The organism is Lacisediminihabitans profunda, assembly GCF_008040105.1.
Lineage (GTDB): Bacteria > Actinomycetota > Actinomycetes > Actinomycetales > Microbacteriaceae > Lacisediminihabitans > Lacisediminihabitans profunda.
In genome coordinates this window covers 112,189-226,522 of the sequence record NZ_VRMG01000003.1, presented here as the reverse complement: position 1 = coordinate 226,522, position 114,334 = coordinate 112,189, and the positions used below count along the sequence as shown (strand labels likewise).

The following is a 114,334-nucleotide window of genomic DNA, read 5'->3' as shown; positions in this document are numbered from 1 at the left end:
CCTGCACGCCGAAGACCACGCCCACGGAGTTGACCGCGAAGAGAAGGCCGTACTGCTGCGCATTCAGCCCGTAGACGTCCTGGAACAGGAAGGACGACGAGGAGAGGTAGGAGAACAGGCCGGAGAAGGTCATGCCGCCGATCACCGCGACCCCGATGAAGACGCGGTCGTTGAAGATCGACCGGTAGCGCTGAAGCGCGGTGCCGTGTCCGGCATCCCTGCGCCGCGCCGGAGGCAGGGTCTCGACGATGAAGAAGATCGCCGCGAGCACCACAAAGACGCCGTACGCGACCAGGAAGACGAAGATGCCGCGCCAGTCGACGAATCGCAGCAACTGCGACCCGATCACGGGCGCCACTATCGGCGCGAGGCCGCTCACCAGCGCGAGCCTCGACAGCATCCGCACGAGCGGCAGGCCGCCGAAGAGGTCGCGCACCATGGCCATCGCCACCACGCCGCCGGCCGCCGCTCCCATGCCCTGCATGATGCGGAATCCGCCGAGCCAGAAGATGTCGGGGGCGAGGGCCGCGCCGAGGCTCGCCGAGACGTGCACGATGCTCGCGATGATGAGCGGCCAGCGGCGCCCGACCGTGTCGCTCCAGGGACCGACGAGCAGCTGCCCTACCCCGAAGCCGATAGTGGTGGCGGTGAGCGTGAGCTGGATCGCGGCCGTGCTCACGCCGAGGTCGCCCTGTAGCGCCGGAAACGCCGGCAGGTACAGGTCGATGGTGAAAGGCCCGAGGGCGGTCAGCGCCCCGAGCACGACGATGTAGACGAGCCTTTGGCGGCGAGAGAGCGAGTCTCCCGGGTGAACGACAATCGTCACGGGCAATATTCCTAGCAAGGGGGGGCGGATGGCAGGACGAGCGCCGCAAATCCGATGAGTGGGCGGGCGCCAGTGCAGGGAATCCCGCAACGATGAGAGCCCCGGTTAAAGCATAACGACGAGAGGTCGGATCTATTCCGCCGAGGGCGCGGCAGACGCGCGAAAGTTCGCCGGATCGGCCAGGAGGGCCTCGAAGGCGAGTTCGGCGGCGCCGATGATGAGCAGGTCCGCCCCGAGCTCGGCGCGGGTGACCCGCACCGATTCGCGCGACGCCTTGAGCGGCTGTCTGGCCAGTAGCCCGTCGAGGTGCGCCGGGTCCACGGCATAGATCGACGCGAGGAACCCGCCGAGGATGATGAGCTCGGGGTTGAGGGTGTTGATGGCGTTGCGCAGCGCCACGGCCAGAAAACCCAGCTGACGATGCACCTCGGCGAGCACCGCCGGGTCGGTGGACGCGACCAGTGCGGCCTCGAGCTCGTCCCCGTCGGCATTCGTGAGGCCCACGAGTGCGAGGAGGCGTTCGCGGCGCACCTCGGTCTCCAGGCAGCCTTCGGCCCCGCAGTGGCAGGGGGCGCCGTGGCTGTTGACGAGGGTGTGGCCGAGTTCGCCGGCATAGCCGGCCGCGCCGCCGAGCGGCTTGCCGCCCGAGATGATTCCCCCGCCGATGCCGCTCGCCCCGCCGTTGAGGTAGATGAGGTCGGTCACCCCTCGTCCGGCGCCGAAGGTGCTCTCCGCGAGCGTGCCGAGGTGGGCGTCGTTGGCGGCCACCACCGTGAGGCCGGTCGCCTCCTCGAGCAGCTCGGCGAACGGCTCGTCCTCCCAGCCGAGGTGGGGCGCGAGCCGGACCAGTCCGTCCTGGGTGCGCACGAGCCCCGGCACCGCCACGCCGATCCCGGTCGTCGTGTACCTCGGGTCGAGCTCCGCCCGCATCCCGGCGATGACGGCAGCGCTGATGTCGACGGCCTCGCGCACGGACGGCGTGTGGTCGACCGGGTAGCGCACCCGCTTCATGACCGTGCCACCGAGTCCGACGATTCCCACCGTCACGGCGTCGATCTCGGGGTTGACCGCGATCCCGATGGTGTGAGGGCTGGGGCGCACGACGGGGCTCGGGCGGCCGACCTGGTTGCTGGCGTCCGGGTCGACCTCCATCACGAGGTCGAGGCTCACGAGTTCGGCGACCAGGGCGGCGATGGTGGAACGGTTGAGTCCGGTCTGACGGGTGAGCAGGGAACGCGAGAGGCCGCGGTGGCGATGGACGAGCCCGAGGATCACCGACAGGTTGTGTCGGCGAACGTGGTCGTTGCTGTTCCCGCGTCCCCCCAGCGACGCCTCGGCCGTGGTCATGCCGTCGACCGCTCTGTGCTGCCCGGTGTCACGCTCGGAGTTCTGCCTTTCCCAATTCTGCGACCACGGGCGTCCCATTGGCCGCGGCCGCCGACCAGACCTTGCTCGATGCGGACTCGACGGTCGAGACCCCGCCCACACGCCGAACCGTGAAGGTCGCGTCCTCGCCGGTCGGAGTCGTCACGGTTACCCGCCGCTCGCTCTCCCCCTGGGGCAGCGAGCTCGGGTAGACCCTCACCGTGAGCCCGTCGAGATAATCGTAGTCCGGCCGGTCGTCCCGGGAGCCGATCGGGATCACCGCTCCGTCTCGCACGTAGAGCGGCAGACTGTCGAAGCCGTGCGTCTCGGTGCGCCAACCCGGACCGGCGACCGTCTCGCCGGTGAAGTAGTTGGTCCACGTGCCGGCCGGCAGGTAGAACTCGACGGTGCCGTCGGCTGTGAACACCGGGGCGACGAGCAGGTCGGCGCCGAGCATGTACTGCCGGTCGAGGTAGCCGGTGGCCGGATCGTCGGCGAACTCGAGCTGCATGGGCCGGAGCACGGGCGTGCCGGTGGCCGTCGCCTCGAGGCCCGCCGCGTAGAGGTACGGCATGAGGGCGAGTTTGAGCCTGGTGAAGAGCCGGGTCACCTCAACGGCCTCCTCGTCGAAGGCCCACGGCACCCGGTAGGACTGGCTGCCATGGAATCGGCTGTGGCTCGAGAGCAGGCCGAAGGCCGTCCACCGCTTGAAGACCCCGGCATCCGGTGTGCCCTCGAATCCGCCGATGTCGTGGCTCCAGAAACCGAAGCCGCTGAGGGCGAGCGACAAGCCGCCGCGCAGCGTCTCCGCCATCGACTCATAGGTGGAGGTGGAGTCGCCGCCCCAGTGCACGGGCATGCTCTGGCCGCCGACGGTCGCCGAGCGCGCGAAGAGCACGGCATCGCCCTCGCCGCGGTGCTCCTGCAGCACGTCGAACACGGCCTGGTTGTAGAGCTGCGTGTAGTAGTTGTGCATGCGCTCCGGGCTCGACCCGTCGAAGTACTCGACCTCCAGCGGGATGCGCTCGCCGAAGTCCGTCTTGAACGCGTCGACGCCCTGGTCGAGCAGCACCCGCAGCTTGCCCTGGTACCAGGCCACGGCATCCGGATTCGTGAAGTCGACCAGGCCCATTCCCGCCTGCCAGAGGTCCCACTGCCAGACGTCGCCGTTGGGCTTCTTCACGAGGTAGCCGGCCGCCTTTGCCTCGGCGAACAACGGGGCGCGTTGCGCGATGTACGGGTTGATCCACACGCACACGTGCAGGTTCTTCTCGTGCAGCCTGGCGAGCATCCCCTCTGGGTCGGGGAAGGTGCGCGAGTCCCACTCGAAGTCGCTCCAGTTGAATTCGCGCATCCAGAAACAGTCGAAGTGGAAGACACTGAGCGGCAGGTCGCGGTCGGCCATGCCGTCGATGAAGCTGTTCACCGTCTCTTCGTCATAGCTCGTGGTGAAGCTCGTCGAGAGCCAGAGCCCGTACGACCAGGCCGGAACGGATGCCGGGCGCCCGGTGAGCGCCGTGTAGCGTTCCAGGATCTGCTTGGGGGTGGGCCCGTAGATGATGTAGTACTCGAGGCTCTCGCCCGAGACGGAGAATTGCACCCGCTCGACCGCCTCCGAGCCGACCTCGAACGAGACGTGTCCCGGATGGTTCACGAGCACCCCGTAGCCACGGTTCGTGAGGTAGAACGGCACGTTCTTGTAGGCCTGCTCGCTCGAGGTCCCGCCGTCGGCGTTCCAGACATCCACCACCTGGCCGTTCTTCACGAGCGGGCCGAACCGCTCGCCGAGGCCGTAGACGAGCTCGCCGACGCCGAGGGAGAGACGCTCGTGCAGGTAGCTCGGTGCGAGGCCCACCACCTCGGCCCCACGCGCGTTGCCGGCCGGCACCCCATAGACCTGGGCGTTCTTGTCCACCTTGAGGTAGCCGAGCGAGTTGATGCCGCTGCTCGTGAGCTCCCGACCGGCGCCGCTGAAGCTCAGGCTCCAGGGCGCGCCGTCCGCGATCGTCGCCCTGAGATCGCCGCTCGTCAGCGTGCTCGACGAACCGTGCACCTCGACGATTCCGTGGCCGCCCTCGGCGCCCACGAGGTCGAACGCGAGTTCGTCCTTCACCCCCTGGTGGTGCTCGACCCGCACCCCGACGATGTTGGGCAGCGGCGAGGAGAGCGTCACGGTGAGTGTCGGCCGGTTGAGCACGTCGCCCCGGTGTTCGATCTCCTTGGTCGGCGCCGTGATCACCAGTGAGTGCTCGCCGGGCCAGACGTCGTACGCCTCCTTTGCGTAGAGCGCCTCGACGCCGGATCGCAACTGCCAAAAACCATCGGTGAATTTCATGAGAGCTTTCTCTGCTGGGCTACTTGACGGCGCCGGCGGTGATGCCGCGGGTCAGGGTGCGCTGGAAGATGAGGAAGAAGACGAGCGTGGGGATGAGCCCGAGCAACGCGGACGCGCTCGTCGTGGTCACGTCCATCAGCCTGTCGCCCTGGAGCACGGCGATCGCCACCGGCACGGTCTGGTTGGAATTGCTGACCAGGAAGGTCAGCGGGATGAGGAACTCGTTCCAGGTCCAGATGAAGAAGAAGATGAGGATCACGGCCAGGGTCGGTCGTGAGATCGGCACGATCACTCGCCAGAGGATCTGCCATCGGCTCGCGCCGTCGAGGGACGCCGCCTCGAGGATCTCCCGGGGGAAGGTCCCGTACACCGACGAGAGCAGGTAGGTGCCGAACGCGCTCTGGATCACCGTGAAGATGATGATGACCGACCACACGTTGTCGTACAGGCCGACCTGCTTGAACATGTAGTACAGCGGGTAGAGCAGCGCCTCCTGGGGCAGCATGTTGGCGAGCAGGAACAGGACGATGATCCAGGTGCGCCCACGCACCCGACCGATGCCGATGGCGAAGGCGTTGAACACCGAGATGAGCACCGCGAGCACCGCGACCGTGCCGCTGATGAAGAAGCTGTTCCAGAGCTTCTCCGGGAAGTTGACGCGCTTCCAGAAGTTCGCGATGCCATCGAAGTAGAGATTGTGCGGCAGCGAGAGCGGGCCGGAGGTCGCATAGTCGGCCGGCGACTTGAACGAGTTGATCAGGATGATCACGAACGGCGCGGCGATGAGAGCGCCGAACAGGATCGCCGCGGCGAGGATCAGCCAGTCGGAGAGGGTCCGCCGGGTCGCCCGCTTGCGGAGCTTGAACGGATGCTCCGTGGTCGCGGTCGGCCTTCTGGACAGGTCAGGGGCCATGGTCGCCATCAGCGCTCACTCTCCGCACGTTCTGCCCGGTTCTGGGCCTTGATGAAGACGATCGTCACGATCACGACGACCACGGTGAGCGCGGTCGCGATCGTCGCGCCGTAGCCCACCTGCTGGTTCTGGAAGAACTCGCTGTACGAGTAGTAACTGGGCACTATCGTGCTCGTGCCCGGGCCGCCGCGGGTCAGCGTGTAGATGGGTCCGAAGACCTTGAGCGCCGCGATCGTGCAGGTGAGCGTCACGACGAAGATCTCGGGACGGATGATGCTCACCGTGATCCAACGGAAGCGCTGGAGCCAGTTCGCCCCATCCAGCTCGGCCGCCTCGTACAGCTCCGGGTCCACCCGCTGGAGGGCGGCCATGAAGATCACGACGGGATACCCGAGCTGCACCCAGACCATCACGAACATGATGCTGAGAAGCGCCGTGTCCGGGCTGCCGAGCCAGTTGTGCTGCAGGGAGCCGAGGCCGACGGCCTTGAGCACCGTGTTGAGAGCACCATTCTCGGGGCGCAGGATCCAGCCGATCACGATGGCCGCGACGGCCACCGGAAGAATCTGCGGCAGATAGTAGGTAGCGCGGAGGAAGCTCGCGAGCCGGCCGCCGAACTTCTTGCCGACGAGATCGAACAGCATGGCGGCCAGGAGCAGTCCGAGCAGGGTGGGAACGATCACCATCGCGACGATCATCGCGATGCTGTTGCCGAAGGACGTCCAGAACTTGGTGTCCTGCACGAGCTCGACCCAATTGTCGAACCCGATCCAGATGGGTGGCCGGATGCCTCGCCATTCGGTGAAGCTGAGGTAGATGTTCCACAGCAGCGGCACCAGGATCACCACGGTGAAGAGCACGAAGCCCGGGATGAGGTAGAGCCAGAATGCGCCTCGCCCACCCTTGCCGCTGTTGGGCAGCAGGGCATTCTCGTCGCGTGCTCTCGTCGCTCGAACTCGAGCGACGGCGGGAACTGTCACCATGACCTGGCCTTTCGTGTGGTGCTGGATGCCCGATGGGCCGGCGTGCCGCCGGATCGGCCGATTCTCTCGAATCGACCGACCGGACGCGGCCGTGATCGTCGGGGTGGGACTACTTGGTGATGTCGTCGACGCCCGACTGGTATTCGGTTCCGAGCTCGGTGAGCACGTCCTTCGACGACTTCGTGCCGTTGACGAGCTCCTGGAGTCCGGCGTTCAGCTGGTCGTAGAAGGTCGGGGTCGGCCAGTCGGGGTAGAAGGCCAGACCGTCCTGCGCGGTGAGCTTGTTGAAGTTGTCGATGAGCTCTTTGCTCTTCGGGTCAGTGATCGACGCCGCCTCGGCCGCCACGGGGATGCCGCCGCTGTTGCCGATGAGGGCCTGGATCTCGGGGCTCATGGTGATGTCGATGAACTTGTAGGCGAGGTCCTTGTTCTTGGAGTTCTCCGGAACCACCCAGATGTTGCCAGAGGAGCCCGGGGAGAGCTTGGCACCGGGGAAGAGGAAGGTGCCCCAGTCGAAGGTCTTGACGTCGGTCACCATGCGGCCGTACCACCAGCTGCCCGAGTAGAAGATCGGGTTGGTGCCGTTGATGAAGGCCGTGCCGGCATCCTCGGCCTTGAGGCCGGTCGAGTCCTTGCTGATGTAGCCCTTGTCGACCCAGCTCTTGATGGTGTCGGCGGCGAAGGTGAAGTCCTTGTCCTGCCAATCGACCTTGCCCGTGTAGAGCTGGTAGTTGTTCACCCACTGGCGCGTCGCCTTGCTCAATGCGAGCTGGTAGAAGAGCTGGCCGAGCGGGTACTCCGCGGCGGACTCGGCGAGTGGTGTGACGCCGTTGTCTTTGAAGGTCTTGAGCGCCGCCTCGAATTCGGCGAAGGTGGTCGGCACCGCGATGTTGTACTTCGCGAAGGCGTCCTTGTTGTAGTACACGTCGACGAATTCGCCGTAGTTGGGGATGCCGTAGTAGTGCCCGCTTCCCATCACGCCCTTGGCGCTGTAGCGGGCGGTGGTCTGCAGGGATGAGGCGAGCTTCTTGTCCCACCCGTAGGCCTTGACGGCCGGGTCGAGGTTGGTGAGCAGGCCCTGGCTCGAAAGCAGTCCGGCGGTGGCATTGCCCTTGTTGTACTCGAGGATGTCGGGGGCCGCGTTCGAGTTGAGCACCTGACTGGCCGTCGAGCGGATCTGCTCGAAGCTCTTCGCCTCGAACTTCACCGTGGCGCCGGTCTCCTTCTCGAACTTCTTGATGGCGGCGTTCCAGGCGATTCCCATGGCGCTCGTGTCGCTCTCATAGTCCCAGAGAGTGAGCGTCTTTCCCTTGCCGTCGGGGTTCTTGCTGACCGAAGTCGAACTCGACGTCGAACCGCTCGCGCAGCCCGCGAGCAGCAGCGCCGTGGTTGCCAAAATGGCCCCCGCTGCGATAAGCCTCTTGCGCATCTTGTACCTCCTTGTAAAGGAGCGCCGCCCTGGTGCAGGCGTGGCAGCCACTCCGATGCCGTTTGTTGTAGAACACAACATACGCAGGAAATGCCGTCTTGCACAACCCACAATTTCGCGATCCCTGAGAACGAGCGGCGGCATCCGCCTCGAACTTCCCCGGTAAATAAGGGTTCATGGCGCAATCGGTGCCGAGAATGAGCAATGTTTTCATTCACAACAATCCGGCGGCCGCTCCCGAATTCGGGTCAGTGCAGCAGCAGTGACGCCGGATCGGCGATGAGCTCCGAGAACACGAGTTCGCCGCAGCCGATCAGCAGCTGATCGGAGGCGGACGCGGCGCCCTCGATTCGCACGTCTTCGCGCGCCGATCGGATGGCGTCGCTCAGGAGAGCGTCACCCTCCCGACCGCCGGCGTCGTAGAGGTCGCTGAGGAATCCCCCGAGCACCACCAGCGTGGGATTGAAGAGGTTGACCGCGGTGCGCACCGCGATGGCGAGCAGATCCAGTTGCTCGGAGATCAGCGCCCGCACGCCGGGGTCGCGACTCGACGCGAGTCGAGACCCGAGCAGGCCGGCCTCGGCCGGGGCGAGTCCCACCGCTTCGAGGAGTCCCGCCTGTGTCACCTCGGCCTCGAGGCAGCCCGTCGCCCCGCAGGAGCACCGGGTGCCGCGGCTGCGCACGAAGCTGTGGCCGAATTCTCCCGCGTAGCCCGCCGCTCCGCTGAGCAGCCGGCCGCCCGTGACGGCACCCCCACCGATGCCGCTCGCACCGCCGATGAAGTAGACGAAGTCGTCGACTCCCTTTCCGGCGCCGAAGACGCTCTCCGCGCGCATGGCCAGGTTGGCGGCGTTCGCGGCCCAGGCGGGGAAGGTGGTCGCCTCGGACAGCATCCGGCTGAGCGGTTCCTCGGCCCAACCCATGTGGGTGGCCTCCCGCACCGTGCCGTCGGACACCCGCACCTGGCCCGGAACGGCGACGCCGATACCGACCACTCGAAGCGACGCCTCACGTCCAGACAGAAGCCCGGCGATGGCCGCCGAGGCCAGCCTGACGACGTCGGCTGGCGTCGGCGCGGTCGCGGCCTCCAGCCGCACCTTGGCCAGGACCCTCCCGCTCATGCCCACGAGCCCGACATGAATCGCATCGACCTCGGGGTTGATCGCGATCGCGACGACGCCGGACTGGGCGTGCACAATGGGGCTCGGACGCCCCGGCACGTTGCCCGTCGTGGGCAGCGCCTCGTAGACCAGTCCCAGCTCGGCGAGTTCCGCGACCAGGTCGCCGACCGTCGAGCGGTTGAGCCCGGTCAGCCTCGTGAGTTCGGCCCTCGACAGCGGTCCCTCGCGGTGCACGAGGCCGAGAACGTTCGAGAGGTTGGAGCGCCTCAGCTGGTCGGTCGCGCCTCCCTGCACGGGCGTGCGCGAGACGAATTCGCGACTGCTGGACATGCAATGACCTTAGTCTGCGCGCCGGTCACCACGGTTCGGCTGATCCGTCATTGCGATTGGGTCTTGCGCCTCGGCGGTCGGTTGCGACTAATATGTTTCTCGAGACAACAAATCACCAACGACGCTGAAGGACATCTTCATGACCACCACCCCCACCCGTGCCGACAAGTTCTCCTTCGGCCTGTGGACCGTCGGCTACAACGGCTCGGACCCGTTCGGAGGCCCGACCCGCCCGCAGCTCGACGTCGTCGAGGCCGTCACCCGCCTCGCCGAACTCGGGGCCTATGGCCTCACCTTCCACGACGACGACCTGTTCCCGTTCGGTTCGAGCGACGCCGATCGCCAGAAGCAGATCGACCGTCTCAAGCAGGCCCTCGCGGACACCGGCCTCATCATCCCCATGGTCACCACCAACCTCTTCAGCGCCCCCGTGTTCAAGGACGGCGGCTTCACCTCCAACGACCGCGGCGTGCGCCGGTTCGCCCTGCGCAAGGCGCTGCGCCAGCTCGACCTCGGCGCCGAACTCGGTGCGCAGACCTTCGTCATGTGGGGCGGCCGTGAGGGCGCGGAGTACGACACCGCCAAGGACATCCGCGGCGCGCTCGAACGCTACCGGGAGGGCGTCAACCTGTTCGCCCAGTACGTCACGGACAAGGGCTACGACATCCGCTTCGCGATCGAGCCGAAGCCCAACGAGCCTCGCGGCGACATTCTGCTGCCCACCGTCGGCCACGCGATGGCGTTCATCGAGACCCTCGAGCGTCCAGAGCTCTTCGGGGTGAACCCCGAGGTGGGCCACGAGCAGATGGCCGGACTCAACTTCACCGCCGGCATCGCGCAGGCTCTGTACCAGGGCAAGCTGTTCCACATCGATCTCAACGGCCAGCGTGGCATCAAGTACGACCAGGACCTGGTGTTCGGCCACGGCGACCTGCAGAACGCGTTCTCGCTCGTCGACCTGCTCGAAAACGGCGGCCCCAACGGAGGGCCGGCCTACGACGGCCCCCGCCACTTCGACTACAAGCCGTCGCGCACCGAAGACATCACCGGGGTCTGGGACTCCGCTGCGGCCAACATGCGCACCTACCTGCTCCTGAAGGAGCGCGCGGCGGCCTTCCGGGCCGATCCGGAGGTGCAGGAGGCCCTCACGGCATCCCGGGTGGCCCAGGTCAACGAGCCCACGCTGAATGCCGGCGAGAGCTACGACGACCTGCTCGCCGACCGCAGTGCCTACGAGGACTTCGACACCGACTCCTACTTCGGCGGCAAGGGCTTCGGCTTCGTGCGACTCAACCAGCTTGCCCTCGAGCACCTGCTCGGCGCACGCTAGGAGCCGCACCCGCCCGTACGGCGTTCCCCCGCCGCGGCGTTCACAACTCAGGCTGGATTACTCCAGTCCCGATGCGGACGCCGCGGCTGCGGGGAGCACGCGGGCCCGAGACCAATTCAGCATGAGTCATGAATGCCGAGCAAGGGAGAACGGATGACACTCGTCGCCGGAGTCGATTCGTCTACTCAAAGCTGCAAGGTCGTGATTCGCGACCTCGAGAGCGGCACCGTGGTGCGCACCGGGCGCGCGACGCACCCGGAGGGCACCGAGGTCGACCCCGAGAACTGGTGGCAGGCCCTCCTGGCCGCGGTCGACGACGCCGGAGGGCTCGCCGATGTCGCCGCGCTCGCGGTCGGCGGGCAGCAGCACGGAATGGTGGTGCTGGATGCAGAGGGCCGCGTCATCCGGCCGGCCCTGCTCTGGAACGACACGCGCTCGGCCCCGGCCGCCGCGGACCTGATCGCCGAGGTCGGGGCGCACGAGTTCGCCGAGCGAACCGGGTCGGTTCCCGTGGCCTCGTTCACCCTCACCAAGCTCCGCTGGCTTGCCGACACGGAGCCGCAGAACGCGGCGCGCGTCGCGGCCGTCGCCCTCCCCCACGACTGGCTGACCTGGCGCCTTCGCGGCTTCGGCCCGCAGAATCCCGTTCTCGCCGAGCTCGTCACCGACCGGTCGGATGCGAGCGGCACGAGCTACTTCAATCCCGTGACGAACGGCTACGACCGCGAACTGCTCGTGATCGCCCTCCGCCGCGACCCCGCCGCCGCCAACGCCAACGCCATCGCCGAAAACACCGAAAACGCAGGAGTTCTTCTCCCGACGGTGCTCGATCCGGCGGAATCACGCACCGTGGTCGTCGGATCTCCTGCGTTTCCGGAGGGGCTCGTGGTCGGGGCCGGCGCCGGCGACAATGCCGCGGCTGCCCTGGGGCTCGACGCCCGTGACGGTGACGCCGTCGTGTCCATCGGCACGAGCGGCACCGTCTTCGCCGTCACCGCCACTCCGGCGCACGACGAGACCGGCACGGTGGCCGGGTTCGCGGATGCCTCCGGCGCCTACCTTCCCCTCGTCGCCACCCTCAACGCGGCCCGCATCCTCGACTCGACCTCGGCCCTTCTCGGGGTGGACCACGCGGAATTCGCGCGGCTCGCCCTCGAGGCGCAGCCCGGCAGCGATGGGCTCGTGCTCGTGCCGTACTTCGAGGGGGAGCGAACGCCCAACCTCCCGGGGGCCACCGCCACGCTCGGCGGCATGACTCTCGCCTCCACCACCAGGCCCAACCTCGCCCGGGCAACGATCGAGGGTCTGCTCTGCGGCCTCGCCGATGGGCTCGAGGCGATCCTCGCGCAGGGCGTCGCCGCCCGTCGCGTGCTCCTCATCGGCGGCGCCGCCCAGAACCCGGCGGTGGGGGCGATCGCGGCGCAGGTGTTCGACCTGCCGGTGGTCGTGCCCCAACCGGCCGAATACGTCGCGGCCGGAGCGGCCGCTCAGGCCGCCTGGGCCCTCACCGGGTCCCGGCCGACCTGGCCGATCGCGATGGTGTCCGAGCCGCCCAGGGACTATCGCCCGCTGATTCGCGAGCAGTATTCCGCCCTGGCACGGTCCCGCTACTAGCCGAAGAGGCTCCTGAGCCAGTCCAGGCGCACCACCTCGTGGTGTTCCTGGCCGCCCTCGTGCTCGTTGAACGGGTAGACCGAGATGCTCTTCTCCCCGCCGTAGCGATTGAACGCCGCGAACACGGTCGACGGCGGGCACGTCTGGTCCATCAGCGCGGTCGAGAAGAGTGCGGGGGCCGTCGCTCGGGAGGCGAGGACCGCACCGTCGAAGTACGACAGGGTGCGGTAGGCGCGCTCGGCGTCCGGTCGGTTGCGCCGGAGGTAGCGCACGATCTCCTGGTACGGGTCGTTGTCGGTGAGGGTGATCGCGCGCTCGAAGTTGCAGAGGAACGGCACGTCGACGAGCGCCCCGGCGAGCCCGGTGACGAGCGCCGAGACGGCGAGGGTGATGCCGCCGCCCTGGCTGATCCCCGCGACGACGATGCGCTCGGGGTCCACGAACGGCGAGGCCTTCGCCGCCTCCACCGCGCGCACGGCGTCGGCGAAGATGCGACGGTAGTAGTAGGTAGCCGGATCGAGGATGCCGCGGGTCATCATGCCGGGCGCCGCCTGCAGTCCGGAGTCGGCTGCGGCATCCGGGGTGTCGGCCGTCGACCAGCCCCAGCCGTGCCCGCGCGAGTCCATCACGAAGTGGGCGTGGCCGGCGAGCGCGTAGAACACTCGCGAGTGCACGAGGCCCCGGCCGCCGGAGTAGCCGAGGTACTCGACAACCGTCGACAAGGGACCGGTCGACCCGGCCGGCACATGCAACCAGCCCTTGATGCGGTTGCCGCCGAACCCGGAGAAGGTCACGTCGTAGCTGTCGACGAGGGTGAAGCCGTTGTCCACCGGCACGAACGTCGCGTCCAGGTCGAATCCGCGGGTCTCCGCGAGGGTGCCCGCCCAGAACGCATCGAGGTCATCCGGCACGGCGAGGTCCGGGGTGTATTCCTGCAGTTCGGCGAGGGACAGGTCGAAAAAGGCCAAGCGACTACTCCAATGGTGAGACGGCGAAAACAACACTACGGCCGGAGCCGGGGCAACTACCGTAACCGGCCGCGGTGGCGGTTGCCCTCACCAACCGTTCGGTGTCGCCCCCAAGGGCACGGGCTCCGGTCGCGCGATCGTGCTGGTGAGGTCGACCACCCGGTGTTCGTGCCCTGCGCGAAGCACGGCATCCATGATTTCGAGCACATGGAACGCGAGTTCTCCCGACGCTCGGTGCGGGCGATCAGTCTCGATCGCATGCGCAAGGTCCGCCAGCCCGACGCCGCGCCCGGCATCCGCATACCCCGCAGAGACGGGGACGTCTGTCCATTCCGGCTTCTCCACCGTCCAGACCTGCACCGTGTCGGAGAACCGGTTGGGATCGGGCACCGCGATCGTGCCCGTCGTTCCATAGAGTTCGAACAGCGGGGCGCGGGAGGCCCACACCTCGAAGCTCACTGTCACGGTCGATGTCACCCCGTTCTCGTGTTCGAGAATCGCACTGACATGAGTGTCGACGCCGACGGGAACACTGCTGCCGGCCTGGCTCCCTGTCGCTACCGTGCGCTCCCTGTTCGAACGGGTCGCGACGCCGGACACTCGGATCACCGGCCCCAGCAGCGTGACGAGGGTCGTGAGATAGTACGGGGCCATGTCGAACAACGGTCCGCCACCGGGCTGATAGTAGAACTGGGGCGCCGGATGCCAGAGCTCGTGGCCCGGCGAACTCCAGTGCACCGCCGCGGCAACGGGGTCGCCGATCGCTCCGGAATCCAGCAGCGCGCGCGCCGTCTGCACGCCCGTGCCGAGCACGGTGTCCGGAGCGCTGCCCACCCGCAGGCCAAGCTGGCGCGCGAGTTCGAGCATGGGCGCCGCCTCATCGGGGTCCAGCGCCAGGGGCTTCTCGCCATAGACATGCTTTCCTGCCCGCAGCGCGCGGGTCGCGATGTCGATGTGCGCGGCGGGAATGGTGAGGTTCAGCACGGCGTCAATGCGAGGATCGGCGAGCAGCGCGTCGACGCTCAGCGCCTCGACTCCGCGCTCTGCCGCCACCTCGGCCGCGCGAGCCTCGTTGACATCCGCGACAGCCACGACGCGCAATCCGGGCAACTGGGGAAACGCCTCGAAGTACTGGGCGCTTATCGTGCCGACTCCGATCATTCCGATGTTCAACGCGCCGCCCACAGCAAGCCTCTTTCCACAATCGTCCGTACATTCGGGTTCTCGAGCACCTCGAGTCGGTGCCCGGGCGCCGACACGAAGACTCGACCCTTGCCCCACTGCCTAGTCCAGATTGCCGGGGCGGTGACGGGGCGATTCCAGGCGTCCCAGGGGCGAACGGCCTGTGTCGTCGTGGCCAGCACGTCGTTGTATTCGTCGCTCAGCACCCAGTACTGCTCGGTCACCAGGTCGAAGTCGTCGATCCCGCGCGTGATGGGGTGCGAGCGACCCAGTTCGGTGATGTGCACCGTGTACGGGATGTAGTTGTCGGACTGTTCGCCGGTGCGTTCTGCCGGGTGTTTGCCCGCGTGGTGAGCGAACTGTCCGCCGATCATGTGCAGGTAGTCGGCGTTGTCGCGATACGAGTCCGCGATCCCTCCGTGCCAGCCGCCCATTCCGGTGCCGTTCACCACAGCGGTCTGAAGGCCGGCGAATTCGTCTTTGGTGATGGATGCCATGGTGTTGATCTGCAGGATCAGGTCGACGGTCGCGAGGTAGTCGGCATCCGTGTAGACCGCCGGCGACTCCTCGATGCGAACCGTGAAGCCGTTCCCCTCGAGGAACGGGATCATCGAGTTGGTGGTCTCGACGGGCTGGTGCCCGTCCCACCCGCCTCGCACGATGAGCGCGTTGCGCTCGTTTGGTGTTGCCGAAGTCATCGAGCTCTCCCCATTCGACGGCCATTGCCGCTCATTGTTTCTGCATTCCAGGACTGTCTCCGTCGTGACCGCCCACGGCGATCCAGGAGCTTCCGGCCGCCGAACTGGTCTCGACCGCCTCCAGCACCCGCTGCACCTGGAGCCCGTCGTCGAACGACGGGCGCGGCTGGGTGCCCGCGGCGATGTCCACCAGCAGGTCTCGCACCTGGTGTGAGAACGGGTGTTCGTACCCGATGCCATGTCCGGTAGGCCACCATGCCGCCATGTACGGATGCTCCGGCTCCGTCACGAGAATGCGGCGGAAGCCGTGCAGTCCCGCCGCGTCCGTGCCGTCGTAGAACTCGAGTTCGTTCATCCGCTCGAGGTCGAAGGCGATGGCGCCCGTCGAACCGCTGAACTCGAGGCGGAAGGCATTCTTGCGTCCGGTCGCGTACCGCGTCGCCTCGAACGAGCACAGCACTCCGCCGTCGAGCCGGGCCGTGAACAGCGCAATGTCATCGACGGTCACCCGCCCTCTCTCCTCGGACGCCGTTCCGCTGAGGCCGATTGATTCGCTGAGCAACGGCCGTTCGGACACGAGCGTTTCCAGAATTCCGCTGACGCTGTTCACCCGGCGACCGGTGATGAATTGCACCGCATCGATCGCGTGCGCTCCGATGTCGCCCAGGGAACCCGAGCCGGCAAGGTCCTTGTCGAGTCGCCAGGTCATGGGACCTTCCGCGTCCACGAGCCAGTCCTGCAGATAGAGCGCGCGCACCTGTCTCAGTTCGCCGATCTTGCCTGCAGCGACCAGATCGCGGGCAAAGGTGATCGCCGGCACGCGCCGGTAGCTGAAGCCCACCATGGCGTACACCCCGCGCGCGGCTGCGCGACCGGCCGCGTCGGCCATCCGCCGGGCCTCGTTCACCGTGTTGGCGAGCGGCTTTTCGCAGAGCACATGCTTGCCGGCCTCGAGCGCCGCTATCGCGATCTCGACGTGGGTGGAACCGGGGCTGCAGATGTCGACGAGGTCGATGTCGTCGCGCTCGATCACGCGCTTCCAGTCCGTTTCGGTCGACGCCCAGCCGAATCGCTCCCCCGCCGCCTCGACCCGCGATCGGTCGCGCCCGACGATCACCGACATTCGTGGCTCGAACGGCAAGTCAAAGAAACGAGGTGCGACCCGCCACGCCTGGGAATGAGCTGCTCCCATGAAACCGTAGCCAACGAGCGCCACGCCGAACGGGGGTCGACTCATCTGCGCAGACTCCTTCTTCGGTTCGGCTGGAACGAGGTGGCCAGCCGGATTGCGTGTGCCGTCACGCTATCTCGGTCGCGGGGATCTGCGCAACCTTTCTTCATCATGACAGAAACATGTCGTGCGAGTTTGGGCCCCTCAGCCTCTGGGCGGCGCCGTGCTTGCCCGCACCACCAGGCTCGTCGCCAGATCGATTCGAACAAGCTTCCGGTGAGGATCGTCACGCAGGGCCAGCACCAGGCGCGTCGCCTGCTCGGCCATCTCGATCAGCGGCTGATGCACGGTCGTCAGTTTGGGCCCCATCCAACTCGCACTGGGCACATCGTCATAGCCGACCACGGAGACGTCATCCGGCACGACGAGCCCCAACATCCGTGCGGCTTCGTACACTCCGAATGCCTGGAGATCGTTGCCCGCGAAGATCGCCGTCGGCCGATCCGCCCTCGACAGAAGCCTCGTGCCTGCCGCGACGCCGTCCTCGTAGTGAAACTCGCCGGCGTCAACGAGCGTCGGGTCGATCGGGATGCCCGCCTCTTCCAGCGCGGCACGGTAACCGGACAGCCGTGCGCGTGAGCACAGCATGGCCAGCGGACCGCTGACCATGGCGATTCTGCGATGACCCAGCTCGACCAGGTGGCGAGTGGCGGCCAGCCCGCCCGCCCAGTTGGCGGAGCCCACCGAGGCGACATCGGGATCGGGATCCCCGGCGGGATCGAGCACGACGAACGGGATGTTCCGCGTTGCCAACTGGCGCTTGTGATCGATGGACAGGTTCGAGAAGAGCAGGATGACGCCGACCGGCTGCCGCCGCAGGATCCCGTCGATCCAATCGGGCGAGAGCGACAGGTGACCGCCGCTCTCGGTCAGGATGACGCTGAGCCCGTTCTCCCGGGCGACGCGCTCGACTCCTCGGATGATCTGAAGCGACCACTCACTGTCGATGTTGTCAAACACGAGCTCGATGAGCTTTCCCTGCTCGTACGCGGTGCCACGCCGACTGTATCCAGCGCTGTGCAGCAATCCTTCGATTCGCTCACGCACCGCATCCGAGACACCGGCCCGGCCGTTGAGCACCTTCGACACCGTGGACATCGACACGGACGCATCGCGGGCGATCTCCGCGAGCGTGGCCCGTCCCGGCGAAACCTTTTGCAGACTCATGCGCCAATGGTAGTGCGCATCCGGGGTCGTTCTCAGGCTTCGGGCGCGGGCTTCTCCCCCTGTTTGTCTGTTGACAACGCCCAAGAAGCATTGAATACTGAGGCCGTCGCCGCACGAAACCTTTTCATCCATAAAGCGACACATGCATCCAAAGAAGAATCATGGCCGCCGCCACTGGCGACGGCGGCTGGAAAGGAAACTGTCATGGCGTCACAATCCACAGGATCTTCCTTCTCGAGGCGGGGGTTCCTAGGAATCGCGGGAGGCGTCGCAGCGACCGCCGCACTCGCAGCGTGTTCGACGGGAGGCGGATCCGGAGGTTCCGCCAAGGGCATCAAGTTCTGGAACATGCCGTGGGGCGGAACGGAGTTCAATCCGCTGGACAAGAAGATCACCCTCGCCTACGCACCGAAGAGCGGGTTGGGCGCGGCCACCTACCAGGAGATCCAGTGGGCGAACTTCACCCAGACCTTCTCGTCCGCCGTGGCGTCGAACACCGGCCCGGCAGTGAGTTCTGGCGGTGGAACACAGGCGTTCCAGTTCGCCAACCAGGGCAAGATCGCGTACGCCGACAACCTGCTCGACAGCTGGAAGAAGAACGGCATCTACGACGACTTCTTCGACGGTCTGGTCGACACGATGAAGACCGACAAGGGCTACGCCGCGGTGCCCTACAACCTCGACGTGCGCATCTCCTGGTACAACAAGACGCTGCTGTCGGAGGCTGGCGTCGAGCCGCCGACGGATTGGGACTCCTACCGGAACGTGTGCGCAGCGCTCAAGAAGAACGGCGTCTACGGCTTCGGGCTCGGCTCCGGCGCCGGTAGCTTCACGGGCAGTCACATCCTCGCGGCGTTCATGATCAACAACGGCGGCGGACTCTTCAACGCGGACAAGAAGCCGGATTGCGTCACTCCCGAAAACATCGAGGCCATGCAATTCATCCTCGACCTCGTGAAGAGCGGATACAGCGACCCAGCGGCCGCCACCTACACGAGCGCCAACGTTCAGGCGCAGTGGAAGGCGAAGAAGTTCGGTTTCGGCTGGGACGGCGCCGGGCTCGCCGCGGGCGCCGTGGGCGATGTGGCGGGCGACCTCGTGGTCGGCAGCCCGCTCACCAGCCCGAGCGGCAAGAAGGGCGGCCTGTACTTCCCGAACAACATCATGATGTACAAGAACACGCCGAGTCAGGCCAGCTCCGAAGCCTTCCTCACGTACTACTACCAGAACATGAAGGACCTGTGGACGAAGAAGACGGGGATCGGCCTGCCGCCGTTGAAGTCGATCGCGGACACCCCTGAGTTCAAGGCAGACCCGAACAACGTGAAGATCATCGAGGAATGGCAGCCCATCTTCAAGACCTGGGCCGCTCCCGGGGGAGACGGGCTGTTCTACAACATCGCCAACACCGTCGATGGAACTGCTCCGATGATCACCTTCGCGCAGTCGATCCTCGGTGGCAGCACCACTGCGAAGAGTGCCCTGACCACGCTGCAGACCTCAATGGAAGGCCTCATGAAGTAGTGCCGGTTCGGCTGGGCCCAGCGCGAGCCGGGCCCAGCCCTTTGCCCCTCACGAGAACCTTCAAAGGAGAAGCACATGACGACCGAGTCCGTGACCGGAGCGCTCAAACGGGCGCGGAGCGGCGTGGGGAACGCCGGGTCTGGCAGACCGCCCAGCAACCGAGAACGCCGGCGCCGGGTCACGCACTCCCGGGCGTTCGTCTTCTTTGTCCTCCCGTCGTTGATCCTGCTCGTGCTCTTGAACCTGTACCCGGTGATCTACGCGGGGCTCCAGTCGCTGCGCAACGGCGACCTTCTCAGCGCGGGCAACTTCGTCGGCCTGAACAACTACATTGCGATGGTGCAGACCCCGGCCTTCTGGCACGCGGCCCTCTTCACCGTCGTCTTCACGCTCGTCGGCGTATTCGGCAGCTGGGCCATCGGACTCGCCCTCGCCCTGCTGCTGCGCACCCGCATCCCGGCGGGCGGCCTGTTCAAGGTCCTGCTGCTGCTGCCCTGGGTTGTCCCGGTCGTCGTCTCAGCCACGTCGTGGAATTGGCTGGTGGCAACGCCGCAGTCGCCACTGCCGATCCTCGCCGAGGCTCTTGGCCTCGGCAACGTACTGTTCCTTGCCAATCCGCTTCTCGCGCAGGTCACGGTGTGCGTGTTCAAGGTGTGGATCAGCTTCCCCTTCATGATGATGATGATGTCTTCGGCACTCGCTTCCGTTGACGTCAACGTCTACGAGGCATCCAAGGTCGACGGCGCCACCGCGTTCCAGACGTTCGGGCGGATCACCCTTCCGATGATTTCGCGCTCGACCTACATCAGTTGGATCCTGATGACGATCTTCTGCGTCAATGACTTCCCGAGCATCTTCCTGCTCACCGGTGGCGGACCGGTCAACTCCACCCAGACACTCGTTGTCCTGGCCTACTCCACGGTCTTCCAGAACTTCCAGACCGGTCCGGGCGTCGCGATCGCCTTCATGATGACCATCGTGCTCGTCATCATCGCCACGCTGCTGTACCGCCAGATCCGAAAGGTGAACATCGAATGAGCGTCGAAACTTCAGGTGCCACTATTGCGGGTCGGTTCGCGACCACCGTGCGCCCGTCAAAGCGCCGCACGCTCACTCAGGCCCAGGAGAGGGGCAAATGGTGGCGCTTCGCTGCCATCCTCGTCATTGCCGCCGTTGTGCTGGTGCCGATCCTGGCCGTCGTGCTCCTCTCCCTCGAGCCGTCGCTCGGGAGCACCGCCCGAGGAGTCACGCTGGAGAACTTCGGCAAGATATTCACCGAGACCTCGGTCGGAAGGTGGCTCACCAACAGCCTCATCGTCACCCTCGTCACTGTGGTCATCGCCGTGATCGTCGCGGCGCCCGCCGGCTACGTGCTCTCACGAGGGCGCAGCAAGCTCGTCTCCGGCTACTCGCTCATTCTGTTCATCGTGCAGTCGCTGCCCGTGGTCACCGCGGTCATCCCCCTGTTCATCCTGTTCGCGCAGATCGGCCTTGTCGACAACCTGGTCGGCGTCACGATCATCTACGTGGGCTCGACCATGTCCGTGGCGATCTGGATGATGGCCGCCTACTTCGACTCGATTCCGATCACTCTCGAGGAGGCAGCCTGGATGGACGGCTGCTCCGTGTTCGGCAGCTTCGCGCGGATCGTGCTGCGCAACTCACTTCCGGGCGTGCTCTCCACCGCGATCTTCGCCTTCCTGCTCGCGTGGAACGACTATCTGGTCGCCGTCGTGTTCCTGCGCTCGGACGAGAACTACACGCTGCAGATCGGTCTGCAGACGTTCTTCCAACAGAACCAGACGAACTGGGGACTCGTAATGGCCGTGGCCGTCGTGATGATGCTGCCTCCTGTGCTCCTCTTCGCCGCGCTCAACAAGTACTTCAGCGTCGGAGGCATCGGTGGTTCGCTCGCCGGGCGTTAGCACGATCGATCTCTTCAGCGCGAACATCCGCGCCGCCGTCGACAGGATCATCCCGGCCGACGACTGGCCGGCCGGCTGGGATGGCGGCGTGTCAGCCTATGTCTCCCTGGCGAACGAGGAGCTGGACTGGGCACGGCCCGCACTCGGCTGGCTGGAGACGGCTCTCGACACTGCGGCACGCGCCAGCGGCGGGACCTCGTTCGCGGGGCTGACCGCACGGCAGCAGGATGCGATCCTCACTTCCTTCGAGATCGCGGATGACCCGCCCGGTGCCGCCGCGCACTTTGCGGCGCTGCGCCGGATCTGCTGGGAAGGCTTCTACGCATCCTCAGCGCACCGCAGTCCGACCGAACGTCACACTCCCATCGGGCTCGAGATGGTCGGATTCCGCGCGGTGCCGCACGGCGTGATTCCGATCGAGCCCGATCCGATCGAGGGCATACGTCCCGATCAGGTGCGCACGGGATACGACGCGATCGTGATCGGCAGCGGTCCCGGCGGTGGGGTCGCCGCGGAGACGCTCGCCAAGGCGGGTAAGACCGTGTTGCTCATCGAACGCGGCCTCCCCCTGCCGAACTCTGCGCTCCGCGGCGACCACCTGCACGGAAAGCGCAATGCCGTCTACGCGCCGTCCGCGGGGCCCGGGCCGGGGCATCCGCGCCTCGCTCGCCTGCAGGACGACGACCGCATAATCGACGGCACCGGTGATGCCTCCCTCTACGGACTGAACGCCATGGTTTTCGGAGGCGGAACCCGACTGTGGCAGGGCATGTCGTGGCGGTTCCTGCCGGACGACTTCGCGATGGCACGCGTTTTCGGTAACCCCGATGGCGCCAGCCTGGCGGACTGGCCGATCGACTACGACGAAATGGAGCCCTATTACACCCGAGCGGAGTGGGAGCTTGGCGTCTCCGGCGCGGAGGGCAGCCTGACCTCGCGCACGCCCCGCTCGGCCGGTTATCCGATGCCGCCGATGGCGACCGAGCCGGCGCGGGACTTGCTCGGGGCGGCAGCGGATGCGCTGGGCTGGGGCTGGGGTCCGATTCCACTGGCCATCAACAGTGTGCCGCACGGCGGCAGACCAGCCTGCGTACGGTGCCCTCAATGCGTCGGACACGCGTGTCCTGTCAACGCCAAGAATGGTTCGAACAACACCTTCATCCCGCGCGCCATTGCGACGGGCAATTGCGATGTGCTCTTCGACGCCGAGGTCATCGAGGTGCGCGACGGCGCGCGTTCGGCCAGCGTGACGCTCATCGCGTCCACGTCCACGACTCCCGTGGAACTCACGGTGATCGGTGAGGTCGTCGTCGTGTCTTCCGGCGCGGTCGAGACCCCACGGCTGCTCCTCGCCAGCGGCATTGGCAACGATCAGCTCGGCCGACATCTGCACGATCACAGGTTTGTCACGATGCTCGGCACGACGGATGAGCCCGTCAAAGACTTCGTCGGACCCGGCCACTCCGTGGCCACTCTCGACCACGTCCACGGCGAGAGCATTCCGTGGGGCGGTGGGGTCATCGTCGATCTGATGAGCCTGCTTCCCCTGACATCCGCATCGAACCCGGCCATGCCGGGCGTGCCACGCTGGGGAGCCGGCCACAAGGAGTGGATGCGCAGCGGACGCCCCCATGCCTTCGGCGTCTTCGGAATGGGACAGGAAATTCCGATGGCCTCCTCGCGGGTGACCCTCGCGGATCACCTTCGCGACCGATGGGGCAGACCGGCCGCCGCACTGCGCAAAGACGTGCACTGGGCATCCCTCGACGTGGAAGCCGGCATGGCCCGGGTCGGCGCACAGTGGCTGGAAGCGGCCGGGGCGCGCGACATCCGCCGCCAGCATGGCCCGGCAACCGCCTCCGCGGCGGGCGAGCACTCGTGCGGCACCGCGCGGATGGGGTCGGATCCGGCGACATCGGCCACCGACCGTTGGGGACGGGTGCACGGTGCCAGGCGGGTCTTCGTCTGCGACTCCTCGTTGCATCCGACCAACGGCAGCGTGAACCCGGCCCTGACCATCGTGGCCAACGCGCTTCGAGTTGCGGAGCACCTCACTCAGGCCTGGCCGACGGGTCACTGACGGACCGCTCGGAGCATGGTCGAGCGACCGCCGGTGACCTCGTTCCCGGCCGCAGCGGGATCAGCGACCGCTCGAGCGCCTCTTGTTGTACACGTCGAAGGCCACGGCCGCGAGCAGCACGATGCCCTTGATGAACTGCTGCCAGTCGGTGCCGACACCGATGATCGACATCCCGTTGTTCAGGATGCCGATGATCAGGCCACCGATGATCGCCCCGGTGACGGTGCCGATGCCGCCGGTCACCGCCGCGCCGCCGATGAAGGCCGCCGCGATGGCGTCGAGTTCGAACCCGTTGCCGTTGGTGGGATTGGCGAGGTTGAGCTGGCCGGCGAAGACGAGGCCGGCGAGCGCACCGAGCACACCCATGTTCACGAAGAGCAGGAACGTCACGCGCTTTGTCTTCACCCCGGAAAGCACGGCGGCGTTGAGGTTGCCGCCGAGCGCGTAGATGTGGCGCCCGTAGACGCTGCGCGCCATCACTGCCGAGTAGACCACCACGAGCACGCCGAGCACCACGAGCACGACCGGCGTTCCGCGATAGCTGGCGAGCAGGAACGTGATCGCGAGCACGAGCACGCCCGTGAACGCGAGCTTGACCACGAACCAGAGGAACGGCTCGTCCTCGAGGTTGAGTCGGCGCCGGATCAGTCGCTGGCGCACGGCCTGGCCCACCAGGAAGGCCGTCGCGAGAACGCCGAGCACCACGGTAAGGGTCTCGAGTTGCCCGAAGAGGAAGCCGAGGTTGGGCAGGAACCCGCCGCCGAGCGATCGGAGCTCGTCCGGGAAGGGCGTGATCTGCGTGCTGCCGAGAACCACCTGGGTGAGACCGCGGAAGATGAGCATGCCGGCCAGGGTGACGATGAACGCCGGGATGCCGAAGTAGGCCACCCAGAAGCCCTGCCACGCCCCGACGACCGCACCGAGCAGCAGGCAGAGGATGATCGCGAGCCACCACGGGAGCCCCATCCGCACGCTCAGCACACCGGCGACCGCGCCGATGAAGCCCACCACCGAGCCCACCGAGAGGTCGATGTGCCCGGCGATGATCACCATGACCATGCCGATCGCGAGGATCAGCACGTAGCTGTTCTGCACGATCACGTTGGAGACGTTCTGCGGGTTGAGCAGCACCCCCTGGGTGAGCACCTGGAACAGGATGACTATCGCGATCAGCGCGATGAAGATACCGATCTGCCGAAGCTGACTGGTGAGGTACTTGAGGGCCGAGCTAAGCGCACTCATGGATCGTCACTTATTCCTTTTCCTGGGTCATGTACTGCATGAGGAGTTCTGGTGTTGCCTCTGCACGGGGGACGTCGGCCGTGATGGTCCCCTCCGAGAGCGTGTAGATGCGATCGCAGATGCCGAGCAGTTCGGGCAGTTCGGAGGAGATCACGATGATCCCCTTCCCCTCGGCGGCGAGCGTGTTGATGATCGTGTAGATCTCGTACTTGGCACCCACGTCGATGCCCCGGGTGGGCTCGTCGAGGATGAGGACGTCGGGGTCGGCGAACATCCACTTGCTCAGCACGACCTTCTGCTGGTTGCCGCCGGAGAGCTTGCCGGTGATCGCCGCCACCGTCGGCGACTTGATGTTCATGCTCTTGCGGTAGCCCTCGGCCACCACGAACTCCTGGTTGGCGTCCACCCAGCCCCACGTGGCGAGCTTGCCGAGGGCCGAGCCGGAGACGTTGCGCTTGATGTCGTCGATGAGGTTGAGACCGTAGCGCTTGCGGTCCTCGGTGGCGTAGGCGATGCCGTTCTTCACCGCCTCGGACACGCTGTGCGTGCGGATCTCCTTGCCATCCTTGAAGACCTTGCCGGTGATGTTCGACCCGTAGGTGCGCCCGAAGACGCTCATCGCGAGCTCCGTGCGGCCGGCGCCCATGAGGCCCGCGATGCCCACGATCTCCCCGCGGCGCACATTGAGGTTGGCGCCGTGGATCACGACGCGCGAGTGATCGGTGGGGTGATGCACCGTCCAGTCCTCGATCCGCAGCACCTCCTCACCGATGTGCGGAGTGTGGTCCGGGTAGCGGTTGTCGAGGTCGCGCCCGACCATGCCCTTGATGATTCGCTCCTCGGAGATGGTGTTCGCCGCCACCTCGAGGGTCTCCACGGTCTTGCCGTCGCGGATGATCGTCACCGAGTCCGCGATGCGTTTGATCTCGTTCAGTTTGTGGGAAATGATGATCGACGTGATTCCCTGCTCCTTGAGCTGCAGGATCAGGTCGAGTAGATGGGCGGAGTCCTCGTCGTTGAGCGCGGCGGTCGGCTCGTCGAGGATCAACAGCTTGACCCGCTTGGAGAGCGCCTTGGCGATCTCCACGAGCTGCTGCTTGCCGACGCCGATCTCGGTGATCTTGGTGATCGGGTTGTCGCGGAGGCCCACGCGCGCGAGCAGCGCGGCGGCCTCGAGGTTCGTGGCGTTCCAGTCGATCCAACCGTTCTTCTGCCGCTCGTTGCCGAGGAAGATGTTCTCGGCGATGGAGAGGAACGGGCTCAGTGCGAGCTCCTGGTGGATGATGACGATGCCGAGGCTCTCGGAGTCGTTGATGTTCTTGAACTCGACCGGTTCGTCTTCGAAATGGATCTCCCCCTCGTAGGACCCGGCCGGGTAGACGCCGGAGAGCACCTTCATGAGAGTGGACTTGCCCGCGCCGTTCTCCCCGCAGATCGCGTGGATCTCGCCTCGCTTCACCTCGAGCGACACGTCCTGGAGGGCCTTCACCCCGGGGAACGTCTTGGTGATGTTACGCATTTCGAGAATGTTGCTCGTCACCGGGTACCTGCCTTCCTCATCGAACATCGACCGGGGTGCCGGCGGCGCGTCTTACGCGCCGCCGGCACCGGGGCTCTGGCTGTCTAGCGAGACCCTACTTGAGGTCCGCGTCGGTGTAGTACCCGCCGGTGACGAGCACGTCCTCGAAGTTCGCCTTGGTGACCACGACGGACTGGAGCAGGAAGGTCGGAACGACCTTCTTGCCGTTGTCGTACGACTTGGTGTCGTTCACGGTCACCTTCTTGCCGGTGAGGAGGTTGTCGACGATCGTGACGGCCTCCTTGCCGAGCTTGCGGGTGTCCTTGTAGATGGTCGAGTACTGCTGGCCGGCGATGATCGACTTGACCGATCCGACCTCGGCGTCCTGGCCCGTGATGACGGGCAGTGCGTTGGTCGCATACCCGGCGGCGGTCAGCGCCGAGATGATTCCGATCGACAGGCCGTCGTACGGGGAGAGCACTCCGTTGACCTTCGCGCCGGCGGAGTAGCTCTTGGCGAGCAGGTCCTGCATGCGCTTCTGGGCGGTCGCCGGGTCCCAACGCAGGGTCGCAACGGTCTTGAAGTCGGTCTGGCCGCTCTGCACCACGATCGTCTTGTCGTCGATGTACTTCTTGAGGGTGTCCATCGCGCCGTTGTAGAAGAAGGTGGCGTTGTTGTCGTCCGGGCTCCCGGCGAACAGTTCGACGTTGAAGGGGCCCTTCTTGCCGGTCTCCTTGCCGCTGTCGTCGAGGATGCCGAGGCCGGTCAGCAGCGAGGTCGCCTGCTGCACGCCCACCTTGTAGTTGTCGAAGGTCGTGTAGTAGTCGACGTTCTTGTTGCCGTTGATCAGGCGGTCGTAGGCGACGATCTTGATGCCGGCCGCCGCCGCGTTGTCGAGCTGGGTGCTCAGCGCGGTGCCGTCGATCGAGGCGATCACGAGCACCTTGGCGCCCTTGGTGATCATGGTCGAGATCTGCTGCACCTGGGTCGGGATGTCGTTGTTGGCGTACTCGAGGTCGGTCTTGTAGCCGAGCGCCTCGAGGTCCTTCTTGATGGCGGCGCCATCCTTGATCCAGCGCTCGGAGGTCTGCGTCGGCATGGCGATGCCGACGAGGGCTCCCTTGCTGCTGGTGCCTCCGGAGGCCGCCGGGGTGGTGGTGCGGGTGCTGGAGCACGCGGCGAGCGACACGACGAGCGCGCCAGCGGCGATGACCGCGAGAACGGCTTTCTTGTTCACGGTGATACCTTTCCGATCTATTTCAGTGGGACGTCGTTGTCAACAGAGGTGATTGACGGGTTCGGACTCGCGCCTGGTGGGCGAGTCCCTTGGCCGGGCGCGAGGGGTTACTCGGGCGCGACAAGTCGTGGGGGTTGTCCAAGTGCCGGACGATGGTCGGCGGGAGCGAAGGGGAGGCCAGCGCGTGCTGCGGCGGTGTGTCCGCCGGCAGACTGGCTCAATGAGAGCGATCTCATTTTCTGACCTCTTCGTCACGGTAGTTCTCTGGTGGGTGATCCCGGTCAAAATGTGACCGTTCACATTGGGGAATGCCCTATCGTAGCGTCAGCGCCTCGGCGTCTGTCAAGTCGGCGGTGCTATCGGTTGGGTAACGGCCCGTCCGGCGCCCACCGGCGCGGCGGATGCCCGCTCGATCAGGCGCGGTTCGGTGCGCACGGGCTCGCCGAATTCCTGCCCGCGCAACACCTCGAGCAGCGACTCCATGATCCGTCGCCCCAGCTCGCCGAAGTCCTGCCGCACCGTGGTGAGGGGCGGAATGAAGTGGGCGGCCTCCGGGATGTCGTCGAACCCGACGATGCTGATCCGACCGGGCACGGGCAGGCCGCGATCACTCAGAGCGTGCAGCACCCCCAGCGCCATCTGGTCGTTCGCTGCGAAGATGGCGGTGAAGTCTCCGCCCCCGAGCAGGCGCTCCGCCGCCGCGTATCCGCTCTCCGGGGACCAGTCACCCGCCACCGGCTCACGGGTCTCGAGCCCTCGAGAGGCGAGCACGCTCCGCCAGCCGCGCTCCCGCTCCGCGGCGTCGAGCGATGTCGACGGCCCGGCCAGATGCACGATCCGGCGGTGCCCGAGGTCGGCGAGGTAGCTCGTCGCCAGCTCGGCTCCGCGGAACTGGTCAATGGACACGCTGTGCCCTCCCATCCGCCCGCTGCTCTCGGCGGTGATCAGCGGCACCTGCAGCTCGAGGTCCTGCACGGCCTCGATCGACGCGACATCGGAGGCGATCAGAACCAGAGCCTCCACGTTCTGCGCGACCAGCACGTCGATCGCCTCGAGGATCGCGCCGCGATCGGAGGTCGACATGCTCGCGCTCGTCACCTGGTAGCCGGCCTCGCGCGCCGCCTCGTTGAAGCCGAGCGCGGTGCTCGACGGACCGTAGAGCGGGTTTCCGGTGCTGATCAGGCCGATCGTGCGCGTCTTGCGGGTGACCAGGGCGCGCGCGACCATGCTCGGCCGGTAGTGCAGCTCGGCGATCGCCGCCTCCACCCGAGCCTTGGTGCTCGGGCGCACGGTGTTCTCGTTGTTGAGCACCCGGGACACCGTCTGGTGCGAGACCCCGGCGAGACGAGCGACATCGGTGATGTTCGCCATCCGAATCCTCCCTGCTCGTCGCTCCGGCCGTTCAGAGCCCCCGGGCGAGGCGGTAGTAGGCCTGATTCCAGCGCAGCTCTCGAGAGAACTCTCGCAGATTCGTGCCCTTGTCGATCACCACGAGTTCGCTCTTCGCGATCTCGGCGAAGTCCTCGAAGACGTCGAGGCCCACCGCTGTCGACATTACGGTGTGGTGCGCGGCTCCCGCGGTGAGCCACGCGGCGGCGCTGGTGGCGAAGTCGGGTTCTGGCTTCCACACCGCTCGTGCCACCGGAAGCTTCGGCAGCGGCTCGGGCAGCGGCACGACCTCGACCACGTTGGCGACGAGGCGGAAGCGATCCCGCATGTCGCTGAGGGCGACGACGATGCCCGGCCCGGCGTCGGTGTCGAAGACCAGGCGGACCGGGTCCTCCCGGCCGCCGATGCCGAGCGGGTGGATTTCCAGCCGCGGCCGCGAGGTGGTGAGCGACGGGCACACCTCGAGCATGTGGGCACCGAGAATGAGTTCGTGGCCCGGGGTCAGATCGTAGGTGTAGTCCTCCATCAGGGAGGCGCCGCCGGCCAGGCCGGACCCCATCACCTTGGCGGCGCGCACGAGCACGGCCGTCTTCCAGTCGCCCTCCGCACCGAAGCCGTAGCCGTCGGCCATGAGTCGCTGCACGGCGAGGCCCGGCAACTGGCGGAGCCCGCCCAGGTCTTCGAAGCTCGTGGTGAACGCCCCGAAGTCTCCCGCCTCGAGAAAGGAGCGCAGTCCCAGCTCGATCCGAGCGCCGTAGCGCAGCGACTCGTGACGCTCGGCGCCGGCGCGCAACTCGGCCGCCACGTCGTAGAGCTCCTCGTATTCCGCGACGAGGGCATCGACGTCCGACTCGGCTGCGGCATCCACCGCCTCGACCAGATCATTCACGCCCCAGGTGTTCACCTGCACGCCGAACTGCAGCTCGGCCTCGGTCTTGTCGCCCTCGGTGACCGCGACGAACCGCATGTTGTCGCCGAAGCGGGCGAGCTTGAGCTCGCGGGTGGCGGCCCAGCCGGCGGCCGCCCTGGACCACGTGCCCACCTTCGCGGTGACCGCCGGGTTCGAGACGTGGCCGACCACGGTCTTGCGGGCGACACCGAGCCGGGTCTGGATGTAGCCGAACTCCCGGTCGCCGTGCGCGGCCTGGTTGAGGTTCATGAAGTCGAAGTCGATCTCCGACCACGGCAGCGCGACGTTGGCCTGAGTGTGCAGGTGCAGCAGGGGCTTGCGCAGCAGGTCGAGGCCCGTGATCCACATCTTGGCCGGACTGAAGGTGTGCATCCAGGCGATGACGCCGATCACGTTGTCCTGCGCGTTCACCTCCAGGGCCAGGCGGCGGATCGAGTCCGAGTCCTTGAGCACCGGCTTCCACACCACGGTGACGGGAATGTCACTCGCGGCGTTGAGGGCCCGGGCGATCTCCTGCGACTGCTCGGCCACCTGCGCGAGGGTCTCCTCGCCGTAGAGGTTCTGGCTGCCGGTAAGGAACCAGACCTCGGAGGAGGCGAGGTCGGGGATGATCGAGCGGCTCATGCGTCAAGTCCTTCTGGGTCGAGGTCTGGGGTGGTTTCGGCGGCCTGGGCGTCGAGCGAGCCGGCCGGAGCCTGCCCGTACACGTTCTGGTAGCGGTCGAACAGGGCGTCGATCTTGTCCTGCGGGATGGGGATGACGTCGCCGAGTTGGCGCGCGATGTGCACAGTGCGGGCGACATCCTCGGCCATGACGGCGGCCTTGACCGCGTCGCGGGGGCTCTTTCCGATGGTGAAGACCCCGTGGTTCTGCATCAGCACGGCGCGGGAGCGGTGCCCGGAGAGCGTCGCGACGATGCCCTCGCCGATGGATTCGTCGCCGATGATGGCGAACGGCCCGACCGGGATCTCGCCGCCGAACTCGTCGGCCTGGCCCGTGATCACGCAGGGGACGGCCTCGCCGCGCGCCGCCCACGCCGTGGCGTAGGTGGAGTGCGTGTGCACGACCCCGTTCACGTGCGGCATGTTGCGGTAGACGAACGCGTGCGCCGCGGTGTCGCTCGACGGCGCGTGCTCCCCCTCGATCACCGTGCCGTTGAGGTCGCAGAGGATCATGGTGCCGGGGGTGAGGTCGTCGTACTCGACGCCGCTCGGCTTGATCACGAAGAGGTCTGCTCCCGGTACCCGGCCGGAGATGTTCCCGCCGGTCCAGATCACCAGCTGGTAGCGCACGAGCATCTCGTGCAGTGCGCAGACGTCCGCGCGAACGTCGTCGATGGCCTGCTGCAGGGCGCTCATGCGGCCGCCGCCTCTCGCTTCATGGCCTTCAGGCGGTGCATGACCTCGTTCGCTCCACGGCCGAAGTAGTCGTGCAGGGTCGCGTATTCCGCGTAGAGCCGGTCGTAGGCATCCGCAGCCTCGGTGTTCGGCACGTACACGGCGCGATCGACCTTGCCCATCGCGCGGCCGGCGGTGAGAACGTCGGGGTAGGCGCCGGCCGCGACGGCGGCGTGAATCGCCGACCCGAGCGCCGGCCCCTGCTCGCTGGCGATGATGGAGATCGGCATCCGCAGCACGTCGCTGTAGACCTGCATGAGGAAGGGGTTGCGCTTGAGCCCCCCGGCCACGATGAACTCGGTGACCGGCACGCCGCTCGCGTTGAACGTCTCCACGATCGTGCGGGTGCCGAATGCGGTCGCCTCGAACAGGGCCCGGTAGATCTCCTCGGGCCGGGTGGTGAGCGTCGTACCGAGCACGACCCCGCTCAGCTCATGGTCGACGAGCACCGATCGGTTTCCGCTCTGCCAGTCGAGCGCGACGAGGCCGTGGCCGCCGACGGGCTGGTCCTTGACGAGGTCGGTGAGATGCTCGTGGATGCCGATGCCACGCTGCGCCGCCGCCTCGACGTAGCTGCCGGGCACCTGGTTGTTCACGTACCAGGCGAAGATGTCGCCGACGCCGGACTGGCCGGCCTCGTAGCCGTACAGTCCGGAGACGATTCCTCCGTCGACGACCCCGCACATGCCCGGTACCTCGGTGAGGACGTCGGAATTCATCACGTGGCAGGTCGAGGTGCCCATGATCGCGAGCATCTGGCCGGGCTCGACGGCCTGCGCCGCCGGCGCGGTGACGTGGGCGTCCACGTTTCCCACGGACACGGCGATGCCGGCCGGCAGCCCGGTCCAGGCGGCAGCCTGCGCCGAGAGGGTGCCGGCGGCGTCGCCGAGCTGGCCGATCTCGTGGGCGACCTTGTCATCAGCGAAGCCGGCGAAGGCGGGGTTGAGCGCGGCGAGGAATTCCCGGCTCGGGTACTCGCCGTCCTGCAGGATTCCCTTGTATCCGGCCGTGCACGCGTTGCGAACGTAGCTGCCGGTGAGCTGCCAGACGATCCAGTCCGCGGCCTCCACCCAGTGGTCCATTCGCTCGTAGAGTCCCGGGTCCTCTTCCAGCAGTTGCAAGCCCTTGGCGAACTCCCACTCGCTCGAGATGAGCCCGCCATAGCGCGGCAACCAGGTCTCATTCCTCTCGGCGGCGACCCGGTTGATGCGGTCGGCCTGACCCTGAGCGGCGTGGTGTTTCCAGAGCTTGACGTAGGCGTGCGGCCGGTCGGCGTACTCGGCGAGCTCGTTGAGCGGGGTTCCATCGGCGAGCACCGGCAGAGGGGTGCTCGCGGTGAAGTCGGTGCCGATGCCGATGACCGCGGCCGGGTCGATGCCCGCGGCCGCGACCGCGGCGGGCACGGCGGTCTTCAGCACCTCGACGTAGTCGGACGGCACCTGCAGCGCCCACTCGGGCGGCAACGCCCTGCCCGTGGAGGCGAGCACGGTGTCCATCACCGCATGCGGGTAGTCGTGGGTGGCCGAGGCCAATTCGGCACCGTCGGACACCCTCACGACGACAGCCCGGCCCGACAGGGTGCCGTAGTCGATGCCGATCACGTATCGGTCGTTCGGCCCGATGGTCCCCGGCTCTCCCGCCATCGCGACTCCTTCGTCCATTGCGGCTCCTTCGTCAGTCTCGAAAATGTGATCGCTCACATTTCTGTCTGCCATGCTACATCGTCCGTCGCCGGAAAGAGAAGGCGGTCGCTCGATCCGGCGCTGGCTCCGATGCCCCGGCTCCCGCTCCTTTCCCGCGCGCCATCCCGCTCGCCCCATCGCCTCGCGCCGCGCCCTCCCCTCTCCTCTCCTCTCCTCCTCCGCTCTCCTCTCGTCCTCTCCTTTCTCCTCTTATCTCCTCTCATCTCCTCCTCTCCTCTCTCCTCTCATCTCCTCTCATCTCCTCCTCGTCCCCCTCTTCACCGTGCATAACTCAGGCTGAAACCGCGGAGTCGCCCGACCACCCCCGCGATCTCGCGGACACGAACCGTCGAAATGCGCAAACAGCAGGAGTTGTGCACGGCCGGCGGCCCATCGACCGACCCCCACCGACGAGCCCGTCGACCGGGGTGCGCTGCCCTGCCTCGCGCGGCCGGGCACCGCCCGGTTCCCGTGTCTGCAGTGTCCCGTCGTGCATAACTCCGGCAAAACGAGCCGAGCAGCAATGACGGCCCCGGGATCTGGAGGCCGCTGCACCAGGCACAAGCCAATCAGCAGGAGTTATTGCACGGGCCGGGTCGCGCACCGGGCCGGGTCGCGCACCGGGCCGGGTCGCGCACCGGGCCGGGTCGCGCACCGGGCCGGGTCGCGCACCGGGCCGGGTCGCGCACCGGGCCAGGTCGGGCACCGGCAAGGTCGGGCACGGGCCCGAACGGGGTGCGCTGCCCTGCCTCGCACCGCTGGGCACCGCCCAGTTCCCGTGTCTGCAGTGTCCCGTCGTGCATAACTCCGGCAAAACGAGCCGAGCAGCAATGACGGCCCCGGGATCTGGAGGCCGCTGCACCAGGCACAAGCCAATCAGCAGGAGTTATGCACGGGCAGGGCCGGGCACGGGCCGGCACGGGCACGGGCCGGCCGGGAAGCCGAGCCGGCCGAGCAGCAGGGGCACGATCAGCCGCGACGCCGCTCGCAGAAGACGTAGGTCGCCAGATAGAGCCCGAACGACAGGATGATCCCCCCGACGACGGCGGGTGCGGCCAGCCGCGACCACTCGAGGTCGCTCCGGCGCAGGAAGAGCGCAACGACGATGAACGTGAGACTCAGCAGCTGGGCCTGGAAGATCAGCCGGAACGCGCTCCATCGCGAGTCGACGAGAAACAGGATGTCGACCATCCCGGGCAGCGTCAGTATCGCCCCGACGATGCGGGCGGTGAGCGGGGTGAGTTGCCACGCCCACGCGTTGAGAAACCAGGTGGGGAAGGCGAAGAGGGCGAGCCCGGCCACGATCGCGAGCACCCCGATCGCGGCAAGAGTGAATCGAAGCCCCCTCGGAACCGTGACGTCGACGGACTCCGGCAGCCGCGGATCCGCCCAGCGGTTCGCGATCCAGGCCGCAAGAACCAGGAAGGGAGTGGTCAGGTAGAGCACCACCCAGGTGATGAAGGAGATGTGCCCCGGGTGGAAGCGATCCCAGTGCAGGAGCGTGGCGACTCCGGCGAGGGTCGCGAACACGATCACGGCGGGGAACCCGTTCGCCACGCGGTGCCAGCGTCGCTCGATCACCACTGAAATGAAGAACCAGATTCCTCCGATGTAGGCGCTCCCGAGGAGCATCGCGGTGAGCGGAGGAACGATGGTCCAGGCGAACAGCCGCTCGGTGCTGGTCGGGAAGCCGTACAGGATCACGCTCGCCGCGGCCAGGAACGGCAGGATCACGATTCCCAGCCAGCGGGTGGGGGCCAGGATCGCGTCGCCTCCCGTGCCGCGCCAGCGCACCCGGGGCAGGGAATTGCGCTCGTTCGACACCCGCTCCTCCTCTAGTTCGCGTCCACCATGTTCGTGCGCGCACGCTGGCGCACGACCGCCGCGGGCAGGGCGAGGGAGACCGCCTCCTCGAGCGAAAGGTCGTGACCCTCCGCCCGAGCCCGCTCGAAGACGGCCGCGGCGGGGCCGTCGATGATCGGCTGCACCGCCTGCTCATGAAAGGAGAAGCTCCGCGCGTTGTAGAGGCCGGTCTGCTGGCGGAGAGACTCGGATGCCCCCAGGAGTCGGCCGGCCCGATCGGCGTCCTGAGACGCCGCGGCGATCCCCACGAATCCCTCGAGGCCGTACGCCACTCCCTCGACATGGCCGAGGCGGGCCGAGATAGCGAGGCTCTCATCGAATGCGGCGCTCGCCGTGGCCGGATCCCCGCGCAGCAGGTTGACCCAACCGAGGTGGTGGAGGGCGATGGCTGTGCCGAGATCGTCCCTCTGCAGCTTGGTCAGGGCGAGGCTCTCGGTGAAACAGGCGAGCGCTCCGTCCAGATCCTGCCGCATGAGCGCCACCCGACCGCGCGTCACGAAGGCCATCGCCTCGCCCCACCGATCCCCCGCCTGTCGAAACAGGTCCACCCCCTTCTCGAGATCGGCCTCGGCGACCGCCATGTCCGGCTCGGGCGCCGACAGCACCGCGAGGGCGAGGGAGACGAGCGCAAAGGCCTCTCCCGATCGATCGTGCTGGGCGTGGAACAGGCGGGCGCTCTCGGTGAGCCCCGGCACGATCCGCTCCTCCCGGTCCTGCCAGAAGGTGATTGCCCCCGTGAAGTAGAGGGCCTGGGCCCTCGTGAGGTCCGGCAGCTCGTCTCCGGACTCGAGCACCTCGTCCATCCACACCCGCACCTCGCCCAGGTGGCCGCCGATCCACCAGTACAGGTAGAGGTTCCAGGCGAATTCGGCGGCCGAGGCCCATTCCCGGTGATCCAGCCAGAAGCGCTCGGCGGCCCGCAGGTTGTCCCGTTCGTCGGCGAGCCGCGCGACCCAGTCGGCCTGCCGCGAACCGTCGAGCATCCGCTTGGCGTGCCGGCTCTCCCGCAGGTAGTAGTTAGCGTGCCGGCGCCCGGCCTCCTCGAGCTGCCCGCGGTCCGCCAACTTCTCCAGCGCGTACTCGCGCACCGTGGCGAGGATGGTGAAGAACGGCCGCTCGCCGCGGTCCTGCTGGCGCACGAGGCTGCTGTCGACGAGGGTCTCCAGCAGGTCGAGCACCCGCGGCCCCGACGGCGTCACGCAGACGTCCTCCGCCGCCTCGAGCGAGAACCCCCCGGCGAAGATCCCCAGCTGCTCGAGCAGCAGCAGCTCGTCTTCCCGCAGCAACTGGGTGCTCCACTCGATCGTGCTGCGCAGGGTCTGCTGCCGTGCCGGCAGGTCCCTGGCTCCGCCGGCCAGCAGCGCGAGACCCCGGTCGAGGCGATCGATGAGGGTGGCCGGCGGAAGGATCCGGATGCGGGCCGCCGCGAGTTCCAGCGCGAGCGGGACCCCCTCGAGGGCGATGCAGATCCGGGCGACGTCCTCGACGTTCTCGGCCGTCACCTCGAAGTCGGGCTTCACCGCGCGGGCGCGTTCAACGAAGAGGGCCGCGGATGCCGAAGCGAGCACCGAGGCGACATCGGTTCGCCGCGTGAGGGCCGGCAGCCCGAGCGGCCCCACCTCGAAGGTCCGCTCCCCGGAGACCCGCAGCAGCGTTCGACTCGTCACGAGCATGGTGAGTTCGGGCGCGGCAGCCAGGAGCGCAGAGAGAGTGGTCGCCGCATCGAGAACCTGCTCGAAGTTGTCGATCACGAGCAGCGCCTTGCGGTTCGCGAGCGCCGTGGTGATCTTGTCCATCAGGGGTCCGTCGCCGGCATTGCGCACGCCGAGCGACTGCGCGATGGCCGTCGGCACGAGCGCCGCGTCATACACGGTGGACAGGTCGACGAACCACACGCCGCCCGGGAAGTCCGTGCCCACCCGATTGCCCACGTCAATGGCGAGCCGGCTCTTGCCGATTCCGCCCGGGCCGGTCAGGGTCAGGAGCCTGCCCCGTTCCCGCGTGAGTGCCGTCACCAGGGAGTCGACCTCACGCTCCCTCCCCACCAGTTCCGAGAGCGGGTGGGGCAGCACCCCCGTCTCCTCGGCCGCGACCTCGATCGACTTTGCGGGGGCCGCCGGCTCGAGGCTCCGCTCGAAGGTCTCCGCCAGCATCGTCGCGAGGTCCGCCTCGATCAGTTCGCCCAGCTCCTCCGGAGTGGAGAAGTACTTGAACGACGCGTTGTCGGTGTCCCGGATCCGGGCGAGAAGGGCCGTGAGCCCGGCATCCCTCGACTCGGCCGGCTCCTTGATGTAGATGAGCTTGGGGAGCGTGGGCGCGAGGTTGTACTCGTCTTCGAGTCCCGAGACCGCCTCGCCGGGCGCCACCCAGCCGTATCGCTCCCAGTACAGTCCGACGAAGACGTGACTCTGTTGGAGGTAGGCCCGGTACAGCTCGCGGGGCGGGTGCGGGCGGGCGCCGAGCTCGAACATGACGGGCGCGAGGTGCAGCCGCTCGATGGCCGCCCGCGCGCTTCTGCGCTCCGGGGCGAGTTCCCGCAGGGTCGAACTGACGAAGATCCGGAGCCGCTGATCCGGCGTACGAATCACGGGCGGCGCGAGCCCTTCGGCCTCCGATCGGGTATCGGTGCGGGCTGCCACGGGGTCACCTCCCGTCGACTCGGGCGCTCCCGGTTGACTGCACTCTCAGGGACGAACAGTCTCAGGATAGTCTTCGCCCGACGCGCAGTGGGAAAATCCTCGGCTCGGAACGAGCCCACAAAAAGTTCGGCCCCCGCGGAACCCGCGGGGGCCGAACCGTGATCATCGAACCGTGACTACTTGGTCAGCGCCTCGAGTGACGGGGTGTTCTTGTACGACTCGGCGGCGTTGTCCTTGGTGACGAGCTCCGGCGGGAGCAGGTAGGTGGGAACAACCTTGACGCCGTTGTTGTAGTCCGTCGAGTTGGTCGAAGGCGTCTTGCCGGCGGCAAGGTCCTTGATCATCGCGATGGTCTGGGCGACGAGCTTCGTCGTGTCCTTGTTGATCGTGGAGTACTGGACTCCGGTCATGATCAGCGGGATCGAGGCGGCCTCGGAGTCCTGACCGGTGATGACGGGCTGAACCGGCTTGTCCTTGCCCGCCGCGTGAATCGACGTGATGATGGCGCGAGCCAGCGTGTCGTTCGGCGACAGAACGCCGTTCAGAACGGTGCTGCCCGTGTAGTTCGCCGCGAGGAGGGTGTCCATGCGGGTCTGGGCGTTCTGGGCAAGCCATCCGGCGGTCGCCGTCTGCTTGATGTCGGTCTGACCGGAGACGACCTTGAGGGTTCCGTCGTCGATCTTCGGCTGCAGGATCTTCATCGCACCCTTGAAGAACACGGGAGCGTTGGCGTCGTCCGACGAGCCGGAGAACAGCTCGATGTTGTACGTCTTGGCGTCGGGGAAGCGAGCCTTCATGCCGTCGAGAAGTGCCTGGCCCTGAAGCTCGCCGACCTTCTCATTGTCGTACGCCACGTAGTAGTCGACATCCTTGGTGTTCAGGATGAGGCGGTCGTAGGCGATGACGGAGGCGCCGGCGCTGTGGGCGGCGCTGACCTGCGAGCCGAGCTGCGAGCCATCCTTTGCACCGATGACGATGACCTTGGCACCCTTGGTCGTCATCGACGTGATCTGGTTCTGCTGCTCGGACACCGTGTTGGTGGCGGGCGCGTACTGCACGTCTGCCTTGAATCCGGCCTTGGCGATGCCCTCCTCGAAGAGCTTTCCGGCGAGAACCCAGTTCTCCGAGGTCTTGTCCGGAAGGGCCACGCCGATTGTGGACCCGGCCTTGAATCCGGCAGCGGCGCCGGATGAGCTCGTGGTCGTGCCACGGCTCGAGCAGCCCGAGAGGGCCATCAGTGCGACCCCGGCGATTGCCACGGTCGTGATTGCGAACTTACGCATGTGTTGTCTCTTTCTGTTGTCTGTTGGTGCAGTGGAAAGACTGGGGGCAACGATCACCCCCAGGGGCTACCCGAGTGATCAGTTCGGCGTAGTGGACTTGGGGCGGGCGGTTTCTTCCTCGGGGAGCGTGGGAACGACCCGTGGGACATCGAGACTCTCATTGATCCGGCGGGCGCGAGTGAACCGGCCGATGATCGATGGTCGACCCTGCTTCTTGCTGTAGACGTCGATTCCGACCGCGAGCAGCAGAACGAGGCCCTTGATGATCTGCACGCGGTCGATGCCGACGCCGAGCAGCTGAAGGCCGTTGTTGAGCACGGCGATGACGAAACCACCGACGATCGAGCCGACGATCGTTCCGATGCCGCCGGAGACCGCCGCGCCACCGATGAAGACTGCCGCGATCGCGTCGAGCTCCCAGCCGACACCGTCGCCGGGGCCGGAGGCGACCGAACGGCCCACGGCGATCATCCCGGCCAACGCCGCGAGGATCGACATGTTCATCATCACCAGGAAGTTGATGCGCCTGATGTTGACGCCCGAGAGTTCCGCCGCGTGCCAGTTGCCACCGACCGCGTAGATGTGACGGCCGAAGGTGGTGTTGCGGGTGATGAAGGAGTACAGCAGCACGAGCACGCCGAGGATGATGCCGGAGACGGGGTAGCTCGTCCCCGGGCGGCCCGTCGCGAACAGGTAAGTCGCGTAGAGCACGACCGCGAGCAGGATGACGACCTTGACCACGCTCACCCAGAGGGGCGCGCTCTCGGATCCCATCTTGCGCTGGGTTTGACGTTCTCGGATCTCCTGCCACACCACGGCGACCGCCACGAGCAGGCCGAGGATGAGGGTGCCGTTGCTGAAGCCGAACTGCGGTCCGAAGTCCGGGATGAACCCGTTGCCGATGATGGCGAAGGAGTCGGGCACCGGGATGCTCTGCGAGTTACCGACGAACTGGTTGCCGCCGCGGAAGATGAGCATGCCCGCGAGGGTCACGATGAAGGCCGGCACGCCGATGTACGCCACCCAGAATCCCTGCCACATGCCGATCAGCGTCCCCACGACGAGGCCGAAGACGATCGCCAGCAGGGGTGGGAAGTGCCAGCTCTGCATCGAGATCGCCACGATGATGCCGGTGAAGGCGGCGACCGATCCGACCGACAGGTCGATGTGGCCGGCGATGATCACCATCACCATGCCGATGGCGAGGATGAGCACGTACGCGTTCTGATTGACCAGGTTGATGAGGTTGATGGGGTCGAGCGTGAGCCCACCGGTGAGGATCTGGAACAGGATGATGATCACGATGAGGGCACCGAGGATGCCGACCTGGCGGGTGCTGGACCCGTTGCCGAACATCTTGCTCAGGTCACGGATGCCGCCCGACTTCTTCGGGGCTTCTGTCGTAGCGCTCATGGCTGGGTAACTTTCTTCTTCGAGGAGGTCATGCTTCTCATGAGGGTTTCTGGGTCGGCTTCAGAGGCCGGGATGTCGTTGGTGATGGCGCCTTCGAAGATGGTGAGGATTCGGTCGGAGACTCCGAGAAGCTCGGGCAGCTCAGAGGAGATCATGATCACTCCCTTGCCCTGGGCCGCGAGGTCGCGGATGATCCCGTAGATCTCCGTCTTGGCGCCGACGTCGATGCCGCGGGTCGGCTCGTCGAGGATGAGCAGGTCGGGATCGGTGAACATCCACTTCGCCAGCACCACCTTCTGCTGGTTGCCTCCCGAGAGCTTGTTCACCCCCTCCTGCACCGTCGGCGTCTTGATCCGGAGGCTCTTGCGATACTCCTCGGCGATGTTGTGCTCTTTCACCTTGTCGATCACCTGGCCGCGCGAGATCTTGGAGAGCTTGGCCGAGACCACCGACTCCTTGATGTCGTCGAGAAGGTTGAGTCCAAGCGCCTTGCGGTCCTCGCTCACGTAGGCAAGGCCGTTCTCGATCGCCTCCGCGACGTTGCGCAGCTGGATCTCCTTGCCGTTCATGAAGACCTGGCCGGAGATGAAGGTGCCGTATGAGCGACCGAAGATGCTCATCGCGAGCTCAGTGCGACCGGCGCCCATGAGGCCCGCGAATCCCACCACCTCGCCGCGGCGAACGGAGAAGCTCGAATTCTTGACCACCATGCGTTCGGCGGTGAGGGGGTGCTGCACCGTCCAGTTCTTCACCTCGAAGAAGACCTCGCCGATCTTCGAGTTGCGATCGGGGAAGCGATTCTCGAGGGTGCGCCCCACCATTCCTCGGATGATGCGGTCTTCATTGACCCCATCGGCCTGGATGTTGAGCGTCTCGATCGACTTCCCGTCGCGGATGATCGTGATCTCGTCGGAGATCTTCTCGATCTCGTTGAGCTTGTGGGAGATCATGATCGACGCGATTCCACGGCCCTTGAGTCCGAGGATCAGGTCGAGCAGGTGCTGGGAGTCCGCCTCGTTGAGCGCTGCCGTCGGCTCGTCGAGAATGAGGAGCTTCACCGACTTGTGCAGGGCCTTGGCGATCTCCACCAGCTGCTGCTTGCCGACTCCGAGGTTCTTGATCTGGGTGTCTGGATCGTCGGCCAGACCGACGCGCGCCAGCAGTTCGATAGCGGTCTTCTTGGCCACGACCCAGTCGATGTTGCCGAAGCGGCCCCGGGGCTCGTTGCCAAGGAAGATGTTCTCGGTGATCGAGAGCTCGGGGATGAGAGCGAGCTCCTGGTGGATGATCACGATGCCGGCAGCTTCGCTCGACTTGATGTCTTTGAAGCGGCACTCGGAACCCTGGAAGATGATGTCGCCCTCGTAGGTGCCATAGGGATAGACACCCGACAGAACCTTCATGAGGGTGGACTTGCCGGCCCCGTTCTCTCCGCAGATCGAGTGGATCTCGCCGGCCTTCACCGTGAGGGACACCCGGTCGAGCGCCTTGACGCCCGGGAATTCCTTGGTGATCGAACGCATCTCGAGAATGATCGGCTCAGTTGTCATGCCGGGCCTCCGCGCCATCGAGCAGCGGGATGTGTACGTTCACACGCGCGGCGAGCGCATCTGCTTTCACGTAGGACTCCCTTGTCATCAGGGCTGAATTTTGCCCGCTAACAGACTAAACCCCGAGAACGGTCTTGTCGTCAAGTTGTGAACACAACAAGTCCGTAACGACTCAGTTTTGGCGCAATCCGGATGGCTGGAGCACGAGTGAGGCCGCGCCGAGCACCTCCGCGCGATCGCCGAGTGCGGACATTACGATCGTCGTCGCCGCACCGACGCTCGGCACGGCATGACGGCGGAGGCCGCGCTGGACCGGTTCCAGGAGGATCTCGCCCAGACCGGCCAGCGGCCCCCCGATGACGATCACCTGCGGGTTGATCAGGTTGGCAATGCTCGCGAGCGCCCGACCGATGGCGACTCCCGAGTCATCCAGCACTCTCAGTGTTGCTGGGTCGCCGCCGAGCGCGTTCTGCACGATGTCGGCCGTCGTCACGGTAGCGGCACCGCCTCTGCTGAGCAGTTGCATCATCACGGACGTGGACGCAACGGTCTCGAGACAGCCCCGATTGCCGCAGTGGCAGACGAGGCCGTTGTCGACAATGGTCTCGTGGCCGATCTCGCCGGTGATGCCAATGCTGCCGTAGTACGGCCGACCGTTGAGGATCAGGCCGGCACCGATGCCGCTCCCGACCTTCACGAAGGCGAGATTTTCCACCGAGTTGTGCGGGCCCCAGGTCACCTCGGCGAGGGCGCCGAGATTGGCGTCGTTATCGAAAACCACCGGAAAATGCAGGCGTTTCTCGAGGTCCGGCAGGTGGATGCCCTCCCACTCGGGCAGGATGGCACCTTGAACCACGGTGTTGGTTCGCTGGTCGATGGGGCCGGGAATGCCCACGCCCACGCCCAACACCGACGAGGGGGCGATCGCGTGCCGCTCGAGCATTCCCGCCAGCAGTTCGGTGGCGCGGTCGATGCCCTCCTCCGCCCGATGGCCGGGCGGCAGTTCCACGTACACCTCGTCGACCACGACGTGGCCCAGCGTGACGATCACGATCCTGAGGTGCCGACGGCCGAAGTCGATCCCCACCGCGACTGCACCATTGCTGATGAGTCGCACGAGGAGGGCACGGCGCCCGGAACTCGTGGTGGGCTCCGTCGCCACAATCCCGGAGTGGGCCATGTTCTTGATGATGTTCGACACGGTCGCCGTGGACAGGCCGGTCTGCCTGGCGAGCTCGGCCTGGGTCGATGGACCACCGCCGAGGAGGGCGTCGATGATGCGCTGCTGATTCAGTTCGCGCAGAGCCGTCTGGGACCCGGGGTTGCGAGCGCCCCTGGAAACCGGATGCGGCGATGCAGGCATTCCTCGAGAGTGCAGCAAGAAACCCTTGTCGTCAAGAAGTTAACGCAACTTCGAAATCAAAATGTGATCGCTAACATCGTTCCGAGCCTAAATTCGGGGCGGCGCTGTCGATTTTCGAACGATGAGTTCGGGCCTGACCTGCTCGTGGCTGGACTCCACTTCGCCCCGGAGTTCGGCCAGCAGCATCCCGACCGATCGGCGGCCGATTTCAGCGAAATCCTGGCGTACCGTCGTGAGCGGCGGCCAGTAGTGTGCCGCCTCCGGAATGTCGTCGAAGCCGACGACGCTCACATCGCCCGGCACGTCGAGACCGGCGTCCCGGAAGGCGTGGATCAGGCCGAGGGCCATCTGGTCGTTCGCCGCGAACACCGCGGTGAAGTCCCGATAGCGCAGGAGCTCGCGGCCGACGTGGTGCCCGAAGTCCGCCGTCCAGTCGCCGAGGATCGGGGGGTGGGTCGTGAGGTCGGCGTCGTCCACCTCGCGGAGGAAGCCGGTCATCCGCGCCTCGGCCTCGATCCAGTCCTGGGGACCCGAGAGGTGCACGATCTCGCGATGCCCGAGATCGATCAGATGGCGGGTGGCCATTCGCGCACCGGCGATCTGGTCCACCGAGAGGCTGCGGTGATCGTCCCGCCGAGTGGAGTCGAGGGTCACGAGGGGCACGCTGATCTCGAGCTGACGGATGGCGTCGAAGACGCGAACCTGCGGAGCGATCACGACGAGCCCCTCGACGGCCTGGCGCATGAGATGTTCGAGTCGGTCCACGATCGCGGCGTGATCGCTCGTGGCCAGGCTCGTGGTGCTGATCAGGTAGCCGGCCTCGCGCGCGGCCTCCTCGATGGCGTGCAGGCTCGTGGTCGGACCGTAGTGCGCGGTCTGCGAGGTGAGCACGCCGATCGTGCGGGTGCGACTCGTCACGAGCGCTCGAGCCGCCTGATTCGGTCGATAGCCGACCTGCGCGATCACCTCGAGGACGCGCTGCTTGGTGGTGTCCTTGATGCTTTCCGAGTTGTTGAGAACCCGGGAGACGGTCTGGTACGACACGCCGGCAAGACGTGCCACATCCCGAATGTTCGGGGCGCGAACCTTGTCTGGTTCCATGAGAGATCGTCCGGCTTCGTCGACGTGTGATGTGTACGATCACATTTCACGTACAACGAAGACCATTATGGCCCACGCGGGACGGGGCCGAGATCGGGTCAGCGCCTCGTTACGGCAGGTGCGCGAAGACCCGCACGGGGAACGTGCCGAACCCCTCGATCTTCGGTGGCACCGCCGTAACGGTGCTGCCAGAGGGCGGCAGCGCCGCGAGGTTGGTGAGGTGCTCGACGACGTGGATGCCGGAACCGAGCAGCGTGGTGTGCGCCGGGCGCTCGCCCCCAGCCTCGGTGTCGTCGATGTTGAGCGAGTCGATGCCGACCAGCGTGACCCCCGCCTCGGCCAGGGCGCGTGCACCCTCGGCGGTGAGGAAGGGCGCGCCGGTCGCATAGCCGGGCGTCCCGAAGAGCGAGCTCCAGCCGGTGTGCAGCAGGACCGCCTTGCCGGCGAGGTCACGGTCGAGGAACACCTCGGCGGGAATGCCTCGCTCCGATACATCCTGCAAATGGAATACTTCCGCGGGCTGGTCGACGAGGGTCGCGAGGTCGAGATCGGCCAGGTCGTTTCCTCCGTCGAACCGATGGAACGGACTGTCGAGGTAGGTGCCGGTGTTGCCGATCATGGTGATGACATCCATCGCGAACTGGGTACCGGGCGCGTACTTTTCGATCGACTGCTCGCGCGTGAGATGCGGGGTGATGACGGGGGCCGGCAGTCCGGGATAGGTGACGAGCCCAGCGCGGATGGTGTGGCTCAGGTCCACGAGCCGGCCACGAGAGGCTGGCGGCGACTCGATTCCGCGGGTTCCCCGGTGCTGCTCCTCGGCGATCACGAGGTTCGAGATGGAGACCCTCGAGACCAGGGCGAGGCCCAGGTGGCGCACGAAGAGCCGGGCGACATCCGCCTCGGTGACGTCCGGGGTCGGGAGGTCGATCCTGAAGCCCTCGGCGCTGAGGCCGCCGCCGTTGGCGAACTCGACTCGCGCGTCGAAGTGGGCGCGGTACTCGGTCATGATCGTCTCCTTGTGGCGAGTCCGACCACGATGGCCGCAACGGCGAGAATACCCGGGATGAGCAGGTGACTGCCGGCGAGCACGAGCAGGCCGAGCACGAGAACGCAGGAGACGACGGCAAGCCACCAGCCGGCGGACCAGCGCTCGAGGAGCCTCACCGCGGCCGCCATGCCGAGGGCGTAGACCGCCACCATGCAGCTGGTGTGGATGAGGATGAACGGCTGCAGCGACAGACCGCTCGCCACGAGTGCGGCGAGATAGACGAACGCGAGCGCACCGACGACGGCGAGGCTGCGCCGGGGGATCCCGCCGGATTCCACTCCCCTGGCGAGCCAGCCGGGCAGGTCGCCGTCACGACCGAGTGACGCGCCGAGCTTGGCGAAGGCGCCCAGATAGGTGTTGAGCACGCCGAGCGACACGACGGCCGCGACGACGGCGACGAAGGCGGGGCCGACACCGGGCGCGGTCCGTGCGACGAGGTCGAGCAGCGGCACCGGGCCGGCGCCGGCCTCGCTGCCGAGCACGGAAACCGTCACCGCCTGCAGGGAAAGGTAGGCCGCTCCCACCGCGGCGATCGCGATGGCGGTGGCGAGCGGGATGGTGCGGCGAGGATTGCGGAACTCCCCGGCGATGTGGGTGACCGCCTCCCAGCCGGCGAACGCCCAGACGAAGAGGCTGATGGCCGCCCCCACCCCCGGCCAGCCATGGGGCAGGAACGGAGTGAAGTTCTGAGCTCTTGAGGCGGGAGCCGACACCGCCACGACCCCGATCACGATCGCGACGAGGGCGCCGGTGAGCACGAGCTGCACTGCCCCCGACACCCGCAGGCCGTAGGCGTTCGACACCAGCGGGGGAATCAGGATCAGGACGGCGCCCACGATGACGGCCCAGCGCGGGCCACCGAAGATCGCGACGACATAGGAGGCGCCGAGCACAGCCACGACCGGAGACCCGACGCAGACACCGAAAAAGAAGAAGTAGCCGGCCATCCGCGCCGGTGTCCTGCCGAGGGCGAGGCGCACAAAGGTGGCCACGCCCCCGGCATCCGGATATCTGGCCGCGAGCGCGGCGAAGGTGCCGGCGAGCGGAATCGACAGCAGCAGCACGGCGAGAACCGCCACGATGGACGCCGGCCCGGCGGTGCTCGCCGCCAGAGACGGGAGCACGAGGATGCCGGTGCCCAGCACTGCGGCGATGTAGAGCGCGGAGCCCTGGAGGAGACCGACCGTGCCGGCGTGCGGCACGCCGGTGCGCTTGGTCGCCTCTGTCGTCATGAGTCAATCGCCATGACTCAATCGTCGCAGCGGCAGCGTCGGAGCGGCTAGCGATAAACGGACAGCGTGCCACCAGTTACCGCCTGAGCTCGCTGCCTCCCCGCCGGCGCGTGCCCGTTCGACGCGCCCGTCCCGCGAATGTGCCCGTTTGTCGACACTGTGCCGCGTCGAGCCGGCCCGGACACGACAAACGGGAACAATTGGTCGCCGGGACGGCGGCCGGGGTGGCGGCGGCCGGGATCAGGCGGCGGCGCGGTCCAGGGCGGCGAGCACGTCCCCGACGAGATCGTCGACCCCTTCGATGCCCACCGACAGCCGCACGATGTTATCCGCGACCTCGAGAGAGGTGCCCTTGACGGACGCGTGGGTCATCTCCGAGGGGTACCCGATGAGCGACTCGACACCGCCGAGCGACTCCGCGAGCTGGAACAGCTCGGTGGATTCGGCGAACGTGCGCGCGACGGCGGCACCGCCGGTGAGCGCGAGCGAGATCATCCCGCCGAAGCCACGCATCTGGCGCGCGGCGAGCTCGTGTCCCGGGTGGTCGGGCAGGCCAGGATAGAACACGCGTCCCACGGCGGGATGCCCCACCAGCGCCTCGGCGATGGCCTGGGCGTTCGAGGAGTGGCGCTCCACTCGCACCGCGAGGGTCTTGATCCCGCGCACGGTGAGCCAGGCATCCATCGGCCCGGAGACCGGCCCCACGGCGAACTGCAGGAAGCGCACCTTCTCGGCCAGCTCGTCGTCGTTGATCACCACGGCGCCGCCGAGCACATCGGAGTGACCGCCGAGGTACTTCGTGGTCGAGTGGGTGACGATGTCGGCGCCGAACGCGAGCGGATTCTGCAGGTAGGGGGACGCGAAGGTGTTGTCGACGACCACGAGCACTCCGGCCGCATGGCCGATCTCCACGAGGGCGGCGATGTCGCTGATCTTCATCAAGGGGTTGCTCGGCGTCTCGAGCCAGAGCACCTTCGTCGCGGGGGTCATCGCCGCACGCACGGCGTCGAGGTCGGTCATCTCGACCGAATCGAGGTGCACACCCCAGGGCACGAACACGCGATTGACGAGACGGTGCGTGCCCCCATAGACGTCATTGCCCATCACGACGTGGTCGCCCGGGCGCAGGAGCGCACGCAAGAGCGTGTCTTCCCCGGCGAGACCCGACGCGAAGCTGAACCCGTGGGATCCACCCTCGAGGTTCGCGATCAGCGTCTCGAGCGAGGTGCGCGTGGGGTTGCCGCCGCGGGTGTACTCGTAGCCGTTCCGAAGGCCGCCGATGCCGTCCTGCACGAAGGTGGAGGTCTGATAGATCGGCGGGATCACCGAGCCCGTGGTCGGGTCGAACTCCTGACCGACGTGGATGGCGCGGGTGGAGAAATCGAGCGGTTCTGGCACGGGGTTCTTTTCTGGGGGAGGGACGAGTTGGTCAGTCGGAGAGGAAGGTGAGCAGGTCGTGCCGGGTGACCACGGCCACCGGCTTGCCGTCCTCGGTCACGAGCAGGGCATCCGCCTTGCCGAACGCCGACCGGGCGGCGCTCACCGATTCGTGCACACCGATCAAACCGAGCGGGGCACCGATAAATTTCCCGACCGGGTCGGTCATCTGCGCGTCGCCGCTGAACACCTGCTCGAGCAGGGATCGTTCCTCGATCGCGCCCACCACTTCACCGATCACGACGGGGGGCTCCGCGGACAGCACCGGCAGTTGAGAGACACCGTACTGGGTCATGATCTGGATGGCGTCCCGAACGGTGTCCGACGGGTGCACGTGCACGAGCGCAGGCAGCGAACCGGTCTTGTGGCTCACCACGTCGGCGACGGTCTTCTCGTCCGAGACCTGGGTGAAGCCGTACGACTGCATCCACTTCTCGCTGAACACCTTGTTGAGGTAGCCGCGTCCTCCGTCGGGAAGCAGGATGACCATGATCGCCTCGGCCGGAAGGTCGCGCGCCGCCTTGAGCGCCGACGCCACCGCCATGCCGCTTGATCCGCCGACAAGCAGTCCCTCTTCGCGCGCCAGCCGACGGGTCATCTCGAAGGATTCTGCGTCGGAAGAGGCGATGATCCGGTCCACGACGGAGGCGTCGTAGGCCTCGGGCCAGAAGTCCTCACCGACGCCCTCGACGAGGTACGGGCGCCCGGTGCCGCCGGAATAGACCGACCCCTCCGGATCTGCTCCGATGATCGTGACGGCGCCGTCCGACACCTCCTTGAGGTACTTCCCGACCCCACTGATGGTGCCCCCGGTTCCCACGCCCGCGACGAAGTGGGTGACCCGGCCGTCGGTGTCGCGCCAGATCTCCGGACCGGTGGTCTCGTAGTGGCTGAGCGGACCATTGAGGTTCGAGTACTGGTTGGGCTTGAATGCGCCGGGGATCTCCCGCGCGAGCCGATCGGACACCGAGTAGTAGGACTCTGGGCTGTCCGGCGCGACGGCGGTCGGCGTGACGACGACCTCGGCGCCGTAGGCGAGCAGCACGTTGCGCTTCTCTTCGCCCACCTTGTCCGGCAGCACGAAGACGCAACGGTAGCCGCGCTGCTGGGCGACGAGCGCGAGCCCGATGCCCGTGTTACCGGAGGTCGGCTCCACGATCGTGCCGCCGGGCTTCAGCTTGCCCTCGCGTTCGGCCGCGTCGATGATGCGCGTGGCGATGCGGTCTTTGGATGAGCCGCCGGGGTTGAGGTATTCCACCTTCACCAGCACCGTCGCCGCGATCCCCGCCGTGACGACGTTGAGCTTGACGAGGGGGGTGTTTCCGACGAGGTCGATGACGCTGTTTGCGTACTTCATGGTTCGGCCAATCTACCAGCGGCGTTCGGCCGGTTACGCGTCGGGCCGGGCGGCTTCCGCGCGGACACCGGCACACGCAGCGCGGGTCAGGCTCCGGCCGACGACACCTGTTCGCGATAGAGGCCCGCATAGACCCCGCCCGCCGCGGCCAACTCCGCGTGGGAGCCGCGCTCGACGATGCGTCCGCCGTCGACGACGAAGATGACGTCGGCCGAGACGATCGTCGACAGCCGGTGGGCGATGGCGATCGTGGTGCGTCCGGCAGAGGCGGTGTCGAGGGCGTCCTGAACGACGCGCTCGGAGATCGAGTCCAGCGAGCTCGTCGCCTCGTCCAGGATCAGCACGCGTGGATCTTTCAGCAGCACCCGGGCGATCGCGATGCGCTGCTTCTCGCCGCCGCTCAGTCGATAGCCACGCTCCCCCACGACAGTGTCGTAGCCGTCGGGGAACGACACGATCGTGTCGTGGATGTTCGCCGCCTGGGCCGCGAACACCAGTTCTTCGTCACTCGCGCCGGGCTTGGCGTAGCGCAGGTTCTCGGCGATCGTCGCGTGGAAGAGGTAGGTCTCCTGGCTCACGATGCCGATGTTGGCGACGAGGGACTCCTGCTCGAGTTCGCGCACGTCGTCTCCGGCGAAGAGGATGCGTCCGCTCGTCACGTCGTGAAAGCGCGGAATCAGGTAGGAGACGGTGGTCTTGCCGGCACCGGACGGCCCCACGAAGGCGGCGAACTGGCCGGGTTCGATGGCGAACGAGACGCCCTTGAGCGTCGGCCTGGCGTCTGCCCCGGCGTCCGGGTAGGCGAAGACCACGTCGTCGAACTCGATCCGCCCCAGCTTCGCCGCGTTCGCCGGGTGGGCGTTGGGGGCGTCAGCGATCGCCGGACGCAGGTCGACGTACTCGAAGATCCGCGCGAACAGGGCCTGCGAGGTCTGCAAGTCGAGGGCCACCCGCATGAGACCGAGTAGCGGCCACATGAGTCGCGCCTGAACAGTCGTGAACGCGACTATGGTGCCGGCGGTCACCGGCACGTCGCCGAGGATCAGCCACGCCGCGCAGATGTAGATCACCGCCGGAATGATGGCGAGGAAGATCTGCACCGTGGCGAAGAACCACTGGCCGCTCATCTGCTCCCGCACCTGGAGGCCGATCTGGTTGTCGTTCTCCTTGGAGTACCGGCCGACCTCGGTGCCCTGCTGGTTGAAGCTCTTGGCCAGCAGGATGCCGGAGACCGACAGCGTCTCCTGGGTGATCGCGGTCATGTCGCTGAGCGACTCCTGCGTCTTCGTCGCGATCTTGGCGCGCACACGGCCCACCCGGCGCTGGGCGAAGACGAGGATCGGCATGAGGATCACGGCCACGATGGTGAGCTGCCAGGAGAGCACGAGCATCGACACGAAGGCGGCGATCACGGTGACCGTGTTGCCGAGCACGCTAGAGACGGTGTTGGTGAGAACGCTCGCGACGCCGCCCACATCGTTCTGCAGACGGGACTGGATGATGCCGGTCTTGGTGCGGGTGAAGAACGCGAGTTCCATCTTCTGCAGGTGGCCGAACAGCCGCACCCGCAGCGCGCCCATGACCCGGTTGCCCACGGTGGCCGTGAGGAATGTCTGCCACACCCCCAACGCCGCGGAGGCGACGTAGATGAGCACCATGAGGCCGACGATCTCGATCAGCACGGGGAAATCGGGGCGTCCACTCGCCGGGAAGAGCCCGAAGTCGAAGGCACGCTTGGTGAGAAGAGGTGGCAGCACGGTGAGGGCGGCGCCGATCACGACGAGCACCGCCGTGATGGCGAGGGAGCGGCGGTGCGGCGCGAAGAGCTGCACTATGCGTGCGAGAAGGTCGGGGATGCGCGGCGCCTCCGCGTTGGCCTCGCGCTGGGCATCCGCGTCGCCCCCGCTGATGCGCGTGCGCTGCTTTCCCATGCGGCCCACTTGGCTGCCACCGTGCATTCCACTCATCCCTTCACTGTACGCAGGGGAGACGACGGGCCGGCCGCGATTCGCGGCGGGCGGAATCCGCCGGCTGCTCCGGATGCCCCGCGTCCGCGGGGGACCTCCTCGGCGGCGGGAGAAACGACGCCGGGCGGCGGGTTAAACGTCTCACGGCGGGAGTTGTGACTCCCGCCGTGAACGCGTATCCCCCGCCACCGGGACCGAGACCCGGGCGCGCGCGGATCAGCCCTTCGTGCTGCCCGCCAGCAGGCCGCGGACGAAGAAGCGCTGCAGTGCGAAGAACACGATGAGCGGAACGAGGATCGAGATGAACGCGCCCGAGGTGAGCAGCTGCCAGTCCTGGCCACGGCCACCGGTGATTTCGGCGAGCAGCTTCGTCATCGGCGCCACCTCACCATCGGCGAACACCAGCGCGACCAGCAGGTCGTTCCACACCCAGAGGAACTGGAAGATCGCGATCGACGCGATGGCCGGCATGGTGAGGGGGAGCACGATCCTGAAGAAGATCTGCCCGTGTCCGGCCCCATCCACCCGCGCCGCCTCGATCAGCTCGGCGGGAAGCTCGGAGATGAAGTTGTGGAGCAAGAAGATCACGAGCGGGAGTCCGAAGATCGTGTGGGCGATCCAGACCTGAGTGTACGAACCACTCGCATTCAGCCCGGCGAACAGCTGCACTCCGCCGATCGTGAGCCCTCGGGAGAAGAGACTCAGCAGGGGGACGAGAGCCATCTGCAGCGGCACGATCTGCAGTGCGAACACCCCGATGAACATCCAGTTCTTACCCTTGAAGTTCATCCACGCAAACCCGTAGGCCGCGAGGCTCGCGAGAGTCAGGGGGATGAGCGTCGCGGGCAACGTGATGGCGATCGAGTTGATGAACGCCTGCCCGAGATTCAGCTGGCTGTTCCCGGCCTTGAGAACCTGCGAGTAATTGTCGAAGGTCAGCCCGGGGTTCTGGAAGATCGTCCACCAGCCCGTGGTGTTGATCAGGGCGGCCGGACGGATCGAGGAGATGAACAGCCCGAAGGTCGGCACCGTCCAGACCAGGGCGATGATGAGCGACGCAATGGTCGCCCCGCGACTGGTCAGGCGCTTCTTCGTGCGCTTCGTGAGGGTTCGCTCGGAAGCCCGTTCACCGGCCTTGAGCTGGCGCTTCGTCGCGTTGTCGATCGGTACATCGATGGGTGTGACGGCGCTCATCGGATCTCCCTCTGCTTCTGGATCTGCCGTGCGTTGTAGATGACGATGGGTAAGACCAGTACGAAGAGCACGACCGCGAACGCCGCCGAACGGCCGTTCTCGAAGCCCTTCCACTGCGTGTACATCTCGTTGGCGATGACGCTCGTTTCGTTGGCACCGGCCGTCATCGTGCGCACGATGTCGAAGACCTTGAGCGACGCGATCGAGATCGTGGTGAGCACCACGATGAGTGACGAGCGGATGCCCGGCACGGTCACGTTGATGAAGCGCTCCCACGCATTCGTGCCGTCCAGTTCCGCGGCCTCCAACTGCTCCGTCGGCACACCCTTGATGGCCGCCGAGAGCACGACCATCGCGAATCCGGTCTGGATCCAGACGAGCACGATGATGAGGAAGAACGTGTTCCACGGGGAGATCGAGACGAAGTCGGTCGGCTGGCCGCCGAAGAGCACCACCAGCTGATTGAGAAGACCAATCTGGTTCTGGCCCGCCGGTCGCGCAGCGTAGACGAACCTCCAGATGATCGAGGCACCGACGAACGAGATCGCCATCGGCATGAAGACCAGGATCTTGAAGAACTTCTCGCCCCGCGACTTGTCGATGAAGACGGCGTAGGCGAGCCCGATCGCGGTCGAGAACGCCGGCACGATGAGCACCCAGATGATGGTGTTCAGCACCACCCGGATGCCCGTGGGCTGGGTGAAGATCCACTGGAAGTTATCGAGGCCCACGAACCGGTTGCCGCGGCTGTTCTGGAAGGCCGCGATCGTCGTCGAAATCGTCGGGTAGACGAGGCCGATCAGCAGCAGGACCAGTGCCGGCGCGAGAAAGCCGACCAGCTGGAAGAGGTAGCCGGCGCCCTGCTTGGCCCGGTAATCGAGGATGAAGAAGATGCCGCCGAGAACCGCTGCGACGGCAGCCGCCCAGAGGACCGACCCCAGGAACAGGAAGATGACCAGTGGTGCGAGCACGCACACGGCGAGGCGGATGATCGTGTACTTGCGTCCCGACCGCGGTGCGATCTCAACGAAGAACAGGATGACCGCCACGGCGGCGACGAACGCTCCGACGACGAGGGGGATCTGGACCAGCGCGGGGAGCGTCGCTATCCAGTGGAAGAAATCTGACATTGTGCCCTTTCGAGTACGGCAGTGGACTCAGGAGCCTGCGGATTCGGATGCATCTGCATTAGACACCGTAGCAATGGGGTACGGAAAGGCCGGCAAAGAATTTTCTCTCTGCCGGCCCCTCGCGTTGGGTGTTACTTAGACGACCGGAGTCGCTAGTTGGCCGGCCAGGATGCGTCGATGGTCTTCAAGACCTCATCCGTCGACTTGCCGTTGATCCAGTCGACCATGCCGGTCCAGAACGAACCCGCACCGACGACGCCGGGCATCAGGTCAGACGCGTCGAAGCGGAACGTCGTCTTCGGGTCCTGGAGCGTCTTGATGGCCTGCTGCAGGATCGGGCTTGACGCGTTCTTCGGGTCGAGACCCTTGTTGGCGCTGATCACACCACCGAGCTTGACGCGGCTGTTCGCCCAGTCGCCGCTCGACAGGTACTCCTGAACCTTCTGGGTGTCCTTGTCGTTCGAGAACGCGGCAACCATCTCGCCACCACCGGTGACGGCCGGGCCGGCACTGGAGTCGATCGGCGGGGTGATGAAGGCCCAGACCTGCTTGTCCGGTCCGACCGTCGCGTTGCCGTTCTTCGGGTCCTGGATGAATCCATCGAAGAAGGACGCCTGGTGAGTCAACGCGCAGGAGCCGTTTCCGACCACCCGGGCGACGTCACCGAACGGCGTGGAGTTGATCGACTTCACATCTCCGAGGCCGGCGTTCACGTAGGCCGGGTTCTTGAGGATGTCGCCGACGCTATCGAACGCCTTCTTGATGGCCGGGTCGGTGAACGGGATCTTGTGGCTGACCCACTTGTCGTAGGTCTCCGCTCCGGCCTGGCGAAGCACGAGGTCTTCGACCCAGTCGGTTCCCGGCCAGCCTGTCGCCGCATCCGAGCCGAATCCGGCACACCACGGGGCCTTGCCGGTCTTCTCCTGGATGGTCTTGGTCAGGGTGAGGAGCTCATCCCAGGTCTTCGGCACCTCGACACCCCACTCCTTGAACTTCGCCGGCGAGTACCAGATGAAGCCCTTGACGCTCGCCATGAGCGGCGAGGCGTAGAGAGTGCCGCCTGACGAGGCATAACCGGCCCAGTCCTTGGACCAGTTCTTCTTCACGTTGGCCGCGGCCGCGGCCGGCTCGGGCTGAATGAAGTCGCGCGACGCCAGGTCCTTCAGAAGGCCGGGCTGCGGGAAGATCGCGATGTCGGGTGCGTTGCCGCCCTGGGCGCGAACGCTGATCTGGGTCTCGAACTCCTTGGAGCCTTCGTACTTGATCGTGATCTTGTTCTTCTTCTCCCAGTCAGCCCAGGATTTCTGCAGGAGCTCCGCCTCGGTGTCGACGATCGTGCCGTAGATGGTCACGACTCCGTCGGCCTTGCCGGCGTCGCCCGGACCCTTGTTCGACGAGGTGGAGCCGCCCCCTGACGAGCAGCCCGCGAGAGCAAGGCCCGCGATGGTAAGAAAAACGAGTGGGGCTGTGATGCGGCGGTGCACGGTGGAACTCATGTAACTCCTCCTCATTGAGGTTCTTCCGCAAGGTGTTCATGGCTGAACGCGGACTGGACAGTGCTGTGTTGCCGGTTCGCGTGCACCGGTTACACGCGCAGGCGGACAATAGGGAACCGGTTCCACTCGACAAGCTACGACACCGCGAGGGGTTTCTGCAAGCGCTTGGCGCGGCCTGTTATCTAACGTTATCGTCACGCGCGTGTCTCATCGGCCCGGTCGATGTTCCCCGCCTTCCCACCGTGGGAGCGCGACCATGTGGAACCGGTTCCATTCGATGGAAAAGATGGCTAGGCTGTGCTCCGCCGAGCCGCTGCCGAAGGAGATGGGTGCTTGTGAGTGCAATCGCCGATGTCGCACGCCTTGCCGGAGTGTCGAAATCCACCGCATCCCGCGCGCTCAGCGGCCGAGGCTACGTCTCTGAACAGACGAAGACGAAGGTCGAGCGGGCCGCCGCCGCGATCGGCTACGTGGTCTCCTCGAATGCAGCGAGCCTCGTCACCGGCCGAACCCGCAACGTGGGAGTGGTCATCCCCTTCGTCAACCGCTGGTTCTTCGCCGAGGTGCTCGAGGGGATCGAGAGCGCCCTCATCGGCGCGGGCTACGACCTCACCCTCTACCGGCTCAGCCCGAATGCGGCCCTGCGCGAACGCATCTTCGACTACTTCCTGGTGCGCAAGCGCGTGGACGCGGTCATCGCCGTAGACGTGGCCCTCACCGCACACGAGGTCGCGCTGCTCAAGTCCCTCGGCAAGCCGATCGTGAGCATCGGAGGCGACATCGACGGCATCTCGTCCCTCAGCATCGACGACGTGCGCGCGTCCCGGTTCATGACCGAACATCTCTTGAGCCTCGGCCACACCCGCATCATGCACCTGGGCGGAGACCTCAACGAGCAGATGGACTTCCGGGTGCACACCCAGCGTCTCACCGGCATGCGGGAGGCTCTCGACGCCGCCGGGATCGAGCATCCGGACGACTTCCGCGCTGTGCCCTACACGATTCCCGGCGGATATGCCGGGGCGCTCGCGGTGCTCGGCGACCCCGGCTCGCGACCGACGGCAATCGTGGCCGGCTGCGATGAGATCGCGATCGGCGCGATCGTGGCGGCCCGACAGCTCGGCATCACCGTGCCGGAACAGGTCTCCATCGTCGGGATCGACGGCCACAATCTGGCGGAGATGTTCGGGTTGACCACGCTCGAGCAGTACCCGGTCGACCAGGGCGCCAAGGCGGTCGAAATGATCATGGAGCGGCTCACGAGCGATCGGGGGCCCCTCGAGGACGAGAGGGTGACGATGCCGGTGCACCTGAAGGTGAGGCGCAGCACGACGGCGCCCGCCGGAGTCGCCGTCCGCTGATCGCCGCAGTCCTGATTGCCGCTGTCCCGCTCGCCGCGGCAGCGCCGGGACCCGTGGCCCCGGCGCTGCCGCGTCGTGCAGGCGGGCCGTGCCCCCATCAACGCGCTGAACCGGGCTAGCCAGAGGGTAAGACTGTCTAGTCCACACATAGATCGGGGTACAACTCGCAGAATTCACGCCGTCCACCTCAAGAAATCCGGCGGCGACGCGTCCTCATTATGGTGGACAACGAATGCCAATCGCAAGTAGCCTCAGGCGTGAGCAATCGGTGAAACGGTTTGCTCGGCGTTCCATGGGCCGACATCGTCGTCGGTCGGCTCCTCGAGGGCGCTGCAACGTCCGTCCCTGATCCCGGACGATGCGGCGTAGACGGCACAGGCGCGGGACATGCCGAGTGGTTACGGCGTGTCCCGCGCCACCCGCATCCCGCAACGCCGAAGGGCGCCGCCCCGTGTGGGACGACGCCCTCGGACTGCGGACACCCCTCGCGGAGGTCCGCCTTCACTGCATCGAAAGTTACCGCAAGCTGAGCCCCGAAGGGCATCGACTACTTGAGGGTGACGGTGGCGCCAGCTTCTTCGAGCTGAGCCTTCGCCTTCTCGGCGGTCTCCTTGTTGACACCCTCGAGCACGACGCCGGGGGCGTTGTCCACGACGGCCTTGGCCTCGCCGAGGCCGAGGCTCGTGAGGGCACGGACCTCCTTGATGACCTGGATCTTCTTGTCGCCGATGGACTCGAGAACGACGTCGAAGGAGTCCTTCTCTTCGACCTCTTCGACCGGAGCGGCCGGTCCGCCGGCAGCAGCGGCTGCAACGGGGGCGGCAGCGGTGACCTCGAAGACCTCTTCGAACTTCTTGACGAACTCGCTGAGCTCAATGAGCGTGAGCTCCTTGAATGCTTCGATGAGGTCGTCGCCTGAAAGCTTTGCCATGATGTTTCTCCTTGTTTTTCTCGTTGTATGCCGCGGTGTCTAACGTCCTTGCGGAGTTAGGACGCGGAATCCTGCTTCTCGCGCAGCGCGTCGACCGTGCGAACGGCCTTGGCGAGCGGAGCATTGAACATGTACGCCGCGCCGAACAGCGAGGCCTTGAAGGCGCCGGCAAGTTTGCCGAGCAGCACCTCTCGGGTCTCGAGATCCGCGAGCTTGATGACCTCTGCCGGGGTCAGGGGGTTACCGTCGAAGTAACCGCCCTTGATGACCAGCAGCGGGTTTGCCTTGGCGAAGTCGCGAAGACCCTTTGCAACGGTGACCGGGTCACCGTGCACGAACGCGATCGCGGACGGACCGACAAGGTCGTCATCAAACGACGAAATGCCAGCCGCGTTCGCGGCGATCTTGGTCAACGTGTTCTTCACCACGGAGTACGTGGCGTTCTCACTGAGAGTGGTGCGCAGCGTCTTCAGCTGAGCGACAGTGAGCCCGCGGTACTCGGTGAGCAGTACGGCGGTCGAGTCGCGGAACTTGTCCGTGAGCTCGGCAACCGAAGCTTCCTTGTTCGCCATGTGGCTCCTAGTAATGGATTTGTGGTGCGTGGTTGTGCGTTCCGGACCACCGGGCCGTGCCACGACAACAAAAAAGGCTCCGGCGCAAGCGCACGGAGCCAAACCAACATGGAGCTAAACCATGGAAGGAATTCTCAATACACCTGCGCTGGTCTTCGCTGTCGCGAACATTCGATCGGCGGCTGCGATTCTCTCGAATCGTCGCACGCCGATAACCGGCGGTCTTTGGCTGTGGATAACACTACGGGATGAAGGGGCCGCCGTGCAACACGGCCGCGAGCGGGAGCATCGCGACGCGTCAGCCGTCGAGGTCGCTGCCAGAACCGGCTGCGACCGGGGCCGGTGCGACGGGCGCGGATGGCGACGTTCGAGATCGCGACGTGGTCTTCGCGGCCGTACCCGGCTTCGCCGCTGTACTCGGCATCGCGGCCGTACTCGGCTTCGCCGCTGTACTCGGCCTCGGCTTCGCAGCCGCACGCTTCGGCTGAACCGTAGGCGCCGCGATCGGGTTCGCGGCCGGGACGGGATCGGAGTCCTCGACCGCAGCGTCCACCGTGGGCTCGACCACTACGGCTGGCGCGGCCGGTTCGGCAGGAGAACCAGAGTCAGCGCCATCGGCGACCGCGGCATCCCCGGACTCACCGCGGGCACGTCGGCGTCGGTCGGGCAGCAGCACGAATCCCGCGAGCAGCACCACCACGATGCCGAGCACGATGCCGGCCACCAGCAGACCCTGACTCGGTTCGCTCGCAGCCGGGGTCGGCGCATCGGCGAGGAGCTTCTTGCGGAACTCCGCGTTCGGCAGGGCGGAGGTGACGCCCGACTTGCCCGGCACAAGGGGTGTGATCGTTGTGCCGTCCGAGGCGAACCAGGCCTTCACCTGGTCGTCCCGCACGAGCAGGGCGCCCGCAGGAGCGGCGGCGAGAGCGGCCACGGTCGCACTGCCCGGCGCAAAGTCGGCGAGCTCCGGCTGGTCGCTGCCGGGGTTGATCCACACCGTCGCGAGGCCGAGCACGACGTCGCCCTTGGTGGAGACCGGCGCGACCCAGTTGTTGGTGAGTTCGGTGGGGGTCGTGGCGGCGCCCGATCGGAACGCCTTGGTGAACGCGAGCACTCGGCGCACCGTTCCGACCTTCGTCGTCGCGTCATAGGTGCTCGCCCCGTACAGGTCGGCGAGCCTCGGCACGAGACCGGTCGCGAAGTAGGACGCTACCTCCTCCGGAACCCGGGGTTCGTCGCTGGCCAGGGCGGTTTGCGCGCCGAAGCCCGCCATCGCGACGGCCAGGAGGGCGATCGCGATGGCGCGCCTATGCACAGTCACGCCTGGACATGGTTGCGCCAGGAGTGCTCGGGTTCGAACCCGAGCAGGCGACGAGCCTTGTCGATCGAGAGCATGGTCTCGGTTTCGCCGAGTTCCTTGGTCACCGTCACGGTCGGGAAGACCTCGGCGGCGAGCGAGGCGCTCGACCGGCTCATCGTCGTGTCGCTCGCGGCGATGATGAACGCCTCGAAGCCCGGGACGTTGCGCAGGAGGGCGCGTTCCACGGCCTGGGCGCCGTCCCGCGCGTCGATGTATCCCCAGAGGTTCCAGCTGCGCAGCCGGGCGTCCGCGTCATAGGACGGGAACGCCGCGTAGTCCGCGACATCCATCACGTTGGAGAATCGCAGACCGGTGATGCTGAGTTCAGGGTCCCAGCGAACGAGCTTGATCGCCAGCTGCTCCTCGAGGTGCTTGGTGAGGGAGTAGATCGACTCCGGGCGGGTGTCGTACTCCTCGTCCACCGGGATGTACGGCGGCGGGGTCTCGAAGGGGATGCCGAGCACGGTCTCGCTCGACGCGTAGACGATGTTCTTGATGCCGGCGCGACGCGCGGCCTGGAAGACGTTGAAGGTGGCCGACATGTTGTTGTGGAAGGTCTGCGAGTCCGGCAGGATCCCTCCGGCCGGTGCCGCCGCGAGGTGAACCACCGCATCGAGGCCGTCGTGACGGTCGTTGATGCCGAACAGCGCATCCACGGTCTGGCCGTAGTCGGTGAAGTCGACCTGCGTGAATCCGGGACCGCGAGCGCCGACGATGTCGAGGGCGATGACGAAGTGTCCAGACGTGCGGAGGCGCTCGACGACGGCCCGTCCCAGCTTTCCGGTGGCTCCCGTGACGGCGATTCTCATGGCGATTCCTAACAGTGGGGGAATTCCAGTCTGTCATCTTCGTCGTCCGGCGACGGGCAGCGGCGCGCTTAGACGGCCTGCTCGTCGAGGTCGGGTGCTGCGAGCGGCAGCTCGACCCGGAACACGGTGCGCCCGGGCTCGCTCTCCACGGTGACGATGCCGCGATGGCCCTCGATCACCGCGCTCACGATCGCGAGACCGAGTCCGGTGCTGCCCGCGGCGCGCGAACGGGAGCTGTCCCCGCGCGCGAACCTCTCGAAGAGAACCGGCAACAGGTCGCTCGGGATGCCGGGGCCGTCATCGGCGACGGTCAGCACCGCGCTGTCCCCTTCCACCGAGACCGAGACGACGACGCTCGTGCCGGCCGGGGTGTGAACGCGGGCGTTCGCGAGGAGGTTGGTGACGACCTGGTGCAGCCGCGCCGTGTCGCCGTCCACCATCACCGGCTCCTCCGGCAGGTCGAGCGACCACTCGTGGTCGGGGCCGGCGGCATGGGCGTCGCTCACGGCATCGATCAGCAGCCGGGACAGGTCGAGCGGTTCGCTCTCGAGGTCCCGGCCCTCGTCGAGACGGGCGAGGAGCAGGAGGTCTTCGACCAGGGATGTCATGCGGGTCGCCTCCGACTCGACCCGGCCGATCGAGTGCACGACGTCGTCGGGCAGGTCGTGGTTTCCCCGCCGGGTGAGCTCGGCGTAGCCGCGAATGGAGGCGAGCGGGGTGCGCAGCTCATGGCTCGCGTCCGCGACGAACTTGCGCACCTTGTTCTCGCTCGCCTGGCGGGCGGTGAGCGCGGACGCCACATGGCCGAGCATCTGGTTGATGGCGGCGCCGACCTGGCCGACCTCGGTGCGCGGGTCGGCATCCGATTCCGGCACCCGCACGGCGAGCGCGACCTCGCCGCGGTCGAGCGGAAGCTCGGCGACGTGGGTCGCGGTGGCGACGACCCGCTCGAGCGGGCGCAACGCGACGCGCACGATCCAGGCACCCAGGAGGGCGGCGACGAGCAGACCGAGGGAGGTCACGATCACGATGACCAGGGCGAGTTGAAGCACGGTGGCGGTCACCTCAGCGAGCGGGAGGGCGGTCACGACCCGCACGCCCCCGCTGTATTCGACGGCGACCGCGCGGTAGCTGCCGAGGGTGCCTCCGAGATCCACCGTGGTCGGGACGCCGGTGGACGGCACGTTCGCGAGAGGCTTGCTCTGCGCGGCGGTGAGCAGTTGGGGAGTGCCGCTCTGGTCCTTGCGCAGGGCGGATGCGGTGGAACCGGTCGCGATGGCGATGACGGTGTCCGGCGCCTGGCGGCCGAAGGTTTCGCGAAGACGCTCGTTCGAGAAGGTCTGGGTCGTGGAGTCGTCGGTCGGACCTCCTGGAGGCCCGAAGCCGTTCTGGGATCGTCCGTTCGCCTGGCTGAGCTGCTGGTCGAGCCTGCCGGTGAGGAAGCTCTGCAGCGCGACCACGCTCACCGCGCCGATCACGATCGCGACCGCCGCGAGCAGGCCGACCACGGCGAGAACGAGGCGCCGACGCAGCGACCACCGCGGGCGGGCGGTCGGCGGGGTCATCCTGCGGCCTTGATCAGGTATCCGACACCACGCACGGTGTGGATCATGGGGCTCTGGCCCGCGTCGATCTTCTTGCGCAGGTAGGAGATGTAGATCTCGACGATGCTGGAGCGTCCGCCGAAGTCGTAGCTCCACACCCGGTCGAGAATCTGCGCCTTGCTCATCACCCGGCGCGGGTTGCGCATGAGGAAGCGCAGCAGCTCGAACTCGGTGGCGGTGAGCTCGATCAGCCGACCGTCGCGACGCACCTCATAGCTCTCCTCGTCGAGGATGAGGTCACCGACCCGAAGGAGCGGGTCGGACGAGTCGGCGATGACGACCGTCGACCGGCGGATGAGCCCGCGCAGGCGGGCGACGAGCTCCTCGAGGCTGAACGGCTTGGTGACATAGTCGTCTCCCCCGGCGGTGAGCCCGGCGATGCGGTCGTCGAGGGCGTCCTTCGCGGTGAGGAAGAGGATGGGCGTGTCCTGCCCGTCGGCACGGAGACGCTTGAGCACCTGCAGCCCGTCGATGTCCGGCAGCATCACGTCGAGCACGACGACGTCCGGCTGGAACTCGCGGATCACGCTGATCGCCGTGCGCCCTTCGGCGGCCGTGCGCACCTCCCAGCCCTCGTAGCGCAGGGCCATGCTGAGCAGGTCACTCAGCGTCGGTTCATCGTCGACGACGACGACGCGTACGGGGGAGCCGTCTGCACGGCGAAGCCTGGGGCCGGCGCTCGGCGCGGCGGAAACGCTGTCTGTGGTCACTCCTCCCACTATGGCGAGTTTCCTATGAGAAACCTATGTTCCAGCCCTACCTCTCCTGAGACCTTCGGCGGCACTCGTCGGCAGAGAGAGATCTCTCGAGAGCTCTCAGACGCTCTGGCCTGACCCCCAGCCCATTCATAGGGGGTTCATAGCCACGACGGGCAGTTTTCGATCATGACCATTCGCAAACCGGTGGTGATCAATGTTTCGCTCGCCGTCGTCATCATCGGCGCGATCATCGGCGCCTACTTTCTCATCTTTCCGTCCTCGTCTTCCGGGTCGACGGGAACCCAGCTCACGACGACCGTGCAGCAGGGGGTGGTGAGCAACACCATCACCGCGAGCGGGACTGTCGCTCCGGTGAGTGAGGCCTCCGCCTCCTTCGGGGTGTCCGGCACGATCGCGACGGTCAATGTGGCACTCGGGCAGACGGTCGCAGCCGGCCAGGTCCTCGGCACCCTTCAGACTGCGAGCTTCCAGCAGACCGTGAACAACGACACGACCCTGCTCGCCCAGGCCCGCACCCAGCTTGTGAACGCGAAGGCGGCGCTCGCGGCCACCGAGGCGACACCAGCCAGTCCCAACACGACGGCCGCGCAGACCCTGTCGAGTCTCAACAGCGCCAAACAGCAGGTCGCCACGGCGCAGGACCAGGTCACGACGGCGTCGCAGACGCTCGCCAAGGATCAGTCGAACCTCGCGGCCACCACCCTCACCGCCCCGTCGGCCGGCCTCGTCGTCGGTCTGACCGGCGTGGTCGGCCAGAGCACGGGTTCCGGGTCGTCCAGTTCGTCGTCGGGCTCGGGATCGACGACGGGGTCGTCTTCCGCGTCGACCTCCGGTTCGGCCTTCGCGACCATCGCCGACGTCTCGGCCATGACCGTGAGCGCGAGCATCGCGGAGGCGGACATCGCCTCAGTCACCGTCGGCCAGAAGGCGGTGGTGACGTTCCCCGCCGTGCCCGGTGAGACGGCGGATGCCACGGTGACGGCGATCGCGCCCACCGCGACCAGCAGCAACTCGGTCGTCACCTACGCCACGACGATCACCCTGGCCAGCATCCCGACCGGGCTTCGCCTCGGCCAGACCGCGTCGGTGGCGATCACGACCAAGAGCTCGGCGGCCGACGCCCTCTACGTGCCGACCGCGGCGATCACCACGGCCAACGGGGTCTCGACCGTGAAGGTAGTCGGGGCCAACGGCAAGACGACCGTCACGACGGTGACCCTGGGAATCGTCGGCACGGTCGGCACCGAGATCAAGACCGGGCTGAAGGCGGGAGAGACGGTATCGCTGGGAGTGGTCACCCCCACGACGACGGGCACGGGCACCGGCACGGGCCGCACCGGCTTCGGAGGCGCTGGCTTCGGCAACCGCACCGGCGGCACCGGCGGATTCACCCCGAGGAACAACGGATGACCCCGCTCGAGCAGACCGGAGACACTCCGGTGCTGCAGCTCACCGACATCCACCAGGTCTACGGAACCGGCGACGCCGCCGTGCACGCCCTGCGCGGCATCACCCTCGAGATTGCGCAGGGCGACTACGTGGCCATCATGGGCCCGTCCGGTTCCGGCAAGTCCACTCTGATGAACCTCCTCGGCTGCCTCGACGTTGCCTCCTCCGGCACCTACCTTCTCGCCGGCAGCGACGTGAAGACGCTCGACGAGAACCAGCTGGCGCGCATCCGCAACCGGCAGGTCGGCTTCGTGTTCCAGTCCTTCAACCTCGTGCCGAGGATGTCGGCGCTCGGCAACGTCGAATTGCCCCTCGTCTACGCCAGGGTCCCCCGCGCCGAGCGCCGCACCCGTGCCCTCGACGCGCTTGACATGGTGGGTCTCGCCGACCGCGCGAACCATCAGCCGCAGGAGCTCTCCGGCGGCCAGCAGCAGCGCGTCGCGATCGCCAGGGCCCTCGTCGCCTCCCCCACCCTCGTGCTGGCCGACGAACCGACCGGCAACCTCGACAGCGCATCCACGGACGAGATCCTCGCCATGTTCGATCTGCTGGCCCGCGACGGCCGCACGATCGTGGTGATCACCCACGAAAAGCACGTGGCCGACCAGGCCCACCGGGTGATCACGCTCAGCGACGGGGTCATCGTCTCCGACCGCATCACGGCGAACACTCCGATGGCTGGCTCACGCTCATGAGCTTCGTCGAGATGATCCTGTCCGCCCTCCGCGGCATCAATGCCAACAAGCTCCGATCGGTCCTCACCCTCCTCGGCGTCATGATCGGCGTGGCCTCCGTCATCCTGCTGCTCGCGGTCGGCAACGGCTCCGCCCAGACCGTGAACTCAGCGATCTCGCAACTGGGCACGAACACCCTCACGGTGCGACCGACCGGAGGCGGAGGAGGAGCCCAGACCGCCGCGAGCACCGGATCGACGAAGCAGATCACGATGGCCGTCGGCCGGGAGATCCAGTCCGCGAAGCTCGGCCATGTGCGGGCGGTCATCCCCCAGGTCGCCGGCAGCCTCACCGTCGCCTCCACCACCGCCTCGGAGACCGCGATCTCGGTCATCGGCACGGTCCCCGCCTACTTCACCGTCGGCACGAACTCCGTCGCCACCGGATCGTCCTTCACCACCGAGGACGTGACCACTTCCGCGAAGGTCGCGGTGATCGGGCAGACCCTCGCCGCAGAGCTGTTCCCCACGGGCTCCGCGCTCGGCCAGCAGGTCACCGTGGGCGGGACCCCGCTCACCATCGTCGGCATCCTCGCCCAACAGGGAAGCATCGGCTTCAACGACCCCAACTCGGTGATCATCGCCCCGATCAGCCGCATCCAGGCGTCGTTCACCGGCTATGGCGCCGTCAGTTCGCTCACCATCGAGGCCACCAACTCGGATGCGGTCGCCGCGGCCCAGGGGGAGGTCGAGATCATGCTCAACCAACTTCTCGGCATCACCAACACCGCCGACGAGCCGTACACGATCATCAACCAGGGGTCACTCCTGCAGACCGCAGCCACCAGCGCGGCGAGCTTCACCGCGCTCCTCGGCGCGGTGGCGGCGATCAGCCTGCTCGTCGGCGGGATCGGGGTGACCAACGTCATGCTCGTCACGGTCACCGAGCGCACCAGGGAGATCGGAATCCGCAAGGCCCTCGGCGCCACCCGCGGGGCCATCCTCGGCCAGTTCCTCGCCGAGGCGGCGACCCTCACCCTGCTCGGCGGAGTGCTCGGCGTCGCCGTCGCTCTGATCGGCGCGCAGTTCCCGATCACGGGCACCCTGCCCGTGATCCTGCCGTTCTCCATCCCGCTCGCCCTCGGTGTCTCGGTGGCGATCGGCGTGTTCTTCGGCGTGTACCCGGCGGCCCGCGCGGCGGCGATGCGCCCCATCCAGGCGCTCCGGGCCATCTGACCAACATCCCGCACCACCAACAAACAGAAGAGAAGAACCCATGTCTGACACCTTCGACACCACCCCGGCACCGGCCTCGGCACCGCAGTCGTCCGTTCCCCAGCCCACCCCGCCGCCTGCCGGGCGCAAGTGGCTCACGCCGACTCTGGCCCTCGTCGCGACCCTCGCGGTCGGTCTCGCGGGCGGAGTGCTCATCGGGCACGCCACCGCCGCCTCCGCGCAGGCGAGCGGGCCCGCGGGCTTCACCCGCGGCCTGGGCGGCACCGGCGAAGGAACGGCTGGCGGTGCCGGCGGATTCGCCGGCGGCGGATTCACGGCCGGCACCATAGTGTCGGTCAGCGGCAACACGATCGTCGTGAAGACCCTGGACGGCACGGAGAAGACCGTGACCACCACCGGCAGCACCAAGGTGACCAAGACGTCCGCGGGCACTGTCGCCGACCTCAAGGCGGGCGAGACGGTCACGGTGGTCGGTCGGGCCGGATCGAACGGGGACGTCACCGCGACCTCCGTCGCCGAAGGCACGCTGCGACAGTTCGGCGGGCGACTCGGCGGCGCCGGTGCGCCGACCGCGGCTCCCGGCACGAACGGCTGACGCGGCCAACCCGCCGAACCCGGCGCGGTGGGAGACAGGCGCGGTGGGAGACAATGGTCAGGTGACCGTGATCCAGCCGACCCTCGACCTGTGGGACGAGCCGGCGCCCGATCACCGCGACCGCATCGTCGCCCGCTCTGCCGACCGCGTGGCGTGGCTGCGGGCGCGCAGCCGTGGCATCACCGCCACGGACGTCGCCCGGCTCTCCGGGCCGGCATCAGTGCAGGCCGTCGCCCTCGACAAGCTGCACGGCTCGAGCTTCGGCGGCAATGCCTACACCGATCACGGTCGGGCGCGCGAGCCGGAGATCGCCCGGTGGGTGCAGGACCGCTACGCGATTCGTCCGAGCGATGCGCTGTTCCACGCCGCGGGCCAGACCGACCACCTGGCGACCCCGGACGGCGTCGGGCTCGCGGCATCCGGCCTGCTCGAACTCGCCGAGATCAAGACGACGAAGTCGGCCTGGCGGTCCATCCCGCGCTCCTACCTCCGCCAGGTCTGGTGGCAGCAGTACGTGCTCGGCGCCGACCGCACCCTGGTGGTGTGGGAGCAGCACGATGACTTCGTGCCGACGAACCCGGAGCCGGAGTGCCGCTGGGTCGACCGCGACGACAACCAGATCTACCTGCTCGTGCAGCTCGCCAACCGAGTGCTCGACATCGTGGCGCGCGAGCGCACACGCGCCCGCTAAACCGGTTCGAGCGCGGCCGGGACCACCGCCGCCCGATCGTCACTCGGGCTCGCCACGGAGGCCCCGGTCGCCAGCCGTCGCGCGACCACGGCGGCGAAGATCACCAGCCAGCCGAGGGCGATCGTCGTCGCGGCGAGCTCGAGGCGGCTGCCGAACTCGGCCTCGAAGCGTGCAAGCGAGAAGATCCCGCCGGTGCCGGCGATCAACGCCACGGCGAGGCCCGCCGTCAGCGACAGCCTGGCGAGTGCCCGGTGACCGCGGGCGAAGGAGGTCTGCAGCATCGCCCAGCAGGCGGAGGCGAAGGCGAGCACCGCCACGATGGTGTGGATGAGGTCCTGCCAGGTGAAGGTGTCCCCCACCGGCAACGGGCACCCCTCGGTGCAGGTGACCTGCGAGGCGACGAAGAAGAATCCGCAACCGATCCAGAGCGAGACCGCCGGGGTCCACGCCCGCAGGACGGGAAATCGGGACCGGATGCCCCGTCCGGCGTAGGCGATGAGGCTCCCGCCGATCACGATCAGGAGGAGGGCAGACTGGAACCAGTGTGCCGTCGGTTCCCCCCGCGCGCCCAGCTCGCTGACGTAGAGGTCACGGTGGGCGCTCTGCCGGGCCACCCAGATGATCACGAGGGCCGCGGCGACGAGGCACGAGCCGACGAGCGTGCCGACGAGTTCGACGACGGCCCTTCGGGTACGACGGTGCAGGCTCATTAGTGAATCGTAGAGCCGAGGCATAGTTTGCTTCCAATTGACACCGCCGTAACACCGGCGAATCATTGGGCGGCTTTACTGTTGGTCATGACCACGATGCGAGCAATGGTGATCGCGACCACCGGGGGCCCTGGCAGTCTCACCCTCGCCGAGGTGCCCCTCCCCACGAAGCTGAACTCCGAGGTTCTCGTGAAGGTCATGGCGGCGGGGGTCAATCCCATCGACGCCAAGACGCGGGCCGGTGCCGGCGTGTCCGCCGGAATCACCAGCTTCCCGGTCATTCTCGGCTGCGACTTCAGCGGCGTGGTGGTGGAGTCGCCATACGAGGCGTTTCCTCTGAAACCGGGCGACGAGGTCTTCGGGATGGTGCCGGTGCCGCGGATGGCCGGCTGTTACGCGGAATTCGTGACCGTGCCCAGCCTCAGCGTCGCGCGCAAGCCCACGAGACTCTCGCACCTCGAGGCGGCCGGTGTACCCCTCGCGGCCCTCACAGCGTGGGGCGCGGTCGTCGACGTGGCCAAGGCGCATGAAGGCCAGCGCATCCTCATCCACGCCGGCGCGGGCGGTGTCGGCCACTTCGCCGTGCAGTTCGCCGCCTACTTCGGCGCCCATGTGATCGCGACCGGGTCGCCCCGCAACCTGGGCTGGCTGCGCGAACTCGGTGCCGCCGAGGTGATCGACTACACGATGACCCGCTTCGAGGAGGTGCTCTCCGGAGTCGACGTGGTGATCGACCTCATCGGCAACGTCCACGACGACACCGGCTCCCGGTCACTGCGTGTGCTTCGGTCGGGCGGCCTGCTCGTAAACGTGCCGAGCGGCAGCTGGCCGACGCTCGCCGCGGACGCCGCGGCCGTCGGTGTGCGCGCCACCACCTACCGGGTGGCGCCGGACGGCTCGACCCTCGCGGTGATCGGGCGGTTGCTCGAGGCCGGTGATGTGCACGTCACCCTCGACAGCGTCTTCGAGCTCACCGCCGCCGCGGACGCCCACACGGCGATCGAGTCCGGCCACGCGCGTGGAAAGATCGTGCTCGACCTCGGCAATCGCGCCTAGAGAGATCGTGCCTGGAGAGACCGCCACTGGCGGGCGGCACCCTCGGCGCCGAAGACCCGTTCGCGAGTGAAGTCGTCGTGCCACTCGTCGCCCACCAGAAAGCGCTTGGTGCCCACCACCGCGAAGCCGTGCTTCTCATAGAAACGGTTGGCGCGGCCGTTGTGCTGGTTCACGCCGAGCCACACCCCGGCGGCGCCGCTCGCCCCGGCCGCCTCGAGGGTCGCCTCCATGAGGGCGGATGCGACGCCCGCGCCATGCTCGCCGGCGAGCAGGTAGAACTTGCTCAATTCGATCGTGGGGCGCGCGGCGATGGCCGACGCGACATCCGGGTCCTTCGGCTCGCCGGCCACGAGCATCGTGTAGCCGACGAGGCGATCGTGTCGCACGGCCACCAGGAGCTCGCGGGCGGAGTCGGCGAGGTAGGACTCGAAGCGCTCGACCGAGAGAACGTCGCGCACGAACGCGTCGATGTCCTCCTGGCTGGTGCCGGGAGGGCAGGCGAGGGCGAACGTGGCCGCTGCGACCTCGTGAAGCTGGGCCGCGTCGGCCGCGACCGCCCGGCGAATCGAGTGCGGCATCGTTGTCCCCCTTCCGGATGCACGAAAGGGGCCGGCAGAAGCCGACCCCTTTCGCGTTGCTGCCTAGAGTACGTTCACGTCCAGCGGGATGCCGGGACCGAAGGTGGTCGTGACGGTGCCCTTCTGGATGTAGCGGCCCTTCGCGGAGCTCGGCTTGGAGCGCACGATCTCGTCGAGCGCGGACTTGATGTTCTCCTCGAGCTGCTCGGCCGTGAACGCGGCCTTGCCGACGATGAAGTGCACGTTGGAGTGCTTGTCCACGCGGAACTCGATCTTTCCGCCCTTGATCTCGTTGACGGCCTTCGCGACGTCCGGCGTCACCGTTCCGGTCTTCGGGTTCGGCATGAGGCCACGCGGGCCGAGCACCTTTCCGAGACGACCGACCTTGCCCATGAGCTCAGGGGTAGAGACGGCAGAGTCGAACGAGGTGTAGCCGGCGGCCACCTTCTCGATGAGCTCGTCGCCACCGACCTCGTCCGCGCCGGCCGCGATGGCGGCTTCGGCGGCGGGTCCGGTTGCGAACACGATGACGCGGGCGGTCTTACCCGTGCCGTGCGGCAGGATGACGGTTCCGCGAACCATCTGGTCGGCCTTGCGCGGGTCGACTCCGAGCTTCAGCGCGACCTCGACGGTCGAGTTGAAATTCTTGGAACCGGTCTCGCGGGCAATGCTGACCGCTTCGTTGGGGGTGTAGAACTTGCCGTCTTCGATCTTCTCGGCGGCGGCCCGGTAGGCCTTCGACTTCTTGGCCATTATGCGTCCACCGTAATTCCCATAGAGCGAGCGGTGCCCGCGATGATCTTCTCTGCGGCCTGAACGTCGTTGGCGTTGAGGTCGACCATCTTCTGCTCGGCGATCGAGCGGAGCTGGTCCTTCGACAGGCGTCCCACCTTGGTGGTGTGCGGGGTGCCGGATCCCTTGGCGACTCCGGCGGCCTTCTTGATGAGCTCCGCGGCGGGAGGCGTCTTCAGGACGAAGGTGAACGAGCGGTCCTCGTAGACGGTGATTTCCACCGGGATGACGTTGCCGCGCTGCGACTCGGTCGCGGCGTTGTACGCCTTGCAGAACTCCATGATGTTAACGCCGTGCTGTCCGAGCGCCGGCCCGATGGGCGGTGCTGGGTTGGCGGCGCCGGCCTGGATCTGAAGCTTAATCAGACCGGTGACCTTCTTCTTCGGTGCCATTTTTTTCCTTTTCTGTCGAACTGGCCCGTGTTGGCCAGCTCTCCCGACATCCGAACGGATGCGGTGCGGTCGCCCCCGAAGGGACAACCTGTTTAGCTTACGCGAAATGTCGGTGGTTGCCTATTGGATACCGGTATGGAGACGCTCGGCTTCTACTCGGATCAGGCCCGATCCGACGTGCGTGTCGACACGGCAATCGCGGCAGCGGAGTACGAACAGCACGCCGTGAACGCGCATCACGCGGCCACGTTGGTCGCCATCCATTCGGTGCTGGAAGAAGCCCGATTCAGTCCAGAGGTGTTCGTCGGCGATCACGCCTCACGATTCTCGAGGGAAGACGTCGAGTTCGCGGCGTATGTTGAATTCTCCGAGCGGGCCGCGATCGCCGACCTCGCCGTGCGGCTCGCGCTCTCGGAGAATACCGTGCGGTCGCACGAACACCAGGCCGTCACGATGATCAGCCGCACCCCCATCCTGTGGCAGAGGTTCCGCTGGGGCGATGTATCCCCCGCCAACGCCCGCACGGTGGCCGAACTTGCCGCGTCGCTTCCGGAGGGCGATAGGGCGGCATTCGCCGCGTTCGACGCCGCTGTCGTCGAGCATGCGACGCGGCTCGCCCCGGCCCGGTTCCGCGCCTACGCCCGCAAACTCCGCGAACAGATCGTCGCAGACACGGCGGTCGAGAGGCACCAGGCCGAAGCGTCCCTTCGCTGTGTCACCTTCGAGCCCGACCTCGAAGGCATGGCGTGGATCTCGGCCTACCTGCCGGCCGACGTCGCGACCGCCGCGATGGCGCTCCTCGACGCCGAAGCGCTCCGGCTGTCGGCGGTGCACGGCGAAACGCGCACTATGCCGCAACTCCGGGCCGACGTCTTCGGCGACATGATCACCGGAGCCGGCGGTGGTTCCGTGGCGATGCGGGTCGGCGTGCTCATCCCGATGCTCACGCTCCTGGGTCAAACCGAGTCGCCTGCATCCCTCGAGGGCTACGGCCCGATCGATGCGGAGACCGCCCGTCGCCTCGCCGGCGATGCGACCTCGATCTACCGAATCCTCACGGATCCCGTGACCGGCGCCATCCTCGACATCGATCAACCGACTAAGCACATTCCCGAGGGCCTCCGGCGCATGCGGCAACTCATCGACCAGACCTGCACTTTTCCCGGCTGCGGTAAACGCGCCATGAATTGCGACCTCGACCACACAATCGATCGACAATTCGGGGGCCAAACCACCCTCATGAACCTGTCGCACCTGTGCCGCAACCATCATCGCGACAAACACCAGACGAAGTGGACCATCACCCAGGATGCCGCCGGGCGCATCGAGTGGACCAGCCCCACCGGGTATGTCGCCGCGCCCGATCCTCCGCCGTTCTAGCACGTGGGTCAGGCTCACGAGTCCAGCGAGATGCGAATCGGGCCGACGGTCACGACAATGCGAGCATTTAGCCGAGGCGTCGCACGTGGCGAGTCTCCGGGAGATTGGCCGCCCCTCCGGCTTCGACGATCTTGTCAACTCCATCGGCAGCCCAGCCGTGCCGTTCGTAGAAGCGGATTGCTCGGTCATTCCCCCGGAGAACCCAAAGGTACGCCTCGGTCCACCCTCCGGAGCGGAGCTCGCGCTCCACGCGAGTGATGAGTGCGTGCCCTATCCGCGCAGACCAATGGTCGGGATGCACATAGAGGCCGGCCAACTCTCCAACCTGAGACCTCCCCTGATCGCGTCCGGGGCCGAATGTAGCCCAGCCCACGACTTGGCCATCGGACTCCGCGACGAGCATCCTGTGCGGTTCGCTCAGCGGGTCATCAGTTGGCTGTCCAGAAATTGACGATGCAATCCACCGGGACCAGCTGCGGGCGCGTTGGTCAACGTCAAGGGCGTCTAGAACACGTTGATCGATCAGGCCTGAGTAGGCGGCTTTCCACGAATCGACGTGGACGATGGCGACCTCTCGCGCGTCATCCAAATCCGCCCATCGAACCTCTGGATCAACCATGGGAATGGCTGGCAAAACTGGACGACGCGGCTGTGTTCATCTGCTTTCACTTCCCATCACCAGCACTTTGCGCGGCAGCCAATTTCAGGGGGCGTCCGAAATGCATCTCACCGGAATCGTAAGCCTGACCTACGTGCCAGAAAACAAAGAGCGCGGCCGCACCGAGTGTGACTCGGCGCGCCCGCGCTCCCGTGGCTGGCGTTATGTCAGCGACTACAGCTTGGTGACCTGGTCGAAGCTGAGCTCGACCGGGGTCTCGCGCTCGAAGAGCGAGACGAGCACGATGAGCTTGCCGCTCTCCGGCTTGATCTCGCTGATCGAACCGGGAAGCCCGGCGAACGAGCCTTCCTTGATCGTGATGGTCTCGCCGATCTCGAAGTCGACCTCTTGAGGGATCGAACGGCCCACGGCCTTGCCGCCCTTGGCCCCGGCCCTCACCGGCGCCTCGACGATCTGGACCAGACTCTTGAGCATCGAGAACGCCTCTTCGAAGCGCAGCGGGGTCGGGTTGTGCGAGTTGCCGACGAACCCGGTGACGCCCGGGGTGTGGCGAACAACGGACCAGCTGTCCTCGTTGAGGTCCATCCGCACGAGCACGTATCCGGGGATGCGCACTCGCGTGACGAGCTTGCGCTGGCCGTTCTTGATCTCGACGACGTCTTCCATCGGCACCTCGACCTGGAAGACGTAGTCCTCCATGGCCATCGACACCTTGCGGTTCTCGATGTTCTGCTTGACGCGCTTCTCGAACCCGGCGTAGGAGTGGATCACGTACCACTTGCCCGGCTTCGCCTTGAGCTCGGCGCGGAACTCCTCGTACGGATCGACGTCGGCGGGCTCGGCCTCGTCGACGCTTGCCTGCTCGGAGAGCTCGGACTCGATCTCCGCTTCGAAGGCGGCGTCGAACGGCACGACCTCGGCCTCCTCCGGCTCCACGAATCCGACCTCGTCCTCGGCGGCCTCGGCGGCGGCCTCGGCCTCGTCGGGAGAGTCGATGTCGAGGGCCTCGTCGATGATCGCGTCGGCCTCGGGGTCGACGGCGGCCTCGACGGCATCGAGGGCGGCGTTGAGGTCGAGCTCTACGCTGTCGATGTCGTCGTCCTCGTTCTCGTCGACGAGGTGCAGGGCCAGCTCCTCTGCGGACTCCACGGAGTCCTCATCGGCAGCGAGCTCGTTGCCCTCCTGCGCTTCGTCCTCCTCGGATGACTGCTCCGCGGCAGTCGCGAGGTCGATATCGTCGCGCTCTGTTCCAGACACTTGAATAATCCATTCCGTTTCTTGACTTGCGTTCCGGCGCTGTGCACCGATCACGTTCTGGGACCGCGCCGCTGATGAGCGGCGTCCCGGCAAGCGAGGCTTGCTACTTGTTGCTTCCGAACACGAAGTTGACCGCGAACGCAAAGACGATGTCGAGGCCGTACACCAGCGCCATCATGATGACCACGAAGACCAGCACGACTCCGGTGTAGCTCACGAGCTCCTTGCGGGTCGGGGTGACGACCTTCCGCAGCTCGTTGATCACCTGTCGGATGAAGAGGGCGAGTCGTCCGAATGGGCCACGGATCGTGCCGCGGTCCTTTCGGGCGTTCGCGACGATGTCCTCGCTGGGCTCGTCGATCACTTTTCTCGCCACGCTTACTACCTTCCAGAAACTGGTCTTGCGATCGAGGTGATCGCTAGTCCATCTGCCGAACCGTGCGTGCTTGCACGATCCGAGCTGCAGGGCGGACAGGACTTGAACCTGCAACCTGCGGTTTTGGAGACCGCTGCTCTACCAATTGAGCCACCGCCCTTCGGGGGAAAAACCACACACTCTCGCTCGCGTCGACGTGATGCTCGCACCCCAAATGGGCACACAAAAGTATGGCTGATTTCAACCACCTCAACCCAGTGTAGGTCACCCGTCTGGCAGCCGCAAAGCGAGGTCGGGCCCGGCGCCGACCGATCTGTCGAGGGGGAGGGGGCCGATGGAGAGTTGTTCGGAGCGGCCGGGACCGCCAGCATGGGACCATGACAACTCCCGAGCCGCATGTGCGAGTGCGCGACCTGCGAAAGACCTACGGCAATTTCGTCGCCCTCGACGGGGTGAGCTTCGATATCGAACGCGGGGAGACCTTCGCTCTTCTCGGCCCGAACGGCGCCGGCAAGTCGACAACGATCGAGATTCTGGAGGGCTACCGGGACCGCTCGAGCGGCGAGGCGAGTGTGCTCGGGGTCGACCCGCAGCACGGCGGACTCGACTGGAAGGCCCGACTCGGCATTGTGCTCCAGTCGAGCGGCGAGAGCGGGAATGTCACGGTGCGCGAACAGCTCGCGCACTTCGCCGGCTTCTATCCCCACCCGCGCGACGTCGACGAGGTGATCGCCGCCGTCGGTCTCACCGACAAGGCCAAGAGCAGGATCAAGTCCCTCTCCGGCGGACAACGGAGGCGCGTGGATGTCGCACTCGGCGTCGTTGGACGACCGGAACTGCTCTTCCTCGACGAGCCGACGACGGGTTTCGACCCGGAAGCAAGGCGCGAGTTCTGGGAACTCATCCGGTCCCTCAAGCGCGAGGGGACCACCATCCTGCTCACCACCCACTATCTCGACGAGGCGGCCCAGCTTGGCGACCGCGCCGGCGTGATCGCCGGGGGCACGCTCATCGACATCGGCACGATCGACGAGATCGGCGGGGCGGACTCCCGGATTCCCCTCGTGCGCTGGCGGGACGAGAACGGACAGCACGAGGAGCGGACGACCGAGCCCGCTTCCCTCGTTGCACGCCTCTTCGCCGCCACCGGCGGGGAGCCGGCGGGCCTCGAGGTTCGACGCCCCAGCCTCGAGGACGTCTACCTCGCCCTCGTCGCGGCCCACGGCACCAACGACAAGACCATGGATCAACTGGAGCACTCACTGTGACCACGACAACCGCCACCCCGAAGCTGCCAGCGGGCCGCACCGTGACCCTCGGCGCCAGCCGGGTCGCCTACGAGGTGAAGACCTACTTCCGCCAGGGCGACTCTGTGTTCTTCACCTTCCTGTTTCCGCTGATCTTCCTCACGATCTTCTCCGTGGCCTTCAGCGCCGCCAGCTTCGGAACGAACGCGAGTGGCGACAAGGTGACCGCCGCCGAGTTCTACCTCCCCGCCATGCTCGCGGCCGGCGTGCTTCTCAGCGGACTGCAGAACATGTCCATCGACATCGCCAACGAGAGGAGCGACGGCACCCTCAAACGACTCGGCGGCTCCCCGCTACCCGTGTTGAGCTATTTCATCGGAAAGATCGGACAGGTGGTCGTGACGGGCCTCCTGCAGTCGGGACTCCTGCTGCTGGTCGCTGCCGTCGCCTTCAGGGTGGAGCTGCCCACGGATCCGGCGAAGTGGCTCACCTTCGCCTGGGTCTTCCTGCTCGGCGTCTCCACCTGCGCCGTGCTCGGAATCGCGCTCAGCGCGCTTCCGCGCACGGGAAAGAGCGCGACGGCCGTGATCATCCCGATCACGCTGATCCTGCAGTTCATCTCTGGCGTGTACCTCAGCTTCTCGCAGCTGCCGGAGTGGCTTCAGAACTTCGCCAGCATCTTCCCGCTCAAGTGGCTGGCCCAGGGCATGCGCTCGGTGTTCCTGCCCGACTCGTTCAAGACGCTCGAGATGGGCGGCACCTGGAATCTGAGCGGGGTCGCCATCGTCACGGCGATCTGGCTCGTGGTGGGACTCGTCGCCTGCCGCCTCACGTTCCGCTGGATCCGCAAGGACTCCTGACCGGGAGTTGCGGGCTACTCGAACGCGCCGACGAAGACGGGCTCGGGCGCCAGGATCACGCCGAACGTCGAGAGCACGCGGGACTGGATGAACCTGGCGAGCTCCGCGATTTCGGTGGCGGTGGCCGCCCCCGTGTTGACGATCGCGAGGGTGTGCTTGCCCGAGACGGCCGCCCGCGAGCCGGGAAGGCGGAACCCGCGGGTGACCCCCGAGTGCTCGATGAGCCAGGCCGCGCTGAGCTTCACCCGGCGGTCGGCGGCGGAGCGGATGACCGGCACGTCGGCGGGGTCGAAGGTGTCGAGCGGCCGCACCATCGGAGTGGAGGAATCGGGGGAGACCGGCCAGCGTGGTGCGTCGAGGGGAAGGGTCCCGGCGAAACGCTCGCTCACGATGGGGTTGGTGAAGAAGGAACCGGCGCTCACAGAGTCGGGATCCGCGTCGTCCAGCAGCATGCCCTTGCTCGCGCGCAGGGCGAGCACCGCGGAGCGCACGTCGGCCAGCGGCACGCGGTCGCCCACCGAACGGCCGAGAGCCAGGGCAAGCTGCGAATAGCCGATCGGCTCGCTGAGCCCGCCCGGGGTCCGCGCCAGCTCGAGCTCGATCGCCACCACGACTCCCCGGCGACCGTTCTTGATGGCCGAACTCCGGTAGTGGAGGTCGAGCGCCGACGCCTCGACGCGGCCGAGCTCGCCGGTGACGTAGTCGAGGAAGTGGACGGCGACCAGGTGCGACGCGATCTCCTGCCCATAGGCCCCGATGTTCTGAATCGGCGCCGCCCCGCTCGAGCCCGGGATTCCGGAGAGCGCCTCGAGGCCGGCCAGCCCGTTCTCCACCGCGAACTGCACGAGCGCATCCCACGGCTCCCCCGCCTGCACACGCAGCCGAACCGCGTTGCCATTGCCCGGCAGAGCCTCGATGCCGCGGGTGACGACGCGGATCACGGTCCCGGCGAAGCCCTCGTCGGAGACGACGACGTTGGAGCCGCCGCCCAGCACGAACCAGTCTTCGCCGGAGGCCCAGACCTCGAGCGTCGCCGCGACGAGGGAGGCCTCGTCGGCGGGTGCGAGCACCTCGTCGGCCGGCCCGCCGACGCGCAGTGTCGTGAGGTCCCGCAGCTGCATCGTCACACCAGGCTCACGCGCACCTGTGCCTTGCCCAGCACAGTCTCGCCGCCGCAGGTCACCGTGAGGTCGATGCGCGCGACGGTGTTCTCCGTGTCCAGCGCGCCGACCTTCGCAACGACGTTGACCACTGCGCCCTCGGTCGCATCGACGAACACCGGACGCGTGAATCGCACCTGGTAGTCGACGATCCGACCAGGGTCACCCGCCCAGTCGACGACGGGCTGCACGGCGGCGCCCATCGTGAGCATCCCGTGGGCGAGCACGCCCGCGAGGCCGACCGACTGCGCGATGTCGTCGCGGTAGTGGATGGCGTTGAAGTCTCCCGAGGCGCCGGCGTAGCGCACGAGCGACTCACGGGTGATGGCGAATCCGGCCTCGGCCACGATCTGGCCGACCTCGAGTTCGGTAAAGAGCGGTGCACTCTCCTGGATCATGAGTCGCCCCTCACCACGAGGGTGGATGTCGCGGTGACCACGTGGGCACCTGCTGCGTCGACGATGCTGGACTCCGCCGTGACCATGGAGTGGCCGCCGAGCGACTTCACGCTGGCTATGGTCAGGGTCGCGGTGAGTTCGTCGCCCGCCACGATGGGCCGCGAGAAGCTGAACCGCTGCTCGCCGTGCACGACGCGGGCGAAATCGATCCCGGCATCCGGCTCGGCGAGAAGCTGACGCAGAGTGAGTTCCTGGACCACCACGGCGAAGGTCGGGGGCGCCACGAGGTCGGCATAGCCCGCCGCCCTCGCCGCCTCGACGTCGAAGTTGACCGGGCTGCTCGCGAGAACCGCCCGAGCAAACTCGCGGATCTTCTCCCGACCGACGAGGTACGGCGCTGTGGGCGGAAAGACACGCCCCTCGATCTCGGGGTTCACCGACACTCTGTAGTCCTTTGCACAGCAAGAGCTTAACGACAAAGCCCCGACCGCCATCACTGGCGACCGGGGCTTTGTCTAGTGGCTCTTACTGGCAGCTGTCACACTGCAGGTCGTCCATCGGGTCGACCGGTACTGCGTAGCCGCCGATGGAATCGTTGTCGTTGTCCATTTTCGGACCTCCCTAAGTCTGTTGTTTAGTAACCCCGGTTTGTCACCCCAAGGTCACCAGTTGTTAAGCCGGCGCCTTCGTGAGTCCTCACTATATAACCGGAATGACACTCTTGTCATTCCACAACATCTAGTGTTTTCGGCGTGTCGGGAAGTTTTTTTCCAGCCTACGATCCACCGCCGACATTAGCCGGATCCTGCCCAGAATCCGGCGCTCATCCGCACTCGTTCTCAACCCCCACTTCTGGGCCTTCCGTTACCAATTCGAGACTTTTCGCGGCCTCTCCACTACTCTTGCCGGATGTCGTCCATCGTTGCGAAGCTCGGGGCCATCACGGTCGCCGGTGCGCTCATCGCAACGACGGCGATCCCGGCCTATGCGAGCCTCGACGAGCAGGGCGCGCCGCGGCAACCGGTGTCGGCCGTGCAGTCGTTCGCGGTCGATGCGACCGTCGCCGTCGCGGCGCCCGCGCGGGACGGCTACGCCGTGACGATGCCGAGGCCGGTCACGCCGGTCGCCCCGGCGTCCGCGCCGGTGAAGACCAACCGCTACACGGGTGTCGCGCCACCGAACCAGGCCTACAGCGGAGCCGCATTGATCCACTACGCCGCGCAGTTCGTGGGGCTCGTGCCCTACGGATCGGGCAACAGCCCGACCACGAGCTTCTCCTGCGACGGGTACACCCAGTACGTCTTCGCCGGTTTCGGCATCAGCCTGCCGCGCGGAGCGGACCACCAGGCCAGGCTCGGGGTGCGGGTCGACCAGGCGAGCGCGGTCGCCGGGGACCTCGTCTACTGGCCCGGCCAGCACATCGGCATCTACGACGGCGCCGGCGGCATGTACAACTCGCCGGTCTGGGGCCGCTACGTCGAGCACGCGTCGAAGCTCTGGGGCAGCCCCCTCTTCATCCGCCTGCAGGTCTGACTCCCCACCTCGACGCACGATGGCCGTGCCCCCAGACCGGCCTCTGGGAGTCGTACGGCATCGTGCTGCGCTACATCAAACGGCTTAGGCCGACCGGAACCAGCCGCGCCCGAAATACTGCATCCGCCCCATGCGGCAGACCCCCCTTAGCGAGGAGTGTCGGAGTCAGGAAAGAACGGAGCACATCATGTTGGTGAACGAATACGCCTTCGAACACCTGGCCCTGGCCCACGAACGGCAGCTCGTCCGGGAGACGGAGTGGGTGCGGGTGCGGGAGGAGCGGCTCGCCGAGGAGCGCGCCGCCGAGCCGTCGCCCAATCGACCAGGGCCGTCGGTCGCCGGCTGGTTCGGCGCGCGCTGGCTCGGCGCGGTCTGGTCCGGTGCGGCCGGCCACCGCGCACGCTCCTGATGAGCGTGCCGGTCAGCACGGTCGCCCGCGATGTTTCCGCCGTCGGGGGCTCGTGGCACGATGGGAGCATGCGGTCGGGAAAGACGAGCGGTTCCCTCATCGGACGGGAGGGCGACCTCGACGCGCTGGTGAACGCCCTGCACGAGTCCGCGGCGGGCGACACCCGCACGGTGGTGATCGGCGGCGAGGCCGGCATCGGCAAGTCGCGCCTCATCGACGAGTTCGCCGCGACCGTGCCAGCCGCAACCGTGGTGGTGAAGGGCCAGTGCGTGGACCTGGACCGGGATGCCCCGCCCTACGCCCCGGTAACCGGAGCGCTTCGAGCGCTCTCCGCCACGATCGGCGCCGAGGCGCTGCTCGACGCAGCGGGGCCTTCGCGCGGCGCCCTCCTGCTTCTGCTGCCCGAACTGGGCGCCCGGGCCGCCCCGGCAACCGACCGGGTCGGCGAGACCACGGTGCGCGGCGGCGCCGAATTCCTCTACGACGGCGTGGCGGTCGCCCTCGAGAACGTCTCGCGAGAGCACCCCCTGGTGATCGTGATCGAGGATCTTCAGTGGGCCGACCAGGCCACCCTCGGCCTGGTGCGATTCCTCGTGCGGGTCGTCGAACACGGACGCATCCTCTTCGTACTCAGCTACCGCAGCGACGACCTCGTCCGCGGTCATCCGCTGCGCTCCTGGCTTCCGGAGCTCGACCGCACCCCGCGCGTCAGCCGCCGCGACCTCTCGCGCCTCACGAAACGGCAGGTGCGTCAGCTCGTCGGCGAGATTCTCGGCTCAGCGCCCCTCGCCCATGACGTCGATGTCGTGTTCGAGCGCACGGATGGTGTGCCCTTCCTCATCGAGGAGCTCGTCGACTTCGACGGTTACGTGAACGCGGACTGCTTCCCGGACACGCTCCGCGAGATCCTGCTCGCCCGATACGACACGCTCAGCGAGCCGACCCAGAAGATCCTTCGGCTGATGGCCGCCGGCGGCACCCGGGTCGAGCACAGCCTGCTCCTCGCCGTGCACGACCGGGACGCCGACGACATCGATCGCGCGGCGCGCGAGGCGGTTCTGGGCAACGTGATCGTGATCGACGAGACGTCATACGCCTTCCGTCACGCCCTCGTGCGAGACGCGATCCACGAAGAGCTGCTGCCCGGCGAGCGCGTGCGTTACCACTCGCAGTACGCCCGCGCCCTCGAGGCCGGGCTGAGCGCCGAGTGCATCCCGGCCACCGAGATCTCCTACCACTGGATGGCCGCTCACGACATGAAGTGCGCGTTCGGGGCCTCGATCACGGCGATGGCCCAAGCCCACCAGGCGTTCGCCTACGACACCGCGTCCCGCATGGGGGAACGCGCGCTCGAACTCTGGGACCAGGTGCCCGATGCCGAGGCCGTGGCCGGTCGCAGCCGCGTCGCTCTTCTCGCGGAGACCGCCCACGACCTGCGCAACGCAGGGGAGAGCGACCGTGCGATCTCCCTCGTGGACGAAGCGCTCGCCGACTCACCGCCCGACGACGTGGAGCGGATAGCCCGGCTGTTGCGGGACAAGGCCTCCTATCTGGCCAATGTCGGCCGCACCGGGTCGGTGGAGCTGCTTCGCCGGGCGCTCGCCGTGCTGCAGGGTGAACCGCCGAGTGTGCTGCGCGCCACGGTCCTGGGGGAGCTCGCGGCGCGTCTCATGCTCGACGCCCGATTCGACGAGTCCGTGGAGATCGCGGACGAGGCCTTCGACGAGGCCCGTGAGGTCGATTCCCGCGCCCGGATGTCGATCTCGGCCAACATCCGGGGCATGTCCCTCGTCGCCCGCGGCGAGATCGACCGCGGGCTGGCCGACCTCGAGCGGGCCGGAGAGCTCGCCGGGGGAGACGACTCCGCCCGCCTGCGGTACTTCGTGAACATGTCGGACGCGATGAACGGGCTCGGCCGCTTCGACGACGCCATCCGCATCTCGCTCGAGGGGTTCGAGGGGGCGCGGCGCCGCGGCGTGGAGCGGACCTCCGGGGCGTTGCTGCTGTCGAACACCATTGAGCCGCTCTTCGCCGGCGGCGACTTGGCACGCGCCGACGAGCTGCTCGAGCGCGCCCTCGAGCTCGATCCCCCGATCGGCTTCAGCGCCCACCTTCAGCGGCTGAAACTCTGGTCCACGCTCTGGGGCGGCGACATCGCCGCCGCCGAGGCGCTGTTGCGGGGCTGGCGCGCCCCGCTCAGCCTCCAACTGCAGATCGACGCCCAGTCGCGGCTGGGCCTCGCCCGGGTGGCCGGGGAGATCGCCCTCGCCGCCGGCAACCTGCCCGCGGCCTGGCTGGAGGTGCGCGGGGTGCTGTCGGCCGATCACCGCCGCGTCGCCGCGTACGACCTGCCGCTCCTGGCCGTCGCCGCCCGCGCCCTTGCCGGCGCGACCTCCTCCGGCACGCCGATCGCCACCGAGGACGGCGAAACCGACCCGGCACGCATCGAGGCACGTCTTCGCGCCGTGCTCGAGCCGTCATCCGCCTGGCCGACCGCCGCCGCCTACCTCGCCGTCTTCGATGCCGAGCTCGGCGGCGCGGCGCACACCGGCACCGATGCCGGCCTCTGGAGAACCGCGGTCCAGGCGAGCCGCTCGCCACTCGCCCAGGCCCAACTCTTGCCGTACTCCAGTCTCAGGCTCGCGGAGGCGCTCGCGGCCGACGGCGACCGCCCGGCTGCGCTGGGGCACGCGGAGGAGGCTCGCCGCCGGGCGACCGAGATCGGTGCCGGGCTGATCGTGGCCAGGGTCACGGAGCTGGAACGGCGCGTCGGACTTCCGGCATCCGGCTCGGCGAGCACGCCCACTCCGGGACTGGTTCCCGACAACCGGCGGTTGCTCACGGAGCGCGAGCGCCAGGTGCTCGACCTCGTCGAGCAGGGCCAGTCCAACCGCCAGGTGGCCCTGCAACTGTTCATCAGCGCGAAGACCGCGAGCGTCCACGTCTCGAGCATCCTGCGCAAGCTCGGCGCCACCTCCCGAACCGAGGCCGTGTTCCTCGCCCATCAGGGCGAGGCCCCCGAACTGACCCCCGCCGCGCGCTGACCCGCGTCAGAAGGCGGCGACGTCGCTTCGCGGCTCAGACTCCGGCCGCGGTGACCACGAAGTCGGTGGCGAACCCGGCGAACAGGCCGATCAGCATCCCCGCGTAGAGGCTGTAGCCGAGCCCGAACCTCCTCGCCACCCCGAGCAGCTGAACTATCACGTACAGGATCGAACCGCTCGCGAGGGCAAGGAACACCATCGAGACGACATCATTCACGAACACGCTTCCCAGCAGGGTGCCCACCACCGTCGGGACTCCCCCGATCACGCCGAGAATGGCCAACTGGCCCCAGGACGGCCGGAGTCCCTGACCGGAGAGCGGCGCCGTGATGCCGAATCCTTCGGTCGCGTTGTGCAAGCCGAATCCGATCACCAGCACGACGGCGAGGCTGATCTGACCGTTCGCGGCCGACTGGCCAATCGCGAGTCCCTCGGAGAAGTTGTGCAGGCCGATGCCCACGGCGATGAGGAAGGCGAGCCTGCTGGGCGCCTCACCGAGCCGCAGGATGCCCGGGGCGCTGCCCGAGACCGCCGCCAGGCTGCCGGCCTCGGCCCGCCGGGCCATCCAATGGTCGTAGGCGACGAGGCTCAGGAGGCCGACGGCGACCGACCCGAAGAAGACCAGCACGAGCCCGATCGAGGGCAGCCAGGATGCCGAGGTGCCGGCCGTGGCATCCGCGAGCGCCCCGTCGATGGGCTCGAGCGCGTGGGAGAACACGTCCCAGAGCAGGAACACGAGCACGCCGATGGTGATCGCGTTCAGCAGCGACATGAGACGCAGGGACTTCGACCGAAGCCGCCCGATGGGCAGGCCGAGGAAGATCGTGAAACCGGCGATCGCCCCGAGAATCAGGAAGTTGACGAGGCTCATGGTCAGCGTGCTCTTTCGACGCCAGCCCGATCGGCTGGATTAGGCGAGCCTAACCTCGCTCATGGGCAGAACACAAAGCCACTCGGCCGGGCAGCGACGCCGGCCGGTCGTCAGGATCCCCGAGGGTCGGTATTCTCGACGACGTTCTCGGCGAACTCTCCCGCGAGCTGGGGCCGCATGGCGCTCGCGAGCAGCTGCGCGATTCTGAGGTAGGCCGGCGCGTCCCGAAAGCGAAGAGTGGGGGCGGGGTCGGCCTCGCGAAAGCGCACGAAGTCGGCGCGCGGCCACCGCGCGCACTCCTCCTCGGTCAGGGCGTTCAGCTCGACCGCGTGCCGGTCCGCGAGGGCTCCCAGCCGGCTGTCGAAGACCGGGATGCTGCGGATCGGTTGAATCCCGACGACGTAGGCCCGTGCCGAGGGCGATGCCGTGCTGAACAGCGCGGAGAGCATGGCGGAGAGGGAGCGCGCCCAGCGACGCAACGACACCAGGGTGAGGGCGTCATCCACGCCGACGAAGACGACGATCGCGTCGTAGCCTGACAGGTCCATCGCCGAGAGCCGTCGTGAGGCGATCGCGGCGGTCATCCATCCCTCGCTCACGAGATCGACCTCGATCGCCCGCCCGGATCGAGCGGACAACGTCCTCGCGAGCGCCCCGGGCAACGACAGGGTGTGGCTCGTCACCCCCCGGCCTACCGCCGGCCCGCTGCCGAAGACGAGAACGCGCAGCGGATCGCCTCCCGGGAGGCGCACCCTGGGGGAATCCGTGGGGACGGGATAGCTCTGCACCTCTCGAGCCTGGACGAGCACCCAGCCCCACATGAGCGGCATCAACGCTCTCCGGGCAATCCCCCGCATGCAACTCACTCATTCCGTGTCGCCCAGACCTGCCTGAGCCACAGAGAATCATACCGTCGGCGAGGGGGCGCCGAGGGACCGGGCAGGGGGGCGCTGGTGTGGCAGCAGAGCCGCCAGACCGGTCCACGGTCAGGTCGAACTTGACATTTCCGAGTTGTGACTGTTCAATCAGTTACATGCCACCTACCGCTCCCGCCACCGAGACGAAGTCGCGTTCGACCGCCGAGGCCCAGCGCTCGAAGATCGTCTCCCGCGCCGTGCGAGTGTTCGCTCACGCCGGCTATCACGCGACCCCGGTCGCGCAAGTCGCGGCGGCCGCCGGGGTCTCACCGGCCTACGTCTTCCGGCTGTTCCCGGGCAAGCTCGCGCTCTTCGTGTCCGCCGTCGAGCACTGCTACGAGCGCGTGCGCGTGGGGCTGATCGCCAGTGCGGACGGCACAGACGCCTCGACCCCCGAAGAGATCCTGGCGGCGATGTCTGACGCGTATGTGGACCTCATTAGAGATCGCGACCTCATCATGCTGCAGGTGCACGCCCAGAGCGCGTGTGACGTTCCCGAGATCCGAGCAGCCGTACAGCGCGGGCTCGCCGAGCTCGTGACGGCCGTGACGGATGCCTCGGGAGCCGACTCCGCGAGCGTGCAACGATTCGTCGCCTATGGCCAGCTCTGTCACCTGATCGTGCAGGCGGACCTCGCGTCGATCGACGAGACCTGGGCGCGTACGCTCAGCGACGGCATCCAGCACCCGGACGACGCGCCGACACCCAGCCGTCCCGGACCGACCAGGGACTGACCCGGCCGCGGTCTGGCCCGGCCTCGATCCCGCACGGAAGGGCTCACCCGTCCGCTGCCGTCAAAAGTGACTGTTCAGTCAGTCACAAAACTACTCACCCCAACGAAAGGCCCACAGATGACCGGCTCGACACCCACCACGATCACCGCCCTCGAAGTCATTCTGCCGGGGCTGGTGGAGCCAGACGGACTGCGCGTCGAGAGCCGCCGACTCCCGGACCCCGGAGCGGGAGAGCTGCTCGTCGCCGTGGAAGCGACAGGCATTTCCTTCGCCGAGCAGGCGATGCGGCGCGGTCGCTACTTCGGTCAGCCGGCGTTCCCCTTCGTGCCGGGCTACGACCTCGTCGGCACGGTGCTCGAGGTGGGTCCGGGCGGGGACCCGGCGCTGCCAGGCACTCGGGTGGCCACCATCACGAAGACCGGAGGCTGGGCCAGCCACGCGATCGTCCCCGCCCGCGACAGCGTGCCGGTGCCGCCCGGAATCGACCCGGCCGAGGCGGAGACCGTGGTGGTGAACGGACTCACCGTGTGGCAGATGCTGCACCGCACCGCGCGGGTGAAGGCCGGCCAGACGATCCTGCTGCACGGCGCCAATGGTGGGGTGGGCGGCATCCTGATCCAGCTCGCCCAGCTCGCCGGAGTGCGGGTCATCGGCAGCGCATCGCCCCGGCATCACGACGCCCTTCGCGCCGCGGGGGTCGAGCCGGTCGACTACAACGATCCGCGGATCGTCGAGCGGGTTCTCGAGCTTGCCCCGGGAGGAGTGGATGCGGCCTTCGACAACGTCGGTGGGGCCATGATGTACCGGTCGTACCGTACCCTCGCTCCCACCGGCGTGCTGGTCTGCTATGCCATCGCCTCCGAGCTCAAGAACGCTGGCGGCATGGTCATGCCGTTCGTGAAGGCGCTCGGCCAGATCGCCCTGTGGAACGCCCTGCCCAACCGGCGCACCGCCGCCTTCTACGACCTCTGGGCGGGGCATCGCCTTCGCCCTGCCCGCTTTCGCGCCCATCTGGTGGAGGACCTCGGGCGAGTCTTCCCGCTCCTCGGCGACGGAACCCTCACGGCCAACATCGCCGCGCGCTTCCCTCTCGCCCAGGCGAGCGCCGCGCTCACGCTCGCCGAGTCGCGCACGGTTCGAGGCAAGGTCATCCTCGTTCCCTGACCGGACACTCGACCGTCGCGACTAGGCCCCTCGGCCGCGCCGCCGGTAGGCGCTCGGGGTCACTCCCGCGAAGCGCCGGAAGCGCCCGGAGAAATACTGCGGATCGTCCCAGCCGACCTCCCGGGCGATTCCAGAGACCTGTCGGTTGGTGAGATCGAGCAGCTGCTTCGCCACCGTCATGCGCTCGCGTTCCACGTAGCGCTGGGGGCTGATCCCGAGCTGCTCGGAGAAGAGATGGCTGAGCCGCGATGGCGAGAGGTGCGCGATCTCGGCGAGGGTGTCGACGTCCAACGGCTCCGCGAGGTGGGAGCCCACGTGCTCGATCACGCGCAGAACACGTTCGTCGGTGCGACTGGCCAGCGGATTCTGGGTGTCGAGCCAGAGGAGGGCCTCCTCGAGGGCGTTGACCGCGAACAGCTCGGCGCGTGGGAGCGCGCCGAGCCGCATCCCCGCGGATCGCCGAAGCCCGGAGCCCACCCGCCGCCGCACCTCACCACCCGCGTGAATCAGGCCGGGGCCGCCCAGCCGCACCGGCCAGTCCAGCAGAGGCAGCCATTCCGCGCGCGGATGAAAGTGGGCGAAGTCGAACTCCCAGAGTTCGGCTCCGAGCGCGGTGCCGTAGTCGTGCGGCAGCCCGGGTCGCAGCAGCACGGCATCGCCGGCCTCGACGAGCAGCTCGCCGTCCGGCGCGCCGAAGCGCCCGCCGCCCGCGACCGTGTGGATCAGTAGGAAGTCATCCGTACCGCCGGTGCGCCAGGTGGCGTATTCCGGCCCCTCCGCGAAGTGGCCGCCGACCACCCGATCGAACACCGGTTGCGGAGACTCCGGGCGGGAGCGGTTCAGTGACATAGCTGAATCTTCCACTATTAGTGCAGGGAATTCGCTGGTCCTAAAGTGCGAGTTCCGGGAGGCTCGCTCGTATGTTGAATATCAATCCCGACACTGACGCTTCTCTCGCCACGGAGTTCGACCGGCTCGGGGTACTGCAGCTCCCCTCGCTCCTCGGCATCGACGAGGTGGCAGAGATCCGGGAGGCGTTCATGGACCAGGTCGCGCGAGACGTCTCCGTCGGCAATGACGACAACGTGCCGGACGACGACCCCCTGAAGCGGTTCCCGCGACTGGTGCATCCGCATCGCCGCACCGACCTCGAGGTGGGCAGGCTCGCCAGGCGATGGATGCTCGACCCCCGCATCATGAGCCTCGTCACCGAACTGATGGGGCCCGTGTTCGCCGCTCAGTCGATGTTCTACTTCAAGCCGCCGGCCGCACGGGGGCAAGCGCTGCACCAGGACAACATGTTTCTGCAGGCGCATCCCGAAACCTGCATCGCCGTCTGGATCGCCATCGACGATTGCGATAGAGAGAACGGCGGCCTCAAAGTCGTTCCGGGATCGCATCGTTACGAGATCATCTGCCCCCAGGAGGCGGACGCGACCGAATCGTTCACCCGCGATGAGATCCGACTCCCCGAGGGGATGACCGCAGAGCAGACCACGATGAGAGCGGGCGACGTGCTCTTCTTCCACGGAAGCATGGTGCACGGCTCCGGCCCGAACCGGTCGACGGGACGCTTCCGCCGCTCGCTGATCTTCCACTACGTGCCGCAGACGAGCACGGAGATCGCTCGCTTCTACACCCCGCTGCTCACCCCCGGCGGAGAGGAGGTCACTGTTACCGAGAGCCTCGACGGTGGCGCGTGCGGCGAGGGATGGCTGCCCGCCGGCGCTCACTGAGCCGGGCGCGCCTCAGCGGGGAGGATGCGCCGGGTGCAGGCGACCATGGCCGGCTGCGTCATCTCGTCCGCCTCCGGGAATTCCCGGTACTTGGCGAGGAACGCTCCGTCGATGGCGGCCTGGATCGGGTCGCCCGGGTCCACGTACTCCGTTCGCACGGCCACCCGAGGCTGCAGAAGGGCGGCGGCGGTGTCGCGTTCGGCCACCTCGCCGTCGCCGGTCGTGAAGAAGACGGGCCGGCCGGCGAGCACGCGTCGGTACCACAGGGCGGTCGGTCCCAGATAGGAGCGAACGTAGGGCTGCCCGTCGACGACGACCGCCCAGATCGGCGCCACCGCGGCGGTGCCATCGGCTCGCTCCGTCACGATGCCGACGATCGTCGTCGCTCCGAGGTGGCTCACCAGCTGGTCCCAGTCCATAGTGACCAACACTCTAGAACCAGACCGGTCGCTCCGCCACGCTGGCGCCTCGGAACATCCGCCCGCCTGGCGGGAGATCTGCGACCGTGACGAAGGCAGGCCCAGGGATGGTCACCGACTGCCGCCTACTCGCTGCTGACGACGTCGACCGAGATCTCAACCGCCGCAACCGTCCCCCGGTTCTCGAGCCAGTGGATGGTGTTTCGGTCCTCGGGCCAGCCCACGCCCGGCCCGTAGTCCGTGGCGATCCCGTCGCGGTGGTCGGTGATCGTTCCGCGCAGCACGTAGACGATCCCCGGTCTGCCCTTGTGGTCGTGAACGGGGCCGAAGACTCCTCCCGGCTCGATGGTCACCATTCGCATGCGAAGCCGGCGCCCTTCCAGACCCGGGATTTCGGGGCCCAGATCGACAGTGTCCAGCAGCTCTACCGCGACGCCCCGCGTCTCCGGCGCCGCCTCATCCTCACTCATCACGCTGTCCTCTCCACGAGGCCGGCCTGCCGCAGGCAACCGGATCTACCCGAGTCGGCCGATCCGATTCCCCTGCCGTGGCGGGCGTGGGTAGATTATCCCCCCGCGCGAGAGTGAACCCCCATCTCGAGACCCGGGCGGCCCATCGAACCCGTTGACGCATCGCGGCGCCGCGGAGCAGAGTTATCCCATTCCACCACAGGAGACGGACATGACCACGCGCATCTCTCCCCGGCAGTTCCATGCGTCCGACGGCGTCGAGGACTGGCGGGTGCTCTTCGACGGCGCGAAGACCTACTTCGTGACCGGCTCATTCGCCAAGGGGGTCGAGTTGATCGAGATCATCGGAAGGCTCGCCGACGCCGCGAACCATCATCCGGATGTCGACCTGCGTTACTCCGGCGTCGTCGTGAGCCTGTTCACTCACGACGTGGGCGACATCAGCGATCGCGACGTGGCGCTTGCGCAACGAATCTCCGCCGCCGCGCGTGAGATCGGCGTCGCGGCCGACCCCTCCAGGGTGCAGACCGTGCAGGTCTCGATCGACGCCCTCGTCATTCCGGCGGTGCTTCCGTTCTGGCGCGCGGTGCTCGGCTACGACACGTTCGGAGACGAGGACGTCGTTGATCCGCTCGGCCGCGGCCCCTGGGTCACATTCCAACAGATGGATGAGCCACGACCGCAACGTAATCGAATCCACATCGACGTCTCGGTTCCGCGAGACCAGGCCGAGGCGCGCATCGCCGCGGCACTGGCCGCCGGCGGCCACATTGTGACCGACGCCCACGCCCCCCACTGGTGGACACTCGCCGACTCGGAAGGAAACGAGGTCGACGTCGCGCCGTGGAGGGAGGACAGCGATTAGGTGCCGACCCGCCGCGTCAGTTGCTGGTCGACGCGCGCCGAGCGGCGCGGTCGCCCGCTCAGTACCAGTTCGACGACTGGGAGTGCGACCAGGCCGAGCACGGCGTGCCGTAACTGCGGCTGATGTAGCCGAGACCCCACGAGATCTGGGTGGTCGCGTTGGTCTTCCAATCGGCTCCGGCTGAGGCCATCTTGCTCCCGGGAAGCGCCTGCGGGATGCCGGCGGCGCCGCTGGGATTGTAGGCCGTGTAAGACCAGCCGGACTCCTTGCTCCAGAGCTTGGCGAGACAGGAGAACTGCGCGTCGCCCCAGCCATACTTCGAGGCCGCCATCGCCCGTGCTGTCGCTCGGGCGCCATCCGGCGTGTTGGCCGCGGCGGCTGCCTGGGCCGCGTCCGCCGCCGCCGCCGCACGATCGACTTCGGCCGCCGCCGCCTGGGCGGCGGCTTCCGCCGACTCGGTCTGGTCGATCAACGACACGACGGTGCCCGTGTCGAGGAGCTTGTAGTTCGCCAGCGAAATGACGGATTGGGTCAACTGGGTCGCATCGATCTTTCCGCGCACGTCGGTGATCACGAGGTTGGCCGCGCCGATGGTGGTTTCGGCCGCGTTGTCCATCCGGGCCGCCTGCGCCCGAGCGACCGTCGAGGTGGCGTGTGGTTGTTCGTTCTTGAGGCCACCGCGCACGGAGAGTTCGGCAGTCGCCTGGCTGTTCGAGCCATTTGCCATTGCCGATTGCACGAGGGTGCCGACTCCCATCAGTATTCCGATGAGGGCGACCGATGCGGCGACCGTCTGCCTGGTTCGCTTGCGCTTGTGTCTGGCGGAGATTTCTTTTCGAGTTGAGAGGGGTGAGTGTGTCTGCATTACGTCCAAAGGGCGGAACGGCCACAGGCATCATCACGCCTTGCCGCGCCTCGAGTTGTGGATGCGCGGGCCGGTGGGACCGCGCAGGCGAAGTTCCCAGTATGCAAAGTCACTCTGGGCGAAACACCGATTTTCCCTGTGCAGCCCATGTGAAGCCCGTCCCGCGCGCTGCCCGAGCGGCCATCCGTGCGCCGACACGAACTGGCGACGTGGGCACCGGGCCAGATCCTGGATATACCTACGCCGACCTGGCTGTTTCTTGGCCGGGCAAGACCGAGCCGGATATCACATCGAAGAGGTGATCGGCGCGGAGCGCGAGCGAGGGCTGGTCGTAGACCCACGCGAGCGCCGCGACCAGGGCGAACAGGTCGGTGCCGTCGATGTCCGTCCGCGCTACCCCCGCGGCCTGGGCGTGGTCGAGCAGCCGAGTGCCGGTGTCGTGCAGCGCCACGCACGAGGCATGGAGCGCGGACTCGCTGTCCTCGAGCGCGGCCATCAGCAGGCCCGTGACACCCCGGTATTCATGGGTGATCGCGACGGAGCCGCGCAGCCACGTAAGCAGCGCCTCCTTGGGCTCGCTCGACTCCTCGAGACCGGCCGCTTGAGCAGTCAGCCCGTCCACCTCAGTGCGGAGCAGCGCCTCGATCAGCGCTTCTCGCGTGGGGAAGTGACGGTAGAGGGTGCCGAGCCCGACGTCCGCCTTGCGCGCGACGTCGCGCAACGACGCGTCGGCGCCGTGTTCGGTGACGACGTCGCGCGCGACGGAGAGCAGGCGATCGTAGTTCTTCTTCGCGTCGGCTCGCATGTGTCTCCCGGATTGATGGGTGGGGCAGTGCTCTACATATTCGGTGCACCGATCCACTTAGGGTAGCCAGGCCGTCGTAGATGCGGAAACCGGGAACGTGCTGCGGTTATCTCGTTGCGGCGGCCAGTGCCCCGCGGATGCCGCTCTCGCCGGCCGGTCGGCCCTTCTTGTTTGAGTACGGGCCGTACGGGGCGCCCCATACCGGCGTGCCCGTCGCCTGCCGCCAGCTGTCGGCCAGCGGTCCGGCGTCCACGACGCTGAACCCGATAGAGTCGATGAATTCGGTCACCACTGCCTTAGCCGGCGCGGAGTCGCCGGAAATGGGCAGGTATGAGCGGTCGGCCGCCCCCGCCGGGCGGCCGAGCCACAGCAGGTGCTTGTAGAAGATGTTGTTGAACGCCTTCACGATCAAGGCACCTGGGACATAGTGCTGCAGCAGTTGGCTCGAGGTGAGCGACATGTCGTCGAGTGCCGGGATGTGCCCATCCCGCTCGGGGCCGTAGTTGCACGTGTCGATGACCGTCTTCCCGACTAGCGCCTCAGCCGGCAGGTCGGGAAAGGCGCTGACCGGCACCGTGATCACGATGATGTCACCGGCCGCCGCGGCTTCCACGCCCGTCGCCGCGGAGGCCTGCGGCCCCAGGTCAGCGACCACATCCGCGAGGGTTTCGGGACCGCGCGAGTTGCTGAGCACGACCTGGTGCCCGGCCGCGATGGCGAGCCGCGCAATGGTACTGCCGATCTGCCCACTTCCGATGAATGCCACCGTGGTCATATCTTCAGCGTGCCTTTCGACGAGGAGGGGAAATAGTGGCCGTTGTCCAAATCGGCAAGAAGGCCGGGCTGGGCGGGTTCCCAGCCCAGGGCCTGACGGGTGATGAGGTTGGAGGCGGGGTAGCTCTGCGTGACGATGTTCGCGATGAAGCCGAAGTACGCCGGCGTCATCAATTCGTCCGCGGGGATACTCACCACGGGCAGGCCCAGGCGGCCGCCGATGGCCTCGGCTATCTCGCGCAGCGGGATGCCCCCGTCCCCGACCGCGTGCCAGTTGCTGCCGGCCGGGCTTTCCTCCAGCGCCAGGCGGAACAGGGGCGCGATGTCGCGGATGTGCACGGCGTTCCACATGTTCGCACCGTCTCCGGGGTAGCCGGCGTAGCCGTTCTGTTTCGCGAGTGCAATGAGCATCGGAAGGAAGCCGGCACGATCGGTGGTGCCATGCGCGATATTGGCGATCCGCACGACCGACGACCGCACGCCCTGTTCGGCGAGGCCGATTACCGTGGTCTCCACCGCGTTGCGGACCCGGAGGGTGCCCCGGTGCTCGTCGCGGACGGGAAGGGGCGGATCCTCTTCGGTGGCCGGCCGGCCCAGTTGCCCGGGCGAACCGATGCTCCCCGCCACGACCAGCGGCTTTCCGGTTCCCGCCAGCGCCTCGCCGTACGCGAGCATGACCGGAATCTCCGCGGCGGACACGGCGTCCATCCCGCCAGACGGAAGCAGGTCCTGCCGGTGCGCGACGTGGATGACCCCGTCGGAGTCGGCGGCTGCCTCCTTGAGTCCGTCGAGGTCCCGGATGTCGCCGCGACGCACCTTCGCGCCGAGCGCGGACAGGGCCGCCGCCGCTGTGTCCGACCGGGCCAGGCCGGTCACCTCGTGCCCGGCCGCGATGAGGTCGGGGATGATGTGCGAACCGGAATGGCCGGTCCCGCCGGTGACTAAGACGCGCATGCTGCTGCTCCTTGCGAGTGATGCGGTGGATAAGAAGGGGCGCGGCTGCGCTCAGTTGAGAGTGTTGATGCCGAGGGCGATGTTGAAGCCCGCGCCGTTCTGGGCCAGGCCCATCAGCAGCGGTCCCACGCCTTCCAGCCAGCGGGCCATCTGCAGGCCGCCGACATCCAGCGGGCGAAGTCCGAGGCTCTCGATGAACGCCGACACATTCGCTTTGGAGCGCGCATCGTCTCCGGCGAACAACACGTCCACTGAGCCTTCCTGGGCGAGAATGTGTCCGAAGACGGTGTTGAACGCCTTCACGACGTGCGCGTTCGCCGGGGCCGCGTTGGCGATCTCCTGCGCACCGGACGTGCCTTCCGGGGTGACCACACCGGTGGCGTCGGCGTCGAAGGTGTTTGAGATGTCGATGATCACCTTTCCGGCTAGTGCGTCGCCGTACCGGGTCACGACCTCCACGGCGCTGGAGTACGGGACGGCGAGCACGACGATATCGCCGGCAGGGACACTGCCGAATGCGCCAGTCGCCGCCCCGCTGCCGAGAGCGGCAGCCAGGTCGTTCGCCTTGGCCGTGTCACGGCCGACGAGTTCGACGGTGTTGCCGCCGGCAATCGCGCGAGCGGCAATGGCGCTGGCCATGCCCCCCAGACCGATGAAGCTGATGCTGCTCATGGGTGTTCTCCTTACTATCGCTTGAACCGAACTCATGGTCGTCCGGCTAGGCTGACCTAACCGGAGCAGTGGTCCTATTATGCGGGACAGTGCTCCGTTTAGCAAATACTGCCCTCCTCGACCGCCGGGATGGCAAGCCGATGCCCGACTCGCTCGAGCGGGTGCTTGTGCTCAGGCGGCTCGCGGCAAGCGAGCGAGGGCGCGTCCGTGCCGGGTGGCCTGGCCTTCAGCGAATAGCTTCAGTTCGTCGGCCAGCTCGGTGAACTGGTCGAGGGCGGGGTTCACCCCGACGAGCGTAAACTCGCGGGTCACCACTTCGAGGTCGAGCCGCCAGACGTCCTCGAGGATGCGCCGCATCCAAGCGGTGGCGTGGTCCCAGCCCTCCCTGGGCGTGCCGGCGGAGTAGTTGCCGCCCTGCACCGTCACCAGCACGGCGGGCTTTCCGGCGGTCGTCGGGACCCCGCCGGGTCTCATGCGGGGGTCGGCCAGAACAAGGTCGACGTAAGACTTGAAGTGCTGCGAGACGCCGAAGTTGTAGAGCGGCACGGCAAACAGCAGCGCGTCGGCCGCAGCCAGTTCGTCGGTCAGCTCGCCGGCCAGGGCGGCTGCGGCCGACTGCGCGGGCGTCCGCTCGGGCTCGGGCGTCATCGAGGCGGCCACGGCGTCGGACCAGGCGGTGGCGGGCAGCGGTGCGACGCCGATGTGCCGCCGGGTGACTGCGGCGTCCGGGTGGGCGGCGTGCCACTCTGCCTCGACGATGTCGCCCAGGGCGCGGCTCGTGGAACCCTCGGTGCGGATACTGGCATCCAGGCGGAACAGTGACATGACACTCCTTGCGATCGTTCCCGGGTCGGCGACCCGGGGCTATAGTTACGATCGGTAACTCTGCACGTCGGGTCCCCGTTACCGCAAACGATCCCCCGTTACCCGGCAGTAACCGAAGGGGAGCGGATGACCCAGCAGACTCAGGTCGATGCGCTGCGGGCACGGCTCGTCCAGTCCATGCCCACCATGGCCCAGCTCTGCACGAGCGAGGACCCCGACATGTTCCGGTCACTTCTCTCCCGCATCGGGGACAAGTGGACGCTGCTGGTGATCGGAGTGCTCGGCGAGGAGCGGCGAAGGTTCACCGAACTCACCGAGATCATCCCGGGCATCTCCCGCAGGATGCTCACCGTCACCGTGCGCGCCCTCGAGCGGGACGGCCTCGTCTCGAGAACCGTCTACGCCGAGGTGCCGCCGCGAGTCGAGTACGAGCTCACCGCCCTCGGCCGATCGCTCCAGCTCGTGGCCCTAACCCTCGCCGACTGGGTGAGCGAGCACCAGCACACGATCGTCGGCAACCGGCGAAGCTTCGATAGCGACGCTCGAGAACCGTGACCAGGAGACTCACGACGCCTGAAAGCAGACTCCGACAGCCCCACTGTTCAAGCAAATTAAGGTAAGTAGCGGGAGCGGGACTTGAACCCGCGACACCACGATTATGAGCCGTGTGCTCTAACCACCTGAGCTACCCCGCCGGGACGCCTCCCGATGACGGGCTGCGAGAGCCCCCTGTGGGAATCGGACCCACTACCTCTTCCTTACCAAGGAAGTGCTCTACCAATGAGCTAAGGGGGCAAAACTGGCAGCCGAGTCACCCCGAAGCCGTTTTGGCACCGTTCGAGAATAGCACCCGCGAGGGTGCCGCCCGCACGCGGTCATTCGAGGGCGAGAACCGCTCCCGGGTCTGCGAAGTGCGGGAGGGCGATGCCGGGCAGGGCGAAGGCCCCGAAGGACGGGCCAGAGCCGCTCAGCGTCCATCCCTGCGGCGATAGCACCGCACCCACCTCCCCGAACAGGGTCACCGGGTTGCCCGCGAAGGCGTGGGGGTCGAGAGTGACCGAAAAGTCTCCCCGAGCCGCGACGACGAGCACGCTCTCCTCGGCAGCCTCGCGCACGAAGACGAGCACCTCCGTGCCGGCGTGGAGCCAGCGGATGCCGCCGGAGTTGAGAGCCGGGTGCCCGGTGCGCAGGTGGATGAGCCTCGAGTACAGGTCGATGGTCGACTCTGCCGCGTCCACGGAGTCCCACGGAATCGGGGTTCGCGAGTGTTCACCGTCCGAACCGGTGAGCCCGAACTCGTCCCCGGCGAAGACCACCGGGATGCCCGGGAGCGTCACGGCGAGCCCGAAGGCCACGGGCACCGTGCCGGGCCGGGCATGGGTGAGGAACCGCGGGGTGTCGTGGGTGTCGAGCGCGTTCATGTTGTGGAGGCGTACCCGCCACGGGAACGCCGCCGTGAACCGCACGTGGGCGGCATACACCTCCTCGCCGCTGTACGACGGGATGGTGCCGAGCGCCATCCCGATGCCGCCAGGAGCCGGCCTGCCGGGTTCGGAGAGCCAGCCCCACACCGGCCGGGTGAAATTGGCGTAGGTCATCGCCCCGTGCCAGGCGTCGCCCGGAAAGTCGCTCGCCGCATCGTTCGTGGACTCGCCGAGCAGAATGGTGTCCGGATTGGCCTCCAGCATCGTGCGGCGCGCGGTGCGACGCACAACCTCGTTGAGATCCTCATCGAGGTAGCGCCCCGTCATGTTGGACACGTCGATGCGCCAGCCGTCGAGGCTGTACGGGGGCTTCAGCCACTTCGCGACAACCGACCCCTCGCCGTCGATGAAGCGGCGGCGCAGCTCGTCGGAATTCCAGTTGAACTTGGGCAGGCTCGGCACGCCGAGCCACGACACGTAGCGCTCCTGGGCCTCGTCGAGCCAGTAGTAGAACTCGCTCTCCGGGGCGCCGGGGGTGCGGTGGGATGCGCGGAACCACTCGTGCGCGTCGCCGCTGTGGTTAGAGGTGAGGTCGCCGATCACTCGCAGCCCACGCTCGTGGGCGGCGGCGACGAGCGCCGCCAGGGCCTCGTCCCCGCCGAGAAGCGGGTCGACCCGGGCGAAGGACTGCGCGTCGTAGCGGTGATTCGACTGTGCCGGGAACACCGGGGTGAGATAGATGAGGTTCACGCCGAGGCGCACGAGGTGGTCGAGGTGCTCGGCGATTCCGGCGAGGTCTCCACCATAGAACTGGCGCGGGGTGTCCGGACCCACGTTGACGACCTCGTCCGACCACCCGGCTGGCACGGCCCACTCGGGTGGCTGGCGGGCATCCGCCGCCGCCGAGCGCGCGAACCGGTCGGGGAAGATCTGGTACATCACGGCGTTGGCCGCCCAGTCCGGCGCCGCCGGATAGGCGACGATGCGGAAGTCCTCGGAGTCGAGGGTTTCGATGCGGTGCAGCCCCGTCGCGTTGAGCCAGACATTGCTGCCGTCGGCCAGGCTCAGCAGGAATCGGTAGCCGTGCACCGGGTTCTCGACCTGGAGCTCCGCCTCCCACCACTCCCACCCGTCGACGTTCGCGACGGGCGTGGCCACCGCATACCGCGGCTCGCGGTCGGGGTTGGACCTCGTGTGCACGGCCAGCACCGGCCCGAAGGCCTCCGGCACCCGCACCCGCACCCGCACGGTGTCGCCGAGCGCCGGCGCCGGCGTGGAAACGTACAGCGGCGATCCGTCGTGATGGGGCGTCGGGGCGAAGTGGGACGACATTTCTCGAGGATAGTGCGGAGTGACGCGCCGCGTTTCCTACTTCACCGATCCGGCGGTCAGCCCGCCGACGATGTACTTCTGCAGCGCGAGGAACACCGCCATCACCGGGATCGCCGCGAGCACTGCCCCGGCCGCGAAGATGCTCCAGTTGTTGGAGAAGGCCTGGGAGACGAACGAGTAGAGGCCAACGGCGAGAGTCTGCGTATTGGGGTCGGTGAGCACGATGCTCGCGATCACGTACTCGCCGGTCGTGGCGATGAAGGAGAGCAGACCGACCACCGCGAGGATGGGCGCGACCAGCCGCAGGATGATGGTGAAGAAGATCTGCACGTGGCTGGCGCCATCCAGTTTCGCCGCCTCGTCGATCGACACGGGCACGGTGCTGAAGAAGCCGTACATCAGGTAGGTGTTGACGCCCAAGGCGCCACCGAGGTAGACGAGGATCAGGCCGAGTTGGCTACCGAGGCCGAGGATGGGGAACACGTCGGAGATGGCGGAGAGCAGCAGGAAGATCGCCACCACGGCGAGGTACTGCGGGAACATCTGAATCAGCATGAGGGAGAGCAGCCCGGCGCGACGCCCCCGGAAACGCATTCTCGAGAAGGCATATGCCGCCAGCGCCCCCAGGAACACCGTGCAGACGGAGGTGACCGTGCCGATCAGGATGGTGTTGAGAAACCAGAGGGCGAACGGCTGGTCGGGGTTGGTGAACAGCTTCACGTAGTTCTGCAGGTCGATCCTGGTGAAGAGCGCGTTCGAACCGACCAGCGAGCCGCCGGGGTTGAAGGAGGCGCTCAGCACGTAGAGCAGCGGGAACACGGCGAAGATCACCATGACCACGGCCACGAGGTGCCGCCAGCCCGTGGCGCGGAACCAACGGCCGAAGGTGACGGGGCGCTTGACGCGGTACGCGGCGGCCGGGGACGGCGTCACGAGTTCCGGTGCGGTGATGCTGGGGTCGATGACAACCATCTCAGTTGATCTCCTCGAGTGCCTTGGTGCGTCTGAACGCGATGATCGAGACCACCGCGACGAGCAGGAAGATCAGGATCGACAGCGCGCTCGCGAGCCCGTAGTCGCGCGCACCACCCTGACCGAACGCCACCTTGTAGACCATGGTGATCAGCAGGTCGGTCGATCCGATGTCGAATGTCGTATCCGTGAAGCGGGGCCAGCCTCTCGTGAGCATGTAGATCACGTTGAAGTTGTTGAAGTTGAACGCGAACGACGCGATGAGCAGGGGGGCTACGGACACCAGCAGCAGCGGCAGTTTGATCGACCGGAATACCCGCCACGGGCTCGCCCCGTCCACCCGGGCCGCCTCGTCGAGTTCCTCCGGCAGGGACTGCAGGGCGCCCGTGCAGACCAGGAACATGTAGGGGTAGCCCAGCCAGAGATTGACCAGGATCACGCTGAACCGCGCGAGCCAGGGATCGGTCAGCCACGGGATGTCCGCCCCGCCGAAGATCACCTGGTTGACGAATCCGAATTGGGGGTTCAGCAGCCCGGCCCACACCAGCCCGGAGAGGAAGGCCGGGAACGCGTACGGAAGGATCACCAGCACCCGGTAGAACTTCTTGCCCCTGAGGGTCGGATGGTTGAGCACGATCGCGAGGAAGAGGCCGAGCGCGAAGGTGGCCAGCACCGACAGGATCGCGAAGGCGAAGGTCCAGACGATCACCCTCCAGAGCGGGCCGCTGATCTGTTCGTTGGTGAAGGCCTTCACGAAGTTCGCGATGCCCACGTCGACCTTCCAGCCGGGGCTGAGCGTCTTCGAGCCGTCGGCGGTGGCGAAGGAGCCCTTGCCGGAGTTCACGTAGACCACCCCGTCGGCGTCCGTGAAGGTGTCTGCCTTCGCGTCGTAGCTGAGGTTGGAGCGGTAGACGTAGGCCGCGTTGGCGTCGTCGGTTCGCAGCGCCCCGGCGCTCGGATTGTCCGAGAGCGGCACCCGCACCGCGGTGATGGCGGCCTGGTTGGCGAGGATCTGGGACAGGGTGAGGGTCGTGTAGCCGTCGAGCCCCACCGCCTTGCCGGTCGAGTCGTGCTTCGCGTCGGGTGCCGGTGTGAGCGGCTGGTCGGCCGAGCCGACCTTGACCACACCCTTCGGGTCGGTCACGAGGAAGGAGTACGTGCCTCCGCTCTCGAGCACGCTGAGCTTGTAGGCGGGCGAATCGGCAACTCGCTTTTCGGCGACCTGGATGATGCTGTTGACGGCATCTTCCTTGGTGCTGTTGTGGCCGTCGCTGTAGTTCGTGAACGCGATGTAGCCGCTGAAGAGCACCACGAAAACCTGGAACACCACGAGGAAGATCACGCCGGGAGTGAGGTACTTGGCCGGCAGCCTCTTCCCCCTGCCGAGGTAGATCCAGTTGATCAGGCCGGTGATGAGCACCGTGACCACCACGGCCGCCCACTGGTGCAGGCCGACGAGGATGAAGACCGCGTAGACCGCGAGCGCGTCGAGGATTCCGAGCAGGGCGATCTTCACGAGCAGGGCCGCCATCTCGCTCCTCGGGCGATCCGGCCCCGGGGCGCGTGACGTGCGGCGCGTCTTCGGCTCGAGCATCGCTGCCCTGCCCTTTCCCTCTGCGGCCATGGTGTGGGGTGCTCCTCGGTGCTGCGATAGCCGGCCGCGCGAGTGCTGCGGGACCGGCGAGCCGATGCGGCTCGTGAGACGGGGGTTCGTGTGACGGGGGTGCCTGTGAATCGAGGCGCGCCGCGACCGGCTGCGCTGGGCGCCTGGGCCCCGGTGTCGCGATTGTGCCCGTTCGACCGGGCACAATCGCGACGAGGGGGAACTGTCGCGATGACTCGCGTCTAGCCCTTGATCTTCGCTGCGACGTTCGTGGCCGCGGTGGTCCACACCGTTGCCGGGTCGCCGTCACCCTTGGTGAGCTGCAGTTCGGCCGCTCCCCAGTCCGCCCAGACCGATGCCATCTCGGGGATGGCCGGCATGGGAACGCCGTCGAGGCCGATGCTGCCGAACGACTTGACGTCGGCATCCGTCTTCGAGACCGCTTCGTAGGCGCTCGTGAGAGCCGGCGGACGCCCGCCCACCTTGTAGAGCTCCTCCTGCACGGCGTTCGAGCCGAGGTAGTCGACCAGGAACTTGGTCGCCGCGATCTTGTTCTTGCTCTTGGAGCTGATGAAGAAGGCGTTCACCCCGAGGAACGGCTTGGCGGTCTGGCCGCCGGCCGAGGGAAGCGCGTCGATCGCATACTTGATTCCGGCCTCCTTGATGGCCGGCACGTTCCACGGTCCGGTCAGGTAGTACGCCGACTCGCCCTTCTTGAACGCGTCGATCGCGATGTCGCCCGTGATGTTCGGGTTGAGGATGCCGGCGGCACCCCACTGCTTCACGGCCGTGGCGAACTTGAGGCCGGCCGCGTCGCCGAGCGTGAGCTTGGACGCGTCATACGTGCCATCGGCGTTCTGGGCGAAGACCGACGACCCGAACGAGGTCTGGAACGGGTACATGTGGTACGGGTCGCCCTGCTTCGGGTCGAGCCCGAGCAGGAACGGGTATTTCACCGTGGACGCGTTGGCGGCCATAGCCGCCTTGCCGTTGGCGATGACCTCGTCGAAGGTCTTCGCAGCGGTGGGAGCGAGCGCGGTGTTGCGCAGCAGGGCCACGTTCTCGATCGAATACGGCAGGCCGTAGACGGTCCCGTCGTAGGTGACCGCCTGAATGGCGACCTTGGCGAAGTCCCCGGCCTTGTCGCCGAGTTCGAGCGGGGCGACGACACCGTTCTTGACGTAGGCGCCGAGCTTGTCGTGCGGGCTGACGATCATGTCCGGACCCTTGCCGGTGGGGACCTGGCTGATGAAGTCCTGGTCGACGGTGGCGAAGTCCTTCACGACGAGCTTCACCGTGACGCCGGTGTCCTTCTTGAACTGCGCCGCGACGGCCTTGAGGGCCGGGGCCCGCTGGGTGTCGACCCACAGGGTCAGTGTGCTCGCGCCGCTCTTGGAGAGATCGCTCCCCGTGGTCGAGGAGGACGAGCAGCCCGCGAGCGTCGTGGCTGCGAGAGCCGCGATCGTCAGCGTGGCGATACCCAGCCAGGATCGTTTGGTCACCTTCATTGGTGTGCCTTTCTTCTGTGAGAGTGGGAAATGAACCCCTCCGCGCAGTGGCGAGAGGGCGTTCTCCCGGAGGCTTTGTGCAAGCGTTTACATGTATAGCAAGCCGACGGGGCATTCGCAACAGGACGGCCGCATCGATGCACGACCGTAAACAATGCCCTCCTGCGGTGGGCGCGAGGTCAGAATCGGAAGATTTCCCACGAAGTCCGGGGTTTTTCGAATCCTCCTCGACATCGCTGCAAACGCTTTCACAGCCGACGCCGTCGTCGGACGATTGCCTGCCTGCCGCGGAGATCGGCTGCAACCGCTTACATAGCTGCCGCCCGGATGCCCTAGGGTTTTCGCATGACTATGGGCAACGAATGGTGGCGTTCCGCCGTCATCTACCAGATCTACCCGCGCTCCTTTGCCGACGGGCAGGGGGATGACGGCGTCGGCGATCTCATCGGCATCGCCGAGCGCCTGCCCGCCCTCGTCGACCTCGGGGTCGACGCGATCTGGTTGTCGCCCTTCTTCACGTCGCCCCAGAAGGACGGCGGCTACGACGTCGCGGACTACTGCGACGTCGACCCCCTCTTCGGCACCATCGCGGACTTCGAGGCGATGGAACGCCGCGCCCACGAGCTCGGTCTCAAGGTGATCGTGGACCTCGTACCCAACCACACCTCCGACCAGCACATCTGGTTCGTCGAGGCTCTGGCCGCCGAGGAGGGCAGCCCCGAACGCGACCGCTACCTCTTCCGCGAGGGCAAGGGCGAGCACGGCGAGTTGCCGCCGAACAACTGGGAATCCGTCTTCGGCGGGCCGGCCTGGACCAGGCTCACCCGTGCCGACGGCACTCCCGGCCAGTGGTACCTGCACATCTTCGACACCTCCCAGCCCGATCTCAACTGGGAGAACCCGTGGGTTCGCGACCAGTTCCGCGACATCCTTCGCTTCTGGCTCGACCGAGGAGTGGATGGCTTCCGGGTGGATGTCGCCCACGGCCTGATCAAGGAGTCCGGCCTCCCCGACTACACGGCCCCGGAATCCGGTGGCAGCATGGGCGGCGGCGCGGTGGGTCTCGAACCGGAGATTCTCGCCCACGCGGACTACGACCCGCCCACGCCGCCCTACTGGGCGCAGGACCGGGTGCACGAGATCTACCGGGACTGGCACACCGTGCTCGAGGAGTACGAGGGCGACCGCGTGCTCTGCGCCGAGGCCTGGGTGGAGCCGCTCGCCAAGCTCGCCCGCTGGGTGCGGCCGGACGAGATGCACCAGGCCTTCAACTTCTCCTACCTCGAGACGCCGTGGAGCGGTCCGACCATGCGTCGCGTGATCGACGCCTCACTCGAGGCGTTCACCGGGGTGGGGGCGCCGAGCACGTGGGTGCTCTCCAACCACGACGTGGTACGCCACGCCTCCCGCCTGGCACTCACGGCCCCCAACCCCCAGGGCCATGGCATCGGCCCCAAGTCGCCGGGCCAGCCCGTGCGCGCGCTCGGGCTCACCCGCGCGCGCGCGGCCACCGCCCTCATGCTCGCGCTGCCGGGCAGCGCGTACATCTACCAGGGCGAGGAGCTCGGCCTGCCCGAGGTCATCGACCTGCCGGACTCCGCGCGCCAGGACCCCACCTGGTTCCGCACCAACCACGAGCGCTACGGGCGAGACGGATGCCGCGTGCCGATCCCCTGGGAGGCGGACAGCCCGTCGTACGGCTTCAGCACGGTCGGCGCGAGCTGGCTGCCGCAGCCGGCCGACTGGGGCCCGTATGCACGTGATGCGCAGAGCGGCGTGCCCGGTTCCACCCTCGAGCTCTACCGCACCGCCCTCGCGGTGCGTGCCGAACACGACCTCGGTCTCGGCGAACTCGAGTGGCTGCCGGGCTACCCCGAGACGGTCGTCGCGTTCCGCAACGGCGACATCGTCGTGATCGCGAACACCGGAGGCGCCGAGCCCACCCTGCCGGAGGGTGTCGTCGTGCTCGCCTCCGAGCCGTTCATCGGCCGCACGGTTCCGAACGACACGGCAGTCTGGCTGCGGGTCTAGACGGCAGCGCAGGCGTCGCGGCCGTCGAGTCCGCCATCATGACCCCGTGTGTGCACGTTTGTCGTGATCGGGGCCTCTCGCCCCGGCACAGTCACGACGTCGGGGCACATTCGCAGGGATGGCGCCGGGTACGCGCGTGGCCGCCGGGTACGCGCATGGCCGCCGGGCCGCACCCGCGTGGGATCTCCCGTCGCGCCTCAGTTCGCGTTGGCCTTGAGCCACGCGAACGGGTCGACGGGCGTGCCGTCGAGATGGATCTCGAGGTGCAGGTGGGCGCCCGTGGAGGCGCCCGTGCTTCCCACCTGCCCCACCTGTTGTGCCACCTTGACCGCCTGGCCGAGGGTGACCCGCACCGACCCGGTGAGCATGTGGGCGTAGACGCTCTGCACCTTCTTGCCGTTGATCACGTGGTCGATGATCACGTGGTTTCCGAGACCGCCGCGATCCTCCTGCACAAGGCTCACCACGCCATCCGCGATCGCCTGGATCGGAGCTCCGGCGCCCGGCGTGAAGTCGAGTCCCTCATGGAAGGTCGAGCAGTACCCGCAGTTGGCGACGAGCCGGTCGCCAAAGCCGCTCGCGATCGGCACCGCCACGGCGAAGGGCCACTGGACGGTGCCGTTCGGGTCGTTCGTGTAGGAGAACGACTTGGTCACGGCCATGACCTTGACCTTCTGCGCGAGGGACACCACGCTGTAGGCGTCCCGAGCGGGCGCGGTCACCACGACCTCGTTCTTCGCCTCGAACACCTGCGCGGGCGCCGACTTCGCCGTGAGGCTCGCCTCGACCGGCCCGCGGTAGAACGCGTTCGCCGGAAGGGATGTCGCCACCAGCAGCGCCGCGGCACCCAGCATCGCGCCGATGCTCAGAAGCCGGGGCAGAAGCCGTCGCGTCGGCCGTGCGGCCGCGGTCGCCCTGGCCGGCAGTGCGACCGCGCGTTGGGGCTCCCGCCCCGCCGACTCTCGCTCGCGCAGTTCCCGTCGGGACTGCGGCAGCGGCTCGGACACGTCGTGGACTCCTCAGGGGCGGCTCGGCGGCGAGTGAGTCTGCGTCAGCCGTGATCGTCGTGAATTCGACGATCGCCGCCAAAATCTGGCAGCGCTCACATTCGGCAAGGCTATCCAACCGAGAGCCGAATGACCAGTACCCCGTTGGGGCGCCAGTCACCTCTGGGTCAGTTGGCGTTCGCCTTGAGCCAGGCGAAGGGGTCGACCGGGGTGCCGTCGAGGTGGATCTCGAGGTGCAGGTGAGCGCCGGTCGATTCGCCGGTGCTCCCGACCTTGCCGATCACCTGGGTGACCTTCACGACGTCGCCGACGGCCACCACCACCGAGCCGCTCTGCATGTGCGCGTAGAGACTCTGCACCTTCTGGCCGTTGATCACGTGGTCGATGATCACATGATTTCCGTACGCTCCGGAGGAACTGACGAGGCTCACCACGCCGTCGGCGATGGCGCCGATCGGCACGCCGGAGCCGGGCGTGAAGTCGACTCCCTCGTGGAAGCTCGAGCATCCGCCACAGGGCGCGACCCGCGGTCCGAAACCGCTCGAGATCGGCACGGCCACCGGGAATGGCCACTGGATGGTGCCATTCGGGTCGTTCGTGTAGTCGAAGCTCCCGTGGGTGTACGACACGCGGATCTTCTGCGCGAGCGACACGACGGTGTAGGCGTCCCTGGTCGGCGCCTGGACGAGCACCTTCTTGTCGACGGCGAGGGTCTGCGTGTGCGCCGGCGCCTGGGAGACGGCGTCCAGGGCGTCGGCGGCGCTGCCCTGCAGCGCCATCGCGGGGAGCGAGGTGGCCACGAGGAGGGCTCCGGCGCCGAGCATCGCTCCGAGGCTCACGAGCCTCTTCAGCAGCCGCCCCTTTGGCCGACGCGACGTGCGTGGTGCGGTGGATGCGGCGACCTGGCGCGCCACCCGGGACGGCTGCCGCTTGGGCTGGGCCTGCCGGGAGTCGCTCGTCGGAACGTTCGTGGGTGCGGCCTTCGTGGGCGCAGTCGCCGCGGCTCGACCGGTCGGCCGGGCCGCCCGCTCGCGTAGCTCACGACGGGTGGGGAACGGCGAATCGCCGGAGCCTGGAGTGATTCCGCTCATCGGTCACCACATTCCAGCACACGCTGAGCGAGGTCGCCCGGCAGTGAGACGGCGCGTGTGGCGAGCAGTGACAACGGGGCTTTCCTCCATGGGTGGATCCGCGTTGAATCACACGCAACCAGCAAAAAGTATCTGTGCGGTCTAATCGGACCGCTTTATAACGAATTCATAAAGGGTAAGTCATCCACCCCTCATCAGACAACTCTGAGCAATCCTCCGAGGGCTAGGCGCCGAGTCGGATGAGGGCATCCTCGAGCCTGGCCGCGAGCGCGGGTTCCCCCGCCAGCACGAATTCCCGGGACGCCGCAGCCCCGCGAAGGCCGCCCACCCGCGCGCCGGCCTCCCGGGCGATGAGGGCGCCCGCGGCGTGATCCCACGGGCTCAGCTGGCGCTCGTAGTAGGCATTGAGCCGGCCGCAGGCGACCGCGCAGAGATCGAGCGAGGCGGTGCCCATCCGGCGGATGTCGCGCACCTGGTCGATGAGGCCCACCAGCACGGCCGCCTGCTCGGCCCGGATCGCGGCGAGGTAGGCGAAACCCGTGCCCACGAGGGCCTGGGACAGTTCCACGGGCGGCGCGACGGCGATCGGCCGGTCGCCGAGGCGGGCGCCCCCTCCGTCGGTCGCGCTGAACACTTCGCCGGTGGCCGGGTTGACGACCACGCCGGCCAGGGCCCGCCAGGTCGCCGGATCCGGCTCGCCCTCGACGACGGCGATGCTGACCGCGTAGTGCGGAATGCCGTAGAGGTAGTTCACGGTGCCGTCGATCGGGTCGACGATCCAGGTGAGCCCGCTCGAACCCGAACCGGCTCCGCTCTCCTCGCCGAAGAATCCATCGTCCCCTCGTGCGTCGGACAGCCGGGCTCGGATCAGCGCCTCCGTCTCGCGGTCCGCGAGCGTCACCACGTCTTCGAGCGATGACTTGCTGGCGGCCACCTGCACGCCCTCGGATCGACGCCGTCTGGCCAGCTCGCCGGCCTCGATCGCAATGTCCCTGGCCACGGCGAGGAGGACCTCGTTCGTCGATTCGACGGTCATGGTCGCCCTTCGATGTTGGTGCCGAAACGGCAAACGGCCCGGTCGTCAGACGCGGGCCGTTTACCTGTGGTGCTGCTGTGGCAAGTGCGAGATTCGAACTCACGAAGTCTAAGACGGCTGATTTACAGTCAGATCCCTTTGGCCACTTGGGTAACTTGCCATGTGCGACCCGCGAATCACGGAGATTCGATTCGATCGCGCGTTAACAAGGATACAGGCTAGCGCGCCGCAGGAAAATCACCTGCTGCGCGGCCAACCACTAGAATTCTGGCTGTTGCGCGCGTACAAGCAGAGGAGCTTCGATGGCCGGCATCCAGGAGGTCGCCGAGCTCGCCGGAGTCTCGACCGCGACGGTGTCGCGCGCTCTGAGCGGCAACGGCCACGTGTCACTGTCCACTCGGGAGCGGGTCGCCAAGGCCGCCGAGGCACTGGGCTACGTCGTGAGCTCGAACGCCTCGAGCCTCGCCACGGGACGCACCCGCAACGTCGGCGTCGTGATCCCGTTCCTCAACAAGTGGTTCTACAGCTCGGTGATCGAGGGCGCGGAGAGCGCGCTGCTCGCCAACGGCTACGACCTGACCCTCTACAACCTCGGCGGAGGTGGCGACGAGCGGCGAAGCGTCTTCGAGCATTTCCTGCTGCGCAAGAGAGTGGATGCGGTGATCGCGATCTCGCTCGAGCTCACCCCTGCCGAGCTCACCGGCCTGCTCAACATCAACAAGCCCATCGTGGGCGTCGGCGGACCACTCGCCGGGGTGCGCACCCTGAGCATCGACGACGTCTCGGTCGCGCGACTCGCCACCGAGCATCTTCTGTCGCTCGGGCACACCTCGATCGGCCACATCGGCGGCAATGAGCAGTCCGAGCGAGACTTCCACCTGCCCACCAACCGGCGGGTGGGCTACGAGGCCGCGCTGCAGGCCGCGGGGATCTCCCCGGATCCCGAGCTCTTCCAGCCGGCCGACTTCACCATCCGCGGCGGCTACGCGGCCGGCAAGCAGCTCTTGGGCATCCCCCGCAAGAGACCGAGCGCGGTCTTTGCCGCCTCGGACGAGATGGCGATCGGCACGATCCTCGCCGCGCGCGACCTCGGCCTGCGGGTACCGGACGACGTCTCGGTGATCGGTATCGACGACCACGAACTGAGCGACTTCTTCGGCCTCACGACGATCGCGCAGTTTCCGCAACTGCAGGGCAGAAAGGCGGTGGAGATCCTCATGGAGCAGCTGCACCCGAGCCGCCGCACCCAGGGCACGCTCAACACCGCGCTTCCCTACGAACTCATCGTGCGGTCGAGCACCGCCATGCGGGCCCGCACGTCTTGATACGCACGGCCGGGTTCACCCGGCCGATTCACCCGGCCGGCGCGGCCTTGGCGGCGACGGTGGCGTAGGACGCGGCGTAGCGTGCCACGTCTGCCACGTACTGGTCCGACCCGTTGTACGCGCGCACCCCGGCGCGCCAACCCTCCTCGGCGCCCATCGCCGGGCTCGCCCGGCACAGGTAGTGCGCCGCCGCCATCGTGGCGTCGTCGATATTCTGCGGGTCCTCGCGCCCGTCGCCGTTGGCATCGGTGTGCCAGTTGCGCCACGAGCCGGGGATCAGCTGCATCGGTCCGACCGCGCGATCGATCGTCGCATCCCCGTCGATCGCTCCCTTGTCGGTGTCGGGAACCTTCGCGAACGACCCTCCGTCGAGTGGCACGCCGTAGATGGACGGGCTGGCGAGTCCGCTCGCGTCGATCGATCCCCCGAAGATCGTGCCGTGGCGCGACTCCACCTCGCCGATGGCGGCGAGGGTGTTCCAGCCGATGTCGCAGCCCGGGTTGGCCCCGCTCATCTGGATGGCGACCCCGGCGTAGGACTCGAGCGCCCTCGCCGGGATGCCGGATGCCGCGGAGACCCTCGTGATCCAGTCCGCCGCCGGCAGCGTGGCGACGCCGACCGCCGCCGGCGAGGCGGAGCGGGCGACGGGAGCCGGCGCGGCCCAGCGCGGCGGCCGGCCGGCCGGCGCCGCGACGTCGGCGCGCGGCTGCGGCGCCCCGAGGATCACGATGCCGGCGATCACCGCGACGCCGACCACGACGGCGCCGACCGCGAGCAGCACCGACCACAGAATTCGCATTGTGCTCCCATCATGCCGGGCGGCGCCCGTTAAACTGCTGCCATGGCTGATCCAACGTTTGACATCGTGAGCAAGGTCGACAAGATGGAGGCCGACAACGCCCTCCACCAGGCGCAGAAGGAGATCGCGCAGCGGTACGACTTCAAGAACGTGGGCGCCGAGGTCGACTGGAGCGGCGAGAAGCTCCTACTCAAGGCGTCGTCGGAGGATCGAGTGAAGGCCGTGCTCGAGGTACTCGAGGCGAAGTTCATCAAGCGCGGCATCAGCCTCCGCAGCCTCGACGCCGGCGACCCGTACCCCTCGGGCAAGGAGTACCGCATCGAGGTCTCGCTCAAGAACGGCATCTCGTCCGAGGACGCCAAGAAGGTGTCCAAGCTCATCCGCGACGAAGGGCCCAAGAGCGTCAAGGCCCAGATCCAGGGCGACGAGCTGCGCGTCACCTCGAAGAGCCGCGACGACCTCCAGACGACGATGGCCATGCTCAAGGGCGCCGACCTCGACATCGACCTGCAATTCGTCAACTTCCGCTGAGCCGCCCCACCCCGACCCCGTGCTCGCCGCCCTCGTCGCCTTCTTCACGAGTCCCGCCTTCACCACGATCGCGCTGATCATCGACATCTCGATCCGCGTGATCGCGGTGATCGTCGTGCCGCAGAACCGCAAACCGCAGACGGCGATGGCCTGGTTGCTCGCGATCTTCATCCTTCCTCCCGTCGGCATCGTGTTGTTCCTCCTGTTCGGCAGCACCCGCCTGCCCCGGAACCGTCGCGACAAGCAGGAGGAGATCAACACCTACATTCTCGAAACCACCGAGGGCATGGACGACGTCGTGCGCGACCCGCCGTTCCCGCCCTGGCTCGACCCGATCGTCGAACTCAACCGCACCCTCGGGTCGATGCCGCTCGTGGGGGGCAACACTGCCGACCTCTTCACCGAATACTCGAAGTCCCTCGCGGCGATGACCGCGGAACTTCGTGAGGCGACCCGGTTCATCCACGTGGAGTTCTACATCGTGAGCTACGACGCGTCGACAACCCCGTTCTTCGAGGCCCTCGAGGCGGCCGTCACACGCGGGGTGAAGGTGCGCGTGCTGCTCGACCACGTCGCGTCCTTCCGCTCGCCCGGGTATCGCCGCACGATCCGCCAGCTGAAGAGGATCGGGGTCGAGTGGCACCTCATGCTTCCCGTGCAACCGTTCCGCGGACCCTACCTGCGGCCCGACCTGCGCAATCACCGCAAGCTCCTCGTCGTCGACGGACGGGTCGCGTTCACCGGCTCGCAGAACCTCATCGATCGCACGTACAACAAGCCGGGCAACCTGCGACGCGGCCTGAAATGGAAGGACTTCATGGTGCGTTACGAGGGACCGATCGTGGCCGGCATCAACGCCCTCTTCGTCACCGACTGGTACAGCGAGACCGACGAGCTTCTGCTGCGCGAGGCGCCGGGGGTGCCGAGGCCCAGGGCCGGCCAGACGATGGATGCCCAGGTCGTGCCGAGCGGCCCGGGATTCGATCTCGAGAACAATCTGCGTCTCTTCAACGTGCTGCTCTACAGCGCCCAGGAGAAGGTGATCGTGACGAGCCCGTACTTCGTGCCGGACGACTCCATGCTCTACGCGATCACCAATGCCGCCTACCGGGGGCTCGACGTTCAACTCTTCGTCTCGGAGATCGGCGACCAGCCACTCGTATTCCACGCGCAGCGAAGTTACTACGAGGCGCTGCTCCGGGCAGGGGTGCGCATCTGGCTGTTCAAGGCGCCCATCATCCTGCACGCCAAGCACGTCACGATCGACGACCAGGTCGCTGTGATCGGCTCGAGCAACATGGACATGCGCTCCTTCACACTCAACCTGGAGATCTCGGTGATGATGCAAGGCGCCGAGATCGTGCGGCAGATGCGCGAGGTCGAGGAGTCCTACCGCGAAGAGTGCCGCGAGCTGACGCTCGAGGAATGGCTCGACCGACCGCTGCGCTCGAAGGTGCTCGACGACACGGCGAGGCTCACCGCCGCCGTGCAGTAGGGCGGCGCCAGGTCAGCGTCGGAGGTAGCCGCCCGGAGTCAGCGGGAGGTCAGGCGTTCGAAGCCGCGCCCCAGGATGTCGGGGCTAGTCCGTGCCGCGCGAGACCGCGACCATCTCGTCCCTGGGCACCACCTTCACCCGCGCGCGCCCGAGGGGCTCGCCGAGGGCCTTCTCGAACTCGTCGAGGGAGTGCCAGCCGCCGAGGTTGGTGTACTCGATGCCGCGGCTCTCCAGCAGGGCAACGATCGACGCCTCGTCGGGGTGGGCGGGTGTCCACCAGTCGGCCTGGTCGTTGACCAGGTGCCGGACGGTCTCCATTGCGTCGCTCTTGGTGTGTCCGATGAGGCCCACCGGACCGCGCTTGATCCAGCCGGTGGCGTAGACGCCGTGCACCAGCTGGTCGTGGTCGTCGAGAACCTGTCCCTCGCGGTTGGGGATCACCCCGCGCTTCTCGTCGAACGGGATGCCGTCGAGCGGGGAACCGAAGTAACCGACGGCCCGATAGACGGCCTGCACGGCCACCTCGCGGATCTCCCCCGTGCCGCGCACGCCGCCCTCGGCATCCGGCGCCGTGCGCTCGTAACGGAACGCCTCGACGGCGTCGTGGCCGACGATCTCGACGGGCTTGGCGTAGAAGTGCAGGTGCAGCCGGCGGGACGCGGTACCCGCCTCCCGCGCACGCCACTTCGTGAAGACCTTGTCGATCACGAAGACCTGCTTGTTGGTCGCGATCGCGGCGCGGGAGGCCTCGTCGTAGTCGAAGTCCTCCTCGTAGACCACCATGTCCACATCGGGGAGCTCGCCGAGCTCCCGAAGCTCGAGCGGCGTGAACTTCACCTGCATCGGTCCGCGTCGGCCGAACACGTGCACGTCGGTGACGGCGGAGCCCTTGAGCGCCTGATAGACGTTGTCAGGGATCTCGGTCGGCAGCAGGTCATCGGCGTGCTTGGCGAGCATTCGTGCCACGTCGAGGGCAACGTTCCCGTTGCCGACGACCGCCACCTCCTTCGCGGTGAGCGGCCACTCGCGCGAGACGTCCGGGTGCCCGTCGTACCAGCTGACGAAGTCGGCGGCGCCGTAGCTGCCCGGCAGGTCGATGCCCGGGATGTCGAGGTCGGCGTCGCGCACCGCCCCGGTCGAGAAGATCACGGCGTTGTAGTGCTTCTTGAGGTCGTCGAGGGTGATGTCCCGGCCGTAGAGCACGTTGCCGAACAGCCGGATCCTGCCCGTGTCCAGCACCTCGCGCAGGGCGGTGATGATGCCCTTGATCCGCGGGTGATCGGGCGCCACTCCGTAGCGCACGAGGCCGTAGGGCGCCGGAAGCTGTTCGAAGAGATCGATCGACACATCGAAGTTGCGCTCGGTCTTGAGCAGGATGTCCGCGGCGTAGATTCCGGCCGGTCCTGCCCCGACAATGGCGAGCCTCAGTTTCGTCATTCTGTCTACTGCTCCATCGGTTGGGGTGGGGATGTCGATCAGTGCGACCGCTCGACGATGCCCTCGGCGAAGCGAGTGAGCGCCTTCTTCACCGGGCCGTTCGGCAGCGGGGCAAGCGCCTCCACTGCCTCGCGCGACCAGCGACGAGCCTCATCGAGGGTCGTGCGCGTCACGGCGTGGTCGCGAAGCTCGCCGATCGCGGCGGACAGCTCCGACTCGTCCGGCGTCGCGTCATTCCCCGCCGCATGGATCACGGCGTTGATCTCTCGCTCGATGCGGGTGAGCAGGTCGGCGGCGGCGACGTCGCTCCTGGCGAGGTCGCGCAGGTAGAGCAGGGGAAGGGTGGACACACCGGCACGCAGGTCGGTGCCCGCCGTCTTTCCCGTGCCGTCCGCCGCCGGCGAGAGGTCGATCACGTCGTCGATGAGCTGGAACGCGACGCCGATCTTCTCGCCGAAGACCATCACCGGGGCCTGGTACTCCTCCGGCGCCCCGCCGAAGATGACGCCCATCTGGGCGGCGGCGGCGATGAGCGACCCGGTCTTGTCGGCGAGCACGCGAAGGTAGTGCTCGATCGGGTCGTCGCCGGCCCGCGGTCCGATGGTCTCGTGCAACTGGCCGAGGCAGAGCCGCTCGAAGGTGTCGGCCTGCAGGCTGATCGCCCGCTCGCCGAGCCCGGACATGAGCTTCGACGCCCGGGCGAAGAGCAGATCGCCGGTGAGGATCGCGACGGAGTTACCCCAGACGTTCTGGGCGCTGGCCACCCCGCGGCGCATGTTCGCCTCGTCCATGACGTCGTCGTGATAGAGCGAGGCGAGGTGCGTGATCTCGAGCGCCTGGGCGGCACTGATCACCTTGCTGTTGTTGCCGGTGCCGAGCTGGGCCGTGAGCAGCGTGAGCGTGGGGCGCACGCGCTTGCCGCCGGCCTCGAGCAGGTACCGGCTCGTCACATCTGCCAGGTCGTCGGCGAAGGACATCTCCCTCAGGAGCCCGGCCTCCACCTCGTCGAGGCCCGCCTCGATCGCCTCCGCGAACCTGCGCTCGCTCGCCGAAGAGAAGAGCCTCTCGCCCAGGCCGAGGGCCGAGTTGAGGCTGTTCGCACGGCGGCCGTGGGGCACGCTCGGATTCACTGTGTCACCTGTCCGTCCGCATTACGCCAGAACCCCTAGGGCTTCGGAGTGCCGGTATCTGTCGGTTTGGCCGTCGCCCGCGGAGCACTAGTGCGCTTTGCCCGCGGCTTGACGACGCGGGCCGGCTTGCGACCGCGATGAAGGGCGACGACGCCGACCGTGAGGTTGCGGTAGGCGACGCGCGTGAAACCGGCACCCCGGATCCACTGGCTCAGGGTGACCTGGTCTGGCCATTCCCTGATCGAGTCGGCGAGGTAGGTGTACGCCTCGGGGTTGGAACTTGCCGCGTCGACGACCGCCGGCATTATGTATTTCATGTAGGCCGAGTATCCGGCGCGGAAGATGGCCCTCGGAGGCTTCGAGAACTCGCAGATCACGAGCCGGCCGCCCGGCTTGAGCACTCGGTACATCTCGGCGAGCGCCTGCTTCGGGTCCTCGATGTTGCGCAGGCCGAAGGAGATCGTCACCGCGTCGAACTCGTTGTCGCCGAACGGCAGCGCCATGGCGTCCGCCTGCACGAAGGTGATTCCGGGATGCTTCACCCGGCCCACCTCGATCATGCCCGGCGAGAAGTCGGCGGCCACGACATCCGCGCCGCTCTTGGCGAGGGCGGCCGAGCTGGTTCCGGTGCCCGCGGCGATGTCGAGCACTCGTTCACCGGCCTGCGGGGCCACCGCGCGCACCGTCGCGATGCGCCAGATGAGCGAATTGCCCATCGACAGCACCGAGTTGGTGCGGTCGTAGTGTTTCGCGACCCCGTCGAACATCGCGGCAACCTCATCCGGTTGCTTGCTCAAATCTGCCTTGGCCACTCGCCCAGTCTAGTTCAGCGATTCCGGCGCCCCGCTGGCGCCCGGTTTCGCCGGGATAGTCTTGGCGTGTGACCGGTTCCGAGCCCTCGAGCGTTGAGCCGCCCGTTCCGGCGCTCGTCGTCGAAACCGTCGAGACCGACGATCCCGGCCCCCTCGTCCCCCTGCTCGACCGCGGCAATCCCCTCCTCTGGACGCGCCGCGGCTACGGCCTCGTCGGCCACGGCGAGGCGCTGCGACTCGAGTTCACGGGCAAGCGCCGCATGCTGGATGCCGCGGAGGCCTGGCAGCGGGTGGTCGCAGCCGCGACCGTGAACGACCCGCTCTCCCGCACCGGCACCGGACTCATCGCCATGGGCAGCTTCGCCTTCTCCGACCGGTCTCGACGCACGAGCGTGCTCATCGTGCCGTCGATCGTGATCGGGCGGGACACCGACCGGAGCTGGGTG

101 protein-coding genes and 4 tRNA genes (2 of these 105 running past the window's edge) are annotated in these 114,334 nt (G+C 67.3%); 29 read left to right on the top strand and 76 right to left on the bottom strand.

Features of this window, described 5'->3' with window-relative positions:
• The 7 genes from FVP33_RS02315 to FVP33_RS02285 form a co-directional block, all read right to left on the bottom strand.
• Positions 1 to 826 carry the 5' portion of a multidrug effflux MFS transporter gene (locus FVP33_RS02315; protein ID WP_147782007.1) on the bottom strand. It extends 404 nt beyond the left edge of the window, so the window shows 826 of its 1,230 coding nt (coding positions 1-826); its start codon is at positions 824 to 826; its stop codon lies off the left edge, out of view.
• 132 nt (positions 827 to 958) lie between these two features.
• Positions 959 to 2,173: an ROK family protein gene (locus FVP33_RS02310; RefSeq protein WP_187270542.1), complete on the bottom strand. Its 1,215-nt coding sequence runs from the start codon at positions 2,171 to 2,173 to the stop codon at positions 959 to 961.
• Positions 2,174 to 2,201: 28 nt separating this feature from the next.
• A complete protein-coding gene (yicI, locus tag FVP33_RS02305) occupies positions 2,202 to 4,526 on the bottom strand; it encodes an alpha-xylosidase (protein WP_147782006.1) in 2,325 nt (774 codons plus the stop codon).
• 19 nt (positions 4,527 to 4,545) lie between these two features.
• Entirely contained in the window at positions 4,546 to 5,439 is an 894-nt protein-coding gene (locus FVP33_RS02300; protein WP_147782080.1) for a carbohydrate ABC transporter permease, read from the bottom strand.
• Between the two features lie 8 nt (positions 5,440 to 5,447).
• Positions 5,448 to 6,422: a carbohydrate ABC transporter permease gene (locus FVP33_RS02295; RefSeq protein ID WP_147782005.1), complete on the bottom strand. Its 975-nt coding sequence runs from the start codon at positions 6,420 to 6,422 to the stop codon at positions 5,448 to 5,450.
• 109 nt (positions 6,423 to 6,531) lie between these two features.
• Entirely contained in the window at positions 6,532 to 7,851 is a 1,320-nt protein-coding gene (locus tag FVP33_RS02290; RefSeq protein WP_147782004.1) for an ABC transporter substrate-binding protein, read from the bottom strand.
• Between the two features lie 248 nt (positions 7,852 to 8,099).
• Positions 8,100 to 9,302, bottom strand: coding sequence for an ROK family transcriptional regulator (locus tag FVP33_RS02285; RefSeq protein WP_147782003.1), 1,203 nt, complete (start codon positions 9,300 to 9,302; stop codon positions 8,100 to 8,102).
• Positions 9,303 to 9,441: 139 nt separating this feature from the next.
• Here FVP33_RS02285 and xylA point away from each other — a divergent pair, with 139 nt between their 5' ends.
• Together xylA and xylB are read left to right on the top strand one after the other, a co-directional pair.
• Positions 9,442 to 10,632, top strand: coding sequence for a xylose isomerase (gene xylA, locus FVP33_RS02280; protein WP_147782002.1), 1,191 nt, complete (start codon positions 9,442 to 9,444; stop codon positions 10,630 to 10,632).
• Positions 10,633 to 10,785: 153 nt separating this feature from the next.
• Positions 10,786 to 12,246, top strand: coding sequence for a xylulokinase (gene xylB / locus FVP33_RS02275; RefSeq protein WP_147782001.1), 1,461 nt, complete (start codon positions 10,786 to 10,788; stop codon positions 12,244 to 12,246).
• On the opposite strand, the gene FVP33_RS02270 is transcribed toward xylB, so the two are convergent.
• The 5 genes from FVP33_RS02270 to FVP33_RS02250 all read right to left on the bottom strand — a co-directional run bounded on the left by FVP33_RS02270 (position 12,243) and on the right by FVP33_RS02250 (position 17,624).
• Positions 12,243 to 13,214: an acetylxylan esterase gene (locus FVP33_RS02270; RefSeq protein ID WP_147782000.1), complete on the bottom strand. Its 972-nt coding sequence runs from the start codon at positions 13,212 to 13,214 to the stop codon at positions 12,243 to 12,245. The two genes, xylB and FVP33_RS02270, sit on opposite strands and share 4 nt — an antisense overlap.
• 87 nt (positions 13,215 to 13,301) lie before the next feature.
• The gene (locus tag FVP33_RS02265; protein ID WP_147781999.1) at positions 13,302 to 14,399 is read right to left on the bottom strand and encodes a Gfo/Idh/MocA family protein; all 1,098 of its coding nucleotides are present in this window, start codon (positions 14,397 to 14,399) and stop codon (positions 13,302 to 13,304) included.
• Positions 14,384 to 15,094 carry a ThuA domain-containing protein gene (locus tag FVP33_RS02260; protein ID WP_147781998.1) on the bottom strand — a complete coding sequence of 237 codons (711 nt, stop codon included), beginning with the start codon at positions 15,092 to 15,094 and terminating at the stop codon, positions 14,384 to 14,386. Before FVP33_RS02260 ends, FVP33_RS02265 begins: the two co-directional genes overlap by 16 nt.
• Before the next feature lie 31 nt (positions 15,095 to 15,125).
• Positions 15,126 to 16,331 (bottom strand): Gfo/Idh/MocA family protein, encoded by a 1,206-nt coding sequence (locus FVP33_RS02255; protein WP_147781997.1) that lies wholly within the window; start codon positions 16,329 to 16,331, stop codon positions 15,126 to 15,128.
• 138 nt (positions 16,332 to 16,469) lie between these two features.
• A complete protein-coding gene (locus tag FVP33_RS02250; protein WP_246142130.1) occupies positions 16,470 to 17,624 on the bottom strand; it encodes a LacI family DNA-binding transcriptional regulator in 1,155 nt (384 codons plus the stop codon).
• 72 nt (positions 17,625 to 17,696) lie between these two features.
• On the opposite strand from FVP33_RS02250, the gene FVP33_RS02245 reads away from it, so the two are divergent.
• The 4 genes from FVP33_RS02245 (at position 17,697) to FVP33_RS02230 (ending at position 23,021) form a co-directional block, all read left to right on the top strand.
• Complete coding sequence (locus tag FVP33_RS02245) at positions 17,697 to 19,016, top strand: ABC transporter substrate-binding protein (RefSeq protein WP_147781996.1); 1,320 nt, start codon at positions 17,697 to 17,699, stop codon at positions 19,014 to 19,016.
• Between the two features lie 75 nt (positions 19,017 to 19,091).
• On the top strand, positions 19,092 to 20,054 hold the full coding sequence (locus FVP33_RS02240) for a carbohydrate ABC transporter permease (RefSeq protein WP_147781995.1): 963 nt from the start codon (positions 19,092 to 19,094) through the stop codon (positions 20,052 to 20,054).
• Positions 20,051 to 20,941 (top strand): carbohydrate ABC transporter permease, encoded by an 891-nt coding sequence (locus FVP33_RS02235; protein WP_147781994.1) that lies wholly within the window; start codon positions 20,051 to 20,053, stop codon positions 20,939 to 20,941. The genes FVP33_RS02240 and FVP33_RS02235 overlap by 4 nt, the downstream gene beginning before the upstream one ends.
• Positions 20,919 to 23,021, top strand: a complete 2,103-nt coding sequence (locus FVP33_RS02230) for a GMC family oxidoreductase (RefSeq protein ID WP_147781993.1) — start codon at positions 20,919 to 20,921, stop codon at positions 23,019 to 23,021. The genes FVP33_RS02235 and FVP33_RS02230 overlap by 23 nt, the downstream gene beginning before the upstream one ends.
• Positions 23,022 to 23,081: 60 nt before the next feature.
• Here the strand turns inward: FVP33_RS02230 and mmsB (FVP33_RS02225) are convergent, their stop codons facing one another.
• The 22 genes from mmsB (FVP33_RS02225) to FVP33_RS02120 all read right to left on the bottom strand — a co-directional run bounded on the left by mmsB (FVP33_RS02225) (position 23,082) and on the right by FVP33_RS02120 (position 54,473).
• Positions 23,082 to 24,263, bottom strand: coding sequence for a multiple monosaccharide ABC transporter permease (mmsB, locus tag FVP33_RS02225; protein WP_147781992.1), 1,182 nt, complete (start codon positions 24,261 to 24,263; stop codon positions 23,082 to 23,084).
• 10 nt (positions 24,264 to 24,273) lie between these two features.
• Positions 24,274 to 25,782, bottom strand: a complete 1,509-nt coding sequence (mmsA, locus tag FVP33_RS02220) for a multiple monosaccharide ABC transporter ATP-binding protein (protein ID WP_425460925.1) — start codon at positions 25,780 to 25,782, stop codon at positions 24,274 to 24,276.
• A 115-nt stretch (positions 25,783 to 25,897) separates the two neighbouring features.
• Positions 25,898 to 27,019, bottom strand: a complete 1,122-nt coding sequence (gene chvE, locus FVP33_RS02215; RefSeq protein ID WP_147781990.1) for a multiple monosaccharide ABC transporter substrate-binding protein — start codon at positions 27,017 to 27,019, stop codon at positions 25,898 to 25,900.
• 342 nt (positions 27,020 to 27,361) lie between these two features.
• Positions 27,362 to 28,390, bottom strand: coding sequence for a LacI family DNA-binding transcriptional regulator (locus FVP33_RS02210; RefSeq protein WP_147781989.1), 1,029 nt, complete (start codon positions 28,388 to 28,390; stop codon positions 27,362 to 27,364).
• A gap of 31 nt (positions 28,391 to 28,421) precedes the next feature.
• On the bottom strand, positions 28,422 to 29,942 hold the full coding sequence (gene araA, locus FVP33_RS02205) for an L-arabinose isomerase (protein WP_147781988.1): 1,521 nt from the start codon (positions 29,940 to 29,942) through the stop codon (positions 28,422 to 28,424).
• Entirely contained in the window at positions 29,939 to 30,676 is a 738-nt protein-coding gene (locus FVP33_RS02200) for an L-ribulose-5-phosphate 4-epimerase (protein ID WP_147781987.1), read from the bottom strand. The genes araA and FVP33_RS02200 overlap by 4 nt, the downstream gene beginning before the upstream one ends.
• A complete protein-coding gene (gene araB / locus FVP33_RS02195) occupies positions 30,673 to 32,376 on the bottom strand; it encodes a ribulokinase (protein ID WP_147781986.1) in 1,704 nt (567 codons plus the stop codon). The genes FVP33_RS02200 and araB overlap by 4 nt, the downstream gene beginning before the upstream one ends.
• Positions 32,377 to 33,366: 990 nt before the next feature.
• On the bottom strand, positions 33,367 to 34,221 hold the full coding sequence (locus tag FVP33_RS02190; protein WP_246142129.1) for a hypothetical protein: 855 nt from the start codon (positions 34,219 to 34,221) through the stop codon (positions 33,367 to 33,369).
• Between the two features lie 11 nt (positions 34,222 to 34,232).
• Positions 34,233 to 36,899: an ATP-binding protein gene (locus FVP33_RS02185; RefSeq protein ID WP_147781985.1), complete on the bottom strand. Its 2,667-nt coding sequence runs from the start codon at positions 36,897 to 36,899 to the stop codon at positions 34,233 to 34,235.
• A 176-nt stretch (positions 36,900 to 37,075) separates the two neighbouring features.
• A complete protein-coding gene (locus FVP33_RS02180) occupies positions 37,076 to 38,182 on the bottom strand; it encodes a substrate-binding domain-containing protein (protein ID WP_147781984.1) in 1,107 nt (368 codons plus the stop codon).
• Positions 38,183 to 38,260: 78 nt separating this feature from the next.
• Positions 38,261 to 39,595 (bottom strand): multiple monosaccharide ABC transporter permease, encoded by a 1,335-nt coding sequence (gene mmsB / locus FVP33_RS02175; RefSeq protein ID WP_147781983.1) that lies wholly within the window; start codon positions 39,593 to 39,595, stop codon positions 38,261 to 38,263.
• A complete protein-coding gene (mmsA, locus tag FVP33_RS02170) occupies positions 39,592 to 41,145 on the bottom strand; it encodes a multiple monosaccharide ABC transporter ATP-binding protein (protein ID WP_147781982.1) in 1,554 nt (517 codons plus the stop codon). Before mmsA (FVP33_RS02170) ends, mmsB (FVP33_RS02175) begins: the two co-directional genes overlap by 4 nt.
• 172 nt (positions 41,146 to 41,317) lie before the next feature.
• Positions 41,318 to 42,508 carry an ROK family transcriptional regulator gene (locus tag FVP33_RS02165; RefSeq protein ID WP_147781981.1) on the bottom strand — a complete coding sequence of 397 codons (1,191 nt, stop codon included), beginning with the start codon at positions 42,506 to 42,508 and terminating at the stop codon, positions 41,318 to 41,320.
• Between the two features lie 87 nt (positions 42,509 to 42,595).
• Positions 42,596 to 43,609 carry a LacI family DNA-binding transcriptional regulator gene (locus FVP33_RS02160; RefSeq protein ID WP_147781980.1) on the bottom strand — a complete coding sequence of 338 codons (1,014 nt, stop codon included), beginning with the start codon at positions 43,607 to 43,609 and terminating at the stop codon, positions 42,596 to 42,598.
• A gap of 109 nt (positions 43,610 to 43,718) precedes the next feature.
• Entirely contained in the window at positions 43,719 to 44,618 is a 900-nt protein-coding gene (locus FVP33_RS02155; protein ID WP_147781979.1) for a cyclase family protein, read from the bottom strand.
• Positions 44,615 to 45,892, bottom strand: a complete 1,278-nt coding sequence (locus FVP33_RS02150; protein ID WP_147781978.1) for an APC family permease — start codon at positions 45,890 to 45,892, stop codon at positions 44,615 to 44,617. Before FVP33_RS02150 ends, FVP33_RS02155 begins: the two co-directional genes overlap by 4 nt.
• 240 nt (positions 45,893 to 46,132) lie before the next feature.
• Complete coding sequence (locus tag FVP33_RS02145) at positions 46,133 to 47,290, bottom strand: cystathionine gamma-synthase (protein WP_147781977.1); 1,158 nt, start codon at positions 47,288 to 47,290, stop codon at positions 46,133 to 46,135.
• 31 nt (positions 47,291 to 47,321) lie between these two features.
• On the bottom strand, positions 47,322 to 48,686 hold the full coding sequence (locus FVP33_RS02140) for a cystathionine beta-synthase (protein ID WP_147781976.1): 1,365 nt from the start codon (positions 48,684 to 48,686) through the stop codon (positions 47,322 to 47,324).
• A gap of 86 nt (positions 48,687 to 48,772) precedes the next feature.
• Positions 48,773 to 50,653 (bottom strand): ABC transporter ATP-binding protein, encoded by a 1,881-nt coding sequence (locus FVP33_RS02135; RefSeq protein WP_147781975.1) that lies wholly within the window; start codon positions 50,651 to 50,653, stop codon positions 48,773 to 48,775.
• Between the two features lie 216 nt (positions 50,654 to 50,869).
• Entirely contained in the window at positions 50,870 to 51,847 is a 978-nt protein-coding gene (locus FVP33_RS02130) for a carbohydrate ABC transporter permease (protein WP_147781974.1), read from the bottom strand.
• Positions 51,844 to 52,977, bottom strand: coding sequence for a carbohydrate ABC transporter permease (locus tag FVP33_RS02125; RefSeq protein ID WP_147781973.1), 1,134 nt, complete (start codon positions 52,975 to 52,977; stop codon positions 51,844 to 51,846). The genes FVP33_RS02130 and FVP33_RS02125 overlap by 4 nt, the downstream gene beginning before the upstream one ends.
• A gap of 152 nt (positions 52,978 to 53,129) precedes the next feature.
• Entirely contained in the window at positions 53,130 to 54,473 is a 1,344-nt protein-coding gene (locus tag FVP33_RS02120) for an ABC transporter substrate-binding protein (protein WP_147781972.1), read from the bottom strand.
• Positions 54,474 to 54,802: 329 nt separating this feature from the next.
• Here FVP33_RS02120 and FVP33_RS02115 point away from each other — a divergent pair, with 329 nt between their 5' ends.
• On the top strand, positions 54,803 to 55,834 hold the full coding sequence (locus tag FVP33_RS02115; RefSeq protein WP_246142128.1) for a LacI family DNA-binding transcriptional regulator: 1,032 nt from the start codon (positions 54,803 to 54,805) through the stop codon (positions 55,832 to 55,834).
• 547 nt (positions 55,835 to 56,381) lie between these two features.
• Here the strand turns inward: FVP33_RS02115 and rplL are convergent.
• The 6 genes from rplL to FVP33_RS02085 form a co-directional block, all read right to left on the bottom strand.
• A complete protein-coding gene (gene rplL / locus FVP33_RS02110) occupies positions 56,382 to 56,765 on the bottom strand; it encodes a 50S ribosomal protein L7/L12 (protein ID WP_147781971.1) in 384 nt (127 codons plus the stop codon).
• A gap of 56 nt (positions 56,766 to 56,821) precedes the next feature.
• Positions 56,822 to 57,337, bottom strand: a complete 516-nt coding sequence (gene rplJ, locus FVP33_RS02105) for a 50S ribosomal protein L10 (protein ID WP_147781970.1) — start codon at positions 57,335 to 57,337, stop codon at positions 56,822 to 56,824.
• A 298-nt stretch (positions 57,338 to 57,635) separates the two neighbouring features.
• On the bottom strand, positions 57,636 to 58,658 hold the full coding sequence (locus tag FVP33_RS02100) for a hypothetical protein (RefSeq protein WP_147781969.1): 1,023 nt from the start codon (positions 58,656 to 58,658) through the stop codon (positions 57,636 to 57,638).
• The gene (locus tag FVP33_RS02095; protein ID WP_147781968.1) at positions 58,655 to 59,506 is read right to left on the bottom strand and encodes an NAD-dependent epimerase/dehydratase family protein; all 852 of its coding nucleotides are present in this window, start codon (positions 59,504 to 59,506) and stop codon (positions 58,655 to 58,657) included. The genes FVP33_RS02100 and FVP33_RS02095 overlap by 4 nt, the downstream gene beginning before the upstream one ends.
• Positions 59,507 to 59,574: 68 nt before the next feature.
• Positions 59,575 to 61,071 carry a sensor histidine kinase gene (locus tag FVP33_RS02090; protein ID WP_147781967.1) on the bottom strand — a complete coding sequence of 499 codons (1,497 nt, stop codon included), beginning with the start codon at positions 61,069 to 61,071 and terminating at the stop codon, positions 59,575 to 59,577.
• Positions 61,068 to 61,820, bottom strand: a complete 753-nt coding sequence (locus tag FVP33_RS02085; RefSeq protein WP_147781966.1) for a response regulator transcription factor — start codon at positions 61,818 to 61,820, stop codon at positions 61,068 to 61,070. The genes FVP33_RS02090 and FVP33_RS02085 overlap by 4 nt, the downstream gene beginning before the upstream one ends.
• Positions 61,821 to 61,994: 174 nt before the next feature.
• Here FVP33_RS02085 and FVP33_RS02080 point away from each other — a divergent pair, with 174 nt between their 5' ends.
• From FVP33_RS02080 to FVP33_RS02060, 5 genes are all read left to right on the top strand, one after another.
• Positions 61,995 to 63,239, top strand: coding sequence for an efflux RND transporter periplasmic adaptor subunit (locus FVP33_RS02080; protein ID WP_147781965.1), 1,245 nt, complete (start codon positions 61,995 to 61,997; stop codon positions 63,237 to 63,239).
• Positions 63,236 to 63,973, top strand: a complete 738-nt coding sequence (locus FVP33_RS02075; protein ID WP_147781964.1) for an ABC transporter ATP-binding protein — start codon at positions 63,236 to 63,238, stop codon at positions 63,971 to 63,973. Before FVP33_RS02080 ends, FVP33_RS02075 begins: the two co-directional genes overlap by 4 nt.
• Complete coding sequence (locus FVP33_RS02070) at positions 63,970 to 65,187, top strand: ABC transporter permease (protein WP_147781963.1); 1,218 nt, start codon at positions 63,970 to 63,972, stop codon at positions 65,185 to 65,187. Before FVP33_RS02075 ends, FVP33_RS02070 begins: the two co-directional genes overlap by 4 nt.
• Before the next feature lie 40 nt (positions 65,188 to 65,227).
• Positions 65,228 to 65,782, top strand: coding sequence for a DUF5666 domain-containing protein (locus FVP33_RS02065; protein WP_147781962.1), 555 nt, complete (start codon positions 65,228 to 65,230; stop codon positions 65,780 to 65,782).
• 61 nt (positions 65,783 to 65,843) lie between these two features.
• Positions 65,844 to 66,473, top strand: coding sequence for a YqaJ viral recombinase family protein (locus tag FVP33_RS02060; protein ID WP_342779834.1), 630 nt, complete (start codon positions 65,844 to 65,846; stop codon positions 66,471 to 66,473).
• Here the strand turns inward: FVP33_RS02060 and FVP33_RS02055 are convergent.
• Complete coding sequence (locus FVP33_RS02055; RefSeq protein WP_147781961.1) at positions 66,470 to 67,183, bottom strand: DUF998 domain-containing protein; 714 nt, start codon at positions 67,181 to 67,183, stop codon at positions 66,470 to 66,472. The genes FVP33_RS02060 and FVP33_RS02055 overlap by 4 nt on opposite strands.
• Before the next feature lie 87 nt (positions 67,184 to 67,270).
• Here FVP33_RS02055 and FVP33_RS02050 point away from each other — a divergent pair, with 87 nt between their 5' ends.
• Positions 67,271 to 68,239: an NADP-dependent oxidoreductase gene (locus tag FVP33_RS02050; RefSeq protein WP_425460924.1), complete on the top strand. Its 969-nt coding sequence runs from the start codon at positions 67,271 to 67,273 to the stop codon at positions 68,237 to 68,239.
• On the opposite strand, the gene FVP33_RS02045 is transcribed toward FVP33_RS02050, so the two are convergent.
• The 3 genes from FVP33_RS02045 to rplK form a co-directional block, all read right to left on the bottom strand.
• The gene (locus FVP33_RS02045; RefSeq protein WP_147781960.1) at positions 68,236 to 68,817 is read right to left on the bottom strand and encodes a GNAT family N-acetyltransferase; all 582 of its coding nucleotides are present in this window, start codon (positions 68,815 to 68,817) and stop codon (positions 68,236 to 68,238) included. The two genes, FVP33_RS02050 and FVP33_RS02045, sit on opposite strands and share 4 nt — an antisense overlap.
• 63 nt (positions 68,818 to 68,880) lie before the next feature.
• Positions 68,881 to 69,570 carry a 50S ribosomal protein L1 gene (gene rplA / locus FVP33_RS02040; protein WP_147781959.1) on the bottom strand — a complete coding sequence of 230 codons (690 nt, stop codon included), beginning with the start codon at positions 69,568 to 69,570 and terminating at the stop codon, positions 68,881 to 68,883.
• A complete protein-coding gene (gene rplK / locus FVP33_RS02035) occupies positions 69,570 to 70,001 on the bottom strand; it encodes a 50S ribosomal protein L11 (protein WP_147781958.1) in 432 nt (143 codons plus the stop codon). The genes rplA and rplK overlap by 1 nt, the downstream gene beginning before the upstream one ends.
• Positions 70,002 to 70,136: 135 nt before the next feature.
• Here rplK and FVP33_RS02030 point away from each other — a divergent pair, with 135 nt between their 5' ends.
• On the top strand, positions 70,137 to 71,381 hold the full coding sequence (locus tag FVP33_RS02030; RefSeq protein ID WP_147781957.1) for an HNH endonuclease signature motif containing protein: 1,245 nt from the start codon (positions 70,137 to 70,139) through the stop codon (positions 71,379 to 71,381).
• A 67-nt stretch (positions 71,382 to 71,448) separates the two neighbouring features.
• Here FVP33_RS02030 and FVP33_RS20060 read toward each other — a convergent pair whose 3' ends face one another.
• From FVP33_RS20060 to FVP33_RS02010, 4 genes are all read right to left on the bottom strand, one after another.
• The gene (locus FVP33_RS20060; protein ID WP_147781956.1) at positions 71,449 to 72,000 is read right to left on the bottom strand and encodes a GNAT family N-acetyltransferase; all 552 of its coding nucleotides are present in this window, start codon (positions 71,998 to 72,000) and stop codon (positions 71,449 to 71,451) included.
• 213 nt (positions 72,001 to 72,213) lie between these two features.
• Complete coding sequence (gene nusG / locus FVP33_RS02020) at positions 72,214 to 73,257, bottom strand: transcription termination/antitermination protein NusG (RefSeq protein WP_147781955.1); 1,044 nt, start codon at positions 73,255 to 73,257, stop codon at positions 72,214 to 72,216.
• A 103-nt stretch (positions 73,258 to 73,360) separates the two neighbouring features.
• Entirely contained in the window at positions 73,361 to 73,633 is a 273-nt protein-coding gene (gene secE, locus FVP33_RS02015; protein WP_147781954.1) for a preprotein translocase subunit SecE, read from the bottom strand.
• Positions 73,634 to 73,720: 87 nt separating this feature from the next.
• Positions 73,721 to 73,793: transfer RNA gene (locus tag FVP33_RS02010), tRNA-Trp, on the bottom strand.
• A gap of 217 nt (positions 73,794 to 74,010) precedes the next feature.
• Here FVP33_RS02010 and FVP33_RS02005 point away from each other — a divergent pair.
• Positions 74,011 to 74,901, top strand: a complete 891-nt coding sequence (locus FVP33_RS02005) for an ABC transporter ATP-binding protein (protein ID WP_147781953.1) — start codon at positions 74,011 to 74,013, stop codon at positions 74,899 to 74,901.
• Complete coding sequence (locus tag FVP33_RS02000) at positions 74,898 to 75,740, top strand: ABC transporter permease (protein WP_147781952.1); 843 nt, start codon at positions 74,898 to 74,900, stop codon at positions 75,738 to 75,740. Before FVP33_RS02005 ends, FVP33_RS02000 begins: the two co-directional genes overlap by 4 nt.
• Before the next feature lie 14 nt (positions 75,741 to 75,754).
• On the opposite strand, the gene FVP33_RS01995 is transcribed toward FVP33_RS02000, so the two are convergent.
• The 3 genes from FVP33_RS01995 to FVP33_RS01985 are packed head-to-tail and all read right to left on the bottom strand — an operon-like array spanning position 75,755 to position 77,741.
• Positions 75,755 to 76,861: a UDP-N-acetylmuramate dehydrogenase gene (locus tag FVP33_RS01995; protein WP_147781951.1), complete on the bottom strand. Its 1,107-nt coding sequence runs from the start codon at positions 76,859 to 76,861 to the stop codon at positions 75,755 to 75,757.
• A 2-nt stretch (positions 76,862 to 76,863) separates the two neighbouring features.
• A complete protein-coding gene (locus tag FVP33_RS01990; RefSeq protein WP_147781950.1) occupies positions 76,864 to 77,298 on the bottom strand; it encodes a MaoC family dehydratase in 435 nt (144 codons plus the stop codon).
• Complete coding sequence (locus FVP33_RS01985; RefSeq protein ID WP_147781949.1) at positions 77,295 to 77,741, bottom strand: MaoC family dehydratase N-terminal domain-containing protein; 447 nt, start codon at positions 77,739 to 77,741, stop codon at positions 77,295 to 77,297. The genes FVP33_RS01990 and FVP33_RS01985 overlap by 4 nt, the downstream gene beginning before the upstream one ends.
• Positions 77,742 to 78,207: 466 nt before the next feature.
• On the opposite strand from FVP33_RS01985, the gene FVP33_RS01975 reads away from it, so the two are divergent.
• The 3 genes from FVP33_RS01975 (at position 78,208) to FVP33_RS01965 (ending at position 82,284) form a co-directional block, all read left to right on the top strand.
• The gene (locus FVP33_RS01975; protein WP_147781948.1) at positions 78,208 to 78,831 is read left to right on the top strand and encodes a C40 family peptidase; all 624 of its coding nucleotides are present in this window, start codon (positions 78,208 to 78,210) and stop codon (positions 78,829 to 78,831) included.
• Between the two features lie 187 nt (positions 78,832 to 79,018).
• On the top strand, positions 79,019 to 79,240 hold the full coding sequence (locus FVP33_RS01970) for a hypothetical protein (RefSeq protein ID WP_147781947.1): 222 nt from the start codon (positions 79,019 to 79,021) through the stop codon (positions 79,238 to 79,240).
• 68 nt (positions 79,241 to 79,308) lie between these two features.
• Positions 79,309 to 82,284: a helix-turn-helix transcriptional regulator gene (locus tag FVP33_RS01965; protein ID WP_147781946.1), complete on the top strand. Its 2,976-nt coding sequence runs from the start codon at positions 79,309 to 79,311 to the stop codon at positions 82,282 to 82,284.
• 34 nt (positions 82,285 to 82,318) lie between these two features.
• Here the strand turns inward: FVP33_RS01965 and FVP33_RS01960 are convergent, their stop codons facing one another.
• Positions 82,319 to 83,155 (bottom strand): ZIP family metal transporter, encoded by an 837-nt coding sequence (locus FVP33_RS01960; protein WP_147781945.1) that lies wholly within the window; start codon positions 83,153 to 83,155, stop codon positions 82,319 to 82,321.
• 110 nt (positions 83,156 to 83,265) lie between these two features.
• Positions 83,266 to 83,985 carry an SGNH/GDSL hydrolase family protein gene (locus FVP33_RS01955; protein ID WP_147781944.1) on the bottom strand — a complete coding sequence of 240 codons (720 nt, stop codon included), beginning with the start codon at positions 83,983 to 83,985 and terminating at the stop codon, positions 83,266 to 83,268.
• Positions 83,986 to 84,188: 203 nt separating this feature from the next.
• On the opposite strand from FVP33_RS01955, the gene FVP33_RS01950 reads away from it, so the two are divergent.
• Positions 84,189 to 84,806 (top strand): TetR/AcrR family transcriptional regulator, encoded by a 618-nt coding sequence (locus tag FVP33_RS01950; protein ID WP_147781943.1) that lies wholly within the window; start codon positions 84,189 to 84,191, stop codon positions 84,804 to 84,806.
• A 117-nt stretch (positions 84,807 to 84,923) separates the two neighbouring features.
• Positions 84,924 to 85,970, top strand: coding sequence for a medium chain dehydrogenase/reductase family protein (locus FVP33_RS01945; protein ID WP_147781942.1), 1,047 nt, complete (start codon positions 84,924 to 84,926; stop codon positions 85,968 to 85,970).
• 21 nt (positions 85,971 to 85,991) lie between these two features.
• On the opposite strand, the gene FVP33_RS01940 is transcribed toward FVP33_RS01945, so the two are convergent.
• Positions 85,992 to 86,819, bottom strand: coding sequence for a helix-turn-helix domain-containing protein (locus tag FVP33_RS01940; RefSeq protein ID WP_147781941.1), 828 nt, complete (start codon positions 86,817 to 86,819; stop codon positions 85,992 to 85,994).
• Positions 86,820 to 86,890: 71 nt separating this feature from the next.
• Here FVP33_RS01940 and FVP33_RS01935 point away from each other — a divergent pair, with 71 nt between their 5' ends.
• Entirely contained in the window at positions 86,891 to 87,706 is an 816-nt protein-coding gene (locus tag FVP33_RS01935; protein WP_147781940.1) for a phytanoyl-CoA dioxygenase family protein, read from the top strand.
• On the opposite strand, the gene FVP33_RS01930 is transcribed toward FVP33_RS01935, so the two are convergent.
• On the bottom strand, positions 87,700 to 88,125 hold the full coding sequence (locus FVP33_RS01930; RefSeq protein ID WP_147781939.1) for a DUF2255 family protein: 426 nt from the start codon (positions 88,123 to 88,125) through the stop codon (positions 87,700 to 87,702). The genes FVP33_RS01935 and FVP33_RS01930 overlap by 7 nt on opposite strands.
• A 125-nt stretch (positions 88,126 to 88,250) precedes the next feature.
• Positions 88,251 to 88,595, bottom strand: coding sequence for a cupin domain-containing protein (locus FVP33_RS01925; RefSeq protein ID WP_147781938.1), 345 nt, complete (start codon positions 88,593 to 88,595; stop codon positions 88,251 to 88,253).
• 211 nt (positions 88,596 to 88,806) lie between these two features.
• On the opposite strand from FVP33_RS01925, the gene FVP33_RS01920 reads away from it, so the two are divergent.
• Positions 88,807 to 89,460 (top strand): VOC family protein, encoded by a 654-nt coding sequence (locus FVP33_RS01920; protein ID WP_147781937.1) that lies wholly within the window; start codon positions 88,807 to 88,809, stop codon positions 89,458 to 89,460.
• Between the two features lie 58 nt (positions 89,461 to 89,518).
• Here FVP33_RS01920 and FVP33_RS19915 read toward each other — a convergent pair whose 3' ends face one another.
• From FVP33_RS19915 to FVP33_RS01890, 6 genes are all read right to left on the bottom strand, one after another.
• Complete coding sequence (locus FVP33_RS19915) at positions 89,519 to 90,217, bottom strand: aggregation-promoting factor C-terminal-like domain-containing protein (RefSeq protein WP_246142127.1); 699 nt, start codon at positions 90,215 to 90,217, stop codon at positions 89,519 to 89,521.
• A 346-nt stretch (positions 90,218 to 90,563) separates the two neighbouring features.
• Positions 90,564 to 91,130, bottom strand: a complete 567-nt coding sequence (locus FVP33_RS01910) for a TetR/AcrR family transcriptional regulator (RefSeq protein WP_147781936.1) — start codon at positions 91,128 to 91,130, stop codon at positions 90,564 to 90,566.
• Positions 91,131 to 91,236: 106 nt separating this feature from the next.
• Complete coding sequence (locus FVP33_RS01905) at positions 91,237 to 91,905, bottom strand: NADPH-dependent F420 reductase (RefSeq protein ID WP_187270541.1); 669 nt, start codon at positions 91,903 to 91,905, stop codon at positions 91,237 to 91,239.
• Positions 91,902 to 92,858, bottom strand: a complete 957-nt coding sequence (locus FVP33_RS01900) for an SDR family oxidoreductase (protein WP_147781935.1) — start codon at positions 92,856 to 92,858, stop codon at positions 91,902 to 91,904. Before FVP33_RS01900 ends, FVP33_RS01905 begins: the two co-directional genes overlap by 4 nt.
• A gap of 51 nt (positions 92,859 to 92,909) precedes the next feature.
• Positions 92,910 to 93,530 carry an NADPH-dependent F420 reductase gene (locus tag FVP33_RS01895; protein WP_147781934.1) on the bottom strand — a complete coding sequence of 207 codons (621 nt, stop codon included), beginning with the start codon at positions 93,528 to 93,530 and terminating at the stop codon, positions 92,910 to 92,912.
• A 171-nt stretch (positions 93,531 to 93,701) separates the two neighbouring features.
• Entirely contained in the window at positions 93,702 to 94,355 is a 654-nt protein-coding gene (locus FVP33_RS01890) for an NAD(P)H-dependent oxidoreductase (RefSeq protein WP_147781933.1), read from the bottom strand.
• Positions 94,356 to 94,481: 126 nt separating this feature from the next.
• On the opposite strand from FVP33_RS01890, the gene FVP33_RS01885 reads away from it, so the two are divergent.
• A complete protein-coding gene (locus FVP33_RS01885) occupies positions 94,482 to 94,910 on the top strand; it encodes a winged helix-turn-helix transcriptional regulator (RefSeq protein ID WP_342779833.1) in 429 nt (142 codons plus the stop codon).
• Between the two features lie 66 nt (positions 94,911 to 94,976).
• Here the strand turns inward: FVP33_RS01885 and FVP33_RS01880 are convergent.
• From FVP33_RS01880 to FVP33_RS01855, 6 genes are all read right to left on the bottom strand, one after another.
• Positions 94,977 to 95,050, bottom strand: a tRNA-Met gene (locus FVP33_RS01880).
• 28 nt (positions 95,051 to 95,078) lie between these two features.
• A tRNA-Thr gene (locus tag FVP33_RS01875) sits at positions 95,079 to 95,150 on the bottom strand.
• An 80-nt stretch (positions 95,151 to 95,230) separates the two neighbouring features.
• Positions 95,231 to 97,111 (bottom strand): glycoside hydrolase family 13 protein, encoded by a 1,881-nt coding sequence (locus tag FVP33_RS01870; protein WP_147781932.1) that lies wholly within the window; start codon positions 97,109 to 97,111, stop codon positions 95,231 to 95,233.
• A gap of 36 nt (positions 97,112 to 97,147) precedes the next feature.
• Positions 97,148 to 98,083 (bottom strand): sugar ABC transporter permease, encoded by a 936-nt coding sequence (locus tag FVP33_RS01865; protein WP_147781931.1) that lies wholly within the window; start codon positions 98,081 to 98,083, stop codon positions 97,148 to 97,150.
• 1 nt (position 98,084) lies between these two features.
• Positions 98,085 to 99,707: an ABC transporter permease subunit gene (locus FVP33_RS01860; RefSeq protein ID WP_147781930.1), complete on the bottom strand. Its 1,623-nt coding sequence runs from the start codon at positions 99,705 to 99,707 to the stop codon at positions 98,085 to 98,087.
• Between the two features lie 221 nt (positions 99,708 to 99,928).
• Positions 99,929 to 101,194 (bottom strand): sugar ABC transporter substrate-binding protein, encoded by a 1,266-nt coding sequence (locus FVP33_RS01855; RefSeq protein WP_147781929.1) that lies wholly within the window; start codon positions 101,192 to 101,194, stop codon positions 99,929 to 99,931.
• Between the two features lie 345 nt (positions 101,195 to 101,539).
• Between FVP33_RS01855 and FVP33_RS01850 the strand changes: the two genes are divergently transcribed.
• Entirely contained in the window at positions 101,540 to 103,225 is a 1,686-nt protein-coding gene (locus tag FVP33_RS01850) for a glycoside hydrolase family 13 protein (protein WP_147781928.1), read from the top strand.
• 197 nt (positions 103,226 to 103,422) lie between these two features.
• On the opposite strand, the gene FVP33_RS01845 is transcribed toward FVP33_RS01850, so the two are convergent.
• The 4 genes from FVP33_RS01845 to FVP33_RS01830 form a co-directional block, all read right to left on the bottom strand.
• Positions 103,423 to 104,232, bottom strand: coding sequence for a M23 family metallopeptidase (locus FVP33_RS01845; RefSeq protein WP_147781927.1), 810 nt, complete (start codon positions 104,230 to 104,232; stop codon positions 103,423 to 103,425).
• 167 nt (positions 104,233 to 104,399) lie between these two features.
• The gene (locus tag FVP33_RS01840) at positions 104,400 to 105,323 is read right to left on the bottom strand and encodes a M23 family metallopeptidase (protein ID WP_147781926.1); all 924 of its coding nucleotides are present in this window, start codon (positions 105,321 to 105,323) and stop codon (positions 104,400 to 104,402) included.
• Positions 105,324 to 105,546: 223 nt separating this feature from the next.
• Entirely contained in the window at positions 105,547 to 106,359 is an 813-nt protein-coding gene (locus tag FVP33_RS01835) for an inositol monophosphatase family protein (protein WP_147781925.1), read from the bottom strand.
• A gap of 78 nt (positions 106,360 to 106,437) precedes the next feature.
• A tRNA-Tyr gene (locus FVP33_RS01830) sits at positions 106,438 to 106,519 on the bottom strand.
• 142 nt (positions 106,520 to 106,661) lie between these two features.
• Between FVP33_RS01830 and FVP33_RS01825 the strand changes: the two genes are divergently transcribed.
• A complete protein-coding gene (locus FVP33_RS01825; protein WP_147781924.1) occupies positions 106,662 to 107,684 on the top strand; it encodes a LacI family DNA-binding transcriptional regulator in 1,023 nt (340 codons plus the stop codon).
• Between the two features lie 28 nt (positions 107,685 to 107,712).
• Here the strand turns inward: FVP33_RS01825 and FVP33_RS01820 are convergent, their stop codons facing one another.
• The gene (locus tag FVP33_RS01820; protein ID WP_147781923.1) at positions 107,713 to 108,483 is read right to left on the bottom strand and encodes a lytic murein transglycosylase; all 771 of its coding nucleotides are present in this window, start codon (positions 108,481 to 108,483) and stop codon (positions 107,713 to 107,715) included.
• Between the two features lie 42 nt (positions 108,484 to 108,525).
• Between FVP33_RS01820 and FVP33_RS01815 the strand changes: the two genes are divergently transcribed.
• Together FVP33_RS01815 and cls are read left to right on the top strand one after the other, a co-directional pair.
• Complete coding sequence (locus tag FVP33_RS01815; RefSeq protein ID WP_147781922.1) at positions 108,526 to 109,014, top strand: YajQ family cyclic di-GMP-binding protein; 489 nt, start codon at positions 108,526 to 108,528, stop codon at positions 109,012 to 109,014.
• Positions 109,015 to 109,033: 19 nt separating this feature from the next.
• On the top strand, positions 109,034 to 110,509 hold the full coding sequence (gene cls, locus FVP33_RS01810) for a cardiolipin synthase (protein ID WP_187270540.1): 1,476 nt from the start codon (positions 109,034 to 109,036) through the stop codon (positions 110,507 to 110,509).
• Between the two features lie 84 nt (positions 110,510 to 110,593).
• Here cls and FVP33_RS01805 read toward each other — a convergent pair whose 3' ends face one another.
• The 3 genes from FVP33_RS01805 to FVP33_RS01795 are packed head-to-tail and all read right to left on the bottom strand — an operon-like array spanning position 110,594 to position 113,888.
• The gene (locus FVP33_RS01805; protein ID WP_147781921.1) at positions 110,594 to 111,946 is read right to left on the bottom strand and encodes an FAD-dependent oxidoreductase; all 1,353 of its coding nucleotides are present in this window, start codon (positions 111,944 to 111,946) and stop codon (positions 110,594 to 110,596) included.
• A 38-nt stretch (positions 111,947 to 111,984) separates the two neighbouring features.
• Entirely contained in the window at positions 111,985 to 113,076 is a 1,092-nt protein-coding gene (locus tag FVP33_RS01800; protein ID WP_147781920.1) for a polyprenyl synthetase family protein, read from the bottom strand.
• Positions 113,077 to 113,111: 35 nt separating this feature from the next.
• A complete protein-coding gene (locus FVP33_RS01795) occupies positions 113,112 to 113,888 on the bottom strand; it encodes a demethylmenaquinone methyltransferase (RefSeq protein ID WP_246142126.1) in 777 nt (258 codons plus the stop codon).
• Positions 113,889 to 113,956: 68 nt separating this feature from the next.
• On the opposite strand from FVP33_RS01795, the gene FVP33_RS01790 reads away from it, so the two are divergent.
• Positions 113,957 to 114,334: the start of an isochorismate synthase gene (locus FVP33_RS01790; RefSeq protein ID WP_147781919.1), read on the top strand. 882 nt of this gene lie beyond the right edge of the window; 378 of the gene's 1,260 nt are visible here — the first part of the coding sequence; its start codon is at positions 113,957 to 113,959; its stop codon lies beyond the right edge, outside the window.

Bases quoted from the DNA above. Each gene is read 5' to 3' on its own strand.
- FVP33_RS02310 (WP_187270542.1), bottom strand. From the start codon at position 2,173: ATGACCACGGCCGAGGCGTCGCTGGGGGGACGCGGGAACAGCAACGAC.
- yicI (WP_147782006.1), bottom strand. From the start codon at position 4,526: ATGAAATTCACCGATGGTTTTTGGCAGTTGCGATCCGGCGTCGAGGCG.
- FVP33_RS02300 (WP_147782080.1), bottom strand. From the start codon at position 5,439: ATGGCCCCTGACCTGTCCAGAAGGCCGACCGCGACCACGGAGCATCCG.
- FVP33_RS02295 (WP_147782005.1), bottom strand. From the start codon at position 6,422: ATGGTGACAGTTCCCGCCGTCGCTCGAGTTCGAGCGACGAGAGCACGC.
- FVP33_RS02290 (WP_147782004.1), bottom strand. From the start codon at position 7,851: ATGCGCAAGAGGCTTATCGCAGCGGGGGCCATTTTGGCAACCACGGCG.
- FVP33_RS02285 (WP_147782003.1), bottom strand. From the start codon at position 9,302: ATGTCCAGCAGTCGCGAATTCGTCTCGCGCACGCCCGTGCAGGGAGGC.
- xylA (WP_147782002.1), top strand. From the start codon at position 9,442: ATGACCACCACCCCCACCCGTGCCGACAAGTTCTCCTTCGGCCTGTGG.
- xylB (WP_147782001.1), top strand. From the start codon at position 10,786: ATGACACTCGTCGCCGGAGTCGATTCGTCTACTCAAAGCTGCAAGGTC.
- FVP33_RS02260 (WP_147781998.1), bottom strand. From the start codon at position 15,094: ATGACTTCGGCAACACCAAACGAGCGCAACGCGCTCATCGTGCGAGGC.
- FVP33_RS02255 (WP_147781997.1), bottom strand. From the start codon at position 16,331: ATGAGTCGACCCCCGTTCGGCGTGGCGCTCGTTGGCTACGGTTTCATG.
- FVP33_RS02250 (WP_246142130.1), bottom strand. From the start codon at position 17,624: ATGGATGAAAAGGTTTCGTGCGGCGACGGCCTCAGTATTCAATGCTTC.
- FVP33_RS02245 (WP_147781996.1), top strand. From the start codon at position 17,697: ATGGCGTCACAATCCACAGGATCTTCCTTCTCGAGGCGGGGGTTCCTA.
- FVP33_RS02240 (WP_147781995.1), top strand. From the start codon at position 19,092: ATGACGACCGAGTCCGTGACCGGAGCGCTCAAACGGGCGCGGAGCGGC.
- FVP33_RS02235 (WP_147781994.1), top strand. From the start codon at position 20,051: ATGAGCGTCGAAACTTCAGGTGCCACTATTGCGGGTCGGTTCGCGACC.
- mmsB (WP_147781992.1), bottom strand. From the start codon at position 24,263: ATGAGTGCGCTTAGCTCGGCCCTCAAGTACCTCACCAGTCAGCTTCGG.
- mmsA (WP_425460925.1), bottom strand. From the start codon at position 25,782: ATGCGTAACATCACCAAGACGTTCCCCGGGGTGAAGGCCCTCCAGGAC.
- FVP33_RS02210 (WP_147781989.1), bottom strand. From the start codon at position 28,390: ATGGCGAACATCACCGATGTCGCTCGTCTCGCCGGGGTCTCGCACCAG.
- araA (WP_147781988.1), bottom strand. From the start codon at position 29,942: ATGAGCCGCTCGATCATCCCCGACCTCGCCTCCTCCGAGGTCTGGTTC.
- FVP33_RS02200 (WP_147781987.1), bottom strand. From the start codon at position 30,676: ATGAGCGCCCTGCAGCAGGCCATCGACGACGTTCGCGCGGACGTCTGC.
- araB (WP_147781986.1), bottom strand. From the start codon at position 32,376: ATGGACGAAGGAGTCGCGATGGCGGGAGAGCCGGGGACCATCGGGCCG.
- FVP33_RS02180 (WP_147781984.1), bottom strand. From the start codon at position 38,182: ATGCGTAAGTTCGCAATCACGACCGTGGCAATCGCCGGGGTCGCACTG.
- mmsB (WP_147781983.1), bottom strand. From the start codon at position 39,595: ATGAGCGCTACGACAGAAGCCCCGAAGAAGTCGGGCGGCATCCGTGAC.
- mmsA (WP_147781982.1), bottom strand. From the start codon at position 41,145: ATGACAACTGAGCCGATCATTCTCGAGATGCGTTCGATCACCAAGGAA.
- FVP33_RS02165 (WP_147781981.1), bottom strand. From the start codon at position 42,508: ATGCCTGCATCGCCGCATCCGGTTTCCAGGGGCGCTCGCAACCCCGGG.
- FVP33_RS02160 (WP_147781980.1), bottom strand. From the start codon at position 43,609: ATGGAACCAGACAAGGTTCGCGCCCCGAACATTCGGGATGTGGCACGT.
- FVP33_RS02155 (WP_147781979.1), bottom strand. From the start codon at position 44,618: ATGACCGAGTACCGCGCCCACTTCGACGCGCGAGTCGAGTTCGCCAAC.
- FVP33_RS02150 (WP_147781978.1), bottom strand. From the start codon at position 45,892: ATGACGACAGAGGCGACCAAGCGCACCGGCGTGCCGCACGCCGGCACG.
- FVP33_RS02140 (WP_147781976.1), bottom strand. From the start codon at position 48,686: ATGAAGTACGCAAACAGCGTCATCGACCTCGTCGGAAACACCCCCCTC.
- FVP33_RS02135 (WP_147781975.1), bottom strand. From the start codon at position 50,653: ATGAGTGGAATGCACGGTGGCAGCCAAGTGGGCCGCATGGGAAAGCAG.
- FVP33_RS02130 (WP_147781974.1), bottom strand. From the start codon at position 51,847: ATGAGCGCCGTCACACCCATCGATGTACCGATCGACAACGCGACGAAG.
- FVP33_RS02125 (WP_147781973.1), bottom strand. From the start codon at position 52,977: ATGTCAGATTTCTTCCACTGGATAGCGACGCTCCCCGCGCTGGTCCAG.
- FVP33_RS02120 (WP_147781972.1), bottom strand. From the start codon at position 54,473: ATGAGTTCCACCGTGCACCGCCGCATCACAGCCCCACTCGTTTTTCTT.
- rplL (WP_147781971.1), bottom strand. From the start codon at position 56,765: ATGGCAAAGCTTTCAGGCGACGACCTCATCGAAGCATTCAAGGAGCTC.
- rplJ (WP_147781970.1), bottom strand. From the start codon at position 57,337: ATGGCGAACAAGGAAGCTTCGGTTGCCGAGCTCACGGACAAGTTCCGC.
- FVP33_RS02095 (WP_147781968.1), bottom strand. From the start codon at position 59,506: ATGAGAATCGCCGTCACGGGAGCCACCGGAAAGCTGGGACGGGCCGTC.
- FVP33_RS02090 (WP_147781967.1), bottom strand. From the start codon at position 61,071: ATGACCCCGCCGACCGCCCGCCCGCGGTGGTCGCTGCGTCGGCGCCTC.
- FVP33_RS02080 (WP_147781965.1), top strand. From the start codon at position 61,995: ATGACCATTCGCAAACCGGTGGTGATCAATGTTTCGCTCGCCGTCGTC.
- FVP33_RS02075 (WP_147781964.1), top strand. From the start codon at position 63,236: ATGACCCCGCTCGAGCAGACCGGAGACACTCCGGTGCTGCAGCTCACC.
- FVP33_RS02070 (WP_147781963.1), top strand. From the start codon at position 63,970: ATGAGCTTCGTCGAGATGATCCTGTCCGCCCTCCGCGGCATCAATGCC.
- FVP33_RS02065 (WP_147781962.1), top strand. From the start codon at position 65,228: ATGTCTGACACCTTCGACACCACCCCGGCACCGGCCTCGGCACCGCAG.
- FVP33_RS02055 (WP_147781961.1), bottom strand. From the start codon at position 67,183: ATGAGCCTGCACCGTCGTACCCGAAGGGCCGTCGTCGAACTCGTCGGC.
- FVP33_RS02050 (WP_425460924.1), top strand. From the start codon at position 67,271: ATGACCACGATGCGAGCAATGGTGATCGCGACCACCGGGGGCCCTGGC.
- FVP33_RS02045 (WP_147781960.1), bottom strand. From the start codon at position 68,817: ATGCCGCACTCGATTCGCCGGGCGGTCGCGGCCGACGCGGCCCAGCTT.
- rplA (WP_147781959.1), bottom strand. From the start codon at position 69,570: ATGGCCAAGAAGTCGAAGGCCTACCGGGCCGCCGCCGAGAAGATCGAA.
- rplK (WP_147781958.1), bottom strand. From the start codon at position 70,001: ATGGCACCGAAGAAGAAGGTCACCGGTCTGATTAAGCTTCAGATCCAG.
- FVP33_RS02030 (WP_147781957.1), top strand. From the start codon at position 70,137: ATGGAGACGCTCGGCTTCTACTCGGATCAGGCCCGATCCGACGTGCGT.
- FVP33_RS20060 (WP_147781956.1), bottom strand. From the start codon at position 72,000: ATGGTTGATCCAGAGGTTCGATGGGCGGATTTGGATGACGCGCGAGAG.
- FVP33_RS02005 (WP_147781953.1), top strand. From the start codon at position 74,011: ATGACAACTCCCGAGCCGCATGTGCGAGTGCGCGACCTGCGAAAGACC.
- FVP33_RS01995 (WP_147781951.1), bottom strand. From the start codon at position 76,861: ATGCAGCTGCGGGACCTCACGACACTGCGCGTCGGCGGGCCGGCCGAC.
- FVP33_RS01990 (WP_147781950.1), bottom strand. From the start codon at position 77,298: ATGATCCAGGAGAGTGCACCGCTCTTTACCGAACTCGAGGTCGGCCAG.
- FVP33_RS01975 (WP_147781948.1), top strand. From the start codon at position 78,208: ATGTCGTCCATCGTTGCGAAGCTCGGGGCCATCACGGTCGCCGGTGCG.
- FVP33_RS01970 (WP_147781947.1), top strand. From the start codon at position 79,019: ATGTTGGTGAACGAATACGCCTTCGAACACCTGGCCCTGGCCCACGAA.
- FVP33_RS01965 (WP_147781946.1), top strand. From the start codon at position 79,309: ATGCGGTCGGGAAAGACGAGCGGTTCCCTCATCGGACGGGAGGGCGAC.
- FVP33_RS01960 (WP_147781945.1), bottom strand. From the start codon at position 83,155: ATGAGCCTCGTCAACTTCCTGATTCTCGGGGCGATCGCCGGTTTCACG.
- FVP33_RS01955 (WP_147781944.1), bottom strand. From the start codon at position 83,985: ATGCCGCTCATGTGGGGCTGGGTGCTCGTCCAGGCTCGAGAGGTGCAG.
- FVP33_RS01950 (WP_147781943.1), top strand. From the start codon at position 84,189: ATGCCACCTACCGCTCCCGCCACCGAGACGAAGTCGCGTTCGACCGCC.
- FVP33_RS01945 (WP_147781942.1), top strand. From the start codon at position 84,924: ATGACCGGCTCGACACCCACCACGATCACCGCCCTCGAAGTCATTCTG.
- FVP33_RS01940 (WP_147781941.1), bottom strand. From the start codon at position 86,819: ATGTCACTGAACCGCTCCCGCCCGGAGTCTCCGCAACCGGTGTTCGAT.
- FVP33_RS01935 (WP_147781940.1), top strand. From the start codon at position 86,891: ATGTTGAATATCAATCCCGACACTGACGCTTCTCTCGCCACGGAGTTC.
- FVP33_RS01930 (WP_147781939.1), bottom strand. From the start codon at position 88,125: ATGGACTGGGACCAGCTGGTGAGCCACCTCGGAGCGACGACGATCGTC.
- FVP33_RS01925 (WP_147781938.1), bottom strand. From the start codon at position 88,595: ATGAGTGAGGATGAGGCGGCGCCGGAGACGCGGGGCGTCGCGGTAGAG.
- FVP33_RS01920 (WP_147781937.1), top strand. From the start codon at position 88,807: ATGACCACGCGCATCTCTCCCCGGCAGTTCCATGCGTCCGACGGCGTC.
- FVP33_RS19915 (WP_246142127.1), bottom strand. From the start codon at position 90,217: ATGGGAGTCGGCACCCTCGTGCAATCGGCAATGGCAAATGGCTCGAAC.
- FVP33_RS01910 (WP_147781936.1), bottom strand. From the start codon at position 91,130: ATGCGAGCCGACGCGAAGAAGAACTACGATCGCCTGCTCTCCGTCGCG.
- FVP33_RS01905 (WP_187270541.1), bottom strand. From the start codon at position 91,905: ATGACCACGGTGGCATTCATCGGAAGTGGGCAGATCGGCAGTACCATT.
- FVP33_RS01900 (WP_147781935.1), bottom strand. From the start codon at position 92,858: ATGCGCGTCTTAGTCACCGGCGGGACCGGCCATTCCGGTTCGCACATC.
- FVP33_RS01895 (WP_147781934.1), bottom strand. From the start codon at position 93,530: ATGAGCAGCATCAGCTTCATCGGTCTGGGGGGCATGGCCAGCGCCATT.
- FVP33_RS01890 (WP_147781933.1), bottom strand. From the start codon at position 94,355: ATGTCACTGTTCCGCCTGGATGCCAGTATCCGCACCGAGGGTTCCACG.
- FVP33_RS01885 (WP_342779833.1), top strand. From the start codon at position 94,482: ATGACCCAGCAGACTCAGGTCGATGCGCTGCGGGCACGGCTCGTCCAG.
- FVP33_RS01870 (WP_147781932.1), bottom strand. From the start codon at position 97,111: ATGTCGTCCCACTTCGCCCCGACGCCCCATCACGACGGATCGCCGCTG.
- FVP33_RS01865 (WP_147781931.1), bottom strand. From the start codon at position 98,083: ATGGTTGTCATCGACCCCAGCATCACCGCACCGGAACTCGTGACGCCG.
- FVP33_RS01860 (WP_147781930.1), bottom strand. From the start codon at position 99,707: ATGGCCGCAGAGGGAAAGGGCAGGGCAGCGATGCTCGAGCCGAAGACG.
- FVP33_RS01855 (WP_147781929.1), bottom strand. From the start codon at position 101,194: ATGAAGGTGACCAAACGATCCTGGCTGGGTATCGCCACGCTGACGATC.
- FVP33_RS01850 (WP_147781928.1), top strand. From the start codon at position 101,540: ATGACTATGGGCAACGAATGGTGGCGTTCCGCCGTCATCTACCAGATC.
- FVP33_RS01840 (WP_147781926.1), bottom strand. From the start codon at position 105,323: ATGAGCGGAATCACTCCAGGCTCCGGCGATTCGCCGTTCCCCACCCGT.
- FVP33_RS01835 (WP_147781925.1), bottom strand. From the start codon at position 106,359: ATGACCGTCGAATCGACGAACGAGGTCCTCCTCGCCGTGGCCAGGGAC.
- FVP33_RS01825 (WP_147781924.1), top strand. From the start codon at position 106,662: ATGGCCGGCATCCAGGAGGTCGCCGAGCTCGCCGGAGTCTCGACCGCG.
- FVP33_RS01820 (WP_147781923.1), bottom strand. From the start codon at position 108,483: ATGCGAATTCTGTGGTCGGTGCTGCTCGCGGTCGGCGCCGTCGTGGTC.
- FVP33_RS01815 (WP_147781922.1), top strand. From the start codon at position 108,526: ATGGCTGATCCAACGTTTGACATCGTGAGCAAGGTCGACAAGATGGAG.
- FVP33_RS01805 (WP_147781921.1), bottom strand. From the start codon at position 111,946: ATGACGAAACTGAGGCTCGCCATTGTCGGGGCAGGACCGGCCGGAATC.